The sequence below is a fragment of the Epilithonimonas arachidiradicis genome (genome assembly GCF_003610695.1).
Classification (GTDB): Bacteria; Bacteroidota; Bacteroidia; order Flavobacteriales; family Weeksellaceae; genus Epilithonimonas; species Epilithonimonas arachidiradicis.
Genome location: NZ_RAQH01000003.1, coordinates 115344 through 230686 on the forward strand (window position 1 = coordinate 115344; position 115343 = coordinate 230686).

Annotated in this window: 117 protein-coding genes and 1 riboswitch (2 of these 118 cut by a window edge); of the genes, 73 read left to right on the plus strand and 44 right to left on the minus strand. The window is 35.9% G+C overall.

Features of this window, described 5'->3' with window-relative positions; translation table 11 throughout:
• Positions 1–229 carry the 5' portion of a putative quinol monooxygenase gene (locus BXY58_RS06400; RefSeq protein WP_120212991.1) on the minus strand. It extends 62 nt beyond the left edge of the window, so the window shows 229 of its 291 coding nt (coding positions 1–229); the start codon lies at positions 227–229; the stop codon falls past the left edge of the window.
• A gap of 125 nt (positions 230–354) precedes the next feature.
• Between BXY58_RS06400 and BXY58_RS06405 the strand changes: the two genes are divergently transcribed.
• Complete coding sequence (locus BXY58_RS06405; RefSeq protein ID WP_120212992.1) at positions 355–1695, plus strand: dihydrolipoamide acetyltransferase family protein; 1341 nt, start codon at positions 355–357, stop codon at positions 1693–1695.
• A 52-nt stretch (positions 1696–1747) separates the two neighbouring features.
• Here BXY58_RS06405 and prfB read toward each other — a convergent pair whose 3' ends face one another.
• Positions 1748–2860 (minus strand): peptide chain release factor 2, encoded by a 1113-nt coding sequence (gene prfB / locus BXY58_RS06410; protein WP_120212993.1) that lies wholly within the window; start codon positions 2858–2860, stop codon positions 1748–1750.
• Between the two features lie 261 nt (positions 2861–3121).
• Here prfB and BXY58_RS06415 point away from each other — a divergent pair, with 261 nt between their 5' ends.
• The 3 genes from BXY58_RS06415 to BXY58_RS06425 are packed head-to-tail and all read left to right on the plus strand — an operon-like array spanning position 3122 to position 5427.
• Positions 3122–3682: an RNA polymerase sigma factor gene (locus BXY58_RS06415; RefSeq protein WP_120212994.1), complete on the plus strand. Its 561-nt coding sequence runs from the start codon at positions 3122–3124 to the stop codon at positions 3680–3682.
• Positions 3663–4343 (plus strand): hypothetical protein, encoded by a 681-nt coding sequence (locus tag BXY58_RS06420; RefSeq protein WP_120212995.1) that lies wholly within the window; start codon positions 3663–3665, stop codon positions 4341–4343. The genes BXY58_RS06415 and BXY58_RS06420 overlap by 20 nt, the downstream gene beginning before the upstream one ends.
• 7 nt (positions 4344–4350) lie before the next feature.
• Complete coding sequence (locus tag BXY58_RS06425) at positions 4351–5427, plus strand: hypothetical protein (RefSeq protein WP_120212996.1); 1077 nt, start codon at positions 4351–4353, stop codon at positions 5425–5427.
• Between the two features lie 76 nt (positions 5428–5503).
• Here the strand turns inward: BXY58_RS06425 and BXY58_RS06430 are convergent, their stop codons facing one another.
• The gene (locus BXY58_RS06430) at positions 5504–5821 is read right to left on the minus strand and encodes a hypothetical protein (RefSeq protein WP_120212997.1); all 318 of its coding nucleotides are present in this window, start codon (positions 5819–5821) and stop codon (positions 5504–5506) included.
• A 155-nt stretch (positions 5822–5976) separates the two neighbouring features.
• Between BXY58_RS06430 and BXY58_RS06435 the strand changes: the two genes are divergently transcribed.
• From BXY58_RS06435 to BXY58_RS06460, 6 genes are all read left to right on the plus strand, one after another.
• Positions 5977–6354, plus strand: coding sequence for a hypothetical protein (locus BXY58_RS06435; protein WP_120212998.1), 378 nt, complete (start codon positions 5977–5979; stop codon positions 6352–6354).
• A 153-nt stretch (positions 6355–6507) separates the two neighbouring features.
• Positions 6508–7689, plus strand: coding sequence for an acetyl-CoA C-acyltransferase (locus BXY58_RS06440; RefSeq protein ID WP_120212999.1), 1182 nt, complete (start codon positions 6508–6510; stop codon positions 7687–7689).
• Between the two features lie 397 nt (positions 7690–8086).
• On the plus strand, positions 8087–9562 hold the full coding sequence (locus BXY58_RS06445; RefSeq protein WP_120213000.1) for an MFS transporter: 1476 nt from the start codon (positions 8087–8089) through the stop codon (positions 9560–9562).
• Between the two features lie 96 nt (positions 9563–9658).
• A complete protein-coding gene (locus BXY58_RS06450) occupies positions 9659–10585 on the plus strand; it encodes a mevalonate kinase family protein (protein ID WP_120213001.1) in 927 nt (308 codons plus the stop codon).
• 172 nt (positions 10586–10757) lie between these two features.
• Positions 10758–11675, plus strand: a complete 918-nt coding sequence (locus tag BXY58_RS06455; RefSeq protein ID WP_120213002.1) for a UbiA family prenyltransferase — start codon at positions 10758–10760, stop codon at positions 11673–11675.
• A 17-nt stretch (positions 11676–11692) separates the two neighbouring features.
• Positions 11693–12181, plus strand: coding sequence for a GNAT family N-acetyltransferase (locus BXY58_RS06460; protein WP_120213257.1), 489 nt, complete (start codon positions 11693–11695; stop codon positions 12179–12181).
• A gap of 95 nt (positions 12182–12276) precedes the next feature.
• On the opposite strand, the gene BXY58_RS06465 is transcribed toward BXY58_RS06460, so the two are convergent.
• Positions 12277–13071, minus strand: coding sequence for a S1/P1 nuclease (locus BXY58_RS06465; protein ID WP_120213003.1), 795 nt, complete (start codon positions 13069–13071; stop codon positions 12277–12279).
• A 140-nt stretch (positions 13072–13211) separates the two neighbouring features.
• Here BXY58_RS06465 and uvrA point away from each other — a divergent pair, with 140 nt between their 5' ends.
• From uvrA to BXY58_RS06495, 6 genes are all read left to right on the plus strand, one after another.
• Positions 13212–16040, plus strand: coding sequence for an excinuclease ABC subunit UvrA (gene uvrA, locus BXY58_RS06470; protein WP_120213004.1), 2829 nt, complete (start codon positions 13212–13214; stop codon positions 16038–16040).
• Positions 16041–16042: 2 nt separating this feature from the next.
• A complete protein-coding gene (locus BXY58_RS06475) occupies positions 16043–16984 on the plus strand; it encodes a hypothetical protein (RefSeq protein WP_120213005.1) in 942 nt (313 codons plus the stop codon).
• Between the two features lie 56 nt (positions 16985–17040).
• Positions 17041–17232 carry a quinol oxidase subunit 4 gene (locus BXY58_RS06480; protein WP_120213006.1) on the plus strand — a complete coding sequence of 64 codons (192 nt, stop codon included), beginning with the start codon at positions 17041–17043 and terminating at the stop codon, positions 17230–17232.
• Between the two features lie 66 nt (positions 17233–17298).
• On the plus strand, positions 17299–18117 hold the full coding sequence (locus BXY58_RS06485) for a hypothetical protein (RefSeq protein WP_120213007.1): 819 nt from the start codon (positions 17299–17301) through the stop codon (positions 18115–18117).
• A gap of 130 nt (positions 18118–18247) precedes the next feature.
• A complete protein-coding gene (locus BXY58_RS06490) occupies positions 18248–18643 on the plus strand; it encodes a hypothetical protein (RefSeq protein WP_120213258.1) in 396 nt (131 codons plus the stop codon).
• Positions 18644–19117: 474 nt separating this feature from the next.
• On the plus strand, positions 19118–19819 hold the full coding sequence (locus tag BXY58_RS06495) for a CoA transferase subunit A (protein WP_120213008.1): 702 nt from the start codon (positions 19118–19120) through the stop codon (positions 19817–19819).
• A gap of 16 nt (positions 19820–19835) precedes the next feature.
• Here the strand turns inward: BXY58_RS06495 and BXY58_RS06500 are convergent, their stop codons facing one another.
• Complete coding sequence (locus tag BXY58_RS06500; RefSeq protein ID WP_120213009.1) at positions 19836–20453, minus strand: hypothetical protein; 618 nt, start codon at positions 20451–20453, stop codon at positions 19836–19838.
• A 62-nt stretch (positions 20454–20515) separates the two neighbouring features.
• A complete protein-coding gene (locus BXY58_RS06505; RefSeq protein ID WP_120213010.1) occupies positions 20516–22303 on the minus strand; it encodes an ABC transporter ATP-binding protein in 1788 nt (595 codons plus the stop codon).
• Between the two features lie 117 nt (positions 22304–22420).
• Between BXY58_RS06505 and BXY58_RS06510 the strand changes: the two genes are divergently transcribed.
• A complete protein-coding gene (locus BXY58_RS06510; protein ID WP_120213011.1) occupies positions 22421–23074 on the plus strand; it encodes a CoA transferase subunit B in 654 nt (217 codons plus the stop codon).
• 67 nt (positions 23075–23141) lie between these two features.
• On the opposite strand, the gene BXY58_RS06515 is transcribed toward BXY58_RS06510, so the two are convergent.
• From BXY58_RS06515 to BXY58_RS06530, 4 genes are all read right to left on the minus strand, one after another.
• On the minus strand, positions 23142–23930 hold the full coding sequence (locus BXY58_RS06515; protein WP_120213012.1) for a DUF4197 domain-containing protein: 789 nt from the start codon (positions 23928–23930) through the stop codon (positions 23142–23144).
• A gap of 61 nt (positions 23931–23991) precedes the next feature.
• A complete protein-coding gene (locus BXY58_RS06520) occupies positions 23992–25503 on the minus strand; it encodes a carbon-nitrogen hydrolase family protein (RefSeq protein ID WP_120213013.1) in 1512 nt (503 codons plus the stop codon).
• Positions 25504–25651: 148 nt separating this feature from the next.
• Entirely contained in the window at positions 25652–26344 is a 693-nt protein-coding gene (locus BXY58_RS06525; protein ID WP_120213014.1) for an SIR2 family NAD-dependent protein deacylase, read from the minus strand.
• Between the two features lies 1 nt (position 26345).
• Positions 26346–27080, minus strand: coding sequence for a DUF72 domain-containing protein (locus tag BXY58_RS06530; RefSeq protein WP_120213015.1), 735 nt, complete (start codon positions 27078–27080; stop codon positions 26346–26348).
• Between the two features lie 149 nt (positions 27081–27229).
• Positions 27230–27332, plus strand: a riboswitch (SAM riboswitch).
• A 100-nt stretch (positions 27333–27432) separates the two neighbouring features.
• Here BXY58_RS06530 and BXY58_RS06535 point away from each other — a divergent pair.
• The 3 genes from BXY58_RS06535 to gloA2 all read left to right on the plus strand — a co-directional run bounded on the left by BXY58_RS06535 (position 27433) and on the right by gloA2 (position 31826).
• Positions 27433–30228 carry a TonB-dependent receptor plug domain-containing protein gene (locus tag BXY58_RS06535; protein ID WP_229728389.1) on the plus strand — a complete coding sequence of 932 codons (2796 nt, stop codon included), beginning with the start codon at positions 27433–27435 and terminating at the stop codon, positions 30226–30228.
• 311 nt (positions 30229–30539) lie between these two features.
• Positions 30540–31406, plus strand: a complete 867-nt coding sequence (bla, locus tag BXY58_RS06540) for a subclass B3 metallo-beta-lactamase (RefSeq protein ID WP_120213016.1) — start codon at positions 30540–30542, stop codon at positions 31404–31406.
• Positions 31407–31448: 42 nt separating this feature from the next.
• Positions 31449–31826 carry an SMU1112c/YaeR family gloxylase I-like metalloprotein gene (gloA2, locus tag BXY58_RS06545; protein WP_120213017.1) on the plus strand — a complete coding sequence of 126 codons (378 nt, stop codon included), beginning with the start codon at positions 31449–31451 and terminating at the stop codon, positions 31824–31826.
• A 61-nt stretch (positions 31827–31887) separates the two neighbouring features.
• Here the strand turns inward: gloA2 and BXY58_RS06550 are convergent, their stop codons facing one another.
• Positions 31888–32274 carry a DUF1634 domain-containing protein gene (locus tag BXY58_RS06550; protein ID WP_120213018.1) on the minus strand — a complete coding sequence of 129 codons (387 nt, stop codon included), beginning with the start codon at positions 32272–32274 and terminating at the stop codon, positions 31888–31890.
• The gene (locus BXY58_RS06555) at positions 32274–33104 is read right to left on the minus strand and encodes a sulfite exporter TauE/SafE family protein (RefSeq protein WP_120213019.1); all 831 of its coding nucleotides are present in this window, start codon (positions 33102–33104) and stop codon (positions 32274–32276) included. The genes BXY58_RS06550 and BXY58_RS06555 overlap by 1 nt, the downstream gene beginning before the upstream one ends.
• Before the next feature lie 184 nt (positions 33105–33288).
• Here BXY58_RS06555 and BXY58_RS06560 point away from each other — a divergent pair, with 184 nt between their 5' ends.
• The 4 genes from BXY58_RS06560 (at position 33289) to BXY58_RS06575 (ending at position 36129) form a co-directional block, all read left to right on the plus strand.
• Complete coding sequence (locus BXY58_RS06560; protein WP_120213020.1) at positions 33289–33825, plus strand: DUF1543 domain-containing protein; 537 nt, start codon at positions 33289–33291, stop codon at positions 33823–33825.
• A gap of 2 nt (positions 33826–33827) precedes the next feature.
• Positions 33828–34268 carry a nuclear transport factor 2 family protein gene (locus tag BXY58_RS06565; protein WP_120213021.1) on the plus strand — a complete coding sequence of 147 codons (441 nt, stop codon included), beginning with the start codon at positions 33828–33830 and terminating at the stop codon, positions 34266–34268.
• A gap of 151 nt (positions 34269–34419) precedes the next feature.
• Positions 34420–35529, plus strand: coding sequence for a 5-(carboxyamino)imidazole ribonucleotide synthase (locus BXY58_RS06570; protein ID WP_120213022.1), 1110 nt, complete (start codon positions 34420–34422; stop codon positions 35527–35529).
• Positions 35530–35595: 66 nt separating this feature from the next.
• A complete protein-coding gene (locus tag BXY58_RS06575; protein WP_120213023.1) occupies positions 35596–36129 on the plus strand; it encodes a Riean_0653 family protein in 534 nt (177 codons plus the stop codon).
• Positions 36130–36364: 235 nt separating this feature from the next.
• Here BXY58_RS06575 and BXY58_RS06580 read toward each other — a convergent pair whose 3' ends face one another.
• Both BXY58_RS06580 and BXY58_RS06585 read right to left on the minus strand, forming a co-directional pair.
• The gene (locus BXY58_RS06580) at positions 36365–36865 is read right to left on the minus strand and encodes a hypothetical protein (RefSeq protein ID WP_120213024.1); all 501 of its coding nucleotides are present in this window, start codon (positions 36863–36865) and stop codon (positions 36365–36367) included.
• A gap of 82 nt (positions 36866–36947) precedes the next feature.
• On the minus strand, positions 36948–37865 hold the full coding sequence (locus BXY58_RS06585) for a DMT family transporter (RefSeq protein WP_120213260.1): 918 nt from the start codon (positions 37863–37865) through the stop codon (positions 36948–36950).
• Between the two features lie 96 nt (positions 37866–37961).
• On the opposite strand from BXY58_RS06585, the gene purE reads away from it, so the two are divergent.
• Positions 37962–38465, plus strand: a complete 504-nt coding sequence (gene purE / locus BXY58_RS06590; RefSeq protein WP_120213025.1) for a 5-(carboxyamino)imidazole ribonucleotide mutase — start codon at positions 37962–37964, stop codon at positions 38463–38465.
• 218 nt (positions 38466–38683) lie between these two features.
• Here the strand turns inward: purE and BXY58_RS06595 are convergent, their stop codons facing one another.
• From BXY58_RS06595 to tsaE, 8 genes are all read right to left on the minus strand, one after another.
• A complete protein-coding gene (locus BXY58_RS06595) occupies positions 38684–38989 on the minus strand; it encodes a DUF4177 domain-containing protein (protein ID WP_120213026.1) in 306 nt (101 codons plus the stop codon).
• 85 nt (positions 38990–39074) lie between these two features.
• A complete protein-coding gene (locus BXY58_RS06600) occupies positions 39075–39920 on the minus strand; it encodes a prephenate dehydrogenase (protein WP_120213027.1) in 846 nt (281 codons plus the stop codon).
• Between the two features lie 175 nt (positions 39921–40095).
• On the minus strand, positions 40096–42372 hold the full coding sequence (locus BXY58_RS06605) for a cation:proton antiporter (RefSeq protein ID WP_120213261.1): 2277 nt from the start codon (positions 42370–42372) through the stop codon (positions 40096–40098).
• Positions 42373–42486: 114 nt separating this feature from the next.
• Positions 42487–43194, minus strand: coding sequence for a LytR/AlgR family response regulator transcription factor (locus BXY58_RS06610; protein ID WP_120213028.1), 708 nt, complete (start codon positions 43192–43194; stop codon positions 42487–42489).
• On the minus strand, positions 43166–43942 hold the full coding sequence (locus BXY58_RS06615) for a histidine kinase (protein ID WP_120213029.1): 777 nt from the start codon (positions 43940–43942) through the stop codon (positions 43166–43168). Before BXY58_RS06615 ends, BXY58_RS06610 begins: the two co-directional genes overlap by 29 nt.
• A 3-nt stretch (positions 43943–43945) precedes the next feature.
• A complete protein-coding gene (locus BXY58_RS06620) occupies positions 43946–44317 on the minus strand; it encodes a DUF4258 domain-containing protein (RefSeq protein WP_120213030.1) in 372 nt (123 codons plus the stop codon).
• Between the two features lie 9 nt (positions 44318–44326).
• Positions 44327–45523, minus strand: a complete 1197-nt coding sequence (locus tag BXY58_RS06625) for an alanine dehydrogenase (protein ID WP_120213031.1) — start codon at positions 45521–45523, stop codon at positions 44327–44329.
• Between the two features lie 59 nt (positions 45524–45582).
• The gene (tsaE, locus tag BXY58_RS06630; protein WP_120213032.1) at positions 45583–45990 is read right to left on the minus strand and encodes a tRNA (adenosine(37)-N6)-threonylcarbamoyltransferase complex ATPase subunit type 1 TsaE; all 408 of its coding nucleotides are present in this window, start codon (positions 45988–45990) and stop codon (positions 45583–45585) included.
• A gap of 120 nt (positions 45991–46110) precedes the next feature.
• Between tsaE and dnaG the strand changes: the two genes are divergently transcribed.
• The 10 genes from dnaG to BXY58_RS06680 all read left to right on the plus strand — a co-directional run bounded on the left by dnaG (position 46111) and on the right by BXY58_RS06680 (position 56626).
• Positions 46111–48036 (plus strand): DNA primase, encoded by a 1926-nt coding sequence (gene dnaG / locus BXY58_RS06635; protein WP_120213033.1) that lies wholly within the window; start codon positions 46111–46113, stop codon positions 48034–48036.
• Positions 48037–48108: 72 nt separating this feature from the next.
• Entirely contained in the window at positions 48109–48789 is a 681-nt protein-coding gene (gene clpP / locus BXY58_RS06640; protein WP_120213034.1) for an ATP-dependent Clp endopeptidase proteolytic subunit ClpP, read from the plus strand.
• A gap of 372 nt (positions 48790–49161) precedes the next feature.
• Positions 49162–49416 carry a hypothetical protein gene (locus BXY58_RS06645; protein ID WP_120213035.1) on the plus strand — a complete coding sequence of 85 codons (255 nt, stop codon included), beginning with the start codon at positions 49162–49164 and terminating at the stop codon, positions 49414–49416.
• Positions 49417–49554: 138 nt separating this feature from the next.
• On the plus strand, positions 49555–50937 hold the full coding sequence (locus BXY58_RS06650; RefSeq protein ID WP_120213036.1) for a dipeptidase: 1383 nt from the start codon (positions 49555–49557) through the stop codon (positions 50935–50937).
• A 54-nt stretch (positions 50938–50991) separates the two neighbouring features.
• On the plus strand, positions 50992–51693 hold the full coding sequence (locus BXY58_RS06655; protein ID WP_120213037.1) for an SDR family oxidoreductase: 702 nt from the start codon (positions 50992–50994) through the stop codon (positions 51691–51693).
• A 222-nt stretch (positions 51694–51915) separates the two neighbouring features.
• Positions 51916–52662, plus strand: a complete 747-nt coding sequence (locus tag BXY58_RS06660; protein ID WP_120213038.1) for an electron transfer flavoprotein subunit beta/FixA family protein — start codon at positions 51916–51918, stop codon at positions 52660–52662.
• A gap of 127 nt (positions 52663–52789) precedes the next feature.
• Positions 52790–53737, plus strand: a complete 948-nt coding sequence (locus BXY58_RS06665) for an electron transfer flavoprotein subunit alpha/FixB family protein (protein WP_120213039.1) — start codon at positions 52790–52792, stop codon at positions 53735–53737.
• 278 nt (positions 53738–54015) lie between these two features.
• Positions 54016–54618, plus strand: coding sequence for a bifunctional nuclease family protein (locus BXY58_RS06670; RefSeq protein WP_120213040.1), 603 nt, complete (start codon positions 54016–54018; stop codon positions 54616–54618).
• A 27-nt stretch (positions 54619–54645) separates the two neighbouring features.
• Positions 54646–56025 carry a nucleoside permease gene (locus BXY58_RS06675; RefSeq protein ID WP_120213041.1) on the plus strand — a complete coding sequence of 460 codons (1380 nt, stop codon included), beginning with the start codon at positions 54646–54648 and terminating at the stop codon, positions 56023–56025.
• A gap of 40 nt (positions 56026–56065) precedes the next feature.
• Positions 56066–56626, plus strand: a complete 561-nt coding sequence (locus BXY58_RS06680; RefSeq protein WP_120213042.1) for a hypothetical protein — start codon at positions 56066–56068, stop codon at positions 56624–56626.
• Positions 56627–56645: 19 nt separating this feature from the next.
• Here the strand turns inward: BXY58_RS06680 and BXY58_RS06685 are convergent, their stop codons facing one another.
• The 7 genes from BXY58_RS06685 to BXY58_RS06715 form a co-directional block, all read right to left on the minus strand.
• The gene (locus BXY58_RS06685; protein WP_120213043.1) at positions 56646–56969 is read right to left on the minus strand and encodes a DUF6804 family protein; all 324 of its coding nucleotides are present in this window, start codon (positions 56967–56969) and stop codon (positions 56646–56648) included.
• 112 nt (positions 56970–57081) lie between these two features.
• Positions 57082–58059, minus strand: a complete 978-nt coding sequence (locus tag BXY58_RS06690; RefSeq protein ID WP_120213044.1) for a chorismate-binding protein — start codon at positions 58057–58059, stop codon at positions 57082–57084.
• 15 nt (positions 58060–58074) lie between these two features.
• Positions 58075–58506: a PaaI family thioesterase gene (locus BXY58_RS06695; protein ID WP_120213045.1), complete on the minus strand. Its 432-nt coding sequence runs from the start codon at positions 58504–58506 to the stop codon at positions 58075–58077.
• Positions 58507–58521: 15 nt separating this feature from the next.
• Positions 58522–59097 (minus strand): 1-acyl-sn-glycerol-3-phosphate acyltransferase, encoded by a 576-nt coding sequence (locus tag BXY58_RS06700; RefSeq protein WP_120213046.1) that lies wholly within the window; start codon positions 59095–59097, stop codon positions 58522–58524.
• Positions 59098–59397: 300 nt separating this feature from the next.
• Positions 59398–60228 (minus strand): GLPGLI family protein, encoded by an 831-nt coding sequence (locus BXY58_RS06705; protein ID WP_120213047.1) that lies wholly within the window; start codon positions 60226–60228, stop codon positions 59398–59400.
• Between the two features lie 93 nt (positions 60229–60321).
• Complete coding sequence (locus tag BXY58_RS06710) at positions 60322–62049, minus strand: PspC domain-containing protein (RefSeq protein WP_120213048.1); 1728 nt, start codon at positions 62047–62049, stop codon at positions 60322–60324.
• A gap of 4 nt (positions 62050–62053) precedes the next feature.
• Complete coding sequence (locus BXY58_RS06715; RefSeq protein WP_120213049.1) at positions 62054–62395, minus strand: PadR family transcriptional regulator; 342 nt, start codon at positions 62393–62395, stop codon at positions 62054–62056.
• Positions 62396–62717: 322 nt separating this feature from the next.
• Here BXY58_RS06715 and BXY58_RS06720 point away from each other — a divergent pair, with 322 nt between their 5' ends.
• From BXY58_RS06720 to rpsO, 6 genes are all read left to right on the plus strand, one after another.
• Positions 62718–63707 (plus strand): SDR family NAD(P)-dependent oxidoreductase, encoded by a 990-nt coding sequence (locus BXY58_RS06720; RefSeq protein ID WP_120213050.1) that lies wholly within the window; start codon positions 62718–62720, stop codon positions 63705–63707.
• Positions 63708–63734: 27 nt separating this feature from the next.
• Positions 63735–64547: a helix-turn-helix domain-containing protein gene (locus BXY58_RS06725; RefSeq protein WP_120213051.1), complete on the plus strand. Its 813-nt coding sequence runs from the start codon at positions 63735–63737 to the stop codon at positions 64545–64547.
• Positions 64548–64771: 224 nt separating this feature from the next.
• Positions 64772–67213, plus strand: a complete 2442-nt coding sequence (gene thrA, locus BXY58_RS06730; RefSeq protein WP_120213052.1) for a bifunctional aspartate kinase/homoserine dehydrogenase I — start codon at positions 64772–64774, stop codon at positions 67211–67213.
• Between the two features lie 69 nt (positions 67214–67282).
• Complete coding sequence (locus BXY58_RS06735) at positions 67283–68209, plus strand: homoserine kinase (RefSeq protein WP_120213053.1); 927 nt, start codon at positions 67283–67285, stop codon at positions 68207–68209.
• 154 nt (positions 68210–68363) lie between these two features.
• Positions 68364–69671, plus strand: a complete 1308-nt coding sequence (gene thrC / locus BXY58_RS06740) for a threonine synthase (protein ID WP_120213054.1) — start codon at positions 68364–68366, stop codon at positions 69669–69671.
• A gap of 86 nt (positions 69672–69757) precedes the next feature.
• Positions 69758–70027 carry a 30S ribosomal protein S15 gene (gene rpsO, locus BXY58_RS06745; protein WP_120213055.1) on the plus strand — a complete coding sequence of 90 codons (270 nt, stop codon included), beginning with the start codon at positions 69758–69760 and terminating at the stop codon, positions 70025–70027.
• Between the two features lie 49 nt (positions 70028–70076).
• Here rpsO and BXY58_RS06750 read toward each other — a convergent pair whose 3' ends face one another.
• The 10 genes from BXY58_RS06750 to BXY58_RS06795 all read right to left on the minus strand — a co-directional run bounded on the left by BXY58_RS06750 (position 70077) and on the right by BXY58_RS06795 (position 78520).
• Complete coding sequence (locus tag BXY58_RS06750) at positions 70077–70580, minus strand: GNAT family N-acetyltransferase (RefSeq protein WP_120213056.1); 504 nt, start codon at positions 70578–70580, stop codon at positions 70077–70079.
• A gap of 82 nt (positions 70581–70662) precedes the next feature.
• Positions 70663–71100 carry a hypothetical protein gene (locus BXY58_RS06755; protein ID WP_120213057.1) on the minus strand — a complete coding sequence of 146 codons (438 nt, stop codon included), beginning with the start codon at positions 71098–71100 and terminating at the stop codon, positions 70663–70665.
• A gap of 27 nt (positions 71101–71127) precedes the next feature.
• Positions 71128–73665, minus strand: a complete 2538-nt coding sequence (locus BXY58_RS06760) for a YfhO family protein (protein ID WP_120213058.1) — start codon at positions 73663–73665, stop codon at positions 71128–71130.
• Between the two features lie 56 nt (positions 73666–73721).
• Positions 73722–74315 carry a hypothetical protein gene (locus BXY58_RS06765; RefSeq protein ID WP_120213059.1) on the minus strand — a complete coding sequence of 198 codons (594 nt, stop codon included), beginning with the start codon at positions 74313–74315 and terminating at the stop codon, positions 73722–73724.
• 57 nt (positions 74316–74372) lie between these two features.
• The gene (locus BXY58_RS06770; protein WP_120213060.1) at positions 74373–74603 is read right to left on the minus strand and encodes a hypothetical protein; all 231 of its coding nucleotides are present in this window, start codon (positions 74601–74603) and stop codon (positions 74373–74375) included.
• A 9-nt stretch (positions 74604–74612) separates the two neighbouring features.
• Positions 74613–75656 (minus strand): DUF6263 family protein, encoded by a 1044-nt coding sequence (locus tag BXY58_RS06775; RefSeq protein ID WP_120213061.1) that lies wholly within the window; start codon positions 75654–75656, stop codon positions 74613–74615.
• A gap of 235 nt (positions 75657–75891) precedes the next feature.
• Positions 75892–76638, minus strand: a complete 747-nt coding sequence (gene rlmB, locus BXY58_RS06780) for a 23S rRNA (guanosine(2251)-2'-O)-methyltransferase RlmB (RefSeq protein ID WP_120213062.1) — start codon at positions 76636–76638, stop codon at positions 75892–75894.
• Between the two features lie 210 nt (positions 76639–76848).
• Complete coding sequence (locus tag BXY58_RS06785; protein ID WP_120213063.1) at positions 76849–77283, minus strand: hypothetical protein; 435 nt, start codon at positions 77281–77283, stop codon at positions 76849–76851.
• A 15-nt stretch (positions 77284–77298) separates the two neighbouring features.
• Positions 77299–78033, minus strand: a complete 735-nt coding sequence (locus BXY58_RS06790; protein ID WP_120213064.1) for a methyltransferase domain-containing protein — start codon at positions 78031–78033, stop codon at positions 77299–77301.
• A 10-nt stretch (positions 78034–78043) separates the two neighbouring features.
• The gene (locus BXY58_RS06795) at positions 78044–78520 is read right to left on the minus strand and encodes a DinB family protein (protein ID WP_120213065.1); all 477 of its coding nucleotides are present in this window, start codon (positions 78518–78520) and stop codon (positions 78044–78046) included.
• A gap of 199 nt (positions 78521–78719) precedes the next feature.
• Between BXY58_RS06795 and BXY58_RS06800 the strand changes: the two genes are divergently transcribed.
• From BXY58_RS06800 to BXY58_RS06820, 5 genes are all read left to right on the plus strand, one after another.
• Entirely contained in the window at positions 78720–79724 is a 1005-nt protein-coding gene (locus BXY58_RS06800; protein WP_120213066.1) for an AAA family ATPase, read from the plus strand.
• Between the two features lie 275 nt (positions 79725–79999).
• Positions 80000–80860 carry a DUF58 domain-containing protein gene (locus BXY58_RS06805; RefSeq protein ID WP_120213067.1) on the plus strand — a complete coding sequence of 287 codons (861 nt, stop codon included), beginning with the start codon at positions 80000–80002 and terminating at the stop codon, positions 80858–80860.
• A gap of 78 nt (positions 80861–80938) precedes the next feature.
• Positions 80939–81895, plus strand: a complete 957-nt coding sequence (locus BXY58_RS06810; protein ID WP_120213068.1) for a BatD family protein — start codon at positions 80939–80941, stop codon at positions 81893–81895.
• A gap of 152 nt (positions 81896–82047) precedes the next feature.
• Positions 82048–82917 (plus strand): VWA domain-containing protein, encoded by an 870-nt coding sequence (locus tag BXY58_RS06815; protein WP_229728388.1) that lies wholly within the window; start codon positions 82048–82050, stop codon positions 82915–82917.
• 4 nt (positions 82918–82921) lie between these two features.
• Positions 82922–83932, plus strand: coding sequence for a VWA domain-containing protein (locus BXY58_RS06820; RefSeq protein ID WP_120213070.1), 1011 nt, complete (start codon positions 82922–82924; stop codon positions 83930–83932).
• Positions 83933–83946: 14 nt separating this feature from the next.
• On the opposite strand, the gene BXY58_RS06825 is transcribed toward BXY58_RS06820, so the two are convergent.
• Positions 83947–84381, minus strand: coding sequence for a type I restriction enzyme HsdR N-terminal domain-containing protein (locus BXY58_RS06825; protein WP_120213071.1), 435 nt, complete (start codon positions 84379–84381; stop codon positions 83947–83949).
• Positions 84382–84389: 8 nt separating this feature from the next.
• On the opposite strand from BXY58_RS06825, the gene holA reads away from it, so the two are divergent.
• The 3 genes from holA to trxB all read left to right on the plus strand — a co-directional run bounded on the left by holA (position 84390) and on the right by trxB (position 87277).
• Positions 84390–85427 (plus strand): DNA polymerase III subunit delta, encoded by a 1038-nt coding sequence (gene holA / locus BXY58_RS06830; RefSeq protein ID WP_120213072.1) that lies wholly within the window; start codon positions 84390–84392, stop codon positions 85425–85427.
• A 29-nt stretch (positions 85428–85456) separates the two neighbouring features.
• A complete protein-coding gene (locus tag BXY58_RS06835) occupies positions 85457–86152 on the plus strand; it encodes a hypothetical protein (protein WP_120213073.1) in 696 nt (231 codons plus the stop codon).
• Between the two features lie 156 nt (positions 86153–86308).
• Entirely contained in the window at positions 86309–87277 is a 969-nt protein-coding gene (trxB, locus tag BXY58_RS06840) for a thioredoxin-disulfide reductase (RefSeq protein ID WP_120213074.1), read from the plus strand.
• 118 nt (positions 87278–87395) lie between these two features.
• Here trxB and BXY58_RS06845 read toward each other — a convergent pair whose 3' ends face one another.
• From BXY58_RS06845 to BXY58_RS06860, 4 genes are all read right to left on the minus strand, one after another.
• Positions 87396–88244 carry a YoaK family protein gene (locus BXY58_RS06845; protein ID WP_120213075.1) on the minus strand — a complete coding sequence of 283 codons (849 nt, stop codon included), beginning with the start codon at positions 88242–88244 and terminating at the stop codon, positions 87396–87398.
• A gap of 48 nt (positions 88245–88292) precedes the next feature.
• Positions 88293–88784 (minus strand): hypothetical protein, encoded by a 492-nt coding sequence (locus BXY58_RS06850; protein WP_120213076.1) that lies wholly within the window; start codon positions 88782–88784, stop codon positions 88293–88295.
• 316 nt (positions 88785–89100) lie between these two features.
• Entirely contained in the window at positions 89101–90492 is a 1392-nt protein-coding gene (locus BXY58_RS06855; RefSeq protein WP_120213077.1) for a sensor histidine kinase, read from the minus strand.
• A 2-nt stretch (positions 90493–90494) separates the two neighbouring features.
• A complete protein-coding gene (locus tag BXY58_RS06860; RefSeq protein ID WP_120213078.1) occupies positions 90495–91196 on the minus strand; it encodes a response regulator transcription factor in 702 nt (233 codons plus the stop codon).
• A 565-nt stretch (positions 91197–91761) separates the two neighbouring features.
• Between BXY58_RS06860 and BXY58_RS06865 the strand changes: the two genes are divergently transcribed.
• The 24 genes from BXY58_RS06865 to BXY58_RS06985 all read left to right on the plus strand — a co-directional run.
• Positions 91762–92724, plus strand: coding sequence for a hypothetical protein (locus BXY58_RS06865; RefSeq protein WP_120213079.1), 963 nt, complete (start codon positions 91762–91764; stop codon positions 92722–92724).
• 4 nt (positions 92725–92728) lie between these two features.
• Positions 92729–93310 carry a hypothetical protein gene (locus BXY58_RS06870; RefSeq protein WP_120213262.1) on the plus strand — a complete coding sequence of 194 codons (582 nt, stop codon included), beginning with the start codon at positions 92729–92731 and terminating at the stop codon, positions 93308–93310.
• Between the two features lie 19 nt (positions 93311–93329).
• Entirely contained in the window at positions 93330–94079 is a 750-nt protein-coding gene (locus BXY58_RS06875) for a hypothetical protein (RefSeq protein WP_147366815.1), read from the plus strand.
• A 17-nt stretch (positions 94080–94096) separates the two neighbouring features.
• On the plus strand, positions 94097–94867 hold the full coding sequence (locus BXY58_RS06880; protein ID WP_170144202.1) for an SH3 domain-containing protein: 771 nt from the start codon (positions 94097–94099) through the stop codon (positions 94865–94867).
• Between the two features lie 35 nt (positions 94868–94902).
• A complete protein-coding gene (locus tag BXY58_RS06885) occupies positions 94903–95988 on the plus strand; it encodes a YARHG domain-containing protein (protein WP_120213263.1) in 1086 nt (361 codons plus the stop codon).
• 138 nt (positions 95989–96126) lie between these two features.
• Positions 96127–96582, plus strand: coding sequence for a hypothetical protein (locus BXY58_RS06890; protein ID WP_120213082.1), 456 nt, complete (start codon positions 96127–96129; stop codon positions 96580–96582).
• 18 nt (positions 96583–96600) lie between these two features.
• Entirely contained in the window at positions 96601–97314 is a 714-nt protein-coding gene (locus tag BXY58_RS06895; RefSeq protein ID WP_120213083.1) for a hypothetical protein, read from the plus strand.
• Positions 97315–97859: 545 nt separating this feature from the next.
• Positions 97860–98162, plus strand: coding sequence for a hypothetical protein (locus BXY58_RS06905; RefSeq protein ID WP_120213085.1), 303 nt, complete (start codon positions 97860–97862; stop codon positions 98160–98162).
• Positions 98159–98650, plus strand: coding sequence for a phosphate ABC transporter permease (locus tag BXY58_RS06910; RefSeq protein ID WP_120213086.1), 492 nt, complete (start codon positions 98159–98161; stop codon positions 98648–98650). Before BXY58_RS06905 ends, BXY58_RS06910 begins: the two co-directional genes overlap by 4 nt.
• Positions 98651–98662: 12 nt before the next feature.
• Positions 98663–99148 carry a hypothetical protein gene (locus tag BXY58_RS06915; protein WP_120213087.1) on the plus strand — a complete coding sequence of 162 codons (486 nt, stop codon included), beginning with the start codon at positions 98663–98665 and terminating at the stop codon, positions 99146–99148.
• Between the two features lie 86 nt (positions 99149–99234).
• On the plus strand, positions 99235–99930 hold the full coding sequence (locus BXY58_RS06920) for a hypothetical protein (RefSeq protein WP_120213088.1): 696 nt from the start codon (positions 99235–99237) through the stop codon (positions 99928–99930).
• A 17-nt stretch (positions 99931–99947) separates the two neighbouring features.
• Positions 99948–100388, plus strand: coding sequence for a hypothetical protein (locus tag BXY58_RS06925; protein ID WP_170144203.1), 441 nt, complete (start codon positions 99948–99950; stop codon positions 100386–100388).
• Positions 100389–100390: 2 nt separating this feature from the next.
• The gene (locus BXY58_RS06930) at positions 100391–100600 is read left to right on the plus strand and encodes a hypothetical protein (RefSeq protein ID WP_120213090.1); all 210 of its coding nucleotides are present in this window, start codon (positions 100391–100393) and stop codon (positions 100598–100600) included.
• Between the two features lie 11 nt (positions 100601–100611).
• Positions 100612–100947 carry a hypothetical protein gene (locus tag BXY58_RS06935; RefSeq protein WP_147366816.1) on the plus strand — a complete coding sequence of 112 codons (336 nt, stop codon included), beginning with the start codon at positions 100612–100614 and terminating at the stop codon, positions 100945–100947.
• Between the two features lie 27 nt (positions 100948–100974).
• On the plus strand, positions 100975–101490 hold the full coding sequence (locus BXY58_RS06940; RefSeq protein WP_170144204.1) for a hypothetical protein: 516 nt from the start codon (positions 100975–100977) through the stop codon (positions 101488–101490).
• Between the two features lie 192 nt (positions 101491–101682).
• Entirely contained in the window at positions 101683–104019 is a 2337-nt protein-coding gene (locus BXY58_RS06945) for a TonB-dependent receptor (RefSeq protein WP_120213093.1), read from the plus strand.
• A gap of 25 nt (positions 104020–104044) precedes the next feature.
• Positions 104045–104830, plus strand: a complete 786-nt coding sequence (locus BXY58_RS06950; RefSeq protein WP_229728387.1) for a DUF4249 domain-containing protein — start codon at positions 104045–104047, stop codon at positions 104828–104830.
• A gap of 497 nt (positions 104831–105327) precedes the next feature.
• Positions 105328–106053: an NUDIX hydrolase gene (locus BXY58_RS06955; RefSeq protein WP_120213095.1), complete on the plus strand. Its 726-nt coding sequence runs from the start codon at positions 105328–105330 to the stop codon at positions 106051–106053.
• Between the two features lie 13 nt (positions 106054–106066).
• Positions 106067–107551 (plus strand): xylulokinase, encoded by a 1485-nt coding sequence (locus tag BXY58_RS06960; protein WP_120213096.1) that lies wholly within the window; start codon positions 106067–106069, stop codon positions 107549–107551.
• 108 nt (positions 107552–107659) lie between these two features.
• On the plus strand, positions 107660–108988 hold the full coding sequence (gene xylA / locus BXY58_RS06965) for a xylose isomerase (protein ID WP_120213097.1): 1329 nt from the start codon (positions 107660–107662) through the stop codon (positions 108986–108988).
• 83 nt (positions 108989–109071) lie between these two features.
• Positions 109072–111936, plus strand: a complete 2865-nt coding sequence (locus BXY58_RS06970; protein WP_120213098.1) for a SusC/RagA family TonB-linked outer membrane protein — start codon at positions 109072–109074, stop codon at positions 111934–111936.
• Positions 111937–111948: 12 nt separating this feature from the next.
• A complete protein-coding gene (locus BXY58_RS06975; RefSeq protein WP_120213099.1) occupies positions 111949–113910 on the plus strand; it encodes a RagB/SusD family nutrient uptake outer membrane protein in 1962 nt (653 codons plus the stop codon).
• An 87-nt stretch (positions 113911–113997) separates the two neighbouring features.
• Positions 113998–115176 carry a mannonate dehydratase gene (gene uxuA / locus BXY58_RS06980; protein ID WP_120213100.1) on the plus strand — a complete coding sequence of 393 codons (1179 nt, stop codon included), beginning with the start codon at positions 113998–114000 and terminating at the stop codon, positions 115174–115176.
• A 124-nt stretch (positions 115177–115300) separates the two neighbouring features.
• A protein-coding gene (locus BXY58_RS06985) for an SDR family oxidoreductase (protein WP_120213101.1) crosses the window boundary here: on the plus strand, positions 115301–115343 show its start. It continues 773 nt past the right edge of the window; only the first 43 of its 816 coding nucleotides appear in the window; it begins with the start codon at positions 115301–115303; its stop codon lies beyond the right edge, outside the window.

The window sequence follows — 115343 nt, forward strand, 5'->3', positions numbered from 1 at the left end:
CACGAAACTTCATCATATGGTCAGAAACCTGATGTTGTTGCAGGTACTCATTACTTTCCCAAGTCTCGTGGATAAAAAATACACCCTTGTTTCTATTGTCTTCGAAAAGTTCATACTGGATACAGCCAGTTTCTTTGCGGGTTTCTATTACTAATTGCTTTAATAATTCGATAGCATCCATCATCGAGTTTTCTTTGTTGTGGATGATGGCACTAAGATAAATAGTCATTGTCTGATTCTAAAAAAATGGATTATCAAATTTATAAAAAATAGAGTCTTAGAAATTTTGAAAAATAGAATTATATAATTAATAAAAAAAAATGTACTTTTGGGAAAATTCAAAAAAGCAAAAAAATGGCAGAATATAAACTATTGCTCCCGAGTATGGGCGAGGGAGTTATGGAAGCGACAATTATCAGCTGGCTGTTTAATGAAGGCGATTTTATAAAAGAGGATGAGTCTGTGGTAGAAATTGCAACGGACAAAGTGGACTCGGATGTTCCCACACCTGTATCGGGAAAAATCGTTAAAATCCTAAAACAAAAAGATGAAGTTGCCAAAATTGGTGAAGCCATTGCGATTTTGGAAACAGAAGGTGGTTCTTCAAGTTCAGAAACACCTGAACCAAAATCTTACGAAGAAGTCAAAGACCAGATTGTCCAGCCAGAACCGGAAGTTGTAAAAACTTTGGAACAACCTTTAATAAGTAATGCAGAGAATTCATTCAGTAATCAAAATTCAGATTTATACTTATCGCCTTTGGTGAAATCAATTGTTCAGGAAGAAAAAATTTCTGATGCGGAATTGAAATCCATCAAAGGAAGTGGACTGGAAGGTAGAATCACGAAGGAAGATATTCTCGGTTTTGTGAAAAACAGAAGCGCTAGGTCGGAGAGTGATAATGTTAGAGTATTGGAAAGCTCTAAACCGCAAGACGCTGTTTCGGTTGCAAAACCTTCAAGCTCTCAAACCCTTCAACTCAACGACGGCGACGAAATTATCCAAATGGACAGAGTCCGTAAAATCATTGCAGATGCAATGGTTAATAGTAAGCATACTTCGCCGCACGTTACTTCATTTATCGAAACTGATGTGACCAATGTTGTGACTTGGAGAAATGCTAACAAAAATTCTTACCAAAAAAGAGATGGAGAGAAGTTGACTTTTATGCCGATTTTTATCCGAGCGGTTGTAAAAGCGATTCAGGATTTTCCAATGATTAATGTTTCTGTGGATGGTGATAAAATCATCAAAAAGAAAAATATTAATATCGGAATGGCAACAGCTCTTCCAGATGGGAATCTAATTGTTCCTGTTATCAAAAATGCAGACCAATTGAGCTTATCAGGATTGGCAAAAGCAATCAACGATTTGGCTTATAGAGCAAGAAATAAAAAACTAACACCAGCAGATACGCAAGGTGCAACTTATACAATTTCTAATGTTGGAACTTTCGGAAATCTGATGGGAACACCAATTATTCCACAACCACAAGTTGCTATTTTAGCGGTTGGTGCGATTGTGAAAAAACCTGCTGTTATCGAGACGGAATTTGGAGATGTCATTGCAATCCGTCAGAAGATGTTTATGTCACACTCTTATGACCATAGAGTGGTGGACGGAAGTCTTGGCGGAATGTTCCTAAAACACGTCAACGATTATCTGGAAAATTGGGATCTTAATACAGAAATATAAAATCAAAGCCTCAGAATTTTCTGAGGCTTTGATATTTTTAAAATATTATTTATTATAAATCATCCAACTCATCAGCAGAACCTTGTCCTTCATTCATCAGGTAAGCTTTTAGGAAAGGAGTCAAGTTTCCATTCATTACACCATCCACATCAGAGGTTTCATATCCGGAACGAACATCTTTTACCAATTTGTAAGGATGCATCACGTAATTTCGGATTTGAGAACCCCATTCGATTTTCATTTTTCCGGCTTCGATTTCGTTTCTGGCTTTCATTCGTTCTTCAAGTTCGATTTCGTAAAGTCGAGAACGTAATAATTGCATTGCTTTTTCCTTGTTCTGAAGCTGAGAACGAGATTCAGAGTTTTCGATAATAATTCCTGTCGGTGCGTGACGAAGTCGAACGGCGGTTTCAACTTTGTTTACGTTTTGTCCACCAGCTCCGGAACTTCGCATTGTTTCAAAACTGATATCAGCAGGATTAATATTAATCTCAATCGTGTCGTCAACCAAAGGATAAACATAAACCGAAACAAAGCTCGTATGACGCTTGGCATTACTGTCAAAAGGTGAAATTCTTACCAATCTATGAACGCCATTTTCACCTTTCAGATAACCGAAAGCAAACTCGCCTTCGATTTCTAAGGTTACTGTTTTTACGCCTGCAACATCGCCTTCCTGGAAATTCAGTTCACGAATTTTGTAGCCTTGTTTGTCTGCCCACATTGTGTACATACGCATCAGCATACTTGCCCAATCACAAGACTCTGTTCCGCCGGCTCCGGCAGTAATTTGAAGAACCGCTGACAATTCATCGCCTTCGTTGGAAAGCATATTTTTGAATTCCAGATTCTCTACTTTTTCTACTAACTTGGGGAAAGATTCGTCGAGTTCTTTTTCAGAGTCCGGGTCTTCTTTGGCAAATTCTAAAAGAACCTGCAAATCCTCAAACTGGGAATGGATTTCCTCATAGCTTTCTACCCATTTTTTCTTGGAACGAAGTTGTTTTAGGAAAACTTCGGCTTCTTTTGGTTTTTCCCAGAATTCCGGAGCGGCAGTTTTCTCATCATCATTAGAAATTTCAATTTTTTTCTTTTCGATGCCAAGAAACTTGTGGAGGTCTTCTATTCTGGATTGTATATCTTTTATTTGGTCTGTGTTTACCACGTTTGTTTTAATTTTTGCAAAAATACAAAGAAAGACTTTAAATTATAAGTTATAAATTTTAGATTTTAAATTGAATTTTATATCATTAAAAATCAATGAATTAAAAAATAAATTTAAATTACTGAAAAAATTGAGGCAACCATTTCGGATTTTTGTCGTCTTATAGTCAGAAAGAGAAAATGAAACGCTTACACCAATCTTAAATTTGATTTAGAAAATTAATGAGCGTTCCATCTGACCGAAAAAACTGTAAAATAACAGATGAAACAAGATTTACAACATATCTTTTCCAAAGCAAAGAAAAATAATCGGCTGGCTCAGAAGAGTTTGTTCGAGATGTTTTCGGGTAAGATGTTGTCGGTTGCAAATTCTTATATTAATAATCGTGATGATGCGGAAGATGTTTTGATGAATTCTTTTTATAAAGCATTTACGAAGATCGAAGATTGTAAAAATTATGAATCATTTCCTTTTTGGCTGAGGAAAATTGTGGTAAATGATTCGATTAATTTCATCCGGAAAAACAAGCATATTTTGTACGCTGAAACTGGATTTACGGATTCTATTGCAGAACAGACGGAAGATGTTTCGGAGTTGTCTCAGGATATAGATTTAGATATTATTTTCAAGGAAATGCCGATTGGTTACAAACTGGTTTTTAACCTCGCTGTTTTTGAAGAAAAGAAACACCAGGAGATTGCGGAAATTTTAAATATCTCCGAAGGAACAAGCAAAAGCCAATTGAGTAAAGCTAAAAAATGGCTTCAAGATTATTTTAATCAACATCAAAACACTAGACAAAATGCAGAATCTGAAATCTAAATACGAACAACAGGAAATGAAAGTTTCCGACAGTCTTTGGGACAGATTGGAAGAAAAACTCGACCAAACTCCTGCTAAAGAAAAGAAACCGAAAGTGATTTGGTGGAGATTTGTTGCTGTGATTATTCTAATTGTGAATTTCGGTGCAATTTCTTGGATGACTGATATCAAAAATAAAGTGAAAGAAACTTCGGAATTTAAATTTCCTCGAATTGAAAATCAAATTTCAAGTGTACGTCAGCATTCTGAAAATACAGATGAAATTCAAAAATCGATCCCTATTAAGAATTCTGAAACTGAGGATGAAAAATTAGCTTTTGAGAATATTAATGAGAATCAATCAGTTAATAAAGAACAATCAATTTCAAATCAAATTCCTGAAAAGGAATTAATCATAAAAAAAGAAGAGCCGCAAATCGCTTCTCAACCTGAAGAGCAATTGGCTCAAACTGATATTCAAAAACCAAAAGAAAAAGTAAAATACGTGTCTTCGTCTGATTTGCTTTTCGGAGTTGAAATAGACAAAGCCAAAGCTGAAACACCAAAATCTGCAATGGGAATCAATATGATAAAATCAAATGACTCTGATTTCCCTAACCCAAAACGTATCAAACTCTTTGGAATCACGATCTACGACAAAGATTCTATACCAACTAAATAATTAAACTATGAAAGTTAAAATTCTACTTTTAGCAATGCTTTCCAGCTTTGCTACAGCACAAACTACGCTCGATAATCAAATGAAATCTTATACCGAGAAAGTTAATTCAATCGTATCAACAGAGAAAGCAAATATGAAAACAGAGACGGATAAAATTGATGAAGCTTTCAGCTCTGGAAAAATTACAAAAGCGGAGCAAATCTCTCAGAAGGAAGAAGTTTCCAAAAAATATGAAGCTATTATCAATGATAAGATTGAAAACGAACGAATTCAGTTGGATGAGCTTACAAAAACAGCGGTTACAAATTCTGTTTACAACACAAAACCCGATACTTTGAAAAATAAAGATGTTTTTGTTTTTAGTACTTCAGGATTAACAATAAGGAAAAGAGGAAAATCTCCTGCGCAATATCTTAAAAGTAGTACTCTGAGTGTAGGTTATGCTTTTGCCAATCTTACCAAAGATAAAGGAAGTTTTAATCCTTTCGAAAACGATTCTGAAATGAGAATCGGAAATTCACACAGTGTTGAAGTTCAGTTTCGTACAGATCGCCAATTAGGAGGTTTTACAAGCCCTTGGTTTATAAGATATGGTTTGGCTTATAGAACCGATACTTATATGCCAAAACGTCCGCAGGTTTTTGTTCAGGATAATTCCCAATTATTTCTTGAGGATTTTCAGGAAGGAAGATTGAAACGTTCAAAATTGAGAAATGTTTACTTGACATTGCCAATTGAATTTCAATTATATCTTAATCCAAAATATACAGAATATGATGGTAAACAATATTTGGATGTGAGAAAAAAAATGTGGAAAGTTGGATTGGGAGCTTATGCAGGAATCAACACGAGAAGCATTGTGAAAGTGAAATACTATAATGATGATGATAAATTCAGAAAGTATGACTATACTTTGGATGACGGTGTGAATGCGTTCTTATTTGGAGGGAAATTCAGTTTGGGTTATGGCGGCGTTAATTTATTCATCAAAAAAGATTTCACTCCAATTTTTAATAGCAAAGCCAACTTGCCAAATAAAAACGGAATCCAAATCGGAATCGAAATTGCCAATATTGATTTTTAAGAACATTTAATTTTTCATAGAACATTCTTATACACTATTTTCTTATTGAATCACATCTTGAAAGAGATGTGATTTTTTAGTCTTTAATATAAGTTCTTTTTAACCAAAAAGCAATTTCCCAAAAAATAAGTGATACAAGAATGTTAGAAAGAACAGCCGTTAGTATCCCATAAGCATCCCAATCTGGAGCAATTTTAAAATGCCATCCAAGATATACAGTTATAATTCCAACTGATGATGTAATGAATGCAAATAAAATATTTAAATACGTATTTAACTTTAGAAAATATTTAGCCAATACGAAATTTAGTATTCCGAATTCTAAAATCAGGATAACATTCGGATAATTAAAAAAATCTATTGAATAAGCTATTGCGACAAAGAAATAGGTCATTATCAAATAGATTATAAAGAAAAGTAGATAAGTTAATATTCTGTTTTTTTTCAATTGTTAAATTTTAACCAAATTACAAATAATCTTCAGAAAATCATTTATTACATTTTTGCAAGTCAAGAATTTTTATTTACATTGGCGAACAAGAATTAAGAATGAAAAATTTACAGTTAATCGGTTTGTTTTTGGTTGTGGCAGGCAGTTTTTTGCCATTGGTTCATATTCCTATTGTTGGAAACTGGAACTATTGGAAAGTTGACCATACGCTTTCGATAGCGGTTTGGGGATTTTCTTTATTGACGCTGGTTTTCATTCTAATAGGCAAAAATAAATTCGTGAAAATAATGGTATTTCTAATGATATTGCTTTTTGTTTTCACAATTGTTGCTATTAAACTGAAATCTTTAGATTATTTCAGTTTTTTACCATTCAAATCCTGGCAATCGACATTTGCAGGAATTGTGAAATTATCGTGGGGATGGTTCATCGAATTCTTAGGAGCAGTAGTAATTTTAATCGCATCAAGAAAATAGAATTGAATCAAAAAGACACGAAGATTTACACGAGGGACACAATTGATTTAAAAATTTGATAAAGTCAAACCTTGTGGACTTAAAAATATTTAGTAAAAAAACTTTTGCACTTTGTGTAAAACAAAATAATCAAAATCAAAAATTAAAAATATTATGAAAGAAGTATTCATTGTATCAGCAGTTAGAACACCAATGGGAAGTTTTATGGGAAGCCTGTCCGGCGTTCCTGCGACACAATTGGGCGTTGCTGCGGTAAAAGGAGCTTTAGACAAAATCAATCTTGACCCAAGTTTGGTTGAGGAAATTTATATGGGTAATGTTCTTCAGGCGAATTTAGGACAAGCCCCGGCAAGACAAGTCGCTTTGGGTGCAGGATTATCCAATCACACACCTTCTACAACCATTAATAAAGTTTGTGCTTCCGGAATGAAAGCAGTAACAATGGCTGCTCAGGCAATTAAAGCTGGAGATGTAGATGTTATTGTTGCCGGAGGAATGGAAAATATGTCAAGCGTTCCGCATTATCTGGACGGGAGAAGCGGTGTGAAATTAGGAGAAATTAAAATGCAGGACGGACTTTTAAAAGACGGTTTAACCGATGTTTATAACAAAGTTCATATGGGCGTTTGTGCGGAATTGTGTGCCAAAGAAAATGATATTACAAGAGAAGAGCAGGATGCCTTTGCAATCCAGTCTTACAAGAGGTCGGCTGCAGCTTGGGAAGCCGGCAAATTTGCAGATGAAGTTGTTCCTGTAACCATTCCTCAAAGAAAAGGAGAACCAATTGTTTTCTCAGAAGATGAAGAATATAAAGCAGTTAAATTTGATAAAATTCCAACTTTGCCGACTGTTTTTCAAAAAGAAAACGGAACAGTAACTGCAGCTAACGCATCAACGCTGAATGACGGTGCGTCTGCTTTGATACTGATGTCAAAAGAAAAAATGGAAGAATTAGGTTTGAAGCCATTAGCTAAAATCATTTCTTACGCTGATGCAGCGGTTGAGCCGGAAAGATTCACAACGGCGCCTTCCAAAGCTTTACCAATTGCGCTTAAAAAAGCAAACCTCACCAAAGATGATATTGATTTCTTCGAGTTCAATGAAGCATTTTCTGTGGTTGGTCTGGCAAATAACAAAATACTTGGTTTGGATGATTCTGAAGTGAATGTGAACGGTGGTGCGGTGTCGCTTGGGCATCCACTGGGAAGTTCCGGTTCTAGAATTATCGTAACGTTGATTAACGTTCTGAAACAGAATAATGGAAAATATGGTGCAGCTGCTATTTGCAATGGTGGCGGTGGCGCAACAGCGATTGTTATCGAGAATTTACAATAATAATTTTGAAGTATAATTTTTAAGAACCCTTTCAGAGTTTCAAACTCTGAAAGGGTTTAGAGTTTGTAATTTACTAGGGGTGCATACCGATTTTTCAGGTTCGCCTATATATTTCATAGGCTCACCTGTGTTTTTGGTATGCGGACCTATGTTTTATGTAAGCTCACTTAACTATTTCCTAAGCTTGCCTACGTTTTTGGTAGGCGAGCCTATGTTTTATGTAAGTTCGCTTATCTATTTCTTCGGCTCACCAACTAACTTGGAAGGCTCGGCTAAAGATTGCAAAGGCGAACTACAGTTTTAATTACTTGTAATCTTAAACTTGAAACAAATAAAACCATTAATTAATCATTTTATTTAATGGTTTTTTTATTTTTGTCTAAATAATATATTTCCAATGTCAGAAATAGAAACAACAACCACAGAAAACTCAATCAAAAATAACCCGAAAATAATGCGCGCCTGGGCATTGTACGATTGGGCGAACTCGGTTTATTCACTGGTAATTACATCTACCATTTTCCCAATTTATTACTCGATTCTCACAACAGCTTATGAGAAAGATGAGTATGTGAAAGAAACGGGACAATGGATAAAAGTTCCAGTGCGAAATCTCATTAAAATATTTGGTAAAGAGTATCAGCCGGATGCGGTTTATGGTTATTCATTAACGCTTTCGTTCGTGATTGTCGTTTTATTATCACCGATTTTGTCATCTTTGGCAGATACGATTGGAAATAAGAAATCATTCCTTCAGTTTTTCTGTTATCTGGGAGCGACGTCTTGTATGGGATTGGCAATGTTCACAGGAATGGGAACAGTTTGGTTGGGATTATTATTCAGTGTGACGGCGAGTGTCGGTTTCTGGGGAAGTTTGGTCTTTTACAATTCCTTTTTACCGGATATTGCAACGCCTGATAAACAGGATGCTTTGTCTGCAAAAGGTTATGTTTATGGTTATATTGGTTCTGTGATTTTGGTTGTGATTTGCCTTGTTCTGATTCAGGTTTGTGCAGAAACACCTAAGCAGGCAGCAATTTATACCAGAGTTAGTTTCTTATTAACTGGAGCCTGGTGGTTTGGATTTTCACAATATACCTTCAAGCATTTACCACAATTTGGACAAGTTAAAGAGCAATTGCCAAAAGATTTGGTTTTGCTTAATTATAAAAACATTTTCAAAAGTCACGCTGAGCAGGGTGGTTTTGTTGAGGTTTTCAAAGATAACATCAGTTTTTATATCGACATCGTTAAGCAAAGTTTTAAAGAGCTTTTCAAAGTTGGAAATCATCTTTTCGGAGACAGAAATCTGAAATATTTCCTGACCAGCTTTTTCTTTTACAGTGTCGGGATGCAGACTATTTTCCTGATGGCAACATTATTTGGAAAGAGTGAAATCAATATGGCTCAAGATAAACTGATAATGACATTATTATTAATCCAAATCGAAGCGATTATTGGGGCGTTATTCTTTTCTTGGTTATCTAAGAAAATCGGAAACAAAAATGTAATTAGTATCACTGTTGCAATGTGGATCGGCGCTTGTCTTGCGGCTTATTATCTGAACAAAGAAAATCCAAATGTTGAATATCAATTCTACGGTGTTGCCGCTGTAATTGGTCTGGTAATGGGTGGTTTACAGGCTATGTCTAGGTCAACTTATTCTAAGTTACTTCCGACGGATTCTATGGACAATACAACGTATTTCAGTTTCTATGATGTTTTGGAAAAGTTGGCGATTATTTTGGGAACATTCATCTTCGCAACATTGATTGAACATTACAACAATATGCGATTCGCAGCATTATCAATGAGTATTTTCTTTGCTTTGGGATTGGTGTTTGTAAGGTTCGTCAAAACAAAATCCGATTAATTAAGTTTATTAATATTGAATTCATAAAATTTAGGCTCGATAATTGATAATTTTCGAAAGAAAATATTTTGTAAATTTGCAATATCAAAACACGATATGAACAACCCTTTATTTTACGCAAAAATTCTTTTGTTCGGTGAATATGGCATCATTGAGGATTCTCAGGGGCTTACTTTACCTTACAGTTTTTATAAAGGAACCTTGAAATTCTCAGATCTGGATAATGATTTTGAAAAAAAATCTAATCAATCTCTGGAAAAATATTCCAATTATCTTTCAGAATTAGAATTACCTTCCGACTATCAGCTGGATGTTAAATCGTTCCAATCAGATATTGCAAAAGGTTTGTTCTTTGATTCTAATATTCCCCAAGGTTACGGCGTTGGAAGTTCTGGTGCTTTGGTAGCAGCGATTTTCGAAAAATATTCTCTTATAAAAAGAAATCCTGAAACGATTTCAAAAGACGAACTGAAAGATTTGAAAGTAATTTTCGGACGATTGGAAAGTTATTTCCACGGAAAAAGTTCGGGAATTGATCCGTTGATTTGCTTTATGAATCTTCCGATTCTGATAGAAAGCAAGGAAAGCGTGGACAAAGTTTCTATCCCGAAAGAAGAATTAGGCAAAGGCGCCATTTTCTTGATTGATTCAGGCGTTACCGGCGAGACTGGACCAATGATTCAGATTTTCTTTGAGAAATTGAAAAACGAAGGTTTCCGCAAAACTTTGAAAGAGGAATTCATCCGTTACAACAATGCTTGTATCGACGCTTTCCTGAAAAAAGATATGAATCCGTTTTTCCGTAATCTGAAAAAATTATCGGTTTGGGCTTACGAGCATTTCCGCCCGATGATTCCGGAAAATCTTTTCAATGTTTGGAAAAAAGGTCTCGATTCAAACGCTTATTACCTGAAGCTGTGCGGAAGTGGAGGCGGAGGTTATATCCTTGGTTTTGCAAAAGATTATGCAAAAGCGGAAGAGATGTTGGAGGGATTCCACAAAGAAGTGATTTACAGATTTTAGTCTGAACCACAAAAGTCACAAAGTTCTCACAAAGCACACTATTAGATTTACATTCGAAATTTGGCGAAGTCAAATCCTTGTGACCCTAAAGCATATGAATTTTTAAAAAAACTTTGTGAGCCTTGTGTTTAATTCAGAAGTTTCTAGTCAAGATATTTATTTAAACTAAAAAATGGAAGCAAAACCGACTTCACGAAATGCTCTCTACCGTATTTCTCAGTTGATGGGTTTTCTTTTGGGTGCTCGTTTTTTTGTGGCGGTTCTGCTTACTTTTGCGCTTTATGTTTCCACGTTTTTCCTATTTAATAGAGAAGAAAGTTTCAGGAATTTTGTCTTCGATTACAAAGTTCACTCCATTATCATTTGTTCCGTTCTTAGCATTTTAGCTGGTGGCATTATCAATCGGTTTTATGACAAAGAAAAAGACCAGGTTACAAAGCCTTTCCGTTCCAGATTGCAGAACTTTTTAAAAGAAAAATATTTTCTCACAGCTTATATTGTTTTGAACACTTTGTCACTTGGATTGGCATTTTTTGTGTCGCATAGAGTTTTTATTTTCTTTCTGATTTATCAGTTTTTGATGTGGTTTTACAGTCACAAACTCAGCAAAATTATTGTTCTCAACAATTTCACTTTTGTGTCGTTAACGCTTTATCCGTTTTTCGGAATGCTGATTTATTACCAGACATTTTCGCTCAAGATCTTGTTTCTGGCAATTTTTCTTTTTTTGATGTTGTTTATTATTGATGTTATAAAAGATACATTAACAAAAAATGCCGATAAAATGTTCGGCTATGATACAATCGCTAACAGATTGGGGTTTCAAAATACAAGGTCGATTTTATTAATTTTATTAATAATTACCTTTGCAATTTCTGTGATTCTGAGTGTTGGCATCGGATTCAAAAATATAATGGCGTGGTATTTTTTAGCAACTATATTTGTTATTATCGGAACTGTTTTTATGTTATTTCGAAATCAGAAAAATGATAAATTCAAATCTCTGAATCTTCTTAGACTTTGGATTTTCTTCGGGATTTTAGCAATGTTGTTTGACGGGATTTTCCACAAATATCCTTGGTTAATTTAAATTTTTTTTTGAAAAAAATGTCAGTAATTATTAGAGAAAATAGAAAAGAAGATAACAAGATACTCGCAAAGATTATCAGAACTTCTTTTCACGATTTTGAAGTAAGTTCTACCAATGGAACAGTTTATTCTGACCCAACTACGGATGATTTGTATTCATTATTTCAGACTGGGAAATCAGCTTTATTTGTTGCCGAAGAAGATGGTTTGATTTTAGGTTGTTGCGGTATTTTTCCAACAGAAAATCTTCCTGAAAATACGACAGAGCTAGTCAAGTTTTATCTTACAAAAGAAGCCAGAGGAAAAGGAATCGGAAAGTTATTAATGGAAAAATGTGTTGAAAAAGCAAAAGAATTAGGCTATCAACAAGTTTATCTGGAAAGTTTACCAGAATTCAGCAAAGCTGTTTCCATTTACGAAAAGCAAGGATTTCGATATTTGGAAAAAGCTTTGGGAAATTCCGGACATTCCGGTTGTAATCTTTGGATGATTAAAAAGTTGGACTAAGATTATATCAACAAATCTTGAAAACTAATCAAATAAAAAAGTCCAATAACCTTTTGGAATTGGACTTGTTAGAGAATTAATTTTAAATTTTGATTCTACCCAAAAATATCATTTAGAACTTTCGCTAATCGCAATCCACCGTAAAGCAATTGTCTTTCAAGTGTCGATTCAAAACGATAGTTGTAAGCATAACTTAGTTTAGAATCTTTCGGAGTTTGATAATAGATTGAATTGGCAATTTTGTGACTGTCGAACAACCATTCTTCTAAAGTTCCGCTTTGTATTTGCTTCACTTCATCTTTTGATTTTACGTCTAGAAGATTCGCAAATTCTGTATAAGTATACTTTTGGTCATCAACCAATTTGGAATCCCAAAGCGAATGTAAATTGGTATTTTGTCCAAAGTAAGTCAAATTGATTTTATTCCCACCCAAATCCTCGGCTCTTCCAATGTGTAAAGGCTGATGAAGGTCGCCAATTAAGTGAATTAAGAAAATCAAAGCTTCTTTTTTATCTTTATCAGAAACATTTTTGTCTTTGATTTTATCAGATAAAATTCTGATTTGAGTATAAAGATTTGGAGATTTCTGAACAGATAAAGAATCTTTGAATTGCTGAAAATTCTTTTGTGGATTGATGTTCACATAATGCCAAGACGACGTTTCTTTCCAAACGCCTGTCGTATCAGATTTGATGAAATCCGGCCAGTTGGCGTAATAAGCCATTTTCTGTTCTCCAAACAATTTTTTGATATTTCTTTGAGCTTTGGAACTCAAATGATGCTGTGCAATTTCTGCCACAATTCTGTGTCCTGTCAATCCCCAAGCAAAAGAGTAAAGCGATGATAAAATACAAATAGAGAACACGAATCTTGATAAAATACCTTTCATTTTTAAATTTATTTCAGACTACAAAGATAGTTTTAGCCATAGTTTTATTCCCTAAAAAACATTGTTAAATATTATTAAACTTAAGTTAAGCTAAAGTGTAATCGTCGATTAATTTCCGTATTTTTGCGTTTTCCCATTTAATGAAAGATAATCAAGAATTTATCGAAGTTTACGGTGCTAGAGAACACAATCTCAAGAATATATCCGTAAAAATTCCAAGAAACGAATTGGTAGTAATCACAGGACTTTCCGGAAGCGGAAAATCCTCTTTGGCTTTTGATACGATTTTTGCGGAAGGACAACGCCGTTACATCGAAACTTTTTCGGCTTATGCAAGACAGTTTTTGGGCGGATTGGAACGTCCGGATGTTGATAAAATCGAAGGTTTATCGCCGGTTATCGCCATCGAACAAAAAACGACGAACAAAAATCCACGTTCAACCGTTGGAACCATTACGGAATTGTATGATTTTTTGAGACTTTTGTTTGCAAGAGTTTCGGATGCTTATTCATTGAGTTCAGGAAAACGTTTGGTAAGTTATACCGAGGAACAAATTCTGGAAACCATTAAAGATAACTTCAAAGGGAAAAAAGTTTATCTGCTGGCTCCGGTTGTGCGTTCGAGAAAAGGACATTACCACGAGTTATTCATTCACCTTTCCAAAAAAGGTTATTCACAAGCCAGAATAGATGGTGTCTTGCAGGACATCGAATACGATTTGAAACTTGACCGTTACAAAACGCACGACATCGAAGTGGTGATTGATCGTTGGATCATTGGCGAAAATGCTTCTGAAGCCAGAATGTCAAAATCGCTGAAAACGGCTTTGGAAATGGGAGAAGGAATCATTGCGATTCAGGAAATGGGACAGGATGAAGTTCACTTTTTCAGTAAGAATTTGATGGATGATTCTACAGGAGATTCCTTGGCTTTACCAGAACCAAACACCTTTTCTTTCAATTCTCCAAAAGGTCATTGCGAGACTTGTAAGGGTCTTGGAACCATAAAAAAAGTCAATACGGATTATTTTGTTGAAAATGATAAATTATCAATTAACCAAGGTGCATTGTTGCCTTTAGAACAAATCAAATCCAACAAATGGATTCTGTCTCAGATCAAATCGATACTTGAAGTTTTTGATTTAGGATTGACAACGCCCTTTAAAGATATTCCGAAAGAAGCTTTGGAATACATCTATTACGGTTACAGCAGTGATATTATAAAAGAACTGAAACATGCCGGAATCTCGAAAAAAATCAAAATCAATTTCGAAGGTTTAGTGAAAATCCTTGAAGAAATTGTTGAAGAGAGAGAAAACTACGATGCGGTTTTGGTAGAACGAAATTTCACAACCGAAGAAACTTGTCCGACTTGTAAAGGCGCACGTCTTCGTCAGGAAAGTTTGAGTTTTAAAATCGATGGAAAAAATATAGCAGAAGTTAACGGATTGTCTTTGTTGGATTTCAAAGATTGGTTGGCGGATGTTAAGGATAAATTCAGTGATAAAAATAAATTGATTGCTCACGAGATCCTGAAAGAAATTGAAACCAGGTTGCAATTCCTTTTGGATGTCGGTTTGGATTATTTGAGTCTCAGCAGAAGCTCAAGAACACTTTCCGGAGGCGAATCCCAACGTATTCGTCTGGCAACTCAAATTGGTTCTCAGTTGGTAAATGTCCTTTACATTTTGGATGAACCTTCAATCGGATTGCATCAACGTGATAACGAAAGATTAATTAAATCTCTGAAAGAATTGCGTGACATCGGAAATTCGGTTTTGGTTGTGGAACACGACAAAGATATGATTCTGGAAGCCGACCACGTTTTGGATATTGGTCCGAAGGCGGGAAAATTCGGTGGCGAAATCCTTTGGCAGGGCAATCCGAAAGATATTACCAAAGCCAACACAATCACGGCCGATTATATCACTGGAAAACGTAAAATCGAAATTCCTGCAGAACGCAGAAAAGGAAACGGAAAATCGATAGTTCTGAAAGGTGCTACTGGAAATAATTTGAAAAATGTAACGCTGGAGATTCCACTTGGGAAGTTAGTTGTCGTTTCAGGAATTTCGGGCAGTGGAAAATCATCGTTGATCAACGGAACTTTGTACCCGATTCTGAATCGTCATTTTTACAGGGCCATCCAGGAACCTTTGCCATACAAAAGTATCGAAGGCATCGACAATATCGACAAAATCGTAGATGTTGATCAAAGTCCAATCGGAAGAACACCACGTTCCAATCCTGCGACTTATACGGGGATGTTCACAGATATTAGAAACCTTTTTGCTGAATTACCGGAAAGTAAAATCCGCGGGTACAAAGCCGGACGTTTTTCTTTCAATGTAAAAGGCGGAAGATGTGAAACCTGTCAGGGCGGCGGTTTGAAAGTAATTGAAATGAATTTCCTTCCGGACGTTTATGTTCATTGCGAAACCTGCCACGGAAAACGTTTCAACCGAGAAACTCTGGAAGTTCGTTATAAAGGAAAATCGATTTCTGATGTTCTCGATATGACAATTAACGAAGCGGTAGAATTCTTCCAGCCAATTCCGAAAATCTTTAATAAAGTAAAGACTTTGAAAGATGTTGGTTTAGGTTATATCACAATTGGGCAACAATCCACAACTTTGAGTGGAGGAGAAGCGCAACGTGTGAAACTGGCAACCGAACTTTCTAAAAAACAGACTGGAAACACACTTTATATTTTAGATGAGCCAACAACAGGACTTCATTTCGAAGATGTCAAAATTTTGATGGAAGCCATTGAACAGTTGGTGGATTTGGGTAATTCTTTCATCATTATCGAACATAATATGGATGTGATCAAACTCGCTGATCACATTATCGACGTTGGGCCAGAAGGTGGAAAACACGGCGGACAAATCATTGCAGAAGGAACACCAGAAGAGATTATCAAATCTAAGAAAAGTCTGACGGCTAAGTTTTTGAAAAAAGAACTTTAGAAATGAATAATAAGATCAAAAACAGCTTAAAATTTCTACTGGTTTTTTCAGTGATGTTTTCTTGCAAAAAAGAAGAAACAAAAACTTCTGAGAACTTAGTTGTGAGCGATACAATTTCAGCTGTGGGTTCTAAAGAAGAATCTTTTAAACCAATTGATACAGCTTGTTCGGCAAAGAATACGACTCGAGATTATGTTCTCGCATTTCAGTGGTATCAGAAGAAAACGGAAAATGAGACAGCCAATAATTTACCGGAACGGAACGATAAATTGTACGATGATTATTCTAAAATCCGTAATCAATATATTGCTTGTCTAAATAATGCTGAGAGCAAAATTTTAGAAGAATATGTTAATTATTACGATTCAGAAAGCGATAGTTATAAGTTTCCAGAAAATGTGAAAAAACTTAAATCCGAACTTGAAAAAGCAGGTCTTGAGTTTTGGGATATTGGTGAAGGTTACACGGAAATCCGATCGTTGCCCAATCATTATTATTCGATTTTCAAAGGTAAGGTAACTGCAGACTACGAAACTTATATTTATCAGTTGTCGAATGAAGAAGAAGTTTTGTATCAAGGCGATGCAGCTCTTAATATCTCTTGGAAAGAATTAGGAAACAGAACCATATTCTGGGAAAATTTTGTCAAAAAATATCCAAAAAGTCCTTTGGTTTCTAATGCTAAAGAATTTTATAATAATTACTTACACGATTATCTTTTCGGCTTGGATAATACTTCAACTTTTAACATTGTTGGTGAAACTAATTATGGTTTGAATGAAGAAAACAAAATGGAATTTAGAAGATTCATCAAAGAAAATCCAAATTCTAACACAGCAAAAAAAGTAAAGCAATTAATAGCACTTTTTGACTCCAAAATTTCTTATGAGGAAATCCAAAAACGGATTAATCTAGAAGAAAGAAACTGGGAAAAATATCCATAGTTGAAACAAAAATTATAATTGGTATCAGATTTGTCATTCTGTAAAAAAAAGCAGTTATGAAATCATTTAAATTTTATTTGGCAACAATTATTTTTTCTTTAAGTTTTGTCGCTTGTGCAGCGCCACCAAGACCGCCGAAGCCGCCAAAACATCCAAGACACGGTTCCAAACCAATGCCGCCGGGACAAGCCAAAAAAATCTACGGAACCAAGTCTGCAAAGCCCTTTGCTCCGGGACAAAACAAATAAATAGAGATCAAGGATTTTGAAATTTCAGAATCCTTTTTTATTTTTAAATCATTAAATAAAATACAAATGAAGCAATTTTTTGTCCAAATAATAATCTGTTTAGTCTTCGTTTCGTGTCAGAAAAAAGAAACGGTTTCACAAAATCTTCCAAGGAAAATAAAAGATAAAGTGGTAAGCGAAAAAAAATATGAATTCGATAAAAATTCAGTTTTTGGGGTTTATCAGTTGACGGACAAAGATTTCGCAATCTGCATTCCGGTTCAGTTTGACAACCGAGATTTGCCATTATCTAAAGAGTACGAAGATTTCTTAAAGAAGGATTCTCTGCCGTGGATTTATGGGAAAGATATGAAAGATTATAAATATTATGACACCTTGCATATCGACAGATTGATTTATAATAAGAGATTTGAAAATGTCTTCAGGCAAAAGATGAAAGACAGTTTGTTCGTTTATGGGACAAAATCTGGACAGCTGTGTAAAATAAAAAAAGTCGTTTTTCAATCCAACGACTGCGGAAACGATTATATCGCATACATTTTGGATTTTAATCAAAAGATAAGTGGAAATCCTCTAATTGCTTCTGAGAAAGAGATTCCTCTGAATTATAACAATGACAATTCTGGAATTAATCCAAAGATCAAGAAGTTTGCGGCAAAAGAAAGTACAGAAACGATGTACGGAGTTGGAAAATACAATCCCATTATTTTTTCTAATTACAATAATTTGTATTTCACTTATTACGATGATTTCAAATGGTATAACAAAGATTCCGATTCAGATTGTCAATTCCCTGAACGTGCTGTTTTTGAAGTTGATTCGCAAGGGAACATAAAAATGCTTTGGAGTTCAGAAATGGATCTTTTAGGCTTACCTTGTTTATAATATTCTAATTTTCTTCTAGATTCCCAATGTTAAATTTTGACCCTCAATATTAATTTAACATTAACTGAATGTAAATTTTATGTAACTTTGTCGTAACATTAGATAAGTAATAACTTAAAATCAATTGATTATGGACAAGAAAATGCTAGCGTTATCAATATTTTTATTTGGATTTTTAGGAACGCTAAACTTAGTAAAAGCTCAAACGACAGACAACAAGATACAGGAAGTTTTCATCAATTCTGGAGACGGTTTCGGTGAATTAAGGAAATTGCTGAAGGATAATTTCGACTTCACAAACCAAGATTACAAAGAAGGCGTAGTGAATTCCGATGTTAGGTTCAGTCTTTCGGAAGAAGGTAAAATCACCAACGTTCATGCCAACGGCGACTGTAAAAACGTGAGCAAAGAAATCGAGAACGTATTGTCACACCTCATCTACAAAGTAGATATGGACAAACTGAGCCAAAAAATGTTAGCATCATCTTATGTAATGCCGGTGAGCGTTACCATAGACAACCGATAAGAATTAAAAGTTTAAAATTGTTAGTAAAAAGTCATACATTTTTGGTGTATGGCTTTTTTTATGACTAATAATTTATAGAGCATAATCCGCCTTCTATTCGCAATTTTGTCACACTGAGGCTCTCAAAATGCCAAGTCGGTCTGTGTGCAATTCCACTTTCTCAATTCGATTGCTAAATACTTGGATTAAGTTTATATTTAGCAAAGTTAAAATACTCAGTGTGACATTTTAATACTAATCGCTTCTGTCAGCCTGATGGTCTCGAAGGCTTTTAAGATTGTCAGGCTGAGCGGAGTCGAAGCCTTTTTGTAATCAAATAAATAGGCTAATTGTAAAACCATTTCTTTTGTGACTTTTGTGGTAATTAATCCCAAAATCTAAAGTCTCTCATCTTTTCTCTATTTTCTTTCTTCTAATAAAGGGATTTTTCTATATTTATAAACCAACAAATTGAACAAAAGAAAACTCAGTTTTATGATTGATAAAAGAGTCAAAAACGCTCAGGAAGCGGTAAAAGATATAGAAAACGGAATGACGATAATGCTTGGCGGATTCGGGCTTTGTGGGATTCCGGAGAATTGTATTTCAGAATTGGTAAAGAAAAATGTAAACAATCTGACTTGCATTTCCAATAACGCAGGCGTTGATGATTTCGGTTTAGGATTATTGCTGCAGAAAAAACAAATCAAGAAAATGGTTTCTTCCTATGTTGGAGAAAACGCCGAATTCGAACGTCAGATGCTTTCCGGAGAATTGGAAGTAGAGTTGACACCTCAAGGAACGCTTGCCGAAAAATGCAGAGCGGCACAAGCTGGGATTCCGGCATTTTATACGCCGGCAGGCTTCGGGACTGAAGTTGCGGAAGGTAAAGAAGTTAAAGATTTCAACGGGAAACCTCATATCTTAGAACACGCTTACAACGCTGAATTCTCAATTGTAAAAGCTTGGAAAGGCGACCACGCAGGAAATTTGATTTTCAAAGGTTCGGCTCGCAATTTTAATTTTCCAATGGCAGGCGCCGGAAAAATTACAATTGCAGAAGTAGAAGAGTTGGTAGAACCAGGACGATTGGACCCAAACGAAATCCATATTCCCGGAATTATGGTTCAAAGAATTTTCCAAGGCGAGAATTATGAGAAAAGGATAGAGCAGAGGACTGTGAGGAAGAGAGAGTAATTGTTTTGTTACAATTTTATTTTTCTAATTCTCCGAATAGCAATTCTTTCTCCGCATTTTTTAATTCTGTGCTAAATTCGTTCTTTAAGTTATGATGCAATATGCTCATTTGTGTAAAATATAAGAGGCATTTTTTGTAATCTAAAGATAATTTTACAAACTTCTGCATATTATTGTGAGCAATCGCATTATTTCTTTTTTTATCTCTTAAATTATGTGATAGAATTGTATTTCTTAAATCTTTAATTTCTGTCCAATCTATTTCGTTTAGTCTTGACTTATTTTCTGCTTTGAATTTTAAAATTTTTGCATTAAGTTCTTTGTCATCATTATCATTCGAATTAAAATATCCATCATATTCTTGTTTGAAAGAATATAAATCAATTATACCTTTAGAGATATTTTCGTGGATTAATGGAAAAATTTCTGAGCTTTCAGTTTTAATAAATGATTTATATTTTTCTGATGCAAGAGTTTCTTCATCAATTCCTAGATTATATAGTTTCCTGTAAACGTTTCTTTGAATTCCTGTATGGAAATCAGTAAGTCCATTATCTGTCAAAACTTTAAATAAGCTTTCGAATTTTATTCCTATAAAATTTAGAATAATTAGACTTTCAGATATTTTTGCCATATAATTTGGTTACAATTATATTTTCTGTCAAAATATAATAATTAAATTTAATAAATTAAATTTCAACTTTTCCTCTCCCCAATCTGCTGTCTCCACATCGCATAATACAAACCCTTTTCGGCAATCAGGTTTTCGTGGGAGCCGGTTTCTATGACTTGTCCGCGTTCCAAAACGTAAATTCGGTCTGCGTGCATAATCGTACTTAACCTGTGCGCAATTAGAACTGTAATTTGTTCTTTTTGTTGTGAAATATCTTTGATGGTTGAAGTGATTTCTTCTTCCGTGATACTGTCCAAAGCGGAAGTCGCTTCATCAAAAATCAATAAATTTGGTTTTCTGAGTAATGCTCTTGCAATCGCAATTCTTTGTTTTTCACCGCCACTTAATTTCAGTCCACCTTCACCAATGACAGTTTCGATTCCTTTTTCAGCGCGTTCGAGTAAAGTTTTAGTGCTTGATTTTTTCAATGCTAATTCGATGTCTTCTTCGCTGGCGTTAGGATTGACGAAAAGAAGATTTTCTTTGATTGTTCCTGCAAAAAGTTGTGTGTCCTGAGTTACAAATCCGATTTGATTTCTTAATTCATCAAAGTCAAATTCTTTCCCGTTGATTTGATTATAGAAAATATTACCTTCCTGAGGTCGGTACAATCCAACCAGTAATTTTACCAACGTACTTTTCCCCGAACCACTCGGACCAACAAACGCAATGGTTTCTCCATTTTTGACATCAAATGAAATGTTATTCAAAGCTTTATATTGAGCGGATTGATGTTTGAAAGAAACGTGCTTGAACTCCAGCTCATTGATTGAACCGATTTGTTTTGGTGTGTGCGGTTTTTCTTCCACAGGTTTTTTCATCAGGTTATCAAAGTTCTTCAATGATGCTTCGGCCTCACGATAAGAAATGATGATATTTCCGATTTCCTGCATCGGACCAAAAATAAAGAATCCGTAAAACATCAATGACAGATATTGTCCCGGCGTTACAACCTCTCTGAAAATCAAATATAAAAGTGTCAAAGTTATCAATTGCTGAAGAAAATTTACCATCGTTCCCTGAATGAAACTCAATGAACGGATGCTTTTTACTTTCTTAAGTTCGAGTCCTAGGATTTTGTAAGTATTGTTATTCAGACGTTTGATTTCCTGTTTGGTCAAACCTAAACTTTTTACAATTTCTATATTTCTTAAACTTTCGGTGGTGCTTCCAGCCAAACTTGTAGTTTCGATAACAATTGTTTTCTGAATATTTTTGATCCTTTTACTTAAAAGATTCGTTACAAATGCAATTAGGAAAATCCCGACAATGTAAACCGGCATTATCGACCAATGCAGTCTAATTGCATAGACTGAAACGAAAATAATACTTACCAGAATCCCAAAAAATACATTAATGAAATTAGTAATAAACTTCACCGAATCTTCTCTTACTTTAGTCAGAATCGACAACGTTTCACCGCTTCTCTGGTCCTCGAATTCCTGATAAGGCAACGCCATAGAATGCTGTAAACCGTCCGTGAAAATATTAGCCCCGAATTTCTGCGTAATGACATTAACGGCGTAATCCTGAAACGCTTTTGCAATTCTGCTGACCATTGCTGTTCCAATCAGTAAACCTAAAAAGTAAAAAGCACCGTGGTAAATATCGGTTCCATACAAGAATTGATTCAGATTTCTGGGAATCATTTTTTCTTTGTCGAAAAAATGCGGATGTGTTACCAATTGGTCGAGAATATTTCCTGTAATTGCTGGTGCAAATAATGAAAATACCTGATTTATAGCGGCTAAAACCAACGAGACGATAATCAGCCATTTGTGTGGTTTGAGGTAATGTAATAATGTCTTCATAATTAGAATCGCAAATTTACTGATATAAATCTGATTGTTTTATTAATATTTACTGTGACGGAAAAAGCATTTTTCTATCACGTGAAATATTGATATATTGCGGTATAAGATTTTACTATGCTAACAAAAGAACAAATCGCACAACGTATATCAAGAGAAGTGAAAGACGGGATGTATGTCAACCTTGGAATCGGGATTCCGACTTTGGTGGCCAACTATGTTCCGGAGGATATTTCGGTGGAATTTCAGAGTGAAAACGGAGTTTTGGGAATGGGACCATTTCCTTTCGAAGGTGAAGAGGATGCAGACTTGATTAACGCAGGAAAGCAGACTATCACGATTCTTCCAGGTGGTTCTTTTTTTGATTCCGCGTTCAGTTTTGGGATGATCAGAAGTCAAAAAGTGGATTTGACTATTCTTGGTGCAATGGAAGTTTCTGAGAACGGCGATATTGCCAACTGGAAAATTCCCGGGAAAATGGTAAAAGGAATGGGTGGTGCAATGGATTTGGTAGCTTCTGCAGAAAATATCATTGTTGCAATGATGCACGTTAACAAAGCTGGCGAATCAAAAATCTTGAAAAAATGTACACTTCCTTTAACAGGTGTCAAATGTGTTAAAAAAGTAGTTACAGAATTAGCCGTTATGGAAATCACAGATAAAGGTTTCAAACTATTGGAAAGAGCGCCGGGAATTTCGGTTGAAGATATTGTGAAAGCCACAGAAGCGGATTTGATTATTGAAGGAGAAATTCCTGAGATGCAATTCTAATTTTAAACCACAAAAGTCACAAAAGAATTACTTTATCTTTTGTGACTTTTGTGGTTATTATAAATTTCTATTTTTTCACCGCTCCAAAAACTTTCTCCAAAAGAGTAGTCGTCCTAAGCGCAGAATTATTTCTGATTCCGGTTTCTTTTTCCGCCACCATTTTGAAAACACCATTGATGGTTTCTGTTGTTACATATTCATTCAAATCGGTAGTTACAGCTTGACCAGTTAATGTATTGTATTTCGAAATCAGATTTTTCCAGACCGTATCGGCGCCTACTTTCCCAAGTGAAGCTTTTACTTTCGGCTGAAACGCTGTGAAAAGCTGACTTTGAGTTTTGGTTTGTAAATAATTAGTCGCTGCGTTATTACTTCCTAAAAGAATATTTTTTGCATCGGTAATTGTCATAGACGTAATCGCATTCGCAAAAATCGGAGTAGCTTCTGTTACGGCATCTTCCGCAGCTCTGTTCAGTAATTTTACACCCTTGTCTGCTAAACTGCCTAAACCAAGGGTTCTTAAAGTCGTATCAATTTTTCTCAGTTTTTCCGGCATCAGAATTTTTACCAGTTCATTTTTATAAAACCCGTCGGTCACGCCTAATTTTTTGACACCTTCTGTTACGCCAAGATTCAAAGCTTGTTTCAGACCAGATGAAATTTCGGTCTGGGTAAGATTACCAAGATTGATATTGGAATTCGTGGTTGTTGTATTAGTAGATGTAGGGTTGGAAGTTTTGACCTGGCTGAGGTCAACACCTGTTTTGTCTTTAACTACTTTTAAAAGGTCACCAAGCTGTGCTTGTGTAGAAATTGAAAATAGTAATCCTGCAGCAATTAAATAGTTCTTTTTCATTAAATATATTTTTTACAAAATTAGATGATTAAATCTGATTGAAGTTAAATACCTCAAAAAATTAAATCTGATTTCGTAAGATCACATCATACAAGTCTTGTCTTCTATCAGTCATTGTTTTCACAGCGCCATTGTAATGAAGCTCTTTTAATAGATTAAGATCAACATCCACAATAATCGTCATTTCCGTATTCGGCGTAGCTTCACCTTTTATCGCATTGGATGGAAAAGCAAAATCCGAAGGAGTGAAAACCGTTGCCTGTCCGTACTGAATATCCATATTGTTCACACCTGGCAAATTCCCGACACAACCAGCAATGGCAACATAACATTCATTTTCGATGGCTCTTGCTGCGGCGCAATGCCTAACTCTTGTGTAAGCATTTTGGGTGTCTGTAAGGTATGGAACAAACAAAATTTTCATTCCTTGGTCAGCCAGCAATCTTGGTAATTCTGGAAACTCGACATCATAACAAATAATGACACCAATTTTTCCGCAATCTGTATCGAAAACCTTAATTTCGTTGCCACCAGTCATTCCGTAATATTTCTTTTCGTTTGGCGTGATGTGAACTTTTCTGTATTCGTCAATTTTTCCGTCCCTGTGAAGCAGATAACTGACATTGTACAATTTCCCTTCTTCCAAAATCGGCATACTTCCGGAAATGATATTCACGTTGTAACTCACCGCAAATTCTGATATTTTTTCTTTTATTTCTTCGGTTAGTTCAGACAGTTTCTCCATTGATTCCCGCTCATTCATATGATTGAAAGGCGCGAGTAGAGGCGTGTTAAATAATTCCGGGAACAAACAAAAATCTGATTGATAACCTGCGACTGCATCTACAAAAAACTCAACTTGGTTGTAAAAATCTTCCAAATCCTTCAGAGGCCGCATTTGCCATTGGACCAAACCAAGCCGAATCACGCTGTCCTGCATCGTGTTCTTCTTCGCCGTGTAATAGATGTTGTTCCACTGCAACAGAACTGCATATTCCTCGGATTCGGAATCGCCTTTCAGGTAACCTTTTATAATTTTAACCGGAGAAAAATTATTCCCAATCTGAAAACTGAGAACTGGATCATAGATTTCCTTATTTCGAACTTTGGTGATGTATTCTCTGGGCGATAATTCTTTGCTGTAAAGATGATAATTAGGAATCCTTCCGCCAATGATGATGGATTTTAAATTCAAAATTTCACAAAGTTCTTTTCTGGCGTCATACAATCTTCGTCCTAACCTTAATGCTCTGAATTCAGGATCAACGAAAACCTCGATGCCATAAAGAACATTTCCGACATTACTATGCGTATTGAATGATTCGTTTCCGGTAATTTCTTGATAAGTATGTTGGTCGCCGTACAATTCGTACTGAACAATAATGGATAATGCCGCAGCAGCCAATTTCCCATCAACTGTGATACAGATTTGACCTTCCGAAAAAATGGAAGTCAGCTTCTGGATATTCCGTTTGCTCCAGACATTATCATCGATATCGGGATAAGCTTTTTGCATTGCTTCTGCCAAGTCATCATAATCATCAATGTTTAGTTTTCTGATTTCTACCTGCATAGTTTGTATATTTTATTGATTAACCACAAAAGTTACAAAAGATAGTATGTAACATATTTGATTTTATCTTAAAGTGAAAATAAGCCTTTGTCACCTCTTTTTTCTTAGAATATTGATTATATTAAAAGCTTTTGTGTCTTTTGTGGTTTCATTGATATTTTTTAATTAATATTTCCTTTAGCTGTTTCATTCCTTCCGTTGCAGAAGTTTTGAAATGGTTGTCATTTTTTGTGAAAGCATTTGGATTTTCCATATTGGGGTCGATGACGAAAATTTCACAATGTTCAGGAACATATCGGATAACCGATGCAGCCGGATAAACCTGCATAGATGTTCCAATGACCAAAAATAAATCTGCCTGAGAAGCAATATCAATCGCATTATCCATCTCCGGAACCATCTCTCCAAACCAAACAATGTGTGGACGAAGTTGTGAGCCGTCCGGGTGTAAATCTCCAACCTTGATATCATCAATATAATCAATGATTTCGCTGTTTTCGTTTACAGATTTTGCTTTTGTCAATTCGCCGTGAAGATGAATGATTTTGGTGGAACCGCCTCTTTCGTGAAGGTCATCTACATTCTGAGTAATAATATGAACATCGAAAAAATCCTCCAATTCTGCAAGCAATTTGTGCGCCGCATTGGGTTCTACTTCTTTCAATTGTTGTCTTCTGGCATTATAAAAATCCAAAACCAATTGCGGATTTCGAGCAAAACCTTCCGGAGAAGCTACGTCTTCAATGCGATGATTTTCCCAAAGTCCATTGTAATCTCGGAATGTTTTTATCCCACTTTCTGCCGAAATTCCTGCACCGGAAAGTACAACCAGTTTTTTCATTTTAATCTAAAATTTTCTTTAAATATAACGAATTTTCTATGGCAGAAGTTCCCCAAGTGTTATTAAAGTAAATATAAAATTCTTGATTTTTAGCTTTGATTTCTTTAACTAGATAATCCAAAAATTCTTCTGAATATAGCGACTTATAAAGTATCGGTTTTCCGTGCAGGCGATAATATCCGATTTTAGAATTCGTAATAATTACATCTTCCGAGATTTTTCCAGGAAAACTAACACCGCAGAAAATCCATTGGTGTTTTTTGAACAAATCGAAAATTTCATCATTCCACCAAGAGTCGTGTCGGAATTCGACTGCAATCAAAAAATCATCAGATAAAGTTTCTGTTAGCCATTTGATATTATTCTCAGTACAATGAAATGATGATGGAAATTGAATTAAAAAACCAGCTAATTTGTTCCCCATATTTTCATTAATATAATTACAGAAGTCAAAAAAATCTTCTTTCTTACTTTCAGAATAGCCGGAATGAGAAATTGTTTTTGGAATTTTAATAAAAAAATTAAAATCATCAGGCGTCTCATCATTCCATTTTTGGAGCGTTTTTGCTATTGGTTTTCTGTAAAATGTACTGTTGATTTCGACCGTGTTATAGACTTTAGAATATAATTTCAGGAAGTCTTTATTCTTAGAATCTTCCGGATAAAGTGAACCTTTCCAGTCTGTATTATAGAATCCTGAACAGCCGATATGATATTTTTCTTTTGAATTTTTCATTTTATTTTATAATTAAAACTTATGCCAATTTGCATTAAATCAGTTAATTAAAATTAATATGATATTTATCATATCAAAATAGTATGAATTAAATTTGCTGAAGAAAAATTCTTATCATAGTTTTGCACTGTGATAATGAATTGCTGTCATACTTATTAAGAAAGACCGAGGGAACTGACCTGTTGAAGTCTTAACAACCTGCTGATTAGGTAAGGTGTTACATTCAGCCTTTGAAAAAAGGAAAGATAAGTTGAAAATGTTTAATTGCGGTTGTGATGCCGTCTCAATATAACTTCTTTCAGACTTGTCTGGGAGAAGTTTTCTTTTTGTATAAAACGTAAAATTTAAAAATATGATCCAAAAAACTATGTTTAATTCCAGCAAAAGAGCCGTTATATCGACAGCCGTAGTTTTCTTTTCCGGAATCTATCTGACTCAAGCACAGGAAACGAAGGCTGTAAAAGATTCTACTTCTGATAAACAAATTGAAGAAGTTGTTTTGGTAGGTTCCAGAAGTGGAGGACGTTCAAAAACAGATAGTCCGGTTCCTGTGGATGTTTTCAATTTGAAAGATATTCAACAAAGTTTACCACAAACCAATATCAATCAGATCCTAAATACGATTGCGCCATCTTTTACGTCAACTATTCAGACTAATGCTGATGGATCGGATCACTCGGATCCTGCGCAGTTGAGAGGCTTGGGACCAGACCAGACTTTGGTTTTGATTAATGGAAAAAGAAGACATACATCGGCTTTGGTCAACGTTAACGGTGCGCCGGGAAGGGGAACAGTTGGAACGGACTTAAACGCTATTCCGGCTTTTGCACTTTCAAGAATCGAGGTCTTGAGAGATGGTGCTTCTGCGCAATATGGTTCTGATGCAATTGCCGGTGTAATGAACTTACAATTGAAAAGAGATACTGGAAAACTGACAGGACAACTGAATTATGGTGGTTACCTTACCAAAGCTGCCAATGACCATACTGGAAATTATGATGGACAACAATTTCAATTAGATTTGAACTACGGAAACAAGATTGGAAAACGTGGTGGTTTTTATAATTTGACTTGGTCTTCCCAGTTCCGTGACCCAACAAGAAGAGCTGGAACAGAAAGCGGAAATATCTACAATGCTTACAATGCTATTGAGAAGAGAGCTGCAGAAGCCGGCGTGAATCTGTCTTCTTATTTTAATAACATCAATAACCTGAAAGGCTCGGCTGGTGAACAAGATTTCGTAAATCTAATTCATCAATATGCGCAAGGTGTGAATTATTTTGATTCCGGATTCCAGTCAAGTATTCAAAATGCATCAAATATTTCTGCTTTACAAGGATTGTTAGGCGCTAATTATACAGATCAGGAATTGGCTTACAGAGGACAGACCAGAAAAGATTTTAATCAGCAAGTTGGACAATCGAAGCTAAATAATCATCAGTTATTTGCGAATGTAGAAGTGCCTTTGAATGACGATTGGAAAGTTTACACATTCGGAGGTTATTCAATCCGTGATGGTGCTTCCGGTGGTTTTTACAGAAGACCAAACCAGGCCAGAACATTTACAGGTTTATATATTGACGGTTATTTGCCAGAGATTCATACTAAGATTCAGGATGTGTCATTGTCTGCTGGAATCAAAGGAAAATGGGACGGATGGAATGTAGACTTCAGTAACACATTCGGGCAAAACAGTTTTGATTATACCATTGAAAATACAGGAAACACAAGTTTGAGATTCAATTCTCCAAGTTCTTTCAAAGCCGGTGGGTTGCAGTTTTTGCAGAACACCATTAATTTAGATTTCAGCAAATCATTTAATTGGCTGGAAGGTGTGAATGTCGCTTTCGGAGCAGAGCAGCGTCACGAGAATTTTAAAGAAAATCCGGGTGAAGAAGCGTCTTACACAGCTTATGATGTGAATGGAAATCCACAAACTTCAACATCTGTTAATCCAACTGATTTCTTCGGAGTGGCATTGGCAGGAAGTTCTCAGGTTTTCTCAGGTTTCAGACCAGAAAATAGGGTTAATAAAAATAGAAATGCTTATGCGGCATATGCAGATGTAGAATTTAATTTTACCAATTGGTGGCTGGTAGATGCAGCAATTAGATATGAAAATTATTCTGATTTTGGTTCGACTTTCAACTATAAATTAGCGTCAAGAATCAAATTATCAAACGATCTTAATTTTCGTTTTGCAGGTTCAACAGGTTTCCGTGCTCCATCAATTCACCAAATCTATTATAATACCACTTCCACTTTATTTACAACATTACCGGCAACCCCTGAAAATCCTAATCCGCAACCAACTCTTGTAGAAGTAGGAACTTTCAGTAATGATTCTCAGATTGCTCAAGGTTTTGGAATTCCGAAGTTGAAACAAGAAACGTCAAAATCTGTAAGTACGGGATTCACGTATAAAATCCCGGCAATTAATTTGAATATTACAGCAGATGCTTATTTTATCAGAATTGATGACAGAATTGTTTTGACAGATCAATTCTCAAGACCAAGCAATCCAACAACACCCGAACAAATTGCATTAGCAAACGAATTTGTAAAAGCCAATGTGAATGCGGCTCAGTTTTTCTCTAATGCTATTGATACGGAGACCAAAGGTTTTGATGTTGTAATCAGCCATACGTTGACAAAGGAAAGTTTCAAATTCACAAATGATTTTGCTATCAATTTCAACAGAACCAGAAAAGTTGGCGATATCCACGCTTCTGATTTGTTGAAAAATGCAGGATTGGAAAATACCTATTTTGGAGAAAAATCTAGAGTTTACCTAGAAGATTCTGTTCCAAAAGTGAAAGCGAGTTTGTCCAATAATTTTAAATGGAATGATTTCAATTTCTATCTGAGAAATACCTATTACGGAAAAGTTTATGGTGCGGATGGTCTCAATGGAAATGCGTACGACCATCAATTGATTTCGGACAAGATTGTTACCGATTTATCCATTGGTTATGATATCAGCAAGAATTTTAATTTAACGCTTGGAACAAACAATTTATTTGATATTTATCCAACTAAAAATGTGACAGGTTCTACGAATAATGATCAATTTATCTATTCTAGATCAACATCACAGTTCGGACAGAACGGAAGATATGTGTTTAGCAAGTTAACCGTTTCTTTTTAACTATTGATTTTTTTAAGGTTTTTATTTTGTTTTGAAATGGCATCTGGAGTTTTCTCGATGCCATTTTTTTTGTAGATGAAACCACAAGAGTCAAAAAAGATCATATAAATCTAAAGCGGATTATCAGGCTATTGAACGTAAAAGGAATGAAAATTTAGAATTAAACAATTAACAAAGTAATATTGAGCTTTGAAACATCTGTTCCAACAAAAATTTTAATCGTATATTTATTTTTTCTACACTGGGACTATTCTTTGATACCACAGTAAAACAAATATTACATACAATATTAATATTATAAAAAAGAAAAAGTGAAAAAAATCACCATACTATTACTACTAATCATCTCCTTTTCCGGAAATGCACAAACCGTAACAGAACCAAAAAACAACCCGGAAAAATGGTCACAGCCTTATGAACCATTTAGAATTGTTGGGAATCTATATTATGTCGGGACTTATGATTTGGCATCTTATCTCATCGTTACAAATAAAGGAAATATCCTCATCAACACAGGTTTGGCTGATTCTTATCCTCAAATCAAAACCAATATTGAGAAATTGGGATTCAAATATAAAGACATCAAAATCCTGACTTTGACTCAGGCACATTTTGACCATATGGGCGCAATGGCTGATATCAAAAAAGAAACCGGCGCCAAACTTTATGTAGACAAGGCGGAGCTGGCCGAGCTGAAATCTGGTGGAAAATCCGATTACGAGTTGGGGAAATATGGCGTGACATTTAAGCCTTTGACACCCGATTTTCTTTTGAAAAATAATGATAAAATCACATTAGGCAGTACAACATTGACTTTGCTTCATCATCCTGGTCATACAAAAGGTTCCTGCAGCTTTATCTTTGAAACGAAAGATAAAGACAGAACTTATAAAGTTTTGATTGCCAATATGCCGTCCATCATCATTGACCATAAGTTTTCTGATGTTCATGCTTATCCTGATATGCAAAAAGATTATGCTTATACTTTGGAAGCTATGAAAAATCTGGATTTCGATATTTGGGTCGCTTCACACGCCAGCCAGTTCGATTTGCATGAGAAACGTAAACCAGGCGATGCTTACAATCCGAAATTGTTTATGGATAAGGAGAATTATTTTAAGTATCTGAAGGAATTGGAAGATGATTATTTGGAAAAATTAAAAGAGGAATCAAAATAATAATACTTTATACGTAATACATTCTACTTTTTACAATTAATTATGCAAATCCATCACATCGCCATCATCTGTTCCGATTATGCAGTTTCCAAAAAATTCTATACAGAAGTTTTAGGGCTTAGTATTATTCGTGAAGTTTATAGAGAAGAAAGACAATCCTACAAACTGGATTTAGCAATCGGAGATCATTATGTCATCGAATTATTTTCGTTCCCCAATCCTCCAAAACGTCTATCAAGGCCTGAGAGTTGCGGACTTCGCCATTTAGCTTTCTCCGTCGAAAGTGTTGAAGATAAAAGAAATGAATTAATCAAAAAAGGTTTGGATTGTGAAGAAATCAGAACCGATGAATTTACAGATAAAAAATTTTTTTTCACTTCTGATCCGGATGATTTACCTCTGGAATTTTACGAGGTTTAAGTATAAACGGATAGATAATCGATTAGAAAAATTACTTATAATTCATCATTAATATTTATTACTAATGCGCATAACCTGTCAGGAAGCTTACAATCATAATGGTTAAAACAATCATTGAAATGATAACATAAGTGTAATCCTTTTCTTTCAGATAACCGATTAATGCAAAGATAATTCTTACTAAAGGTGTCAGGATCAAAAGCAAAATCCCAAGCTGGATAATCGCCATTCCTTCGCCTCTACAAAGCGAATCCCAGAAACTTCCCCAGACTTTTTCGGACGAATCTCCCATTTCCAGAAGATTGTATTTTCTGGGCATTTTGAAGCCTTCCGTAAACAACTTAATAAACCCAATAAGGGAAGTCACCACGGAAAGAATAACGCCTAATCTCAAAAGATTTCCAACGGAGCGGTTTAGATCAACGTCTGTGAATGGTTTTGTTCTCATTAATGGAAATTTTTTGCCACGCCATTATACATCATATAAATCGAAAGCAATGTAATCACGATTGCAAAAAATACTTTCAATTTCTTCGTTTTAGAAATCATCAAAGTTTTGGAGCCGATAAAGCTTCCGACAACGACGCCAATCAAAACAGGCGCAGCAATCACCGGAATAATCTGCCCTCGCTGAAAATAAATCAACGCCCCGGCAACAGCTGTTACACCAATCATAAAGTTACTTGTAGTCGTAGAGACTTTGAACGGTAATTTCATCATATTATCCATTGCCAAAACTTTCAATGCACCAGAACCTATTCCCAAAAGTCCGGACATGGCGCCTGCAAAAACCATCATCAGGAATCCCGGAATTGTATTTCTGGAAGCATAGTGTTTTATCCCGTCTTTATCTGGAAAAGTCCCATAGAGCTTGAGTTTATCAGCAAGACTTCCTTTGATTAATTCTTCCTGATGGTCAGGTTTTCCTTTGAGATTTAAGAGCACGGTAAGAATTAAAATACTCGCAAAAATAATCCCGATTGTATTCGGATTTAGAAATCCGGAAACCAAAGCGCCAACTACAGCGCCCATTGTTGTGGCTATTTCCAAAAACATCCCGATCCGCATATTTGTAAAACCTTCTTTCACAAAGGCAACTGCAGCACCTGAAGAAGTTCCAATCACAGAGACCAGAGAAGCGCCGATTGCATAATGCATCGGAACGCCAAAACCGAGAGTCAATAGAGGAATTATGATAACACCGCCGCCCAATCCTGTAAGAGAACCCATCAATCCCGCAGCGATAGCTCCAATAAATAGAATAATGATTTCTGACATAGGACAAATATAGAGCTTTGAAAAATATTTTAACCTTCAAATCGTGACATTTTTTAAAATAATTAATTCATATATAGTCTATTAACATTGTAGGAATTGACATTTTGACTTCTTTGGATGAGCCTATTTTACAGATTGTGTTTTGCACATTATTTTAAGTATTTTTGTGAAACATTTTCTCAGAATGAAATTATTCTATGTTATTTTAGGCGCAGCACCAAAAGGCAGAAATATCGAACAACACGATGTTTTTTTCGGAATTGCAGAGCGTTTTGAAGACCTGATTCCAGAGTTGAAAAATTTTTGGGCAGATGCCAAAATTCATATCGATTGTTATCAGGAGGTGCGTTTTGCCGATGGTTTTGAAGTGAAAGTCATTGACAAAATACCCGAAAAGTCGTCTGATCAATTATTTTTTATCAATCTTGGCGGTTACAAGCCCGGGCATTTTGAGGAATTTCATGAGCAGCATTTGATGGTTGGAAAATCTCTCAGCGATATTATCAAAAGAGCGAAGCAAACCGAATTTTATAAAACAATGGGTTTTGCAAACGCTGTAAGCCATATTGATGATAAACACGGCGTTGACATCGATGATATTTACAATGTTAATGATTTGTTGTCGCAAAATTCTAAAGAAAAATATTCCATTATCCTTGAAAAATCTGATATTGAACATCAGGAAAATGTAATGAAAATAGGTTATCTTAAAATCAAATAGTTATGAAAGCAATTTCTCTAATACTCTTTTTCGTTTCTTCGTTTTTCTTGGCCCAAAAATCTGAAGAAGAATCAATTAAATCGACAGTCAATCAATTATTTAATGGAATGAAAACCTCCGATTCTGTATTGATTAAAAAATCATTTCATAAGAATGCCGTCTTGCAGACTATTACAAAAACTGCAGAGGTTAAAGATGAAAGTATCAATGATTTTGCGTTGAGTATTTCTAAAGCTGAAAAAGGTAGTTTGGATGAGAGAATCATATTTTCAAATATTCTGATTGATGGAAATCTGGCTTCAGTTTGGACGCCTTATGAGTTTTATTACAAAGGTCAATTCTCGCATTGCGGTGTCAATTCTTTTCAATTGGTGAAATCCAATAACGAATGGAAAATCCAATATATTATCGATACAAGAAGAAAGGATAATTGTAAGAAGTAAAAACTTAGAATTAAATCTTTGATAAGTTTGAAGTTTACACTGAGCCTGTCGAAGTGACTTTGTGAACTTAAAAGCATATAGTATAAAAAACATTGTGGACTTTGTGTTCAAAAAATAAATCTAAAAATAAAAGAAAGTTAAAGAGTAAGTTATGAAAATCGGAATTTTAGGCGGCGGACAATTGGGAAGAATGTTCATCCAGGAAGCATTAAAATATGATGACGAATTCTATGTTCTGGACCCCAACCCGGAATGCTCCTGTGCGCATATTTCTCGTTTCACTAGAGGTGATTTCAATGATTATGACACTGTTTTGGAATTCGGACAAGACAAAGATGTGGTGACGATTGAGATTGAACACGTGAATGCAGATGCGCTTGAAACATTAGAAAATCAAGGTGTAAAAGTGGTTCCCAATTCTAAAATTATCAAAATCATTCAACAGAAGATTTTGCAGAAAAAATTCTATGAAGAAAATAGAATTCCGTCTCCTGAATTCGAAATTATGGACGGTAGCGAGGACGAAATCAAAATCCAATTGCCTTTCGTTCAAAAACTTAATACCGGTGGCTATGATGGAAAAGGCGTACAGTTACTTCGTTCAAATGATGATTGGAGAAATCTTTGGATTCAGGAATCGGTTTTGGAAAATCTGGTCGATATCGATAAAGAATTATCGGTAATTGTTGCTAAAAACGAAAACGGTGAGATCAAAACGTTTCCAGTAACAGAAATGGTTGCAGATCCAAAACTGAATCTCCTGGATTTCAACATTTGTCCGGCCGATATTTCTGACGAAACTCAAAGACAGATCGACGTGATTGCGAACCAATTTATCAAAAGTGCAGATTCTGCCGGACTTTTTGCGATTGAACTGTTCCTTGATAAAAATGGAAAAGTTTGGGTCAATGAAACTGCGCCGAGACTTCACAATTCCGGACATCAGTCGCAGGAAGGCAACGCCAATTCGCAGTTTGAGCAATTTTACAGAGTCGTGACCAATCAGCCTTTAGCCGATACAGATGCATTCGAATTTTCCGGAATGCTGAATCTTGTAGGTGAAAACAATTATTCAGGAAAAGTAAAATATGAAGGGCTTGAACAAGTTCTGAAATTACCAAAAACCTATGTTCATCTCTATGGAAAAACTGAAACAAAACCGGGAAGGAAAATGGGGCACATCAATGTTCTGGCAGATTCCAGAGAGGAATTAATGGAAAAATTGATTCATATCAAGTCTTTGGTGAGAGTCATAGCATAAGAATTCGTGATTAAATAAAAAATTGTTTAATTTACAACCTCTTAATAACCACGAAATTACACCCTTATGAAAAAATTACTTTTTTTTGTCCTATTATCAATAGGCCTTCTTTCTTCTTGTAAAGATGATGAGCAGGATCAAAATGTATTACCTGAAGCAACACAATCTGGCAAAAATATTGCTGGGGCATTGATAAATGGTAAAGTTTGGGTAGCTACTACAAAAAAGCTAAACAGCAATAACGCGGGTACATATTGCGAAAAATTGAATGATAACTATTTAATAAAATTAGATTTAAGAAAAGATCCTGACAGATACACTGAATCTATGTACATAATTGTATCCATCTCCAATTTAGAGCTTAACCAAACATATGAAGTCATTAATCAAACACCTGACGATGGTTACAACTATGCAAGCTATACGAGTAATGATAAAGTTAGTTACTCATCAAATCCCAATAATACAGGTAGAATAAAAATAACAAGACTCGATCTTCAAAATCAAATCGTATCTGGAACCTTTGAATTTAAAGCAGTAGATAACAATGGAAATATCATTAATATAACAGATGGACGTTTTGATAAAAAATTCGATTAATAACCAAATTTTCAAAACAATAATCTATGAAAACAAAATTACACATTTTGGCACCATTCATTACTTTCAAAAATGTTTATTTGGACAAATCAAACTCAATCAACAATTTGCATTACAACAACCGACTAATACTACCATAAACTAAGTAAGAGAATTAATGGAATACGAAAATTATCACAATATAATAAGCATAAAAAAAACGGTCAGAATTATCTGACCGTTTCTTATTAAAAAATTATTTGGCTTTGGCACTTTCTAACGCATTGTTATAAGCATCTTTTGCATCGCCCGCCGCTTTTTTAGAAACTTCTTTGGCATCCTGCGCCGTTTTGTTAATAGCTTCTTTTGTATCCTGCGCAGCAGCTTTCATATCCTGCTTGGCATTTTCTGCAGCCAACTTTGTTTTATCAACAGCGTTGTCAACGCCTGCTTTCACGTCCTGTGCTGCATTACCAACAACGGTCTTGGTATTTTCCCAAGCCATATTGGCGTCCGCTAATGCTTTTCTGGCAGCAGATTCGGCATCTTTATCACCTTTTTTGATAGCAGCATCCAGGTCAGCCTGTGCTTTGTCCACAGCAGCTTTAGCATCTATTTCAGTCATCGGCGTGGTTTCGGAAGTCACAACAGCAACAGTATCTTTGTTAGCATCTGTAACAACAGTTTCTTCCTTTTTGGTACAAGACGTTGCGAATAATAATCCAGCTGCGGAAGCTGTCAATAAGATTTTTTTCATTGTAAGATTTTATTTTGGTTAATAAATGTGTTTTATAATATTGTAAATATATTAATTCGAAGAATATCTCAATCAACAAATTTTATCGTTTTAAATATTTTTGCATCAGCCTGAATTTTAGCATTCCGGGTTTATAATTAATAATGAAAACACCGCTGATGATACAAGTTGTAGCAATAATGAATTTAGTGGAAATTGTTTCTCCAAGAATCAACCAGCTGAGGAAAATGCTGATGATAGTATTCACATAAGACAAAATCGAAACTTGTGTTGGCAGTAATGTTCTGAGTAGATAATGATACGAGAAAAATGCCAGTACAGAACCGAAAACAGCAAGATAGATAATCGCTGAAACACTTTTTACAGACCAGGCTGAAACATCAATGGTTTCTGAAAACGAGAAAGCGAAAACCAACTGTATAATTCCTGCAAATGCAAACTGGTAGAAAAGATTCAGAAATAGATTGTTATTTTCAACGTTAATCTTTTTCGTGTAAATTGTTCCCAGTCCCCAGCTCATTATTGCGATAATCAGAATCAGCAGTCCTAATCTGTAGCTGGGATTCATAAGGTCATTAATGCCGTCCCAAAAAATGAAAAGCACACCAAAAAATCCCATTAGAAGTCCTGCCATCGTCCGGTACGTGAATTTTTCCATTCCAATAGCCATACTCGCAACAAAAATGAAAATCGGAGATAGCGCACTGATTAGCGAGGTTAAACTGCTGGTGAGATTTTCCTCGGCAACCGTTGTTAAACCATTCGCACCAACCAGCATTAATGATGACAGTGTAATCTGAATTCGGAAATTTCTCCAGCCAATCCATTTCAGGTTTTTTGTATAAATCAGAATGGGAAGCAGGACAAGCGATGCCAAAAATTGGCGTAACCCTGCAACAAACCACGGCGGAACAGTTTCTACACCTATTTTGATGCCGAGAAAAGTCGTTCCCCAGACAATAGCCACAACAAAGATTGCGATAATGGTTTTTGAACTCAAAGCTTTTATTTGAAAAAAAATACTAAGCCAAAGGTATTCCAAAAACTCCGATTTTGCCTATAAATTTTTATCTTTGAGCATCTAATAAAAAATGAAATGGTAGGAATAATAATGGGCAGTCAAAGCGATTTGCCAATAATGGAACAAGCGGCTGATTTTCTCAAATCTCTGGAAATTCCTTACGAACTAACTGTTATTTCCGCACACAGAACACCGGAACGTATGTTCGATTATGCAAAAACAGCGAAGGAAAGAGGTTTGAAAGTCATCATTGCGGGTGCGGGAGGCGCGGCGCATCTTCCGGGAATGGTCGCCAGTTGTACAACGTTGCCAGTGATTGGCGTTCCCATTTTATCAAGTAACTCTATTGACGGTTGGGACTCGGTGTTGTCGATTTTGCAGATGCCTTCAGGAATTCCTGTTGCAACAGTTGCTTTGAATGGTGCTGCCAATGCCGGAATTCTCGCAGCGAAAATCATCGGAACGTGCGATTCCGAAGTCTCTGAAAAACTACAAAAATACCAGGATTCTCTTAAAGATAAAGTTCTTGGAACCGTTGAAGCTATCAAAAAACAACATCCGAATCAGTTTGATAAGTAGAGTGGTTAGGGCAGCTTAATCCGTCTTCCGCTCCCAAACCTAACGAAGTGGTTCGACGAAGTCAATCTTTTCACTCCACTTCGTTGCGTAAAAAGGATTTCCGCTCAAGCCGGGCTGCAGATTCAACATAAAATAAGATTAGTCATAAGATACAATTTTGTCATTCCATAGGAATCTCAACTGATTAGATTCCTATGGAATGATAAAGATTACAATAATCATTTTTTGCGTTTAAAAACAAAACTAATTTCTGAAGTTCTGACATTTGGTTGTAAACCAGTAACATATTCGGTATTTCCAAAATTAGGATGAACAGTTTCTGTCTTCTCGAAAACATCTACCAATTCCCAGCCTTCTTCGCCTAATGAGTTAAGGGAACTGTTTGCTATATCGATTTTTTTTGACGCAAATTTTGCGAGTTCGTCTTGTTCACTTCCTTTATAAGTAATTGTTTTATATTCCCATTTTTGGCTGCAAGAAATAATGCTGATTACAAATATGCTTGTTAAAAAAATTTTTTTCATTGATTAGTTTTTAGAATCTAAAACAAAACTAAATCATTGAAAATGAAATTAATTACGGAAAACCGTATTTTATCTAAATATAATTTTACTTATCCAAAATCCCCCTAATTTTATTCGCATTCACAATCAACTCTTCCAGATAATCAAAATTCTCCTTCTCCAAAGCGGATTTGAATTTTCTCAGCTGCGTAATATGTTCATTCAGAACATCCAAAACATTTTCTTTGTTTTGGCGGAAAATCGGAACCCACATTTCCGGGTGGGATTTTGCCAGACGAACCGTACTCGAGAAACCGGAGCTCGCTAACTGGAAAATAGTATCTTCCTCACGCTCTTTTTCTAAAACCGTATTTGCAAGTGCATAAGAAGTAATATGCGAAATATGCGAGATGTAAGCCGTATGAACATCGTGCGCATCGGCATTCATATAGATTGGATGCATCTCTAATGTTTCAATGAGTTTTTCTACAAGTTCTAAAGCATTGTCGTCGGATTCTTCTTTGTTGCAGATCACGGCTGCTTTTCCTGTGAAACTATCTTTGGTTGCTGCGTTTGGACCGGAGTTTTCCGTTCCCCACATCGGGTGAAATGCTACGAAACGTTTTCTGTTCGGATGATTTTTGATAGAATCCACAATGCCGGATTTCGTGGAACCAACATCCATCACGACCTGATTATCATTAATCAAATCCAAGACATCAGGTAATATTTTTCTGGCCGAATCTACCGGAATTGCAATGATAATCAAATCCGAATTTTGGATTCCTGTTTCGAAACCTGCTTTTTCATCAATAATGTTAAGTTCAAGTGCTTTATTGAGGTTGTCTTCATTTTGGTCAATTCCATAAACGAAATTGGTGAAGTTTTTCTCTTTTAATTTCAATGCAATGGAACCTCCGATTAATCCGGTTCCGATAATTCCTATCCTCATCTTTAATAGTTTTCTAATTATTTTAAAACAAAAAACCCCGTCATCAGGACGAGGTTTTGATATTTCTACATACGAATCCTAATCCTGTTCCAGGTTTTGAATTACGTAATAATATGTTCTGCTTGTGGTTTTCACAGAACGAAGATAGAATTAATTTTATTAAATTCAAAAAAAATTATGGATTCGAAATAATTAACGTTGATGGAATATCCGATAACCAGAGACTTTTGGTGTCAATCAGGTTTTTCCAGCTTTTGCTGCTGATGAGCATCAGATCCTGAGATTCTAGAAATTCTTTCTCAATGGTTTTCTCGTTGTAAAGCGTGATGTGATTCGGTGCGATATGTTCTATATTCCTGATCAGTTCACGGATTTCCGTATTTCTACGGATTTGTCCGGCAGCATCCAAAATGATGACCTGAGAATCGTTATTATTGATGAGTCGCTTGGCATATTCAACCAGATAAAAATCGCTCAAGTCAAAAATCGGGATGAAAATTTTATCCGCACTTTCGAAATTTTTGTCCACCATAATTCCCACGGGAATATTGGTTTTGTCCAGTATGCTCAACGTAAAATCATCGAAAGGAGAAGAATTGAAAATGTAAGATTTGCCTTTAACCGTGTTCAGTAATTTTTCTGGATTAATGATTTTGGTCGTAAAGCCTAGTAATTTTCCAAGCAAAGTTCCTTCATAGATTGATTTTCTTAGCATTATCAGAAGCAAGTCATAATTGCCTTTGTTGGTGATATGCACCAAATCATTTTCGATATCATTGGAAGCTTTGAAAAGGGTAGTAACTTCCAGCTTAAGCTCCTGCGACGTATCAATAACATTGGAAAATAATTCCTTTTCATAAGTATCGGTGTCAAAAGCGTGCAGCTCATCGACAGGTGCAATGGTCATCACGGTTACACTTTTGTTGCCGTTCATTTTATTGGTGAAATTATCAGCTAGCTTCAAGAGTGTACTTCCGGATTCTGGATTTTCAAATGAAAGCAAAACTTTATATTTTCCACTATTATCACTATTTTCTTCATCGCTCATTGATTTTTTTCCTCTGAAAAGAAAATTGATTAAATCCAAAGAAGGTCCCGTCATAAAGGTAGTAAACAGCGCCATTATGACCATCATCGCAAAAATCTCGGGACTCAGAACGCCCAAATCATAACCGATGTTGAGGACAATCAGTTCCATAAGACCTCGGGTATTCATCAGCGCACCGATTGTGAGACTATCTTTCCAATTAATTCTCAGAAATTTTGCAGTCAGGGCGCTTCCAATGAATTTCCCCGTCACAGCGACCGCAATAATCAAACCTGCCGTCATCCAGAGATGTCCGTCATTCAACAATCCGATTTGGGTCCTTAATCCTGTAAAAACAAAGAATAGTGGTAGTAGTAAAACTAATGCGACATCTTCAACTTTCTCAATAAAAAGATTCCTGAATTTCACATTTTCCGGCATTATCGCTCCGGCCATAAACGCTCCAAACAATGCGTGAATCCCAATGACTTCCGTCGCATAAGCCGAGATAATCAGTGTTAAGAAGAAAATCGCAACGATAGATTTGTTGATGACGCCTTTTCCTGCCTGCAGTTCTCCGATTCTTTTCAGGAAAGGTCTTACGATTTTTATCATTAGAAAAACATAGGCAATCGCCATCAGAATGACATAAATTGAACTGGCAAAAGAGCCAGCTTTTACAATTGCAATCACGGCTGCCAAAATACACCAGGCTGTGATATCATCGGCTGCAGCACAGGTGATGACAATGGTTCCAAGTTTGGTTTTCTGGAGATTCCGTTCCTGCACAATTCTCGCCAAAACCGGAAATGCCGTAATGCTCATTGCAATGGCGATAAACAACGCAAACGAACTGAATTGGACACCATCCGGCGCAAATTCCTTATAAATGAAATAGGATAATCCGATTCCCAATGCAAATGGAATGATGATACTAGCGTGGCTGATGACAACGGCGTCGTGCGCTCTTTTCCTGAGAACGCTCAAATCCAGCTCCATTCCCACGATGTACATAAACAGTATTAATCCTATCTGGCTGAGAAACTGTAAATTAGGAAGTGATTCTTTTGGGAAAAGGAAAGCTGAAAATTCAGGGAAATAAAGCCCTAGAAGCGACGGTCCTAAGACAATCCCGGCAATCATCTCGCCGATAACAGAAGGCTGTTTCATTTTCATACAAATCCAGCCGAACAATCTTGCCACAAAAATTATTGTGACGATTTGGATAAGAAGCAATGCCAGCGGATGATGCAGGTTGGTCATAAATGAGTCGACAAAATTGTCCCACATTGTGCCGTTGCTGGTTTTATGAATAATATTTTCGCCGGCTTCCAGCGTTTTTCCTTCCACAAAAAACCAATACATCAAAGCCGAAAAAACCAGAATTGTTGTAACGTAAAATATAATATTCCTGTACTTTGCCATAATCATTGACTTAAATTTTACCTAATTTTCAAGATGTAAAGTTGAGAAGTTTTTGAATATGAATTTTACATCAAATTCAAAAATGTAATGAATCGGCCTTTTTCTGCGCTGAAATTATTTCGAAAGTTTTTCGGAAACCTGGCATTTAAACGTATCACTGACATTTAATTTTATTGGATTTCCTTCTGATGAAGCCAAATCCAGAATAATTTCCGAAGAGGAAAAAACCTTAATAAAATCGATGTTAACCATTTCTTTTTTGTTGATTTGAACAAAGTTTTTCTGAGGCAATAATTTGGATAAGTTTTTGAAACTTAAGTTTTTAAGAATAATTTCTGAATGGTTTTTCAGCTTCAAATTCTTATCGCGACTATCGATTTCCGATGTTTTGATGTAAACTACATCACTGACAAAAATTCGGGTTTTGCCCAGATTGGTGTTCCATTCAAAAAACTGATTTTTTCGCTGTTCACCGAGTAATTTTTCTGCCTTTTCAAAAGCCTGCTGGAGACGTTCTTTTTTGATGGGTTTCCGCACATAATCCACCACATCAAGATCAAAAGCTTCTGCTGCGTATTCTTTGTAAGCCGTAGTAAAAATGATTTTTTTGTCTTGGATTAATTCAGCAATTTGAAGTCCGTTCATTCCCGGCATCTCGATGTCAAGAATACAAATATCACAATCGATGTCGTTGATTTCCTGTAAAAAAACTTTTGGATTGTTAAAGGCTTTGACCACCTCGATATTTTTCATTTCACTGCAAAGCAATTTCAAGTAGCTGATTGCCAGTAACTCATCGTCCAGAATAACGCACTTTATCATAAAATTCTGAAAGATTAATGGTGAGATGTGCTGTGAAAATACCATTGCTGATATTTTTGCTGAGTTTGTAATGATTCTTGTAAATCAATTTCAAACGCTGGTCAAAAGATTTGCTTCCGAATCCACTGTTTTCCTTTTGCAACGGCGTTTTCTCTGAAATTTTATTCGAAACTTTCATTTCAAATGTTCCGTCATCCAAAACTAAATTAACGGAAATAAAAGAATCCTGGGCCAGAAAATCTGTGTGTTTAAAAGCGTTTTCAATCAAATCAACAGAAATCAGCGGTGCAAAAACTTTCTCCTGATAAACAGGATCTTCTTTGTTGATTTTGGTCTTAATTCTGAAATCGAACAAAGGATTGATTTTGATTTTGTTGATTTCGATGAGATTCATTGCAAAATCCAGTTCTTCTTTTGGACTGACAAATTTGTTGCCGCTTTCGTAGAGAATGTAATCCAGAATATTTGCTAATTTGTCTAATGAAATATAGGTCTGATAAGCGTGAGACTGAACCGAATTCAGGATGTTTTTGAAAAGATGCGGATTGAGCTTGGTCTCAATCTGCTCCAGTCTTACATTGTCCAATTTGCTTTCCAGCGTTTTGAAATTGTCTTCGAGGAGCTTATTTTTTGCCTTCACGGATTTATATTTTCCCAAGAGAAAAAAACTCAGAACCAACAGGAAAAAAATAACAAAAATCCCACCAAATAAAAGATAATCGGGTAGAAGAAGATTTTTGCCGTTCATCGTTTATTTTAACTTTTTAAGACCGATAAATTCTGCTTTTTCCTTGCATTTGGAATAATGGATTTCATAGGTCGGATTGTCTTTAGGATAATTTAAGATATATTCCGGGCAAGGTTTTTTCTGAGCATTGCTTTTGTCGAAATCGATTTTACCTTTGGATATGATATCGTCTTTCAGGAATTTTTCAGAGATTTTATTCGTTTCCATTTCTTTTTTGAATTGGTCAGAATAAGAAAAATCTTTGGTCAAAGTTTCCGCAATCACTCTGTCATTGGGAAAATACGAACAGCTTGCCCCTTTCTGATTGAGGACAAAGAAAACGATTAATAATCCCGGAACCAGTCCGATAAAATAGAATTTAAGTTTTTTGAGCATGGTTTGATTTTAGAAAATCAGCAGATTGATGTCGTGGTAAGGAAGGTCGAACTTATTGCAAATCAGTAGCTTGGTATGTCGGCCTTTGTACATATACAAGGATTGCTTGATTTCGTTTTTGTGAACCAACATATTTTCGAAACCGCCTTCTTCATCATAGCCTAATAGGTAACTTAAGAAAAAATTACTCACAGCTTTGGTCGTCGTTCTTGGCATTTTTGACGTCAGGTTCGGCAATCCGCAATGGATAACACCGTGCTTGATAATGAATGGTTTTTCCGTAGAGGTCAGTTCCGATGTTTCGATAACTTTTCCGTTATCTATGGTAATATCAATGATGACACTTCCTTTTTTCATTTTCATCACCATATCTTCCGTTACGATTGGCGACAGGTTAAGTCTTGGCAAAGCACCGATAACAACATCAGCACGTCTGAGAGATTTGGTCAGTTCTTTTGGATCGATAATGGAAGTCGGAACGCGGCTGTCCACCAACGTGTGAAGTCTTCGTAATTTTGACAAGGAATTATCGAAAACCTTGACACTCGCACCCAATCCAATTGCTGCTTTTGTTGCAAATTCGCCCACAATTCCGGCACCCAAAATCACCACTTCAGTCGGACGAACGCCTGTGATACCACCAAGCATCAAACCGTTGGACATCGCCAATAATTCTGATGCGTAAAGAATTGAAACACTTCCGGCAATCTCACCAATTAATCTTACCAATGAAAGCTGTTTGTACTCATCCATAATGAATTCAAACGCAATCGCATTGACTTTTTTTGTTGCCAGTTTAATGAAATAATTTTTGTCTCTCAGGTTAATTTGCAACGCAGAAATCAAATAGGTCATCGGTCGCAGATATTCGATTTCTTCTTCCGTTGGTGGATTGATTTTAAGCACCAGATCCTGCGAAAAAGCGACTTTTGGATCATTGGTAATTTCTGCTCCTGCTTCTGAATAAAGCAAATCTGAGAAATGGGAACCTTCGCCGGCACCACTTTCTATAATCACTTTGTGACCGTTATTGACCAATATCTGAACAGCATCAGGAATCAGACAGGTTCTTTTTTCGCTCAGGCAAGTTTCCTTGGGAACACCGATGCTGAAGGTTTTTCCTTTTTTGACCACTTCCAGTTTTTCTTCCTTCGGAATCAGTTCTTCTTCGGAAAAAGGCGTAAATATGGTTGATGTGCTGCTCATAAAATCAAAACATTATAATCAAAAACATTAGGCAAAGATAAAACAAATTACAGTATCTGTTAATTAAATTCGATTTCTCTTCCGGATTCGGTATTTTCTATAGTCATTTCGTGAAAATCGTAACCTTCCAGCTCATCCATATAGATTTCCGGCCATTCGATAATAGAAAGAAAACCGTTGTCCAGATATTCCTCAATCCCGAAATCATAGGCTTCGGTTACATTTTTCAGTCGGTACAAATCGAAATGATAAACTTTTCCTTTTAGCGTGTCATATTCGTTGACAATAGAGTAGGTTGGCGACGAAATCTCATCATCGCTCCCAAATTCTTTCAGTAAGTATTGAGTAAAAGTCGTTTTTCCAGCGCCAAGATTGCCTCTAAGCAAAAGAATGTTATGGTGAAGATTCGGAATGATTTGAATGACAACGTCTTTCCATTCTTCGAGCTGATGGATTGTAAACTGCATCTGTAAATTTTTCACAAAAATAAGATTTGAGAACTGAATTATTAAATGTTTTTTTAAGTGTAATTAATCAACTTATATTAACTTTACCACTTCAATTTTTCCCCAAAATTTTACACAAGATTGATTACTAAAGAAACCATAGACAAGATATTTTCTACCATCCGGGTAGAAGAGATTGTTGGCGAATATGTTCAGTTGAAAAGAGCAGGCTCTAACTTTAAGGGTCTGAGTCCTTTTCACGAGGAAAAATCGCCAAGTTTTGTGGTTTCTCCAAGTAAACAGATCTGGAAAGATTTCTCGACCGGGAAAGGCGGAACTGCCATTTCTTTCCTAATGGAAATTGAAAATTTCACTTATCCCGAAGCGCTTCGCCACGCTGCAAAAAAGTACGGAATTGAGATAGAGGAAAACGTCCGGGAATATTCCGAAGAAGAAAAACAATCTCAGACAGAGCGCGATCTGCTTTACAAAATTCACGAAGTTGCCAATGATTTTTTCCAGCAGCAGCTTTGGGAATCGGAAGAAGGTAAGATGATTGGGTTTTCTTATTTCAAAGAAAGAGAACTTCGGGATGATATTATTAAGAAATTTCAGCTGGGATATTCGCCCGAAAAGAAAAATGCATTTACGGAATTCGCGCTTGAAAAAGCATATTCAAAAGAAATATTAGAAAAATCTGGCTTATCCATTTTTCCGGAAAATACACCTTCAGGAATTGACAGATTCCGTGACAGGGTTATTTTTCCGATTCATAGTTTTTCGGGAAGAGTGCTTGGATTTGGAGCAAGGATTCTCAAGAATAATGTCAAAACGGCGAAATATCTCAATTCTCCTGAAACCGAAATCTATCATAAGTCCAATGTTCTTTATGGGCTGAATCAAAGCAAGCAATCCATTTCCAGGAAGAATCTTTGCCTTTTGGTGGAAGGTTATATGGATGTTGTGTCGCTGCATCAATCCGGAATCGAGAATGTTGTGGCGAGTTCCGGGACTTCTTTGACAACCGAACAGATCAAACTCATCAAAAGATTAACGGAAAACGTCACGATTCTTTTTGATGGTGATAATGCAGGAATCAAAGCCAGTTTCCGAAGCATCGATATGTTGTTGTCTGAAGGAATGAATATCCGCGTTCTTCTTTTCCCGGACGGAGACGATCCCGATTCTTTTGCCAGAAAACATCCACAGGAATTTGTTGAGAATTTTATTGACAAAGAAGCGAAAGATTTTATCGACTTCAAAGCAGAGATTTTACTCAAAGATGCCGGAAATGATCCAATCAGAAAAGCTGAATCAATCCGTGATATCGTAAAATCGGTTGCCTTTGTTCAAAATGCGTTAAAGCGTGAAGTTTATCTGAAAGAAGTCTCGAGTAAATTCGGGTTGAGCGAGCAGAGTTTATTCAATGAACTTCAGATTCAGACGAATGTAACACAGCAGCAGGAATCAAAACCTAGATTTGAAGAAAAAAAAGCAACGCCAAAACTAGAAATCGTTCAGGAAGCTGGTTTCTCTGTTAACCCATTGTTGGTTCAGGAAGAAAAGCTGGTAGATCTGATGTTGAAATACGGCGACTTTGTTCTTGATAGAAAAGATGCTGAAGGTAATGATTATAAAATCACGGTTATCGAAGAAATCCTCAATCACCTGGACGAAGACGATTGCGAAATCCAATTGGATATCAATAAAAAAATCGTTTCCGAAATCAAAGAAGGCATTCTCCAGAACGAATTACGATCAGGTAACTTTTTCTTCGATTTTATGGATGAAGAAGTTTCCGGAAAATTGGCCAACGCACTGATAGAAAACTATCACACAAGTAACTGGAACAAGTATAATATCTATTTCAGTTCAGAGGAAGAAGTGGTTCCTAAGTTAGTTTCCGATATCGTGTTAAGACATAAAAGAGAATATATTGTCAAATTAATTAATGATCTCAAAAAGTCTCTTAGTAATGAAGATGATAATACAGAGATTTATCAAAAAATAATTCTTCTGACACAACTCAAAAACAAATTGGACAGCGAATTATTTCGTATTTTGTGACAGAATGACTTACTTTAGCAAAGGAATAGAAATTGCAAACTCAAACAAGATTTAAAAATAACCAAATATAATATGGACATTAAAAAAGAATTCAGAGATTTCTCAGTTAAGCATATGGGAAACAACGGTTTGGTAACCGATCAATATATGGGAATGTTCAACCCGACCAATCTGACACCTTATATTATGGAGGAAAGAAGAATGAACGTTGCACAGATGGACGTTTTTTCCAGATTGATGATGGACAGGATTATTTTCCTTGGAACAGGGATAGATGATCAGGTAGCGAATATCGTAACAGCGCAGTTGTTGTTCCTGGAAAGTTCAGATCCTAGCAAAGATATTCAGATCTATATCAACTCTCCTGGTGGTAGCGTTTATGCAGGTTTGGGGATCTATGATACGATGCAGATCATCAAGCCGGACGTAGCAACAATCTGTACCGGGATGGCAGCATCTATGGGCGCCGTGCTTTTGGTGGCAGGTGAAAAAGGAAAACGTTCTGCCTTGAAGCATTCCAGAGTAATGATTCACCAGCCAAGCGGCGGTGCACAAGGTGTAGCTTCTGATATGGAGATCAACCTGAGAGAGATGCTGAAACTGAAAAAAGAATTATACGACATCATTTCCAACCATTCCGGTCAAACTTACGAATGGGTAGAAAAAGCGTCTGACAGAGATTATTGGATGACATCAGAAGAAGCGAAAAGCTTCGGAATGGTGGACGAGGTTCTCGAGAGAAAAGCAAAATAATAACAAAACCTGATTCATTTGAGTCAGGTTTTGTTATTGACCCAAATTCTCCAACTCTATAACTTTCCAACTCACTAGCTCAATAATTTGGGCGCCTTTATCCGCCCTCCGTTCCCGCTTTTTTCTGCCATTGCGAAAGAAGTGAAGTAATCTGTAGAACTTTTGTATAATCGCAATAACAGAAAAAGAGCTCCACTCAGGTCGGGGCGCGCTTCGCAAGTAGAGGCTTTGTCATTTGTTTTTAGATTGTTAATGGAATTGAGAATAATAGATTAGACTCATTACAGAATACATTCTACAATATACATTTTACAAAAATAATTTTGCAGAAAATCTCAATTTTACTACTTTTGACACGTTAAATAATAAAAAATGAAAAAATCTGTAATATTGTTGGCTTCTGCGATCTTAGTTGTTTCTTGTGATCTTCCTGCTGGTGGGAACAAAGGACGTCTTAAAAAAGAAGGCGAAGTAGTAAGATATGATGACCCCAATGCGCCGCACGGAACTTATAAGCCAACTGAAGATTCTACAAAAGTAATACCTCACGTTGTAGCGGATTCTGCAAAAACGGCTGCACCTGCTGCTAAACCAGAGTTAGAAGCGCCACGTCAGGCTGAACACTAATCAGAATTTTATAAAAATATTATAACAAAAGATGTCTTGCAATTGCAGGACATTTTTTATTTTTACGAACCTTACTTTTTCATTTTGGACAAAGTTTAAAATCATTTATCAATCATCATTTATCATTAATAAAATAAAATGAGTAATACACAAAATTACATCCAAGAAAACAAACAACGTTTTCTTGATGAATTATTTGATATCCTTAGAATAGCTTCTATCAGTGCGGATCCGGCTTACAAATCAGAAGTCCTGAAATGCGCAGATGAAGTGGCTAGACATCTCAAGGTTGCCGGAGCTGACAATGTAGAAATCCTTGAAACCAAAGGTTACCCCATCGTTTTCGGGGAGAAAATCATTGATGCTAATTTACCGACTGTTTTGGTTTACGGCCATTATGACGTTCAGCCAGCTGATCCTTTGGAGTTATGGACAAGCGATCCTTTTGAACCGGTTGTTAAAACAACAGAACTGCATCCGGAAGGTGCGATTTTCGCAAGAGGTTCTGCGGATGATAAAGGGCAATTCTTTATGCATGTCAAAGCTTTCGAAGCAATGATGAAAACTGATTCTTTGCCTTGTAATGTCAAGTTTTTGATTGAAGGAGAAGAGGAAGTTGGTTCTGCAAGTTTGGCAGATTTCCTTGAAGAGAATAAAGAAAAATTAAGCTGCGATGTGATTTTGATTTCCGATACGCATATTTATTCTAACGAACAACCTACGGTTACAACAGGTTTACGTGGATTGAGTTATGTTGAAGTTGAAGTAGAAGGGCCGAATCGTGATTTACATTCCGGACTCTATGGCGGTGCAGTTCCCAATCCAATCAATGTTTTGTCGAAAATGATAGGCGATTTAATTGATGACAAAGGACACATCACAATCGATGGTTTTTATGATAATGTTCTGATTGTTTCCGACGAAGATAGAAAGGAAATGAACAAACTAAAGGACGATCCGGAAGCTTATAAAAAATCTATCAATCTGAATGATATCCAGGGTGAAGAAGGTTACACGACTTTGGAAAGAGCTTCTATCAGACCAACTTTGGACGTGAACGGAATTTGGGGCGGTTACACTGGTGAAGGCGCGAAAACAGTGATTGCTTCTAAAGCTTTTGCTAAAATCTCAATGAGACTAGTTCCCAATCAAACGCCTGAAGAAATTACCGAAAAATTCACAAAGTATTTTGAGAAAATTGCTCCGAAAAGTGTAAAAGTAAAAGTGACACCACATCACGGTGGAATGCCTTATGTTTTGGAAAGTAACACCAAAGAATTCCTTGCCGCTAAAAAAGCAATGGAAAAAGCTTTCGGAAAAGAAGTTTTACCATACAGAAGTGGTGGAAGTATCCCAATTACTTCTTTGTTTGAGAAAGTTCTTGGCGCTAAATCTGTTTTAATGGGATTCGGTTTGGATTCAGATGCGATTCATTCTCCAAACGAACATTACGGATTGTATAACTATTATAAAGGTATTGAAAGTATCCCTTATTTCTTTGAATTTTACGCAAAAGGATAAAAATGTAAAGACAGTTTAGGCTGTCTTTTTTATTAATATTAAATCAAAAAAATTATGTCAAAAGTTATTTATATCACAGGCGGAACCAAGGGAATAGGTTTCGGAATTGCAGAAGTATTATTGAAGAACGGTCACAAAGTGGCTATTAGTGGAAGAAAGCAGGAAGATGTGGACAAAGCTGTTTCTGAACTTAAAGTAATTTCTGAAAGTGTTTTCGGAGTGAGTTCTGATGTCAGAAATTTCGAGGATGAGGAATCGGCTGTTCAAAAGATTGTTCAGAATTTCGGAAGCTTGGATGTTGTGATTGCCAATGCCGGTTTGGGAATTTTCAAACCAGTGGATGAATTAACAATAGAAGACTGGAACGCAATGCAGGAAACCAATTTAACAGGTTGTTTCTATACATTGAAAGCTTCTGTTGAAGAACTGAAAAAATCTCAAGGTTATTACATTACGATTGCAAGTCTTGCTGGAACTAATTTCTTTGAAAATGGAGCAGGTTATAATGCTTCGAAATTTGGAGTTGTTGGTTTTACACAGGCTGCGATGATTGACCTTAGAAAATTTAATATCAAAGTTTCAACCATAATGCCAGGTTCAGTCGCGACTTATTTCAATGGAAATGTTCCATCAGAAAAAGATGAATGGAAAATCCAGCCGGAAGATATGGGGAATCTGGTTCTTGATATGCTGAATATGAATCCACGTGTTTTGCCAAGTAAAATAGAATTCAGAGCAAGTCAGGTGAAGAAATAAAAATATTGATTTTTTTGAAAATTCGATAATTTGACCCAGATATTTGTTAAGTCTAAATTCTGCAAAATTGGCTTCAAATAAATAAAATTATTTATAAAGAATCTAAATACCCTTGTATTAAAGAGGTTTTCGATGTTATTTAATAAATAACAATAAATTATGCATGCATAGTATTTTTTATATATATTAGCACAGTTAGTAAAATAAAAACATCATCTTAAAATGAAAATATTAGTTTGTATCAGTAGTGTTCCGGACACTACAAGTAAAATTAATTTTACAGCAGATAAATCTGCTTTTGACAAAAACGGAATCCAGTGGGTGATTAATCCATTAGATGAGTTTGCTTTAACAAAAGCTATAAAATTACAAGAATCCCAAGGTGCAACGGTAACAGTTGTGAATGTAGGCGATGCAGGAACAGAAGCGGTTATCAGAAAGGCTTTGGCAATCGGAGCGAATGATGCGGTAAGAGTAAACACCGAAGCGAAAGACAGTTTCTCTGTAGCCAAAGAAATTGCAAAAATTGCTCAGGACGGCGGTTATGATCTGATTCTTACGGGAAAAGAATCGATTGATTACAATGGTGGCGCTGTTCCGGGAATGGTTGCTCAATTACTGAATTACGCTTTTGTTAATGCAGCGGTTGGTTTGGATGTTAATGGTTCAGAAGCAACTGCAGTTAGAGAAATAGAAGGTGGAAAAGAAACGATTTCGGTAAAGTTACCGGCGGTTGTTGCAGGACAAAAAGGTCTGGTTGACGAAAAAGATTTGATTATCCCAAATATGAGAGGCATTATGTCCGCAAGAACAAAACCTCTTCAGGTGGTTGAACCTTCCAATTCTGAAGTGAAAGTGGAAGCGGTTTCTTTTGACAGTGTTGCTCCAAGAGCAGCTGTGAAGTTGGTTTCTGCGGATAACCTAGACGAGTTGGTAAGATTACTTCACGAAGAAGCGAAAGTAATCTAAAGTTGGAAGTTAGATATCCGATGAGAATTTCAATTTTAACAAAAATATTATTTAATTAATCAAATCCACGATTTCAGAGTCAAGTTTGAAACTTCCGACATCTGACATCTGACAAAAATTAAAAATTATGGCAGTATTCGTATACGCAGAAAATATAAACGGAGTTTACAAAAAAGCAGCATTTGAAGCCGTTTCTTACGCAAAAGCTATTGCAGCAAAAACAGGAGATTCAGTAACTGCAATTTCTATCAACCCTACAGATTCTTCGGATCTGCTTTACAAATATGGAGCAGATAAAGTAGTGAATGTCAAAGATGCAGGTCTTAAAAACTTCAGTGCCAAGGCTTATGCAGAAGCGGTTAACCAAATTGCTGACGGAAACATTATTGTTTTCTCTCATACAACAGATGCGTCTTCTGTAGCGCCAATGTTGGCAATTCAGAAAAATTATTCATTGATTACTAATGTGATTGATGTTCCAGAAAGCACTTCGCCTTTCCAAGTTAAGAGAAAAGCTTTCTCCGGAAAAGGTTTCATGCACGCAAAAGCTGATGCAGCTGGTGTTATCGTAACAGTTTCTCAAAATGCTTTTGGTGTTAAAGAAAATGCAGCTTCAGGTTCAGAAGAAGTTAAGGAATTAAGCATCGCCAATGAGGATACAAAAGTGGTCAATCACGAACAGTCATCAGGAAAACTTGACCTTAAAGAAGCGGAAATCGTAGTTTCTGCTGGTAGAGGTTTGAAAGGTCCTGAAAATTGGGGAATGATTGAAGATTTGGCAAATGTTCTTGGCGCAGCCACGGCTTGTTCAAAACCAGTTTCCGATATCGGTTGGAGACCTCATACAGAGCACGTTGGACAAACTGGAAAAGCAATTTCGCCTAATCTTTACATTGCAGTCGGTATTTCCGGTGCGATTCAGCATTTGGCGGGTGTTAACAGTTCTAAAACCATTGTAGTCATCAATAATGATGCGGAAGCACCTTTCTTCAAATCTGCGGATTACGGCGTAGTGGGTGACGCTTTCCAGATCATTCCTGCTCTGACAGAAAAAATCAAAGCATTGAAAGCCTAATTCAGTTTTCATAAAAATATAAACCTGAGTCATTGATTCAGGTTTTTTTTGTTTCAACTAATGTAAGGATTTGGGCAGCTTAATCCGCCCTCCGTTCCCGCTTTTTTCTTTTTTTGCAAAAAAAGAAAAAGAGCTCCACTCAGGTCGGGCTGCTGCAATTCAATGCGTTATGAATACGGAAAAGAAAATGCTTGAAACTATAATGATTTTATAACGCAAACAATGTAAAAATCTACAAATCCTGAATGAAAATTAACAAAAAATTTTATATTTGCTAAATGGATTATAAAAAATTAATCATTAGAGGGATCTCATACAGCCAGACTCAATCGGGAGCGTATGCGCTGTTGTTGGAACATGAAGAAACATCGGTTAAACTACCTGTTGTTATTGGGAATTTTGAAGCGCAATCCATTTCTTTAGGATTAGAAAAAGATATCAATCCACCTCGCCCTTTGACCCACGATCTTTTCGCTCAGTTTGTGAAAAATACAGGTTTCAAATTAGAATCTGTAATTATCTACCAGATCAAAGACGGCGTTTTCTTTTCCAATATTAATTTCAAAAATCCGTTAACAGAAGAGGAACTGATTCTGGATGCGAGAACATCAGACGCTGTTGCGATGGCTGTCCGTTTCGATTCACCTATTTATACAACATCGGAAGTTCTTAATGAAGCAGGGATCTTGCTTGAGTTAGAAGAGAATCCGAAATTGGAAGTAGAGGAGAGCGAGCAGGAGAGTTCGGATTTTAATGATCTTTCAGGGATTTCATTGGAAGAATTAGAACAATTGCTGAACGACGCTGTGAAAGAAGAAGATTATGATACAGCACTCAGGTTGCAGGAGGAGATCAAAAGAAGAAATAAAAAAATAGAATAACAAAAAAGACAAACATCATTTTAACATATGAATCTAAAATTACGATTAACGATACTCAGCTTTCTTCAGTTTTTTGTTTGGGGAGCCTGGCTAATCACAATGGCTAACTTCTGGTTTGGAACAAAACACTGGGACGGAACTCAGTTTGGAGCTGTTTTCGGAACAATGGGGATCGCCTCTATCTTTATGCCAACTATTACAGGAATTATCGCAGACCGTTGGGTAAACGCAGAGAGGATATATTCGGTTTTACAGATTCTTTATGGTGTAGTTCTCTTTATTTTGCCGCATACAGAGACGCCCAACTCGTTTTTCTCTATAATGTTGGTCGCAATGTGTTTTTATATGCCGACGATTGCATTAACGAATTCGATTTCTTACACGGTACTGAAAAACAGTCATTTGGATGTTGTTAAAGATTTTCCACCAATTAGGGTATGGGGAACAATTGGATTCATTGTAGCGATGTGGATTACTAATCTTACAGGAAACAAGGCTACTGAAGGACAATTTTACATTGCAGGTGGAGTGGCTGTACTGTTGGGATTATATGCATTGACACTTCCAAAATGTCCACCACAGAAATTAATAGACAAAAACGCGCCATTGTCTGAGCAATTAGGACTGAATGCTTTCAAATTGTTTGGGAATTTTAAAATGGCTTTGTTCTTCTTATTTTCAATGTTATTAGGAGCTGCATTACAATTAACGAATGCTTATGGCGATGTTTTCCTGAGTGAGTTTGCGCATTTTCCAAAATATGCCAATTCGTTCGTAGTAGAAAAATCAACAATTATTATGTCGATTTCGCAGATTTCTGAGACCCTGTTTATTTTGGCGATTCCGTTCTTTTTAAGAAGATTTGGAATTAAAAAAGTAATGTTAATCAGTATGTTAGCCTGGGTTCTTAGATTTGGACTTTTTGCTTACGGAGATCCTGTTAACGGACTTTGGATGATTATTTTATCTTGTGTGGTTTACGGGATGGCATTTGATTTCTTTAATATTTCGGGTTCGCTTTTTGTGGAAACTACGACGGATAAAAAGATCAGATCATCAGCTCAAGGTTTGTTTATGATGATGACCAATGGATTTGGCGCTGTGCTTGGAAGTTATATCGCAGGCTGGGCTATAGATAAATTTTTTACAATCAAATTTACAACTGCAGCAGATTTATCCTCTTATCTTCAAACGTCTCCTACAGATTCTACATTTTTAGAAATTTTAAAGAATTCATTTAATTCCGCAGTTAATCCGGATGGCACATTATCGAATATTGTGATGGTAAAAAACTGGCCGCATATCTGGCTTTATTTTGCTGCTTATGCTCTGGTGATCGCAGTTTTATTTGCAATATTTTTTAAACATAAACATTCAGAAGCTGATGTTCAAAATATTACACATTAATTTGGCACATATTTGAATACAGTTATTTAAAATAAAAGAAATGAAAAAGTTAATCACAAATATATTCATGACTTCAGCATTAATTGTTGGCATCAGTACTATTAACAGTTGCAGCAAAGTAGATGATATCATTGATAATATAACGATTCCGGTACCTTTTGATATTCCGGTGAACATAGAAACCGAGATTCCTTTTGCTGTTGCAACAGAGTATGTCAAATCACCCAGCATTCCATTAGGTTTAGATCTGGATAAAGAGATCAAGGAACGATTTGAAGGTAACTTAACAGTTAAATCTGCAAAATTAACGAGCTTTAGTATTAGTCAAGTCTCATCTGTAGGTGGAATTAATCTGAAAGCAGTTAGCGATGCAGAATTGTGGATCAGCGCACCAGGACAAGAAGATAAAGTCATCGCAACTGTCACAAATAATACAAGTGAGACAGCGCTCAGCTTCACTCCAGATACAACTGTAGAGTTGATGAATTATTTAAAATCAACTCAGGCTGCAATATACATCAAGGTCAAAGGTCCGGAAAATAAAGTGGATCAGATGAAAATAAGAATTAATTCTTCCTTCAAGATCCAGGTTGGATTATAAGAAATAAAAGAAAGATGACTTAGCGGTCATCTTTTTTTGTGTAATCTTCGTAAGGATTTTCCTGTGCAAATAGAATGTTTATAACCAAGCCTATGATCACAATCACATTGACGATAACCTGGAGAATGTTAGGTATTGGCAAACCAATGAAAGGATTGTAGAAAATTGTAAGAGTTACAAAAATTTTTACATCCAGAGAATCTCTTCTGTGGAAGGCATCGTAAGCCAGCCATCCAAATCCTGCAAACAGAGCAAATTCCGAAATCCTGTAAAATCCATAAGACATTTTAAAAAAGCAAAGAATAAGAACTCCTGCCAAGATTAATTTCAGAAGTTGATTCATTTTTTAATTTATTTATTGTAAAAATAATAAATTAATGTATATAATTTGTTTGTTTTAAATATTTTTTGAATAATTAATAAATGTAATCGATTATGATAGATTTAAAATAAAATTATTCGAACACCAGGTTATTCTGGATAGCCATAGATTTTAATTCGGTTTCCTGCCATTCTTTTTCAGCATCACTTTTTAGCGTAATGCCGCCGCCTACGAAGAGAAAAGCGTAGTTTTTAAAGAAACTGGCACATCTTAGATTGACGAAATAATAAATAAAATCTTCGGTTTCAACTTTGATGTAGCCTGCGTAAAATTCCCGGTTAAAATGTTCGATACTTTTGATGCCTTGTGCGCAAAGCTCTTTCGGGAATCCGCAAACTGCCGGAGTAGGATGCAGTTCTGAAATGATTTTGTCCAGACTTTCGGGACTTATTTCTGCTGAGAAATCAGTTTTCAGATGTTTGATATTGCCTGATATCAAATCTTTGGTTGAGGAAACTTTCAGGTTGGAAGAGAATTTCCTTAAAATGGACTGTATATATTCTGTAACCGCTTTTTGTTCTTCAATTTCTTTATCAGTCCAGCTTTCATCCAGTGGGAGCGTGCCTGCAAGACTCATCGTCTGGAAAGAGTTATTTCTCTTATCGAATTTTCCTAAAACCTCCGAAAATCCGCCCATCCAGATCTCACCGTTTTTTTCAAACAGATAACAGAAAGCGGAAGGATAGCTGTCGCAGAATTTTAGAAAACTTTTGGTTAATGATAGTTTTTTTTCAGAATCGATGTCAAGATACATCAACAGTTTCCTTCTGGAAAGAACCAGCTTTTTAAGCTCATTTTTTTCGATGAAGTCTTTGGCCTGAGATATTTTAAGAGCATAAGATTCCTGGGTTTCTTTGGCTATTTCTATCAGTTGGCTTTTGCTTTTCGGCGAGATGTTTTGACTCTCAATAGCTTCAATAGAAATTGCTTTGATGGTTCCTTTAAAGTCCAAAACGGTTTTGGTATCGAAGCTGACAAATGAAACCAACTTTTCCTGAGATGCTTCCAGCGTGTGGAAAACGTCTGAATCGGGTAATCTGAAAATAAGCATTGATTCGAAAATAAATTAGACTTTTCCGATTGGAACAATGTTATTGGTCATTGTGGTGTGATTGATGAGATTACCTTTCTCATCACGGATTTCGATTTGCGAAACGTGCATTGTGTTGCCTTTTCGGATAAAAGTTGCTGTTCCGGTTACAATGCCTTCTCGTTTTGCTCTCAAGTGATTGCTGTTGATATTTGTCCCAACAGGAACAACTTTGGAAGTATCGATATTAATCAATGAAAGACAAGAACCCAGAGTCTCCGCCAAAACACAACTCGCACCACCGTGAAGAATACCATAAGGTTGATGAACTCTGGAATTAACCGGCATTGTTGCGGATAAAAAATCATCGGAAACATCTGTGTAAACAATCTCCAAAGTCTCTCCCAACGTATTTTTGCTGGCGTTATTGAGCTGGTCTAGTATTTCTTTTTTTCTTGACTCTTCCATTTTTTTGAAATTAAATTAATAGATTTTCGGATTCCAGTTTTTAGGAATTTTCGGCGTGATGTCATATTTAACATAAAAATCCTGAATCTCCTGCATAATCTCCTCGTAAGGAAGCGTTTCCAATTTTTCGTAGGGAATCTGATAGCCGAGATTAATGGTTTTTCTTTTGTAATCGCCACCAGCCAAAACTATCGGAACTTTCGCTGCCAGAGCCATATTGTAAAATCCTTTTCTCCACTTCGGAACCCAGCTTCTGGTACCTTCCGGCGTAATCACAAGACTGAAATCATCTTTTTTAAATTCATTCGCTACAAAATTGACCAAATCATTTTTCTGACTGCGGTCAATCCCGATGCCGCCAATGCCTTTTACGATCCATCCGTAGAAAGGATTTTTGGTATGTGCGTCTTTGATGATGATTTTAAGTTTTTTGTTCAGCGCCCAGTAGGCGAGATTTCCCAACAGATATTCGCTGTTATGCGTGTGCGGGGCAACGACAAGGATGCATCTGTCCAGATTATCGACATCGCCCTGAAGTACAATCTTCCAGCCGATAAGTTTAAGAATTAGTTTCGCAAAGAGTTTTTTCATACGAGGCTTTTATTATTGAATTGCCGAATGAGATTACAAAAGTGAATCCACAAAAAAAGTACAGCCATAACGGCTATACTTTACAAATTTACAAAATATGTTTATTTATTAAGAAATATAAAAAATTATATTCTTTGGCTGTCTAAAAAAGGTTGCTGATGAAATCTACAATCTTGATGGCGATTTCTAAAACTAATTGTATCATTTTTGAGGTTTTGGTGTTTAGATTTTATTTAAGTAACAAATTTAATAAAATTTTTGTTCCATCCTGATTTTCAAGGTTAAAGTTTTATTAAAGTATCAATTTATTTTCGGATAAATCACGGCTGTTGTCAAATCGATGGGGTTGTAATTCTTGGCAATGAAATCCTGCATCACTTTTGCCATATCTTTGAACTGATCCTTGCTGGTAATTTTCTTTCCGCCAACCTGAAATGTTCCCGGTGGCACATCATCAAATTTTTCTCTCAGTTCCTTCATCGGGTCATTGTAAAACTGAAGCATCATTTTATGCAGATCTACAATTTTCACATTCAATGGTTTTTTCCCTCCGAAACTTTCCAGGAAATCTGATGTATCATAAGTTTTTTCCAGTTTTTGGCTTTTTACCAATTTGAAAATGAAATTATCTCTACTGTCATTCAGCTCGAATATTAATCCAGGCAACCCACGGAATTTGTAAGGACCTTCGGAGATGTTGATGTCTTTGCAAAACCACGCTGTCCAATGTCTTCCTCCAAAATTCGTCGTTGCTTTCTGAAGTGTGTACTGTCCAGAAGTTTTGGTTTCGTTCTCCAGTTTCCAGTCCATTTTATCGTCGGTGGTGTAAGAGAAGTAATCCATCATCATCTCGTAATTCGTATTCTGATAAGAATTTTTGTTTCTCTTTACAGCGGGTGTTCCGTTCCAGTTATAATTTCTGCCACCTTTCTTGTTCAGGGAATCATTGATGATGTTTTCGTAATGGTAGAACTTTACATCTTTCGGATTGATGTCCAATGCCATATTAACATTTCTGTAATTGGTAGAAGACGAGTCCGGCTTGAATTGGTATTCGTAAATGAAGCGGTGTGTTTGGGCTTTTGATAGAGTGGTGAGCAATATCAAGAGTAAAAAAGTATAGATTTTCATATTAATTTTCGTGATCTTGTTTTAAGGGAACTAGGAGAAAAGCGGAAGCCCGAAGACTTTTGGTCCGCTTTTCAACTAATCCACTCTCAATTTTTAGTTAGTTTTAATATGGATTTCTTTTTTGCCATCTTTGATATTGATGTTCATATCCTTGAAGCTCTTTTTCACCTGCTGATCAATTTTCATTCTTTCTAAAACGACATCCGCAGAATCTTTAGAATAATTTTTCCCATTGATTTTTACCGAGTCACTGTCATCGGAATTATATTCGATAGTCGTCCCGTTGATGTTGATTTTGTTTTTCTCAACAGTGATTCCATTGCTATTATGGTTGTCATCTTCGTGGTCGTCTTCATTTTGTCCATCATCGCCACGGGTGCTGACTTCGTATTCCTTTTCATTGATTACTTTCATTCTGGTAGGAACTACCAATTCATAATCTAATCTGTAATCTCTGAATCTGTATTCATAAGGATATTCGAAATAGTTGGGAAGAAAAATTCTGTTACCTCTGATTTCTACAGGAACCTTCATCTTAAGAGGCTGGTTGTAGCCGTCTGCTTCTTTTTTCACGATGAGATAAGGTGTTTTGATGTCATCTTTTCTTGTGATTTCTACATTCGGCCAGTCTTTTTTATAGATGGTAGCTTTATCAGAATAGATTCTTCCAAAATAAGCTTTGAAATTCTCAGGAATTGCTACCTTCTTGCTGTCAAGGTAAATGGTGTCATTTGGAGCTGCAATTGAGATATTTTCATAATCTTCATTTTCGCCGCTGTATCGGAAGTTGAAGCTTGATGCGCTCGCCGCCAAAACTCCGATAAGAATAATCCAGATGATTCCCAATGTTCCAAGAACCGGCCCAACATAATTGAATTTTGACTTTGGAGAGAATAATTTGATTGATAATAATAAAAATGCTACTCCGAAGATGATTGTTGGCAAAGCTGCAATAGCAAGTAGTAAGTAACCAAGATTGTTTTCTTCCAGGTAGAATCCAAGATTATTGTCCATCCCGAATTTGTCAGAACCGTAAGCAAACATCATTGCAAACAATCCGATGAAACATCCAGCTGCCATCAATGCTAGCAAAATAGCAAGACAATATTTCAGAACTTTCAGGAAAGAGTCTCCTGCAGAACCTATTTTCGGACGATTCTCGTTATAGATTTCTCCTGCTCTTGTTGTTGTCTCATTGGCAAACTGCACTATTTTGCTGGATTCTTCCTTTAAGTTATCGAAGTTTAATGGTTTTCCTTTCATCTTCAAAAAGTCAGAAGCTGATTCTGCTTTTGGTAAAACTGCCCAAAGGATGAAATACAAAATCACAACTAAGAAAGATGAACCTGGCGCAACCCAAAGGAACAAAAATGCACCAACCCAAATTAGTCGCATCCAAGTGATATCCATTCCGAAATAAGCGGCTAAGCCTGCGCAAACTCCGGCAATTTTTTGTCTTTCCGGATCACGGAACAGCTGTTTCTGAGAATTGCTGCTGTAGCTGCTGTAACTTGTAGAAGATTTTGATTTATTTTGTTTTCCTTCAGAGAAATAAGCTTCTTCCTGCTCATCAATTTGTTCAGGTGTTCCGATTTGAGCAATTACTTTTTCAACATCAGAATCATTGATAACTTCTCTTTTGGCAAGTACTTCTTTGAAAATCTCGACCATTCGGATTTCAATATCGTGCATTACTTCATCTGCTTCCTGAGCATCCAGAGAATTCCTCAAGGCGTTCAGGTAATCGCTGAGCTTGATATAAGCGTGTTCATCTATCATAAAAGAGAACCCTGCGAGTGCTATAGATAATGTCTTGTTCATAGTATTAATTTTGAGAGTGAGAGTTTGTTGTAATTTGGTTCACAGAGTCTGTCAGTTCCTGCCAGGTGGTTTGTAATTCTGCGAGGAAGAGACTTCCTTTTTCAGTGATCTGATAATACTTTCTTGGCGGTCCGCTTGTAGATTCTTCCCATCTGTAAGCGAGAAATTCGCCGTTTTTCAATCTTGTGAGGAGAGGATAAAGAGTTCCTTCCACTACATCCAGTTTTCCTTTTTTGAGAGATTCTATCAGGTCAGAAACATACATTTCGCGTTGTTGAATCAGACTCAAAATACAGAATTCCAGAATTCCTTTACGCATTTGCGCCTTTGTGTTTTCCGTATTCATATTAATTGTTTGGTTTAATCGGTTAATGTAAAGTCTAATGTCGTTTGTTTTTTATTCGACTTCGAATCTGCTTCTCTAACTTTACATTGCAAAGATATATAAACAAAATGGTATTATGCAATACAAAGTAGTAAATATTTTTAAATATTTAATTTAAGTTATTGATTGTCAGCAGTAAAATTTTTATGATAAAAATTAAAGATGGTGAATAAATCTAACATTGCAATAGCAAATGAACTTTTAAACAAATTGAATTCGGACGTTTAAACAAAATTGATGATGAATTTCTGTTCTAATTTTGCTTCAATAAAATATTAAAACAATGAACAATTACCAAGGAGCATTACAAAAGCCAATCAATTCCGGCTTCAATGCAAAATCAACAACAGAAGAGGTTATCAAAGGAATCAGTCTCGAAGGAAAAATCGCTATTGTAACCGGCGGAAATTCAGGAATCGGTTTAGAAACAGTCAAAAGTTTGGCGAAAGCTGGCGCAAAAGTTATCGTTCCCGCAAGAGATATCGAAAAAGCAAAACGAAATCTCGATGGAATTCCTAATGTTGAATTGGAAGAGTTAGATTTAGCCAATCCAAATTCGATTGACACTTTTGCCGAAAAGTTTTTAAAATCAGAAAGACCACTTCATTTGCTAATTAATAATGCGGGAATAATGTGGGTGCCGCTTCGCAGAGACAGTCGCGGTTTCGAATCGCAATTGACAGTCAATTATCTGGCCCATTTTCAGCTAACAGCAAGATTATGGCCAGCATTGAAACAGGCAAACGGCGCAAGGATAGTAAATGTATCTTCAGGCGGACATCAATTCTCTGATTTTAATTTTGAAGACCCGAATTTTCTCAATCGAGAATACGAAACATTGCTTGGTTATGGACAATCAAAAACTGCAGTCAATCTTTTCTCGCTGGAATTGGATAATCGAGCAAAAGAATTCAATGTGAGAAGTTACGCATTATGTCCGGGCGCAGTCGGCGGAACAGAATTAGGGAGAGAAGCACCTTTGGACTTATTTCAAAAGTTAGGTTATGTGGATTCAGAAGGGAATTTGTTGCCGGAAGTTAAAGCTTCTCTTAAAACCATTTCTCAGGGTGCTGCAACCACAGTCTGGTGCGCTACAAGTCCAGTGCTTAATAATTTGGGAGGCGTTTATTGTGAAAATGTTGATGTTGCGGAGTTGAGTTCCGATGTGAAAATTATCGGTGGAATCAAAACATATTCTCTGGATGAAAGCAACGCCAAAAGATTATGGAAATTGAGCGAAGAAATGACGGGAATTCCATTTGACATCAATTGATATTCGTAACTTTGTGTTAGAAGCATTATGGATTATCAAGTTAATTATATCAACCCTGAAATCAAACTTTCCAGTTACGAAGGGAAGTTGTTCAAAACCGAAGCAGCATTTGAAGACCATTTTTTGGTTTGGCTGATTTCGGGCGAAACTAAAATTATCCAGGCAGACGAAAGTTTTATTTTCAGTGCAGGAAGCACTTTTTTGATTCCAAGAAACCAGTTGGCGACCATTATCAACTATCCGAAAGATGGATTGCCTCACAAAGCTGTTGCAATGCATCTGTCATCAAAAAGACTCCGTGAATTCTACAGTAACAATCAATTAAAATCAAAAAGTCCAACAGATAAAATTATCAGTTTCGAGAAACATCCTTTATTGGAAAGCTGTTTGAATTCGTTGATCCCGTATTTTGAGATGCAAAATAATTTCCCGGAAAATATTGCCTCACTGAAAATTAACGAAGCGATTAATATTCTCAGAACAATTGACGAAAATATTGATGCTGTTCTTAATAATTTTGATGAACCGGGAAAAATTGATCTGGTAACTTTTATGGAAAAGAATTTTATGTTCAATATGCCGCTGGAGAAATTCGGATATCTCACGGGTCGCAGTTTGACGACTTTCAAACGTGATTTTTATAAGGCCTTCAATTCCACACCACAAAGGTGGCTCACGAGAAAACGTCTGGAATTAGCCCATTATGAAATTGCCGAGAAACATAAAAAACCGGTAGATGTCTATTTCGAAACCGGATTTGAAAATCTGTCCCATTTTTCTTTTGCTTTCAAAAAACAGTTTGGATATGCGCTGACAAGGCTTGTGTCAAATATGCAATAAAATTCAAAAAATATTGAATAAATATTTGCAAACGTAAAAAGTTTTCATACTTTCGTTAAAGATTTACAAAATAATGAATTTCATTTTCACAACAACAACGTCTACATCAACAACTACAACATCTGTAAGTTGCAGGAAGGTGCGTTTGTGAATTTGAATAAACAATCATAAAAAAAGCCTTTCTGACTTCAGAAAGGCTTTTTTTCATTTCTAAATAATAACAAATGAAAATATTAAAATTCGGAGGAACTTCGGTTGGAAGTGTAGAAGCATTAAGGAATGTCAAATTAATTGTTGAAAAAGAATTTAGCAAAAACGAACCTTTAATCATCGTCTGTTCCGCTTTATCAGGAATAACCAATGCGCTTTTATCATCGTCAGAAGAAGCCTTGAAGCAAAACGATTTTTCTGAAATCCTGAAATCTGCGGAAGAAAAACACTATCAGCTCATCTCAGCATTATTACCAAGAACTGCTCAGAATCCATTGTTAATGATGGTAAAAGTAAGTTTCAATGAAATTGAGGATATTTTATTCAGTGTGAAAAATTTGGGTGAGTTATCAAACAGGATCAAAGATAGATTGCTTTCCTATGGGGAACAAATGTCGAGCAAAATTGTCGCAGCTTTTCTGCAATCTGAAAGTTTTCCAGCGATTTTCCAAGATTCCAGAGAATTGATTGTAACGGATTCTCACTTTGGAAATGCCAACATTGATTACAAAACTACCAACGAAAATCTAAAGAACTGGAAACCGGTAAATCAAATTTATGTCGTGACAGGTTTTATCGCCAAAGACAAAAATGATGACACAACAACTTTGGGTAGAGGTGGTTCGGATTACACCGCAGCGATTTTAGGTTCGGGTTTAAAAGCTGTTGAGATCCAGATTTGGACCGATGTAGACGGTTTTCTGACTGCGGATCCAAGATTGGTAAAGAATGCATTTTCTCAATCGCAATTGAGTTATCAGGAAGCGATGGAGATGTCGTATTTTGGCGCAAAGGTGATTTATCCGCCAACGATGATTCCGGCTATCGAAAGTCAGATTCCTATTTATATCAAAAATACTTTCCAGCCGGAAAATGCAGGAACTTTGATTCATCAGAAATCTGAAGTTTCAAAAGGTTTAATCAAAGGAATTGTGTCTATCGAAAAAACTTGTCTCATCAATATTACCGGAAACGGAATGATTGGAATGAAGGGTTTTAGTGGAAGATTGTTCAATGTTTTAGCGCGCTATGACGTGAATGTTATTCTCATTACACAGGCAAGTTCGGAACATAGCATTTCGTTTGTTGTTTCTTTGGATGATGAGAAAAAAGCGGAAAAAGCCATCCGGGAAGAGTTTGAATTTGAATTGAATTCCAATAAAATCGACGAGCCACAGTTCGATAATGAACTCAGTATTATTTCTGTCGTTGGCGAGAATATGAAAAAAACAAGAGGAATCAGTGGTAAATTTTTCAGTGCTTTGGGTAAGAACGGAATCAATATTATTGCGATTGCACAAGGATCTTCGGAGCTTAATATTTCTGCGGTGATTGAAAGAAATGAATTGTCTAAAGCTTTGAATGTTGTTCACGATTCGTTGTTGCTTTCTCCGGTTAAAACCTTCAATGCGATGTTTGCAGGAACTGGAAATATCGGCAAAGAATTGTTCCGACAATTGGCAAGAGAACAGAAAAATCTTGAAGAAAATCATCAGATTAAAATCAATGTTGTAGGAATTACCAACAGTCGTGAAATGAAAATTTTTGATAATCCTGAATCTGTTTTCCATTTGGATGGTTTTGGAACAAATCCGCAAAAAGCAAACCTTGAAGAATTTATAAACTTAGTTTCATACAAAAACTTACCGAATTTGGTTTTTGTGGATAATACTTCTAGTGAAGATGTTGTCGCAGAATATCCGTTATTATTTAACAATAATATTTCTATTGTGACTTGTAATAAAAAAGGAAATTCTTCTTCTTACGAGCAATACAGTAAGTTCAAAAGGTTAGCGAAAAAGAATAACGTCAGTTTCTTTTATGAGACTAATGTTGGAGCCGGACTTCCAATCATCAAAACCTTAAATGACCTTTGGATTTCCGGTGACGAAATCCTGAAAATCGAAGCCATTCTGTCAGGAACGATTTCTTATATTTTTAATAATTATGTTGGAGATAAAACTTTTGCTGAGGTTGTAAGAACAGCCCAAGAATTAGGTTATACAGAACCAGACCCAAGAGACGATTTGAACGGAATGGATTTCTCCAGAAAAATGCTGATTCTCGGAAGAGAAATTGGTTTGCCGTTGGAAATGTCGGATGTTAATATCAAAGATTTTCTTCCGGATGCTTGTCTCAAAGCTGAATCCATTCCTGCTTTTTACGAAGAACTGGAAAGACACGAACCTTACTTTTCATCGTTCAAAAACGAAGCTGAAAATTCCGGCAGAAAATTGAGATTAATCGGCGTTCTCGAAGATGGAAAAATTAACATCGAAGTTCAGATTGTTGATGCTGATCATCCATTTTTTGGATTGTCAGGAAGCGATAATATTATCTCGTTCACAACTTCCAGGTACAAAAATACGCCGCTGGTAGTGAAAGGCCCTGGCGCGGGCGCAGAAGTGACGGCTGCAGGCGTTTTTGCAGATTTGGTAAGAGTTACAGCGCAATAATAGTTGTTAATGATTAATTTTCAACAGCAATCAATTAACAATTTACCATTAACAATTAATAATTAAAAAATGGACTCTATAAAAGTTTTTGCTCCGGCTACGGTCGCTAACGTTGTTTGTGGCTACGATATTCTTGGCTTTGCAATAGAAGAACCGGGCGATGAAATTATTCTAAGAAAGAACTATTCCAATCAAATCATTATTACAAAAATCGAGGGCGATAATGGGAAACTTCCAAAAGACCCAGAGAAAAATGTCGTTTCGCACGTCATTAAATTATTCTTAGAAAAAATAAATTCTAATCAAGGGATTGATATTGAATTATATAAAAAAATGCCACTCAATAGCGGAATGGGTTCCAGCGCTGCGAGTAGTGTTGCAGCTTTGGTTGCCATTAACGAATTAATGGGGAAACCATTTTCTAAAGAAGAATTACTTCCTCTCGCAATGGAAGGCGAGCGAATTGCCTGCGGAAATGCCCACGCCGACAATGTTGCGCCTGCACTTTTGGGAGGTTTGGTTTTGGTAAGAAGTTACGAACCTTTGGACGCGCTCAAATTACCTTATCCAAAAGATTTGTCGGTGGTTTCCGTTCATCCGCACGTGGATGTTCCGACTGGCGAGGCTAGGAAAATCATCAAAGAAAGAATCAGTCTCAAATCTGCGGTTCAGCAATGGGGAAATGTCGCAGGTTTGGTTGCTGGATTTTGCACTAACAATTTGGATTTGGTCAGTCGAAGTATGGAAGATGTCATCATAGAGCCTGTTCGTGCGATGCTCATTCCGTATTTTTATGAGATGAAACAGCTGGCTTTGGACAACGGAGCGATTGGTTTTGGGATTTCGGGTTCTGGTCCTTCGGTTTTTGCTTTGTGTGGAAAAAAGGAAATTGCGGAAGAAATTTCATTGAAAATAAAAGAATTACTCAATCAAAAAAATATCGAAAGCGAGGCATTTGTTACAAAAATTAATGATTACGGCGCAAGAGTTCTTTAAACCACAAAGGCACAAAGGTTTTCACAAAGGTCACAACGAATTATTATTTTCTGTATTTCAGTAATTATCTGGCTTATTTAGAATCAAACTGGTGTTCTTTGTGAAAAAAAAATTGTGAACCTTGTGGTTAAAATATCTAACTTATCGAATAATAATGAAATACATATCAACAAGACAACAAGAAGAAACCAATATAAAAACCGCCATCCTAAAAGGTTTAGCAGATGACGGTGGACTTTTTATGCCAGAATATATTCCGCAATTGGACTCAGGATTTTTTGAAAGTTTACCCAATCTAACGTTGCAGGAAATCGGTTTTCGAGTAGCGAAAGAATTTCTCGGTGAATCTATTTCAGATGAAAACTTAAAAGAAATCATAGATGAGGTTTTAAACTTCGAAATTCCTGTTATGAAAATTTCTGAGAATATCTATTCATTAGAATTATTTCACGGTCCTACAATGGCTTTCAAGGATGTGGGCGCGAGATTTATGGCAAGAATGATGTCTTATTTCTCGGAAGGAAAACCGATGAAAGTCATTGCTGCAACCTCTGGTGACACGGGAAGTGCGGTTGCTTCAGGATTTTTCGGAGTGCGGGGAATCGAGGTTTATATTCTTTATCCAAAAGGAAAAGTGAGTCCGTTGCAGGAAAAACAATTGACAACTTGGGGTGGAAATATCAAAGCTTTAGAAATCGACGGAACATTTGACGATTGCCAGGCTTTGGCAAAACAAATTTTGTCTGATGAAGAACTGAATCAAAAATTCACTTTGACATCAGCGAACAGTATTAATATTGCGAGACTGATTCCGCAATCGTTTTATTATTTCTGGGCTTATGCTCAATTACAAAAATTAGGAAAAGCAATTGTGTTTTCAGTTCCGAGTGGGAATTTTGGAAACCTGACAGCCGGACTTTTTGCCAAGAAAATGGGATTGCCAATTCACCAATTCATTGCTTCAACCAACGAGAACGATGTTGTTCCAAAGTTCTTAGAAACAGGAAATTACCAACCAAAACCTTCCAAACAAACCATTAGTAATGCAATGGATGTCGGGAATCCAAGCAATTTTGAAAGGATGAAAAGCTTATTCAGTAATGACGTTTCAGAATTCAGAAAAGAGATTGTTTCTTATTCTTTTTCGGATGAAGAGACAAAAAATACAATGCGAAAAGTGAAGAAAGACTTTAATTATACACTTGATCCACACGGAGCTGTTGCTTATCTTGGATTGGAGAATCTTCGACAAGCTCTGAGTGACAATATAAGTGAAAATTTTGTTGGGATTTTATTAGAAACCGCTCACCCGGCGAAGTTTGTGGAAGTAGTGGAAGAGGTTCTGAAAGAGAAAGTTATAATCCCGGAAAAACTGGAAGCATTTAACAAAAAAGAAAAACAATCCTTAGAATTTTCTGTTGATTTTGAATCTTTGAAAATTTATCTGATGGAAGAGAAGTGATAATTTTTTGATTTACAGTTTTTAATCCGAAAAATAATCCTATCTTTGCACCCGAATTACATAATAATTATTAAAACAATATTGGAATGTATCTAACAACAGAAAAAAAAGCAGAAATTTTCGCAAAACACGGTAAATCTGCACAAGACACAGGAAGCGCTGAAGGACAAGTTGCTCTATTTACTTTTAGAATTAACCACCTTTCTCAGCACTTAAAAGCTAACCACAAAGATTTCGCTACAGAAAAATCTCTTGTAAAATTGGTAGGGAAGAGAAAAGCTCTTCTTGATTATTTGAAAAATAAAGATATCAATAGATATAGAGCGATTATCGCAGAATTAGGAATCAGAAAATAATTCCAAATTCAGGTAAAACAAAAAAGCAACTCAATCTGGGTTGCTTTTTTTATTTTACGGTTTTGTAGATCACGCCTTTGTTATTCTCATCAAAATCGAATTCTCTTTCAAAATTAAATCCTATTTTTTCAAGAACTTTAATTGAGGCCAAGTTTTCTTTCATTGCTCTGCCAACGATTGTTTTCAAATTTAAAGTTTCAAATCCATAATCAATACAAGCTTTTGCACTTTCTGTTGCGAAACCTTTGTTCCAATGTTCCTCAAAAAATCTAAATCCAATATCGGTTTCATCCAGATTTTTATCATACTTTAAACCGCACCAACCGAGAAATTCATTACTTGATTTTTCAATCACAGCCCATCTTCCAAAACCATTGAGTTTATAATCCGGATAATTCTCAAGAAATTCTTTGGCTTCATCAATATTTTTAAAAGCAGAATTTCCTGTGTATTTTATCACATTTGGATTAAGGTTTAGTTTGTAGAATTTCTCTGCATCATCAAGGTTTAATTCTCTTAGTAAAAGTCTTTTGGTTTGTAGAATTTCTTTCATTTGGTTTTTGTTGATTCAATTTTCAAATCTAATTAAAAAGCAACTCAATCGAGTTGCTTTTGTTGTAATTAAATATCTTGTCTTATTTTAGATTTTTTCTATCTCTATCGAACTCAATTTGTGCAGTTATAAAATTCGTAAATTTTCTAACAAATTTAGGATTATAATTCATTATACTAAATGCTTTATCATATTTTGATTTGTATTGCTCTGAGTCATTAAGGTAGACTGTTTCTGGAATTAATTTTCCATTTTTAAATCCAGCTTGATATTCCTCCATAGTAACACCAGAAAAATCAGATGAATGTCCAACTATAAAATTTTTATCTATTAAATTTATTTTCCTTAATAGATTGAGAATTAAATTATCATCTTGATTATTCTCAAATTCTTCAATAAAAAATTCAATTTCAAATCCGTCTATATCTAACGGGAAAGTGATTAAATCTCTTACTTGAAAGAAAATTACATTATCAGGAATAGTTATCTTTTCGTTTGTTACAATAAAGCTGTAATCCATATTTTTAGTGTAAACGTTTTAAATTAACTAAGCTTCCGCAACCTCAGATTTCCGAGAATCCTTAAACAGAAAATAAACCCCAACCAAACTCAACAAAATAAACAAGCCAAAACTTACCAAAGAGAATAATTTTCCTTTTTCGATAACGGCAGGTTCAAATTTCATTTCTATTTTATGCTTTCCCGCAGGAACGTAAAGCGCTCTCAAAAGATAATTCGCTTTGATGTAATCCACTTTGTTTCCGTCCAGATAAACATTCCAGCCGTGCGGATAATAAACTTCTGAAAATACTGCTAATTGAGGTGTTTTAGATGAAGATTCAAAAGATAATTCGTTAGGCTGGTAAGTTTTCAGATCCAAATAAGCGGTTGAGTCTTTTGCCAGATTTTTACCATTGAAATAAGCTTTGTCATCCTTCGAAATGACAGCAATAGTCTTGGTGTCAACATTTCCGGTTTCGTTCAGTTCTTCGTTTGGGTTATTCACGAATTTGATATCAAAAACAAACCAAGCATTTCCGTTGGCGTCTGGATTAGGTGTAATTTCCGGTTTTTGCTGGTCACCTACTAAGAAATATTTGGTGTTCAGCATATTCAGGATTCTAACCGTTTTCACCTGGTCAGTAGTTGAGAAATATTTGTTGATAAGGTCATCGTATCGTCTCAATTTCACGGCGTGATAACCACCGATTGAAGATTTGAAATAAGACGTATTCGTTTCACTGAAAGTAGATAGAATATTATTGAAAATCCTGTAATGGTCTTTGTCTTTTTCAGCAATTGTTTGCAACGCTTTGTTAACTTCAGTCTGTTGCAAAAGACTTTGAACAAAAGAATCGTTCCCAGCTTTGCTCATCAGATATTCCGAATTTTCGGTCTGGAATGGATAATCAGCAAAAGTTTTATCGACGAAGTTATCATCGTTCAAATAACGTCTGTTAACGGTCCAAAGGTCGAACAAACTCACGAATCCGATAATTAATAAAACAATATTGACATTCAGTTTTTTCTTTAATCCTAAAAACAAAGCGCCCGCTGTTATTAAAACATAAATAATGGCTTTGATAGCGTCAGCCTGGAACATTGATACTCTTTCGCTCACTAAATAATCCAGCAAAAATGGCGGAAGATAAGTTTTCTCATTGGCTGTGTAGAAGCCTAAAATTCCTTTCCCGAAAACCAATAAAATCAACGTGATTCCGAGAACCGTTCCCGAAACATAAAGCAAGATTTTCTTTTTGTATTCTTCTGCCAGCTTTTCATCAGTAAAGAATTTATATAATCCGAGTATCGCAATCAGTGGGAACAAAAACTCGACAACCACCAAGATAGAAGATGGTGCACGGAATTTATTATACATCGGAATATAATCAATAAAAAAGTCCGTAAGAACTGAGAAATTGCTTCCCCAAGCTAATAAAATTGTCAAAATCGATGCCCCTAAAATCCAATATCTGTATTTTTTTCCGGCAAAGAAAAAGCCTAAAACTGCCAGAAAACAGACAACCGCACCTTGGTAAGCCGGACCGGAAGTACTCGGTTGGTCGCCCCAATAAGTCAGGCTTCCGAAGCCTTTCATCATCATTTCGTATTCCTGTTGAGATTTGATATTTTCCTGAGCCAATTCCTGCACTTTTTCCATCATTTTGTCAGAACCTGGTTCCTGGCTTCCACCGCCCATTAATCTCGGAATGAATAAGTTAAGGGTTTCCAGTTTTCCGTAGCTCCACATCGTGATGCTTTCTTTGTCCATTCCGGATTTTCCGGCAGTGTGAGAACTTGTGTTAAGGATTTGTTTTCCACGAACGGTTTCTTTCACATATTCTGCATTGGCCATTATTCTTTGGGAATTCATTCCAACACCGATGATTACTGCTAATCCGACCAATCCGGACGAAATCAAGAAATGTTTCCATTCAATTTTTCCTTTGAAAGCTCTTATCAATTCGGATAGGAATAAGAATCCTAATCCAAGGAACAGATAATAAGTCATCTGTGGGTGATTCGCACAAATCTGTAAACCAGCGAAAAGCGCTGTAACAATGAATCCGAGAATGTATTTTTTCCTGAAATAAACCAGAATAATCCCGGCTAAAAGTGGTGCGAAATAAGCAATCGTATGAACTTTCCCATTATGTCCGGCCGCAATAATAATGTAGAAATAAGTCGATAATCCAAAGAATGTTGCGCCTAATAAAGCATATTTCCAATTACGAACCGCAACCATTCCTAAAAAGAAAAATCCGGCAAACAATAAGAATAAATAATTGGCGGGTTTTGGAAGAAACAAAAACAGATCATCAATTTTTTTGATGACATCACCACGGAATTGTGCTCCTGTTTGATAAGTCGGCATTCCGCCAAACATTGCATCGCTCCAATAGGTTTCTTTATCGTTATTCGCACGGTATTGCAACAGCTCTTCTGCGCCACCTTTGTAAAATACGATATCGTGCTGCATCAATCGTTTTCCTGAAATCACAGGATTGGCATAAATCACCGCCAGCAAAATGAATAGGACAAGACTTGCAAGAACGAATATTAGATTTTTGTTGTTTTTGAACATAATTTATTTTGTTTGAAACCCCTTCAGAGTTCCAAACTCTAAAGGGGTTAAATTTTTTAATAAGGTAAATTAAGTGAATCGTAATTATTATGCGAAAATATGAAATTACTCTCATCTTCAAAATAGTCTAAAACTTCTTTTCTACTTAATTTTGACGACTTAGTTGATAAAATTGAATTGTACGAAGACCAATTGTATTGGTTTGCCTTTTTTGTAATCCCGTGCTTTACCGGATTGTTGTGAATATAAAGAATAACTTGTTTCAAATAGTTTTCCTCAATTATCTTTTTTCGTTCAAATGGTTTCTCCAGTAAGCTTCCTGTTCTATTATAGCGTTTATTGATAGCTTGAGTATAAGCATTAAAAAGATGAGAAAACTGTTTGGAGGGATTGATTGATGTTGATTCTTCAATTGTTGAAAATTTGAAATCAGAAGCATCAATTTCTGACTCAGATTTTATTCTAATTAATAAATGAAAATGATTTTTGAGAAGACAATAGCAATAAACATTGGCAATTGGAGAAATATATTTTAGTAGTAATTTTAAGAAATATCTATAATTATCTTCCTCGAAAAAAATAGCATCTCTATTATTTCCCCGATTGTAAATATGATAATATTGTCCAAATTCTAAAATTTCTTTTTGCATATTGAAGGCAAAACCCCTTCAGAGTTTCAAACTCTGAAGGGGTTGCATAAGATTAAACTAAGGTTTCTTCTCTTCCTTTATTTCTTCGTAATCTACAGTTTCCGCATCCCAATTTACTTTTTTCGCAGGCATTTTTTTAGAACTGGCTTGCTGTTGGTTCTGCTGTTGATTTTTAGGATTCAATGTTGGGAAATTTTTATAGAATGCATTAAAAAACAATCTTTTCAAAATATTCCAAACGAAGAATATAATAATAGTTGCTAATATGAATTCGAAAATGTATTTCATTTCCTGATGTTATTTATAAGAAGGATTAATAATGATAGACGTTGTCGAGTTTTTCGACATACTTTGCGTCTGTTTACCGTCTGACAACGATTCTTTCTGATTGGTTTTTACCGACAGATTCTGGTTCAGAAGCCAGCCCGTATTTTCGTCAATGATAATTTTTCCGCTTTCAGAACCGCCCATACTCATCGTGTGCGTCATTCCATCTTTGGATTGCTTATCAGATTTGGACGGAATCACACCAGTTACGCTGATTTCTGCTTTTCCATCTTCCACTTTTACCAAAGTGAAAGTTAACGTTTGCTTCAGCTTTCCGCTTGGATCGATGTCTTCAGAAGTCGTCCATTTTTCTCCGATTTTTGCTCCTTTTGCCGGAATCAGTTTCAGATTTTTGCCCAACTGTTCCTTCATCATTGCTTCATTGAAGCCTGCTTTGAAGCTTTCAATAATCGCATCCTGCTGTTTTTTATCTTTAATTGTTCCTGCGATTGCTTTTCTCAGGTTATTATGAACAGTCTCGAAACCATTTATCGATTTGATGTTTCCGAAAGCGTCCATTTTTACATTCAGTTTGTTGCCTGCCAGACCTTTGCTTACAAGGTAATCCATTTTCAGCTGTTCTTCTTTTGGAGCGGCCTGTTTGGTGTCAATAACAACTGTTTTTCCGTTGGCGGAACTCGACATTCTTTTGCCGACCATATTCAACGTCATATCATAAATGTTGTCTTTGAAATCATTTACAGTTACGGTCATTTCGTCTGTTGTTTCATTTGTTCCCGACATTGTTTTTCCGTCCGGCGAAGTGAAAGTCTGGATTTCTCTCTGGTAAGAAACCAGCGGATAAGTCGTGCCTTTTTCAAGGATAAATTTCTGCTTGTAAACGCCGCTGCTGTCAGCAATCGCCTTTGGTTTTGCCGCTTCTTCCGGTGAAACTTCTACCGTTACAGTTTCCGTTTTTCCCGTTTTTGGGTCCACTCTTGTAACGGTTTTTGTTTCTTTTTTACAAGCTGTTAATGTTATTGCAATGAGCGCAAGCGCCGTTAATTTTTTCATAAATGATATTTGATAAATGATGAATGATTTTTTACCATTCTGTGTTTAATATAATATTTTGGGCAATTCCCTCGCCAGAGCTCAAGGCCACCGCTCGGGCCGGGCTATCCGTTACAATCTTTTTATTTTTCCCGAAGCTCAATGCCATCAAAAATAAAAAGGATTTCCACTACTATCCCTATTGCATTTTCCAGTTGTACGTTTCAGAAAATAGAGGTCATTAACACTCCAACCCCTAACTCAACTTCTGTCTCACCGCTTCATAGAGAATGGCACCACAAGCTACAGAGACGTTCAGTGATTGGGTTTTACCTTCTATCGGAAGTTTTATTTTTTCATCCGCGTGATGAAGTACTTCTTTGGAAATTCCTGTCTCTTCATTTCCCATTACGATGGCACAAGGTTCTTTAAAATCGACATCATATATCAATTTCTGCGCCTTTTCTGTCGCTGCAAAGACAGCAACTCCGCTTTGCTGCAGAAAATCAACAGTATGCGCCAGGTTTTTTTCTTTGCAGATTTTGATGTTGTAAATCGCTCCGGCAGATGTTTTAATCGCATCAGAATTAATCGGTGCAGCACCTTTTTCAGGAATGACAACGGCGTGTATGCCAACACACTCTGCAGTTCTGCAAATGGCACCAAAGTTTCTGACATCGGTCAAACGGTCAAGAACTAAGATAAAAGGCGTTTTACCTTCTTCAAAAAGTTGAGGCAATACATCTTCGATTTTGTGGAATGGAACATCAGAAATGAAAGCAACCACACCTTGGTGGTTTTTTCTGGTAAAACGATTCAGTTTTTCTACAGGAACGTAGTTGGGACGGATATTGTGTTTTGAAAGAAGTTGTTTTAGCTCGATATAGATTTCACCTTGCAACGCATTCTGCACAAATATTTTGTCAATAGTTTTTCCTGCTTCGATAGCTTCTAATACAGGCCTTAACCCGAAAATAAAATCGTCTTTTTTCTCTTGATTCATTAATGAGATTTTGAATTGACAAAAGTAAGGCTTTTGATTTTAGTTTTATCTTAAGAAAAATGTAAAATTTCTAACCACAAAAGGCACAAAAGGAAATTATTATAGAATTGATTTGGAATAAGTTGAAAAAGAAAAACTTATAAAGTTGTTTTTGAACTTTCAACGAAATATTAAGTTAAAAAACTTTTTAATTTTTGTAGTTTGTATAATTTAATCCAAAACAAAAACCAGAAATTCATCATTCTCCGTTTTGAATTTCAAATCACCGGTTTTTCTGAGATCTTCGAAAAGCGGCGTAGGAAAAGTATCGTTAAATTGTTTGGTTTTGAATAATTTGCCTTTGAGTTTCAATGGGGTTTTCTTAATCAATTTATCAGTGATCACCGGAATTTTGAACTTCCTTTTTTCCGGATTTTTGGAATCAACATAGAAGCAATGATCAATTAATTCCGATTTGTCAATGTACTTATTATAATCCGCTATTTTTATGAAATTAGGTAAATTGGTATCAGTCCAGGTCAGATAAAGCACTTCGATTTCCTGAGTTTTGCTAATTGGCTGATAATATTTGAACCGCTCATTTTCCGACTTTGAAAAAGATGAAAATAGAAGAAGAAAAATTGGTAAGATAAGTCTATAGTTCATTGTGATTTTATATTTTCACTCGGCAACTATTGTTAACATATTTGAAAAAGATGTGATTTTTGAATTTTCCTGTATTCTCAGACCAGCTTCCGAAATCGCTCTCCTCCATTGTTTTTCACTTAGAAAATGAAACGCTCCAATATTAAAGAAAATAAAATTAATGGTATCACGAAATTGCTCAGAAAGAATTATTTTCCCTTCAGCTTTTAAAATTCTCTTAGCTTCTTTAAAAAATAAAACTCTTTGCTGATGGTCAAGAATTTCGTGGATTGCAGTAATAGCGATTACAATATCTTGAGATTTATCTTCGAAAGGCAATTGGCTAGGATTGATTTTTATTTCCTTAGGATTTGGAGGAAAAACTTTTTTAGAAATTTTGATTCCACTTTCGTGTTCGTGCCGATTTCCATAAATATCACAGGTAGTAAGTTTTATATTAGGAAATTTTTCTTCAATTTTTTGTGAAAGTGGGTCAAAACTTGCGTGAATCAGAATAGCGTTTTCAATTTTTCTAAAATCAATAATTTTATTCAACTTTTTAACATTATACAAATCCGATTTATCATAAAGTACATAAGAAGCTACGATTGAAGCTATGATATTGAGAATAATTAAAATTGAAAAGACTTTCAGTAAGATATTAAAATCTGCCGCAAATTGATTAGAAACAATAAAGGAAATTACTGCCACCAGAAAGCCGAGAAGAATTTTTTTGTAATTAAATAATAAAACAAGTTTTGTGATTTTCATAGATAATAGTTTACAAACTCAATCCTTCGCCAATCAAAGCTCTCTTCTGAGAAAGGATATAACCGTAGTGGATACTCTCGTGCATATTGTTGAAAATAATTGCATCCTGAATATTCTTCAAATCAATCCCAAAACTGGTGGAATAGGGTGTGTAATCCGGGAAAAAATCGGCATCATAATCTTTCATCAGGATTTTGGATGTTTCGATTAACAAATAAGATAGATCTTCCATTTCGGACTGCTTCACATCTACATTAGCAAAAGTTCCTTTTTTGTAAGTTTCCACCCAGTATTTATCAATCCGGAATTGGTTTCCGCTAAGGTAATAACATAACAATTGTTGTGTCGCAACACAATGGGCGATGTTCCAGTAGATATTATTATTGAATCCGTCAGGGATCGTGAGAAGGTCTTTTTCCGAAGTATTTTGTAAAATATCAAGCAGATTTTTTCTGACTTGTCTGTGATTGGCAAAATGATAATTCATTTTTTGAATAAAAGTTTATTTAGTTCAAAGTTATATTAATTATAAATAAACGACAAATAATCCATATTTATTAGAATCCGACGCAAAAGTTTGTAACATTTGTATCTATACTTTAACAAATATTTAACGCAAGATTAGCAATTATTGTGTTTGCCGTTGCAGGTTTTTATATGAAATTTACCAATTATTAAGATTAACTATGTCAGAATTGAATCAAGCTGAAGATATCAGACAGCTTACAGAGAAAGTAAAAGAACAGAATTACTTTTTTAATATTCTAAAACAAGAAATCAACCGCGCTATTATTGGTCAAGATTATATGATTGACCGTCTTTTGATAGGACTTTTGGGAAATGGTCATGTCCTTTTGGAAGGTGTTCCCGGCTTAGCTAAAACTTTAGCGATCAAAACTTTGTCCGAAGCTGTTGACGGGGAGTTTTCCAGGATTCAGTTTACACCGGATTTGTTGCCTGCAGATGTTGTGGGAACAATGATTTATAATGTCAAAGACAATGATTTTTCTATAAAAAAAGGACCTGTTTTCGCTAATTTCGTTTTAGCGGATGAAATCAACCGTGCGCCGGCGAAAGTCCAGTCCGCACTTCTTGAAGTAATGCAGGAAAAGCAAGTGACGATTGGCGACGAAACAATGCCCTTGCCAAAACCATTCTTAGTTTTAGCCACTCAAAATCCAATCGACCAGGAAGGAACTTATCTTTTGCCGGAAGCGCAGACCGACCGTTTTATGCTGAAGTGTAAAATTGATTATCCGGAGTTTGAAGATGAAAGAAAAGTAATGCGAATGATTTCTACGCAGGATATTCCGCAAATCCGCCAGGTTGTTAATCTTGAACAAATTGTCGAAGCCAAGAAACTTATTAATCAGATTTATCTGGATGAGAAAATCGAGAAATATATTCTGGATATGGTTTTTGCAACCCGTTATCCTGAAAAATACGGCTTGTCTGACCTTAAAAATTACATCAGTTTCGGTGCATCGCCGAGAGCAAGTATCAATTTAGCGATTGCTTCCAGAGCTTATGCTTTTATCAAAGGAAGAGCTTTTGTGATCCCGGAAGATGTGAAAGAAATTGCGAAAGATGTTCTGAGACACAGGATCGGATTGAGTTTCGAAGCGGAAGCGGAAGAAGTGACTCAGGACGAAATTGTCAATAGAATTCTTAGTAAAATTCAAGCGCCTTAGTCTGGTTCGAGTGTTTGTGAGTTATAGCGTTAAGGAGTTTTTAACTTGATAAGCTTTAAGCTGGAAAGTTACTTAGGAACAAAATGTTTTTAGAGAAAATCATCCGTGAATGGAAACAGCTCCGTAGTAGCTGGACTAAATATTAAAATTTTTAAGACAAATTTCGTCTTAAAAATCTGGTTATCTGTTGATAGTGGTCAATTGTCGAATTGTTATGATAGGAGATGATTTGAAAACTATCAACTGATGACCGACAAAAAATATCAAAAATTAAATTGGAAATAAAAGACATTGTCAAAAAAGTAAAGCAGATAGAAATCCGTACTCGAAAGAAAACGGAAGCATCGCTTATGGGACAATATCACAGCGCTTTCAAAGGTCAGGGGATGACGTTTTCGGAAGTTCGCCAATACCAGTTCGGAGACGATACACGTCGAATCGATTGGAACAAAACAGCGCGTTTCCGTGAACCATTCGTGAAAGTAATGGAAGAAGAACGGGAACTGACAATGATGCTGGTTGTCGATATTTCTGCATCTATGGATTACGGGACGAAAAGTCAATTGAAAAGAGAATACGTTGCAGAGATTTGCGCTTCTCTCGGATTTTCGGCGACGGGAAACAATGATAAGGTCGGATTGATTTTGTATGCTGATAAAGTGCTGAAAGTTGTTCCGCCACAGAAAGGCAGAAAGCACGTTTTGTCGATTATCAGCAATATCCTTACTGCAGACTATGTTCCGGCGCAATCGGATTTGAATTCGGCATTCAATTATATGATGAGTGTTTTCAAAAGAAAATCCTTGGTGTTTGTTTTTTCTGATTTTGAAGATGAATTTGACCAGAAAATCCTTAACGTTACAGCAAGAAAACATCAGTTGTTGGGACTTCGGGTTTTTGACGAAAAAGATATGGAGATTCCTGATATCGGTTACGCACTATTCCGCGATGCAGAAACCGGAAAACAGGTCTGGGCAAATACTTCCAGTTCCAGGTGGCGTTATGAATTTGCGGAACAGCAAAAGCAGAAGATGCGCCAAATTAAAGAAGAATTTGAAAATTCTTCTGCCCATTTTCTTGATGTCAATACTTCTGATGATTACAGCAAATTACTTTATCAATATTTCAGGAAATAGAAAAAGCAATAGTAAAAGAACAAAGAATCAAAACACAATAGACTAACAACTATCAAACAACAACTGTCAATTATATAAATGCCTTACAGACTATTCAAAATATTTTTTTCGTTTTTTATATTCTTTTTTTCATTAGGATTTTCACAAACCTTGTCTTCGAATCTGGACAAAACCACTTTGGCTTTGGGCGAAGTGGCGGTTTTCAAGATTCAGATTCTGGATTTGGACGGGAAAGATGTTCAGATTGCACCAAGGAACGAGTTGCTGCCTTTTCACTTCGAAATGGTCAATGACAGTATTGCGAAACAGAAAGATATCTATCTGCGCTCCGTAAAATTTGCCATTTTTGAGGAAGGAAAATTTAAGATTCCCGAGATTCAGGTAAAAGTTGGAGATAAAATCCTTAAAACTATTCCGTACGAAGTGGAAGTCATTAATACCGCAAAAAAAGGCGACCAGATTAATGACATTATGAAGAACAAGGAAGTGGAGTTGGATGTCAAAGACTATTGGGATCTATACAAGTTCTACGTTCTTTTGGCTTTGATAATTATTGCAATTATTGTTTTGATTATTGGCATTGTAAAATGGGGTAGAAAGCGAAAAGATAGCCCTGTAGTTACTACGAATCAGACCTTAAAGGATTTGGAAAAACTTAGAAAGAAAAATTATATCGAGAACGAAAATTTCCGTGCTTTCTATGTTGAACTGATTGAAATTACCAGAGGTTTTATTACCAAGCAATATCAGATTCCTGCAGATGTTTTGCTGACCGATGATTTAATCGATTATATGAAAAATACGAACGCTATTTCTCAGGAAAATGAAAAAATAGTGGAAGATATATTTTTGCGTGGCGACTTGGTAAAGTTTGCGAAAACGATTCCGACCAAAGAGATAATGTCAAAAGATTTTACAGCAATTCGGGATTTCGTAAAACGTTCTACCAAAGACGTGGAAGCGGAGAATCTTCGAAATAATTCTGTCACAGAAATCTCAGCTGAAGACCAATCCAAATTACGAAAACTCAAATAAATCATTAATCAAAATTCAATTATAATCAACCCGTGAATTTCGAGTTTTACAGTCCGATTTTTTTACTGCTTTTTTTATTGTTCATCCCATTATTAATATTGGATGCTGGCAAAAAAAAGAGTCGGGGAATTGCAGTGCCTTCTGTCAAAAATATGAAGCCGACAGGAAGCATTTCTCTTGTGATGACTTTTCTTAAGATTTCGAAATATTTCATACTTTCCGCTTTGATCATTGCTTTGGCAAGACCGAGAACTTACACGATTTCCCAGGATAGAGATGAGTCCAAAGGCATTGATATTATGCTTTCCGTGGACGTTTCGCTCAGTATGTTGGCGAAAGACCTTGATCCGGACAGGTTGGAAGCGCTTAAAAAAATCGCTATTGATTTTGTTAATAAACGAGACAACGACCGAATTGGTTTGGTTGCATATTCAGGAGAAGCTTACACCAAGGTTCCTTTAACAACGGATCACCAAGTTGTAGTAGATGAACTGAATCAATTAAATCCTCTCGAATTACAACCTGGAACGGCGATTGGAGAAGGACTTTCTGTTGCTGTAAACCATTTGAAAAAAAGCAAAGCTAAAAGTAAAATCATCATCTTGATGACTGACGGCGTCAATACCGTTTTGAATGCGATGCCTCCACAAATTGCTGCAGAATTAGCAAAAAATAACGGGATCAAAGTTTATACAGTCGGGATTGGAAGCAATGGTTTTGCCGCTTTCCCGACGGGAACTAATATTTTTGGAGATATTGTTTTTACAGAACAGAAAACCGAAATCGATGAAAACACGTTGATCGATATCGCACAATTGACCGGTGGAAAGTACTTCCGCGCCACGTCTAACAGCAGCCTGCAAAATGTTTATGACGAGATTAATCAACTGGAAAAATCCGATGTCAAAACTTCAAAATTGTATAATTATGAAGAATATTTCAGGATTTTCCTTTGGATGGCTTTAGGATTTCTATTGTTGGATGCGTTGTTCCGTTGGGTTATTTTTAAAATTTTGAATTAAGCTGATGAATTGGTATTTAGGAAATTACTGGTATCTGTTATTACTTCTTTTGTTGCCTGTCATTGGTTACTTCATTATCCATTATATCCGGTGGAAAAACCGCAAAAGAAACCTTTTTGCAGAAGGCAGATTTCAGGATACGTTGTTTGAAAAAACATCTTGGTTTGCCAAGTTGTTTCCGGTTTTGTATCTGTTAGGTTTTTTATTCCTGATATTTTCGATTATTGACCTTTTGGGTGGAAAAGAGGAGATCAGTGTCAAGCAGAATGTCAGCAGTACGATGTTTGTTCTGGATGTTTCCAACTCTATGAATGCCCAGGATATCCAACCAAGCCGATTAGAGGAAGCAAAGAATATTATCATTAATTCTCTTCAAAAGCTGTCGAATGATAGAGTAGGAATCATTGTATTTGCCGGCGATTCATACTCTGTGATGCCTTTGTCCAGCGACTATTCGGCGGCAGAAAACTACCTTTTGGGAATCGAAACCAGTGTAGTTCAAAACCAGGGAACCGATTTTTTGAAACCGATTCAAATCGCGGCTCAGAAATTCAAAAATATAACAAAAGGTTCTCGGAATATTGTATTAATAAGTGATGGTGAAGATAACGAAGGTCACGAGGATGAAGCAATTAACCTCGCAAAAAAAGAAGGAATAAGAGTTACAACAATTGGTGTCGGAACCGAAGAAGGCGCACCAATTCCGGAATATTATTTCGGACAATTAATGGGCTACAAATCCGATATGTATGGCGAAACAGTCGTTTCCAAGTTACAAACCAAAGCATTGAAAAATATTGCATCTTCAACCGGCGGAAGTTATCTTGATGGAAATAATCTGGACAATGCGATTAACAATCTTATTAATGAGCTACACAAATCCACGGCTTCCGGCATAACAACTGTTATCAGTTCACAATCTGCAGTGCACTACTATCAATATTTTTTAGGAGTATCAGTTTTCTTTTTCTTTTTGATTTATCTTTTCAATCCGAAGAAGGATTTTAATTTGTAGAATTCTTAACTTCATTATACTTTCGCATTCAAAAACTGATATTTACCGTCCTTATAATCCGCAAAAATATGATGAAAACCATTGCTGATAATAATCTGTTCAGCACCGATTAGGCTGTTATATCGGGCAATTTGCTCAAAATGGATTTCCTTCAGAACAATATTCGGTGCCTTACATTCAATAAGGATTTTCGGTTTTGTTTTTTCAGTGATAAGCAGGTCAATTCGTTTCGTAGTTCCATTCAGTTCCAGCTTTCTTTCAAGAATTAATGACGATGGATTTTTCTTTTGTACAAAACGATAATAATGCAGCCAATGCTGTCTTACCCATTCTTCCGGTGTCAAGACAAGCCAGCTTTTTCTTACCAGATCATAGATAAAAAATGTATCTTTGTCTTGTTTGATTTGGAAATCAAATTGATGTTCAAAATTTAGTTTGGGAACCTGCATACTTTAAGATGAAAGAAATAGATATTATCCTCAAAAATATTAAAAATAAAGAACTTTTACCGGTTTATTTTTTTCAGGGCGACGAGGCTTTTTATATCGATTTGGCGGTCAAACATTTTGAGCAAGATGTTTTGGAAGAAGACGAGAAGGCTTTTAACCAAACGGTTGCGTACGGTCGTGATACCAATTATCTGGAAGTTCTTTCTTTGGCGAGGCAATATCCAATGATGGGAGATAAGCAGCTCATCATTGTGAAAGAAGCGCAGGATATGAAACTGAATGAAGAAGAATCCAAAGCTTTGGAAACTTATCTGGAAAATCCTGTTCCTTCTACCATTTTGGTTTTTGCTCATAAACACAAAAAGCTGGATGCCAGAAAAAAAGTGGCGAAAACTCTTGTCAAATCCGGAATGCTTTTCACAAGCGAGAAGATGAAAGATTATCAGCTTCCGACTTGGATTCAAGGGGAAATGTCGGTGATGGGGATCAAATCTGCACCCAACATCAGTCATCTCTTGGCAGAATATCTTGGGAATGACCTTTCCCGAATTGCGAATGAACTGAATAAACTGAAAATCGTCCTAAAAGATGGCGCTGTTCTCGATGGTAAAATTATTGAAGAACATATCGGAATCAGTAAAGACTTCAACATCTTCGAGCTTCAGAAAGCATTAGCGACGAAAGACCAGGCAAAAGCTTTCAGTATCGCTTACTACATGGGAAAAAATAAAAAATCGAATCCTGTGCAAATGGCTTTTGGTGCGCTTTACAATTTCTTTTCCAACATTATTATTTATCATACTTTGTCAGGCCAATCTCCTCAAACAATAGCTTCTACAATGGGTGTAAATCCTTATGCTATCAAGGATTATTCGGAAGCGGCAAGGTTTTATCCGTTGAAGCACGCTACAAGAGTGATTTCAATTCTTCGTGAGATGGATTTAAAATCTAAAGGTTTGGGCGTAAGACAAATGGAAGATGAAGAAATCTATAAAGAAATGGTTTACAAAATCATAAAAGTGGATGAATTGAAAATGAAGGTTTAAACTAAATTATAAAACTAAAACACAAACAAATGAAAAACGAAGCATCAAGTAACTTCAAATTATTCGGGAAAATCACAGCAAAATCCTTATTCGCTTGGATAAAAGTCGCTTTTATTGGAGTGGTTATTATGATTACCAATATTACAATTGCTGTGATTTTATTTAGTGATAATCCGGGTGGTGGATTTCCGGCTTCAGGCCACGCCGGGATTCTCGGTGCCGTTATGGGATTTATCTTCCTTTTTATGGTGGAGTTTTGGTCGGCTTTGTTATTAACGGTCGGAATTCTCACGCCAGTTCTGTTCATTATTTTAGCCAATAAAAATGCAATTGCTTCCGCTATTTATAATATCTGGAAATTCAAGTTGGCGGATTTTATAGAACCTAAGATTGAATTTTACGTTGATAAAATTCTTCAGAAACAACCCGATTTTCTAAAGAAAATTTCAGATTGGAGTGTGGTAAAAGTAAAACTGCTGGATACAATTAATCATGATTCGCAAACGCCTAAGCTACAGAAAAGAATCATCAAATTCATTCTGAAAAAAATCAAAATGGATGATGTCGATTTTAAAAACCCAAATACCAATTTGAGCAGTATTTTATCTTTTAAAATAAGACAGTTCATAGAAGGTTTTGCAGAACCGGACCTCAAATTAGTTTGGATTCTTGTAGCCATTGATATTGTGTTGATTATTCTGGCTTTTGTTTTTAACAGTCATTGATTATTTATCATTCATATATTTTGCATTGACAGTTTAGATAGGTTCTGAATAATTAATTCCCGAAATTTGTACCCGATTTTTCAAACAAAGAATTATATTTGAAAATTCCTATTTCGAAAGAAATATTCATCCTAAAAAAATAATTTAATAATAAAAATGGAGAACAATATCTTAGACTGTGTCATTGTAGGTTCCGGACCAGCTGGTTTCACAGCCGCAATTTATGCAGGAAGAGCAAACCTGAAACCTGAACTTTTCACAGGATTGGAACCGGGCGGACAACTAACAACAACAACAGAAGTGGAGAATTTCCCTGGTTATCCGGATGGAATTACCGGGCCGGAAATGATGCTTCAGTTACAAAAGCAAGCGGAACGTTTCGAGACCAAAGTTCATTACGAGATGATCTCCAAAGTTGAGTTTTCCAAAGTAAGAGGCGGCATTCATAAACTGAGTACAGGCTCTCGTGAGATTTTGGCGAAAAGTGTGATTATCTCTACGGGTGCTGCCGCAAAATATCTGGGTTTGGCAGATGAGAAAAAATATGCTGGCGGCGGCGTTTCTGCTTGCGCCACTTGTGACGGATTTTTCTACAGAGGAAAAGATGTGATTGTAGTTGGAGCAGGCGATACGGCGGCAGAAGAAGCAACTTATCTTTCCAAGATTTGCAACAAAGTCACATTGTTAGTACGAAAAGACCACTTCCGTGCTTCAAAAGTAATGGTTGACAGAGTTTTGAGTACACCAAATATCGAAGTGAAATACAACCACGAATTAATAGGAATCGAAGGAGAAAACTTCTTGGTAGAAAGAGCTAAAGTGGTTAATAATTTGACAGATGAGGTTTCTACAATAGATGTTCACGGGATTTTCATTGCCATCGGTCACAAACCTAATACGGAACTTTTCAAAGGACAAATCGACCTTGACGAAAACGAATATATCATCACAGAAGGTAAATCTGCAAGAACCAATCTTCCAGGTGTGTTTGCAGCAGGCGATGTTCAGGATCACCATTACAGACAAGCGATTACTGCTGCTGGTAGTGGTTGTATGGCAGCAATGGATGCAGAGAAATATCTTGGCGAATTAGCCGGAGAAAACCATACTTGGGTTGAACAATAATTGAAAGATTTATTAATATCACAAATCAAAACCGCCGAAGAATTTCTCCGGCGGTTTTTCAATAAAGAACTATTACAAAAAATTGATTTATGATGAAGTGTTTTTTTTGGAGGAATAATTACTTGTCGCTAAAGGCCAATTTTGCATTAGTATTAGGTCTACTTACAGTTCTTTTCTCTTCTTTATTATGGATCTTGTAGTACAAAAACGCTATCAGGGTCGGTTTGTGATAGATTTTGTAATATCTGTATTCTGTATGGAAATGTCTAAGGTTGATTTTATAAAAATCATAACCAATGACCACCAGAAGACAAACGCTTATCACATAAAACACACGGAATTCCAAATTATAGTAAGTCAGTCCTGAGAATACCGCTCCCAAAACATAAGCCGTCATAATACTCATTAGCAGTTTAGCACGTGCAATTAATTCAGGGTTTTTTCTGAATTTTTTCTGAGTAAACATCGAGAATAGGATTCCCAAATCGGTCGTTGTTCCTGTCAAGTGGGTGGTCTTCACGGAGAAGTTGGAGATACTCGCTGTCAAGCCGTTTTGCAATCCCGTTGCGAATAGCATCAATGCTACCAAAGCTTCCGTCTCTTCCAGTGTTTTTTTATAATAGAATTGTCCGTAGAATCCTACAAACAAGAGGCATAAAATCTCCAAAACAATTGGTAAAGCGTGGGCAAAATATTTACTTTTCCTGTTAAAGTTGATGACACTCATATTCGCCACAAATCCACCGAAGAAGAATAAGAAAATCCATCCGGCGACAACAGCAACCTGAGTCCAGTTTCCCTGGCTGATTTCTGCTGCCAAAATCGCATAATGTCCTGTTACGTTGGATGTAAAAGACAAGAATATCAATAGAGATGCTATATTTATAGTCCCCGCCGTGAAGGCAGTCAGCGTCCCCAGTCTGATGTTGTCTCCCAACGTTCTGCTGTTACTATAATTTCTTAACATTGTGATTTATTTTATGATTTAATTTCTGATTTTCAAGAATCAAAATTTTTATGAGAAAACTTCCGCCAATCTTCCTTTTTCGTGAACAAATTCCGGAGCTTGTGTTACGATCTCCACGGGTTGCAGATGCTTGCATTTTTTGACATAAGGTGTAATATCAAATTGTCCTTTGCTTAGATTATTACTTTTTGAAGATGAGTAGTAAGCTTCTGCAATCTCTGTAGCTTCCACATAATTATTGAAAGTCCTTTGGAAACTTCCCGTGAAAATATCACAAGAGATCTTGTTGATCAGGTTTGGATATTTGTTATTGATAATGCTGTAAGCATCACAGAACTCCTGCGGCCTTATCTTGGTGAAGATGGTACTCTTGGAATTAAACAAAAGATCTCTGATAGAATCACCCATATCGTAACCAGTTACGAAAAGGATGTTGTATCGATTGTCATCGTTTTGATCATTTTTGTTTTTTAAAACTTTTTTTAGAATGTCCAGAGATTCCAAAGAAAAATCCGTAGCAATTAAAATGGTTTTGATCATAACTATATAATTTTGTGAGTTGTTACTTTTTGATGATACAAAACTATACTCACTAAATTAGAAAGTCTTTGGAACGAAATTAAAATGTAATTAAAGAGATTAAAATGAGATTAGAATTTCACTTAAGGAAATTAATTTTGGAACAAAATCTACCTTTAAATAGATAACTATCTAAGCTTAAATAATGATTTGGGCAGCTTTATCCGCCTTCCGCTCCCAAACCTAACGTAGTGGTTCGACGAAGTCAATCTTTTTGTTCCGCTTTGCTCCACAAAAAGGATTTCCGCTCAAGTCGGGCTGCAAAGATTCAGTGTTTTTATTCCGTGGGAACATAAATAGGAAAACGGATTTGAACCGTAGTTCCAACATTTTCTTTAGAATTCACGATCAATTCGCCGTTGTGGATTCTGATAATATTTCTTGCCAAAGGTAATCCGATGCCATATCCTTCATAGTTTTTCGTATTCGACGCACGGAAAAACGGATCGTAGATTTTATCCATTTCAGAGTCCGGAATCCCGATTCCGCTGTCTTTGATGATGACATAAACGTGATCATCTGTTGCGCCAAGAGAAACTTTAACCTGTTGAAAATTAGAATATTTACAACCATTATTGATAATATTTGCCATTGCAAGATGCAGAAGTTGTTCGTTACCTTGGACTTTCAGTTTTTTGGGATTTTCTGGCAACATACTGATATCCATAAAAACATTATTCTTAGAATTGATTCTTGTTGCCGTTTCGATCACATCCCAAAGTAGCTGATCCATTCTTACTTTATCCATCTTCTGGATTTTCCCGTCAAATCCAGTTTGAGCGATCATTAATAAAGCCTTGATTTTCTTATCCAGTTTTTCGGCTTCATTCAGGATGATTTGAAGTGTTTCCTGGTAATGTTCTTTTGATCTTGGGATAGATAACGCCACATCAGCTTCGCCCATAATCGAAGTCAAAGGTGTTCTGAGCTCGTGAGAAACATTCCCGATCAGGTGATTTTGGGTTTCAAAAGACGTTTCGATCCGGTTCAACATATCGTTGAAGGTGTCAACCAATTCATTTAATTCTTTATTTCCCGGCTGGGGTTCTAATCTCAGATGGAGATTCTCAGAACTGATTTCCTTTACTTTTCCTGTAATCTTAAGAATCGGACGAAACAATGTCTTCGACAAATAAAAAGAAAAGATCATCGAGAAGAACAGAGCCAGAATCATGCAGGTGATCAAGGTTCTTTTCAGATAGCCCAGATAATAAACAACATAATGGTTTTGAGCAGATGCAATGGCAATGTAAGTTTTATTATCAGATTTGAAAGACTGCCCTATGTAATAGAATTCTTTGTCATTGTAATTGGCTTCCCCTTTTTTGACAATACTCTTGAAAAAACTATCCGGAATATGGATCTGATTAGAAATCTGACTGTAATTAGAATCCTTCGGAACCTCGAAAACGTAATCTTTCTCCATCGGGAGTTCTTCGTCATTCAGACTATTCAGGATGTGATTTTCGGGAATGTCGAGATGTTCTTTGCTTTTCTCGATTTGGACAATCGTTGTCGCCCGGATTTTCAGTAATTCGTAAAAACGCTGATGCGAGAAATTAACAATGGAAAAATAGACCAATCCACTGAACAGCAGAATAACCACTGTAAAAACCAGCATCAGGAGAAGCATTGTTTTTGTTTGATTGGTAGGATTTCCTTTCAGCATTGTTATGATTTTTTAAGGACGTAGCCCATTCCTATGACGGTGTGGATCAATTTATCATCATCCTGATTATCGAGTTTTTTTCTGAGATAGTTAACATAAACATCCACAACATTGGTTCCCAATTCGTAGTTCACGCCCCAAACCGCCTCCAGTATTTCTGCTCTGGAAATCACTTTTTCAGGATTATTCAGAAAATAAAGTAAGAGTTTGTATTCTGTTGAGGTTAATGAAATTTCTACTCCAGCTCGAGTTACTTTCTTGGTATAGTCGTTAACTGTCAGATCTGAAAATTGATACGTGTTTTGATCATCAATTTCGTTAGATTCTGTTCCGTTACTATGGCCGCTTCTTCTGAGAAGAGATTTGATTCTCGCCACCAGTTCTATGAATTTGAAAGGCTTCACAAGATAATCATCGCCGCCACTTTCTAATCCAAGAACGATGTTTTCCGAAGAATCCAAAGCGGTTAAAAACAAAATTGGAACGGTTTTATTCTTCTTTCGGATTTCTTTACAGACTTCCAAGCCATTGATGTCGGGCAACATAATATCCAAAATGATGAGATCGAAATCATTATCATCAACCAACTTGATACCTGTGGAGCCGTCCAAAGCTACGGAAATCTCATAATCCAATTCCTGTAATCCTTTTTTGATAAAGGAAACAACACTGGATTCGTCTTCTATCAGAATAATTTTTTTCATAACTAATTCTACAAAAATATAAAATTACAGTTACCGGAAAAATTTACGATCTCATAAAAGGCGTTAATTTTTTTAAGTTTCAGTCATCAGAATGTGTGCGAAAACAAGAATAGTAACAAAGCCCAATGAGCGGAATGATGCTTCATCTTTTCCGATTAAAAAAATTAACATATTCTCTAATGATATTGATAATATTATGAATGGACCAATCTTTCTTCAGGATAAAAAAAAGTAAAATCAGATTCAATAAAACGAGTAAGCTGATAATATAACTGTCGTACGAGCCAAACATAAAAAATCTTTGTTGTGGCAAAACTAATGGGATTCTGAGGATTATTGTTCAGTATTTTTACTCAAATTGATTTAGCCTTTGTAGAATTTTGGGTCATTCAGGAATAAGAATTATTATAATTAAAATATTAGTACGTTAAAAATTAATATTTTTACAAAAAACTACAAATGAAAAATAACCAGCCTGATCGCGATTCGTCATTCATTCAGAATTATCTCAACCGTATTCTTTTCAAAGACTGTAACGATCTTTGAATTCCTCAAAATAAACACAATGAAAGAACTAATTCTATTATTAATCTCAATTTTTCTGATAGGTTGTAATTCCAAAGAAGAAAAAATCAATGAATCAAAACCAATTACAAAACTTGAAAATGAGCCTGCCGACGAGCTGAAAGTCATTGAAAAAAACGGAAGGTCTTTCTATGATTGGTATTTCGAGAACGAATTTCCAAACTGTGATATTGTTAAACGTAAAGACGGGAAATGCTTGGTGGATACGGTTTCTTATTTCAAAACTTTGCGAGGTTTGGGAACTATTTCGGAGAAATTTATTCTTCAGGAAAGGGAGAGATTGCAGCCTTGCGCCGAGTTTATAGCGACTTTGGATTATTCGGAATATGAGAATGCAGATCTGTATGAATATGACGAATATTGCCTCGATATTTACTATATGTATTGGCTGAAAAGTCAGGATAGTCCGAGTAGTTTTACTGTGAAGAATGTCAAAAAAATCAATGAGAATAATACTTCGCTCGATATTTATGAAAAGTATGATTCTGCTGATACTGTCGGTACGCCTTTGTCAACCGTCTTTTTAGAAAAAGAAAAAAATGATTGGAAAATTACCCAAATCAAATTTATCAATCGGGAAGAAATGCCAACTCAATCAGATATTTCCGGAAGATGGTTTGGCGGAATTGTATCATTAAATGTCTTAAAGAATGAATTGATTTTCGAATATCACGGCCAGTGTCAATACACTTATCCCATTAGAAAAATCAATGAAAATGAATTTGAAATGATTTGGGCAAGAGATAGGGATTGTGTTTTTGATAACAGTACGGATGAAAACTTTGGTCTGAAAAATGTTCCTACAATTGGAAAGCCTTTTGCAAAATACAAACTGAAAAATAACATTCTCTATGCCGAATATTATTACAAAGATTGGGTGAAAGAGTATGCAAAGCAAGTACAAAATGAGGTTTTCAAAGACAAATATTTCAGGAAAAATTAAACCGATGAAAAAAATAATACTAAAAATATATCTAGTTCTCTCGATACTTTTGGTGTCAGATAGCGTGCTGTATTATTTCTGGAAAATCAGTTTTGCAGGTTATTACAGCGATGTTATTTTGTTTTGGCTTTGGATCTTAACAAGTTTTGCAGTGATCGTTCTGTTTTGGAAAAAACTATTGGCGAAATTATTATTAGGAACATTGATCGTGGCATTGATCCTGAGTATTTTACCGATGATGCTGCCGTTTTACACCATATTTTTTGCGATGACACCTTTCGGTTCCAGAATGCAGAAAGATCTGAATCAAAATTATAGAGCTCAGATTGTTGGTTACAGCGTGATGACGCGTCCTTGGCTGGAAATCATTGAGAAAAAAGGAATTTTTGAACAGCAAATTATCCATTCTACAGATCACGATATTTTTAAAAATGATGGAAATTTGAGGATTAGTTTGGCGAAAGACATCCGATTTGATAATGAAACAGATAATATTTTAACCCTTATTTTGTTTTATGGCGGACCTAATTACAAAATTACTTTTGACAAGAAAACAGGGAAAGTTAAAGCCATTGAAAATCATTAGTTAAACTAAAAATTATGCTATGAAAATCAATTTTTTTATTTTGTTGTTAATGTTTTGTTTGAGTAAAAATTTTGCTCAAAACAAGAGTAATGACTTTTACAACGATATTAAGAACTATGATATTTCCGGGATTCTTACGGCTGAAACTATAATTACTGATGATAATGAAACTTTGAAAAAACCCGAACCGATTGGTTTTATCGGGAACGATTATCAGAGATTTTATATCCATTTTATTTCAGTGATTAAGAATAATGACAATCCTTACGAATATCTTGTTCAGGGAAAAACTAAGGTGAAAGAAACAATTCGACCTTTTCAGGGAATGTTGACGATCAAAAGTGCCACGGTTGGAAAAGATGCTGATTTCCCAAGTCATCTTCAAGGTTTTGCCACTTGCGAAATCAATTTTTATGAAGACCGGAAAATGACTTCCACAGGTTCTATCAAAGGTACAATGACTGTGGGATACATCATTGATAAAAATAAACTCAAGTATAATTCTTTGGCTTATGATACCGATGGTTTTAGTAATAATGAGTTTAAAGGAAAATGGACAAGCTATAAAACAGGCGTTTCAAAAAAGTGCAACTGGGGCGATTACAGAATTCCGGAAAGTGGTGATTTGGATATTGGAGCGGGAGAATTTTCGCCGGATCCAAAATATTTTGACAAAGGCTGGAAATATTATATCCTTTCAATGTATGGCGAAACGGAGTTGGATACCAATCTGGGAAAGAAGAAAGAGAATGAGAAATGGTGGAAATAGAATTTTAAATGATTGAAATGAAGAAGTTTTTATTATTAATTATAATTTTCACTTTGCAATCCTGCATAGAAGAAAAGCAGAAGACAATTGGAAAAAAAGAACCTCAAAAAATTACAGAAACAAAGCCAATTTCTGAAGAAGCTGATATAACGTCATTTTGCAATTTTGCTGTGATTGTCGATAAAGACGGTTACGTGAATGTGAGAGAAAAAGAGTCGGCGAACAGCAAAATCATCGGAAAGATAAAATCGGGAGAAGCGGTTTTTATTTTTGAAGACTTAGACACAGATTGGTTGAATATTAGCTTTGATAACAATAGAAAATCCGGTTATATACACCGTTCAAGGATCAAATATATCAAAGATCTTGAGAAAATACCTTCTGTAGATACTCACGATAACAAGGCGGTATTTCATTTAAACGATATCGATATCAATATCAAAACGGGTGATTTTGATTATGAATCCAACAAAAAATACTTTTCTGAAACAGATTTTCCAATCACAAAATACAAAGGCCGCGAAATGTGGGGAACAGACGGAACAATTCCTAAAAGTTATTACCAGTCTATTACTGTGAAAATAGGAAATCAGAAGATCGAAATCCCCAAGAAAGATATCGAAGACCTTTTCAATCTCAACAATGGTTACACCGAATGTTATTATGACAAAGTAAATAATTCGATATACATCCATTTGTCAAATTCCGACGGAGCGGGTTCTTATGTCGCATTATTCAAAATCGAAAACGACATTTATAAGGGAAGACAAGTTGAGATACCTTTTTAAAAATTGAATTGATAATTGAATTAAAACAAAAAATGATGACCAGGTTTTTACTTCAAATAGTATTAATATTAACAAGCGTTTCGGCCTTTGCAAATGATGGCGCATTTTTCGCGAAAGGCAATCAGTTGATTCCAATCAATGAAACCGATATTACGGTCAAAAAGGAAATTTTAACTCTGAAAAAAGTGCGAAATCAGGTAATTGAAGTCACGGTTTATTATGAGTTTTTCAATCCGAAAGAAGACAAGAAAATCATCGTTGGTTTTGAAGCTTTTTCGCCGGAAGGAGATGTGGATGGCGCGCCAAAAAATGGGCAACATCCGTATATGAGAGATTTCAAGGTGGAGCTCAATAATTCGGTTTTGAAATATAATGTTTCTTACGTTGCCGACTCTTTATACAATCAAAATGGAAATATAAAGTCTTTGGATTTAGCCAAATTCAATGGTAACAAAAGCGGGAATAATGTCGATTTCTTTTACGTCTATCATTTTGAAGCCAATTTCAAAAAAGGACTCAACATCATCAAACATACTTACAATTATGACGTTTCTGGTTCGATAGATTATAATTATGAATTTGAATATGTTTTGACCGCGGCCAAGCGTTGGGCGAATAAACAGATTGATGATTTTACATTGATTATTGATGTTGGCGAGTTTGAAACATTTTCTATCAACAAAACGTTCTTCAAAAATTCTAATGAATGGCAGATTAACGGCATCGGAAAAACAGAAGACATCAAAGGAATTAAAAATTCTTTTATCGAAAATGATGCTTTGAAATTTCATTTACAAAAAGGCAACATTGTTTTCCGGAAGAAGAATTTCAAAATCAATGGTGATTTGTTTTTGTATGCTCAAAACTATTTGGGAATTCAGGATTTGGGATACATTCCGTTCTCTTATTATCAGGAAGAAAATATTGCGGAACCTAAAAATGATCTGGAAAGAAAAATACTCAAAAATTTACCATTTGCGAGACGCGGTTATATTTTTCAGAATCCGGAATTAAGTCAGTTTTACAAAACAATGGAGTGGTACATTCCTAATCCTGCTTATAAACCGGAAACGGAAACTCTAACCGAAAGAGAAAAGAAATGGCTGAAAAGATGGAAATGAAATAATAAAACAGCCAGATTGTAATTAATTTTTCAACAAATTGCAAATAATGTTTTCAATTTTTTATAATTTTAATTATCTTTAGAAAGTGAACAATTTTATTCTAATCTAAAAATTGTATAACTTAAAAAACAAACAATGATGAATTTAAAACCAATTTTTCTGGTATCTGCATTGATGCTCTCTGCCTGCAATTTTCTATCGGCAAAAGCCAAAATCCCTATTGGCGAAAGAGAGGCACTCACAAAAGTTTATGACCTTCCCAATACCGAAGAATACAAACTTAACAATGGGAACTATCTCGATCTTGCCACCCTGCATAAAGAATTTAATATCGCTTATATCCTCCCATTATATGTCATTGAAGAACCCAAATTAGTAGGTTATGATGAAAAAACGGATGAGTTCTATAATATTCCGGATAAGGAAATGGATGCGATTTTAGCCTCTCAAAAGCTCAAAAAAGATGACCTCAATAAACTTCCTTTTTATACAAGATATGGTGGAAAGCTGGTGGCATTGCTTCTTATTGCTTTTATGATCTGGGGCGTAATTCCTTCGAAGAAAAAAAGAGTAGAACCTACGAAAATATAAATTTAAAACACAAAAACTATGAGTACAATTTTTTTTATTATCGGATTTATGGTGCTTTTTTATGGCGGCGTGATGTATTTTATGTACGCTAAAAAGCAAAAAATGAAACAAACTCTGCAGAGTACAGATTTCAAATCAGAGTTTCAACGGGCAGAAACTTACAAATCCAATTTTCTGAACGGCGATTACAGTTATCTGAAAACCCAGATGAACGGAAAACCTATTGATGCATTCAATTTTGCAAACCTTGAATATTCCGGCGCAACTGCCATCAAAGACGGGATGAAAGATTCTTTGAAAAGTATGGCGACTTTGGGAACGGTAAGATATCAAACCGTTCAGACTCCGAAATATTTGATTTTGAGTAATGATGAACTTCATCTTTTGGATACCGATACCGATGGCGATATCAGCAATCATTTGGTGTTTGACAGTCATAGGCTTTCACAATCGAGCCTGGTGGAGATTCCGCAGCAAGGAACAATGAAAGCTTTTGCAAAACAGAAAGGTGATACGGTAAAAGCGTACAAAATCTCTTTAGCGACGGATGATAAACCGATAGAGCTGATTTTGTTTTCGGCGCTTGTTTTTACCCACGTGAATACGGCAAGCAATATGTTGTCGATGGATATGCAGAAAGTGGTACAGGAAAACGTCATCGCTAATGATTTCCTCAAAAAACTGGGTGACAAATATCCCAATCTGAAAGTTGATGTTCCTATTTTGAATTAATTGCAACAATAAAAATCTTTTAAAAACGTGTAAACAATTCAATCCTGTTTATGCGTTTTTTATCTTAACAAAATCAAAGTTTCAGCTGATTTGAATTTTTAAGAACTAACTTTTATAAATGAGAATTTTACCTTTCCTGAAGAACTCAACGTTTTACTTTCTTGTCATTTTTGCAGGAACGTTTTTACAGGTTTATTGGGCAATGGGATTTTTGTCGGACAATACTTCAAGTCATTGTTTAGAATGTAGTTTCTTTGAGGATATATTTTTGTATTCGATTCTTACGGGAATTTTGCTTTCATTAATTTTTTCATTTATATCAAAAATTAATAATAGATTTCTAAAAATCGCGGCAGAATTATTTTTTACAACAGCGACCTGGTTCTTTTGGAATTACGAGATTTTTGTAGATAGAGAATCATCGTGGAGTACTTATCTTTTGACCGAGGAGTTGTTTGTAACTTTGTATTGTAGCTTATTTCCAATTCTGACAATGTCTGTTGTTGTAATTTTTATAATTAATTATCGATTAATTCTCAAAAGAAATGAAACAAGCTGATTATATTCACCTTCTGAAAATCATTGCGGTTCTGGTGTTGTTCATTTTTATTCCGGCTTTACTGTTCTATTTCGGAATTGTCGTTCCTGAATATTGCGCTTGTGACAAAACGATGTATGAAGGCCAAAAAGGAGTTGATATTTGGGGCGATATAGTCTATTGCGATGGGGAAAGTCAGGATGTTGCTGAAGCATTTTTCCAGCTTTTTACGATTGTTCTTTTGGGCTGTTTGGCTCTTCTGGCTTTTATTCGCTTCTTAATTTATAGAATTAAAAAAAATAACAAATGAGAAAAATAATACTGACCTTTATTTTATTGAGTTTTTCATTTCTGTTCAAAGCGCAAAATACTTCTGAAGCAGACATCTGGAGTGGGAGTTACGCTGTTTATTCGATAAAAGATGATAAAACAGCTTTAGATACATTAGTGATTGCAAAAACCAAAGATGTAAAACCCGAAAATGTTCCTTCCAGATTTGAGGTTGATTTGAAAAGATGGACAGTTATTTCCAAAAAAGATAAAAGGGGAGACTCAGAAGTGGTTCGCCGGTTTATTTTTAATCCTGAAAATAAGGATGATGAATACAAAGAATTCGGTTGGACAAGGCTTTATCAGGAAGGAAAAATGAACTGTATCGATGGCGGTCATTTTTTCATTTGTCAGACAAAACCAGATACAACGGTAGATTTTCAGAAAGAAGGAACATTTTTAACCAAAACAGGGTTTTTCGGAGTTTGGCTGCATTTTGGATTGGTAGAATTGAAAAAACTTAATTAAAAACTCAAACCAATGAACTCAAAAACACTCATAACCATTCTACTGATAGGAGTTATATTTTTTGCTTTAGGCTTTTTCGGTAAAGACTTTTATCAAAAAAAACAAAAGATTGAGGTTCCGGCTTCAAAAACTCCGGTAGAAAATCCCAAACAAACAGTTGATAAAAAATCTAATCAGGATACCGATTTTTCTAAAATACTCAAAGGCAAATTCATTCTAAAAGGAGCAGATTATGCAGGATTCGATTTCGTAGACAACCAAACGATTACCTGGACCAACGAAATGTTTCCGATGGATCCCGATACGATGCGGGTGAAATGGATTGATGAAAGAACTTTTGTGGCAACTTTTACCCAAAAAGTCAACGAAGATTGTCCGCCGTCCAATTGGATCAGGAAAATAGAATCTTACGACGGTTACCAGTTGGTTATCAGGAATTATTGGACGGGTTGGGGAGAATCACCCGATACGTCGGAAGTTTTTTACAAAGAAAATTAATTCCTGAAACGATTTCGTGATGTATTAATTCTAAACCACAACGAATATTTTAAATTGTTATTTCTAAGCTTACAAAAACCCTGAAAATGAAAAACTGTTTATTGCTGATTATAATATTTTTCGGTCTGAATATTAAGGCTCAAGATCTGAGAGAAGAAATCAAACTAAAAAGCTCTGATTTCAAAGTCTATGATATCAATTCCAATGAAAAAGATTCTGATGTTACCAAATATCAGATCATCGATTCCAAAGGTAACAAATTGGAACACATTGCCAGAATTTTCGATAAGAAGCTGAACAAAGAAACATTTCTTGGGATTTACAGAAAAAACGATTCTGAAATTCATTTTATAGAATTCAATCAGACCCAAGAAACGCCGACGCTGGACCATTATGTTTATATTCCTGATGTGAACGGGAAATTGGTTTTAGCCAAAAAAGAAGTCGGCTTAAAGGATTATCCGGCAGATTTGCCTCCAAAATTTAAAAACAATAAACCGATTCATCCGGAATTTGTTGGTGGCGATGCAGAACTGAACAAGTGGATTGAGAAAAATATCACACCAATTCTGAAAAAAGAATTGGCTACGAAAGATCTTGTTCTTATTCTGGAAATCGATGAGAACGGAACAGCAACTTTACAGAATCTGTCATTACTTTTATTAAAAAACGAAACCGAAAAAGCCTTGATTGCAAAAATCGGCGAAATGCCCAAATGGAATACAACTGTTCAAGGTTATAAAGTAACTGGTGTGGCTTATGTTCCGGTTTCTAAGCCTTAATAACTTAATATCTGTTTATGAAAATGTCAGGATATTTCACACTCACTTGGCTGATCATTATGATCGTCAGTTTTCTGGTTTCAAGATTGTTGCTCATCGATTATTTAGGATTAAGCGATGATGACAATGTATCGTGGCTGGATATTTTTTCAGGCATTACCTTTGTGTTTACCTTAAGATTTGTCTTTTTCCTGTCTTTATCTTCGATTACTATTTTCCTGAATTTATTTAAAAAAATCCGAAGCAATTGGTTCCTGTCATTGCTGACTTATTTGTTGATTCCGGTTGGTACTTTTCTGTCGATAGTTTTTGGGGATATTTTCGAGGAATCTTTCAAGTACGAGAATCTAAAGTCGGGTTTTAAATTTGCAGCTTGTGTGGTTTTACCTCATCTGGCGATTAGTTTACTTTGCTTTCTGCATTTTAGGAGACTGATGCAAAAAGGAAAACTGAATTAGCGATGACCATTTTGTTTCTTATTATATTAATTCCGCTTTTGGCCGGAGCTTGGTACGGAATAGATAATCTGGTAAAGCAAATAATGAAGGAAAAATACAATATCAACATTACATTAGTATCATTTGTCGTTGCAGTCCCTGTTTTATTTGTGATATTCGTTTATATTTTATTGGCTTTGGCATTGATGTCGGGAGCTGAATTTAAAGATTGAAAATTATTGATATGAAAAAATTAATTGCTGTTTCTCTTTGTATTATCACGATGATCATCTGCGGATTTTTAATTGTAAAAAAGTTAGATTCCCTTGATATTGCATCCAATAAAACCGATTGGTATGTGATGGATTCTATTCGTAAAATAGAAGAGCGAACCGATATTGACGATTGTGAAAAGAAAATTCTGAAAAAAGAAATTCAGACAAAAAGACAAAATGAAAAAGATAAGTCAGGCATTGCTTTTGAAACTCAGATATATGCTTTCGGAATCATTATGATACAGATTATCCTGCTGTTTTTCATCATAATGATGCCTTCTGAGAACTACAAAAAATTGAACTAATAAAAAAAAATGATGAAAACCTTTATATTGAACTTGTTCTTAAAGTGTTCAGTTTTTAATTTTTACCTGATCGATTCATTCAGAAATGATGATGATTTTCTGGCGGTACTTTTAATAATGGGCGCATTTTTCTGCTTGTTTGCCGTTATTATTGGTGTTGCATTGGTATTGATATTTTTCGCAATTTTATTAGTATTAATCAGCGGAGGATTGATTTCTGCATCGGTTTTGGTAGGTCTGCAGCAAAAGTCTGTAAGTAAAGGCTTCAAAACACTTTTCTTATCATCATCAATATTGGGTACAACTATTATTTCGGTAATTTTCTTTTGGTTTCTAAATAAGATTGAACATTGGTGGAGTAATGATATTTCGATTTTTGCAGGAATTGTTTTCGGATTGATTTCCGGCTGGATTTTGGGGATAATAGTTTTTACAGCCGCTAAAAAAATGGTATTATTTCTGAAAATTAAATACGATAAAAGATTTAACCGAAACATAGAAGAGGCCAATAATGATTTAATTGATTTTAAAGATGAAAAATAACCCAATACTCATTGTAATGTTTTGAATATGAGAAGGAAATTGGTAACGAGAATAATAAAACTTATGAATACGCCTTAAATCTGGATAGAAATCAGCGGACACTTTCAATGCTGTTTCATTTGCTAATAAAACGCCCATTTAAAGCACCTTTACCGGAAGAAAATAATATCTTTACTGTCGAAAATAGATCAAATGCAGACATCATCCCTGAAAATTGCAACTTCAATAGCAGCAATTTGTTTCAGTACAGCCATTTTTGCACAGCAGAAATATTCGGTAAGTGGTACAGTAAAAGATCAGAAAAACGGTGAATTGCTCATCGGTGTTTCTGTAAAAGTTGCCGAAGATCCTACCATTTCTGTTGTCGCCAACGAATACGGATTTTACTCACTTTCACTTCCGAAAGGCTCTTATACTTTGGTCGTTTCCAATCCTGGGTTTAAAGATTTTCAGCAGATTGTGAATGTTGAGGATGATGTGAAGCTTAATTTACAGCTCAATCAGGAAGGAAGTGATGAAAGAGTAAAACAAATAGATGAAGTCGTCATTTCTGCGGTTAAAAAAGACAAAAATCTTTCATCGGCACAAATGGGAACGGAAACCTTAAGCATTAAACAGATTGACAAACTTCCTGTTTTGTTTGGTGAAAAAGACGTGATGAAAACCATTCAGCTTTTACCGGGAATTAAAAGCAACGGAGAAGGAAGCAGCGGATTTTCGGTAAGAGGTGGGGCGACCGATCAGAATTTAATTTTACTGGATGAGGCAGCAGTTTACAATGCATCGCATTTACTTGGATTCTTCAGTACCTTCAATAGCGATGCTTTGAAAGATGTAAGTATCATCAAAGGAAACAGTCCTGCTCAATACGGAGGCCGACTTTCATCTGTTCTGGATGTCAAAATGAAAGACGGAAACAACAAAGATTACAACGTCAACGGCGGAATCGGGTTAATCAGCAGCAGATTAAGCGTGGAAGGGCCAATTCAGAAAGAAAAATCGTCATTTATCGTTTCCGGAAGAAGAACGTATGCTGATTTATTTTTAAAAACTACCGATGATTTTAAAGACAGCAAACTGTATTTTTATGATTTAAACTTAAAAGCCAATTATCAGATTAATGACAACAACCGTTTGTATTTGTCGGGATATTTTGGAAGAGATGTTTTAGGTTTGGGTGATACTTTCTCAACAGATTGGGGAAATACCACGGCAACTTTGCGCTGGAACAGTATTATCAACAGTAAATTATTTTCAAATACTTCATTTATCTACAGCAACTACAATTATAATGTAAGTTTAAGCAGTAACAACAATACTTTCGGATTGGATTCGGAGATTGAAGACTGGAATTTGAAGCAGGATTTCTCTTGGTTTGCAGGAAATAAACATAATGTAAAATTTGGTTTTCAGTCGATTTATCATACGATTACTCCAAGCAGTGCTTCCGGAACGAGTGTAAGCAGCTTTCCGAGAAACCCGAGATATTCTTGGGAAAATGCAATTTATATTAATGATGATTTTAAAGCAACAGAAAAGCTGACCATCAATTACGGGGCAAGACTTTCAATGTTCAGTGTTTTGGGTGGCGATACTTTTAATACTTACGAAAACGGAATTTTAACGGATTCTGAATATTTAGAAAAAGGAAAATTTGGTAAAACCTACGTAAATCTTGAACCGAGAATTACTGCGAATTACAGAATTAACGAAGTAAGCAGTGTGAAAGGTGGATATTCCCGAAACACGCAGAATTTACACCTTTTGAGCAACAGCGGAAGCGGAAATCCGACCGATCAGTGGATTGGAAGCAGCTATACGGTAAAGCCTGAAATTGCAGACCAGATCAGTGCAGGTTACAGCCGAAATTTCAACAACAATAATTATGAATTGAATGCTGAGATTTATTACAAATCGATGCAGAATCAGATTGATTATAAAAACGGTGCGCAAATCAGTTTTGATACGGCAGCAGACGTAGAAAGTGAATTGTTGTTCGGAAAAGGAAGAGCTTACGGTCTGGAATTAATTGCCAAAAAGAAAAGCGGAAAACTAACGGGCTGGATTTCTTATACTTTATCTAAAACGGAGAGGAAAATCGAAGGAATCAACGACAATCAATGGTACGATGCAAGACAGGATAAAACACACGATCTTTCTGTTGTCGCAACTTATCAGTTAAATCCAAAGTGGTCTTTTTCCGGATTATTCCTTTACAGCACAGGAAATGCAGTAACTTTCCCAACCGGGAAATATGAACTGAACGGACAAACAGTTTTCCAGTACAGCAACAGAAACGCAGACAGAATGCCTGCTTATCACCGAATGGATCTGAGTGCAACCTATGAACCGGTTTCTACTAAACGTTGGAAAGGATCCTGGTCATTCGGAATTTACAATGTATATGGCAGACAAAATGCGTACACTATTAATTTTGAAGACAATCCAGACAAGCCGGGAACGACAAGAGCAATGCAGACTTCGTTATTCCGCTGGGTTCCAAACATTACGTATAACTTCAAATTTTAATTTAGCTATGAAAAATATATTTTTAATGATACTTTCATTATTTCTGGTCACATCTTGCGAAAAAGAAATCGATCTCGATCTGGAAGATCAAAGCGGGAATATTGTGATTGAAGGAAATGTAACCGATCAGGCTGGTCCGTATTACGTTAAAATCACAAAATCTGTTGCATTTACTCAGGCGAATCAATATCCAGCAATAGAAAATGCACAGGTTGTTTTAAGCGACAATACCGGACAAACCGAAACTTTACAATACATTGGAAACGGAAGATACCAAACCTCAACTTTTGTTGGACAATCCGGAAGAACATACACTTTAAAAATTCAGGCAGAAGGAAAAGAATACACTTCAACAAGTACAATGCCTGAAGCGGTACCTTTTGATGGTCTTGAACAGGATTCTTTTATGGTTGGAGGTGAAACAAGTTATACGCTTTTACCAATTTTTACAGATCCGCAAGCCCTAGGAAACCGTTATCTTTTCAGCTATAATGTCAACAATCGCTCTAAGAGTAATTTTCAGGAATTTTCTGATAATATCAATAACGGGATGCTTAATCAGAGGCCTCTCATTCTTCCCAATGATGATGAAGATGGTAGTGTTAAAGTTAAAGTAGGCGATACGATTAATGTAGAGATGCGTTGTATCGATGAAAAAGTGTACACCTATTATTCTGCGCTTTTGCAGCTTGCAAACGGTGGAGCTAATGGAGGTGTTACGCCCGCAAATCCGCCAAGCAATATCAGTAATGGCGCATTAGGTTACTTTTCTGCACACACCGTCAGGAAAAGGACTAAGGTCATTGAATAAGCAATCCCAACATCATTCATTTCCGATGATGTTTTTTTATATTACAATATTTCTTATCTCAAAAAGAAGATATCGTTAGAATTTATACATCTAATTCTAACAAAAATTTCTAAGTTTTTAATCAATTTTTAAAATTAATGCCAAAAATGGTTAAAGCTTTTTCTCCTCTTTGATCTATTTTGTGTAATAATAAGTATGAAAATTACACTTAATCTAAAAAAATATTGATGTGATTTCTTAACATTCTTATCATAGATATTTCTTATCTGAATTTAATTTTCTAAAGAATAAAAAAATGACCGTAAAATTAATATTAACAGTTGATTTTTGAATTTATAATCATAAAAATTATGATAAGCTTATCATAATTTGTATTCAATTCTTATCATATTTTACCGATATGTAATTAGTTGGTATTAAGCGGATAATGGGAAAAATATTTTTTTTTCTCAATTCTATTTTTATATTTGTGATGTTACGTAAATGTTAACGCGCTAATGGGTTCAACTTTTATTCATACTTACGTCTCTGTAGATTGTGTTGTTTTTGGTTTCGATCACGAGAATCGTTTGAACATTTTATTAGTTCAAAGATTTCTGGATGCATTGCCTGCTGAGAAACAAAAAAAGCTGCCTGGTAGCTTAATATTGAGTGATGAAGATGTAGATGATGCGGCACAAAGAGTTTTGCACGAATTAACTGGAATTAAAAAAATGGTTCTGAAGCAGTTCAAATGCTTTGCAGATCCTTTACGGGCTAGCAATACGGACGATATCCAATGGATGGACAAAGAGTACAAGCACAATATTGACAGAATCATCACCGTAGCGTACTTATCACTTTGTAAAATAGATCATAAGATCAACAGTTCAAAATACGATACGGTTGACTGGTGTCCAATAGATAAAGTACCGTCATTGCCATTTGATCACAATCAGATTATCGAAGAATCTTTTGTAGAAATCAAGAGATGGATAGAGTATGATTTCTCAATAATATTTGAGCTTTTACCAAAGAAATTTACAATCAGACAATTATATCAGCTTTATAATGCTTTGAGCGAAAAGCAGATTGATATAAAAAACTTTCATAAAAAAATATCTTCATTCAATTACATTATTCCATTGAACGAAATTGAAAAAGGAGTTTCGCACCGTGCAGCCAGATATTATAAGTTTGATGCTAAAGTTTATAAAAAAAATAATAACAAATTAATTAAATAAGCCCTCAATAATAATGTATTTGCTTGGATATGATATAGGTAGCTCGTCTGTGAAAGTTTGTCTGATGGAGGCTTCCAGCGGAAAAATTATTGCTTCCGATTTTTCACCAAAAAAGGAGATGAAGATTACAGCTATCCAGCCGGGATGGGCAGAACAAAATCCTTCTGACTGGTGGACAAATCTGAAATTGGCGCACGAAGCAGTAATGCACCACGCCGGTATTGATCCGGAAGATATCAAAGCCATCGGGATAACTTGGCAAATGCACGGATTGATATTGGTGGATAAAGATCAAAATCTTCTTCGTCCGTCGATCATTTGGTGTGATAGCAGAGCTGTACCTTATGGTGAGAAAGCATTCAAAGCTATTGGTGAAGAGAAGTGTTTGTCACATCTTCTCAATTCGCCGGGAAATTTTACAGCATCTAAGCTAGCCTGGGTAAAGGAGAATGAACCAGAGCTTTTTGATAAAATTGATAAAATCATGCTGCCTGGAGATTACATTGTAATGAAACTTTCAGGCGAAATAGGAATTACTGTAGAAGGTCTGTCAGAAGGGATTTTCTGGGATTTTAAAAACAATTGCATCTCAGAAGATGTTATCAACTATTATGGTATTCCGAAAAGTTTTTTCCCGGATATTGTACCAACTTTCGGGATTCAGGCAACAGTTTCTGCAGCTGCAGCACAGGAACTGGGACTGAAAGAAGGGACACCAATATCATACAGAGCAGGTGACCAGCCAAATAATGCCTTGTCTCTGAATGTTTTTAATCCGGGAGAGATTGCTTCCACAGCAGGAACTTCGGGAGTGGTTTATGGAGTTTTGGATAAGCTGGATTATGATAAATTTTCCAGAGTCAACACTTTTGCCCACGTGAACTATACCGAAGAATTGACAAGATTAGGAGTCTTGCTATGCATCAATGGAACGGGAATTCTGAACTCTTGGCTAAAGCACAACTTTGCAACATCGCTCGCATCTTATGGTGATATGAATGATATGGCATCGCTCTCACCGATTGGATCAAAAGGGCTGAGCATTATTCCTTTCGGAAATGGGGCAGAGAGGGTTTTGGAGAATAAGGACACAAGTTGCTGTATCCACGGTATCAACTTTAACATCCATTCGAAAGGTGATATTTTGCGCGCAGCACAGGAAGGAATCGTATTTTCCTATGAGTATGGAATGGATATTATGAGGAATATCGGGATGGATATCAATGTAATCCGCGCAGGAAATGCCAATATGTTCCTAAGCTCGATTTTCCGCCAGTCATTGGCGAGTGTAAGCAATGCAACAATTGAACTGTTTGATACAGACGGAGCAGTTGGTGCCGCAAGAGCCGCAGGAATGGGAATCGGTTTTTATGCAGATTCCAAAGAAGCATTTTCTTCGTTAGAAAAAATCACTGTTATAGAACCGGAACACGAGAAAAGAGAACAATATCTAGAAGCCTATGCAAGATGGAAGAATCATCTTAACAAAATAATTTAATTCCCACAAAAAGAAAACTTAGCAATTAACTTATTGATGTTAAAAATCAATGAGGAAGGGAGATTTTATGTCAAAATTGAGAATAATTAAAAAATAAATATAAAAAGAATGAACACTTTAACAGGTACAAAAGAGTTTTTTACAGGTATCGACAAAATCCAATTTGAAGGAAAAGAAAGCAGAAATCCATTGGCATTCCGCTATTATGATGCAGACAGAGTAGTGATGGGAAAACCTATGAAGGACTGGACACGTTTTGCAATGGCTTGGTGGCATACGCTATGTGCAAACGGTAGCGATCCATTCGGGGGACCAACGATCCATCATCCTTGGGATATGGGAACTGATGCTGTGAGCAGGGCAATGCACAAGATGGATGCAGGTTTCGAATTTATGCAGAAAATGGGTTTCAATTTTTATTGCTTCCACGACATTGATCTTGTAGATCCTGCTGATAATTGGAGAGATTATGAAAAAAATCTTCAGGTTGTTGTAGATTATGCCAAGCAAAAACAGCAGGAAACCGGAATCAAATTACTTTGGGGAACAGCCAACGTTTTCACTCACGAGAGATATATGAATGGAGCATCTACCAATCCAAACTTTGATGTGGTAGCTTGCGCAGGTACTCAGGTTAAGAATTCTATCGATGCAACCATTGCGCTTGGTGGAGAAAATTATGTTTTCTGGGGTGGAAGAGAAGGCTATATGAGTCTTCTGAATACCGATATGAAACGTGAAAAAGACCATCTTGCACAATTCCTTACGATGTCCAGAGACTATGCAAGAAAGCAAGGATTTACAGGAACATTTTTGATTGAACCTAAACCAATGGAACCTACAAAACATCAGTATGACTATGATGCAGAAACGGTAATTGGATTCCTGAGACATTACGGTCTTGATAAAGATTTCAAACTGAATCTTGAAGTCAATCACGCTACTTTGGCCGGACATACTTTTGAACACGAACTTCAGGCAGCTGTAGATGCAGGAATGTTGGGAAGTATTGATGCGAACAGGGGCGATTATCAGAATGGCTGGGATACAGATCAGTTTCCGGTGGACTACTATGAGATGATTCAGGCCTGGCTGGTACTTCTTCCGGCTGGTGGCTTAGGAACAGGAGGAGTCAACTTTGATGCGAAAATCCGTCGTAACTCTACAGATGCGGAAGACCTTTTCATCGCACATGTTTCGGGCATGGATGCTTTTGCAAAAGGATTATTGGTAGCTGCAGATATTCTTGAAAATTCTGATTACAACAAACTGAGAAACGAGAGATATTCATCATTTGACAATGGTAATGGGAAAGCATTTGAAGAAGGCAAACTAACATTAGAAGACCTTCAGAAGATTGCTCACGAGTCAGGAGAACCAATGCCGAAAAGCGGTAAACAGGAACTTTTCGAAGCTATTGTGAATATGTATATCTAAAAAATGCATAAAGAGAGTTACGTCAATCTCAATAACGGGAACCGACAACTTTCTTATCAAAACTAACTTTAAAAATAATAATTATGAATCTATTTCATTTAAGTAAAACCAATAGAGCCGCATTGTTTTTCGCAATGACTCTATTACCAACAGGTCTTGTCTATGCGCAGAGCAAACGGGACACTGTACAAAAGGAGAAGCAGATTGAGGAGGTTGTTGTTATTGGATATGGAACTCAGAAGAAAGAGGCAGTGACTGGGTCAGTTGCATCTCTAAGTGGAAATGCTTTGAAAGAAGTACCATCAGCAAACGTCACTGATGCATTGCAAGGTCGAGTAGCTGGTTTAGATATTGGTAGAACTTCAACAAAGCCGGGTGCAGTGCAGCAGATAAGAATCAGAGGAGAACGTTCTCTCACAGGATCCAATGATCCGCTGATTGTTTTGGATGGTATTCCGTTTATAGGTAGTTTGGGCGATATTAGTCCATCAGATATAAAAAGTTTGGATGTTTTGAAGGATGCTTCAGCAACTGCAATTTATGGCTCAAGAGGTGCTAATGGTGTAATTATAATCACTACAAATAGAGGAGGAAAAGGACAAAAAGCAAAATTTAGCTATAATGGATATACTGGATACCAGACAATATTTTCAAAATATCCGATGATGGATGGGCCGAAGTTCGCAAAGTTGAGAGCGGATGCTAATCTTTTCACAAATGGTCCAGATGAAGCTAATGATGTTAATACAGATTGGCAAGACCTATATTATGGCGTAGGACTTATGATGAATCACGATATAGGAGTTACAGGCGGTACAGAAAAAGGTGGTTATAATTTTGGAGTAGCATATTTCCAGCAAAATGGTGTTGTGCCTTTACAAAGTTATAAGAGACTTTCTATCCGTGGAGCTTTGGATCAAGAAGTCAATTCTTGGCTTAAAGTAGGTTTTTCAACTAATTCAAATTTTTCGATTAATGATTTTAATGGAGTTAGTGGAGCTCCAGTCTTAGGTTACTCGCCATTGGGAAAACCTTATCTCGAAGATGGTTCGCCAAGATTAAGAACAACATTTGCAAACTTAGATCAGACAGCTATCCAAACAAGAACAATATTACAAAGTCTGGGAGATGCTTACGCAGACCGTACAAATGCATTTAGTTCATATAATAATCTATACAGTGAAATTAAATTTCCTGTTGATGGACTTAAGTATAGGCTAAATGTTGGTTTGACTTACAGAAATTCTAATAGTGGTTACTATTTAGGAACTGGAGCATTAAACTTCCAACCTGCTACGCTATCTTCTGCTAGTATAGGTAATTCCTTAACTACACAGTGGGTTTTGGAAAATTTAATAACTTATGATAAGACATTTGGAAAACATAAAATCAATGCGGTAGCGCTTTATTCTGCTGAGCAGACGAGGTTCAATAGTTCTTCAATAGGAGCTCGAGACGTACCTATTGATGCTTTTCAGTACTTCAATCTCGGTCAGGCGCAGGGTGAAATAACAATTAATCCTGCCAATCAAGGATATTGGAGAAGAGGTTTAATGTCATTGATGGGAAGAGCAATGTATCAGTATGATAACCGATATATGCTAACGGCAACAGTTCGGTCCGACGGCTCATCTGTTCTGGCCAAAGGCTATCAATGGCATACATATCCAGCAGTTTCCATAGGTTGGAATGTTGCAAACGAAAGCTTCCTTAGAGATTCCAGATATATTAATATGCTAAAATTGAGAGCTGGTTTCGGACAAACATCTAATCAGGCTGTAGATCCATATATGACCTTTGGGAGTCTAAGTACAACACCATATAATTTCGGGAGTAATTATGCTGTAGGAAATTTTGTAAACAGAGCACCAAACTATTCTTTGGGTTGGGAATATTCAAAAACTTGGAATTATGGTTTAGACTTTTCAATACTTAACAAGCGTATTTCCGGAACTATAGAATATTATGTGACCAATACGGAAAAGTTATTATTAGATAAAGTATTACCTCAATCTAGTGGATTAGGTGTAGTCTTACAAAATGTTGGTGCTTCTCAAAACAAAGGTCTGGAAATATCCCTCAATGGTGTTATTATTGATAATCCAGAAGGCTTCAGTTGGGAAGTAGGCGGAAACTTGGCGGCCAACAGAAACAAGATTACTGCTTTAGCATCCGGTCAGGACAGAAATGTTGGAAATCTTTGGTTTGTTGGTTATAACATCAACGCCATTTATGATTATCAAAATATTGGTTTATGGCAGCAGGGCGACCCTTATTTAAATATTCTTGAACCTCAATCAGGAGCAGCACCAGGTATGATAAAAGTTCTTTACACAGGGGCATACAATGCTGATGGGACGCCTACAAGAGCAATTAATGAATCTGATAGACAAATTATTAATACAAATCCTGATTTTGTAGGTGGCTTTAATACCCGTTTAGCTTATAAAAATTTAGATTTAAGTATCGTTGGAGCTTTTCAAAGTGGAGGAGTACTCGTAAGTACAATTTATGGATCAGCCGGATATCTTAATAGACTTACAGGACGTGCAAATAACGTAGACGTTGACTATTGGACGGCAGAAAATCCAAATGTGAGATATCCAAAGCCTGGTGGATTGCTAAGTGGAGACAATCCTAAATATGCGTCGACATTAGCATTGTTTGATGGCTCTTTTGTAAAAATAAGAACTATAACTTTGGGCTATAATTTTAATAAAACGATTTTAGATGATTTAGGAGTTAGCAATCTTAGATTATATGTTACGCTTCAGAATCCATTTGTTTTTGCATCACCGTATTATAGACATTCTGGAATGGATCCAGAACCAAATTCAAGAGGGGACGAAAATCAAGCTGTAAATTCCTACAAGAGAAATCAGTTGGTTATCGGTACTAATAACCCATCTACTAGAAACTACCTTTTAGGTCTTAACTTAACCTTTTAAAAGTCAGATATTATGATTAATTTAAATAAAAAAATTATTGCTGTTTTATTTTTGGCATCTTTAGTTTTTAATACTGCATGTAATGAGATACTAGACGAACAGCCTAGAGGTATTTATACTCCGGAAGATTTTACCACTGAAAGAGGTATATCACAAGGCGTTACATCTTTGTATAGACAATTAAGATTACTATATGGAAATGGTTATTGGCTAAATGCCAATATGACAGGTACGGACGAGGCCACTTGGGGTCAAAGTGCTGATGGTAATTTTAAAGATTTGGATATGACAGGAGGAACGGGGAGTATAAACTCTAACACATTCCCGACAAGTATGGTATGGGGTGCTGTTTTTCCATCAATCAACACCGCAAATGGGATTATTCAAAATGGCTCTGCAGCGGGTATTTCTGAATCTCTTATTTCAGAAGCAAGATTCTTTAGATCATTTTATTATTTTCTTTTAGTTCAAACATATGGTGGAGTACCATTAGATCTTGGCTCAGGAGAATTGGCATTCAATATTAACCCAAAAACGACATCAACCAGAAATACCGTTACCGAGGTTTATACAAAAGCTATTTTTCCAGATTTATTAACTGCGATTACAAATCTTCCTACGAATCCAAGAGTACAGGGAGGTATTACTAAAAATGTAGCTAGATTGACATTAGCAAAAGCTTATCTCACATATGGTTGGTGGCTTCAGAATCCAAATAATATTCCAACTTATCCTGAAACACCAAGAACAGACCCGGATGGGCACAATCCACAATGGTATTTCCAGAAAGCTTATGATATTGCTTTGGAAGGTATTAATAATCCTGGACCATACGCTTTACAACCTACTTATTATGATGTTAATTTAGGTTCGAAAGACCGTAATAATGAAACGATGTTATACGCTGATCATACAGAAACAAGTGCTTACTTTAATGAAGGGGTGATTCAGGCAAGTTATGGTGACGGATGGTCTCCAAATAATTTTGCCTCTTGGATGATGACTTGGAATTATACTAACCTTAAAAGTAGTACAAGTAATACCTCTTGGACAGCCGCAAGCTCTGTGCAAAGAGCAGCTTTTCAACCATTGGGAAGACCTTGGGTAAGGATGGCTCCTCCAATCGGAGTTATTAAAAATACTTTTGCAGATAAAATAAATGACTCAAGATACGATGGAACTTTCACCACAGTATATCGAGGAAATTGGAACAAAGAAGGTACAGGATTAACAACTGTGGGTACATTATACAATGCCAATAACCTTCCTATAAAACCTAACGATCCCGTGCTTACATTTTTAAACGATGATTCGCAAATTCCAAGCTATACATCTGGTGCTGGGCAAAGTGGCGTAGGTGCTGGTAGCCTACCAGGAAGATCGGATTGGGTCATTTCACCTAATGGAATTAGCAGAATTGTTTATCCTGGCTTATGGAAAATAGGTCCCTATAGAACAGATAATGGGAATGGTTTGGGATACCCAAATCCTAGCCATACTAGACCTTTCTATGCACTTAAGTTTTCAGAATTCTATTTTGTTGCAGCAGAAGCTGCAGTAAAAGGTGCAAGCGGAAGTAGCTCTGCTCGGGATTTAATAAATGTAATACGTGCAAGAGCTGGAAAATGGCGCTGGGATAATAATGGTAACGTTGAGAAGATACAAGATAATAGTGCAGCGATGATTGCAGCTACACCTTCTACGATTACCATAGATTATATCTTAGCAGAACGCTCCCGAGAGTACTATGGAGAAGGTTATAGATGGTATGATTTAGTAAGAACTCAGAAGTGGACAGAGTATTCGGCTACTTATTCAATATGTGGAGATGCCTATGGCAATCATACACCACAAACCGTTATGCGTAATATTCAACCTTTCCATTATTTACGACCAATACCACAAGGACAACTAGATAATATGGAAGTCTCGCCTGAAGAAAAAGCAAAATATCAGAATCCGGGATATAATTAATTATAATTTTCACATTCATATCAATCATAAGCAAAGTAGGTGTTATGCTGCACCTGCTTTGTTTAATGAAATAAATTTACAAGTATTATGGAAAAAACATGGCGTTGGTTTGGGAAGAACGATAAAATTACATTACAAACACTTCGACAGATTGGTGTGGAAGGTATTGTTTCTGCGCTGCACGATATTCCTAACGGAGAAATCTGGAGCTTAGAGGCTATTAACGATTACAAAAATTATATAGAAAGTCACGGTCTTCGCTGGTCTGTTGTGGAGAGTCTTCCGGTAAGCGAAGCAATCAAATACGGAGGTGCAGACCGTGATTTTTTGATAGAAAATTATATCAAAAGTCTCGAAAACTTAGGAAAAGCAGGCGTAACTACCGTTTGTTACAACTTTATGCCGGTTTTAGATTGGGCAAGAACAGATCTTTTCCACGAATGGGAAGACGGTTCGTCGTCATTGTATTTTGATAAAGCAAGATTTGCCTATTTTGAAATTCATATTCTGAAAAGAGAAGGTGCAGAAAATGATTATACTCCTGAGATTCTACAAAAAGTTGAAGAATTAAAAAATACACTCACAGAGAAAGATAACAATGATTTGATAGATTCAGTTATTGTAAAAACACAGGGATTCGTTAATGGGAATATTAAAGAAGGCGATTTGAATCCGGTAGAAAAGTTCAATAATTTATTGGCTTTGTATGACGGAATTGATAAAAATCAACTTCGTGAAAATTTAAAATATTTCCTCGAAAAAATAATGCCGGTTTGCGAAGAATGGAACATTCAAATGTGTGTGCATCCAGATGACCCGCCGTTTGCTTTGCTCGGTTTACCCAGAATCGTAACCAATGAAGAAGATATCGATTGGTTCCTGAATGCAGTGGATAATCCCCACAATGGATTGACTTTCTGCGCAGGTTCTTTGAGTGCCAATCTTCAGAATGACGTTCCGAAGCTGGCTCAGAAATTTGCCCACAGAACAAAGTTTGTTCATTTAAGAAGCACCAATGTTTTTGAAAACGGAGACTTCATTGAAGCCCATCATTTAGTGGGAAGAGGAAAATTAATCGAAGTGATCCGCGTATTCGAAAAAGAAAATCCGGATTTGCCAATGAGGATCGACCACGGAAGATTATTATCGGAAGATATTGATAAAGGTTATAATCCAGGCTATTCTTTCTTAGGAAGAATGTTGGCTTTAGGACAGATTGAAGGGGTAATGGCAACAGTACAAAACGAAATGTCCAAAAAACTTTAAAAAACCCGAAGGGTTTAATATAAATAGCCGTAGGTAAAACCTATGGAAAAAATGAAAGACAATTTTCAACGAACCCGAAGGGTTCAATATCATTTATCAACCATCAATTATCATCAATATCATAATGAACGAAATATTCAGCATAAAAGATAAAGTTGCAGTTATTA

Excerpts from the sequence above, each read along its gene's own strand:
- BXY58_RS06660 (WP_120213038.1), top strand. The coding sequence starts at position 51,916 with ATGAAAATATTAGTTTGTATCAGTAGTGTTCCGGACACTACAAGTAAA.
- BXY58_RS06845 (WP_120213075.1), bottom strand. The coding sequence starts at position 88,244 with ATGTTAAGAAATTATAGTAACAGCAGAACGTTGGGAGACAACATCAGA.
- BXY58_RS06645 (WP_120213035.1), top strand. The coding sequence starts at position 49,162 with ATGAAAAAATCTGTAATATTGTTGGCTTCTGCGATCTTAGTTGTTTCT.
- BXY58_RS06975 (WP_120213099.1), top strand. The coding sequence starts at position 111,949 with ATGATTAATTTAAATAAAAAAATTATTGCTGTTTTATTTTTGGCATCT.
- BXY58_RS06870 (WP_120213262.1), top strand. The coding sequence starts at position 92,729 with ATGAAAAAAATAATACTAAAAATATATCTAGTTCTCTCGATACTTTTG.
- BXY58_RS06555 (WP_120213019.1), bottom strand. The coding sequence starts at position 33,104 with ATGTCAGAAATCATTATTCTATTTATTGGAGCTATCGCTGCGGGATTG.
- BXY58_RS06855 (WP_120213077.1), bottom strand. The coding sequence starts at position 90,492 with ATGCTGAAAGGAAATCCTACCAATCAAACAAAAACAATGCTTCTCCTG.
- BXY58_RS06905 (WP_120213085.1), top strand. The coding sequence starts at position 97,860 with ATGAAACAAGCTGATTATATTCACCTTCTGAAAATCATTGCGGTTCTG.
- BXY58_RS06500 (WP_120213009.1), bottom strand. The coding sequence starts at position 20,453 with ATGGCAAAAATATCTGAAAGTCTAATTATTCTAAATTTTATAGGAATA.
- BXY58_RS06850 (WP_120213076.1), bottom strand. The coding sequence starts at position 88,784 with ATGATCAAAACCATTTTAATTGCTACGGATTTTTCTTTGGAATCTCTG.
- BXY58_RS06485 (WP_120213007.1), top strand. The coding sequence starts at position 17,299 with ATGAAGCAATTTTTTGTCCAAATAATAATCTGTTTAGTCTTCGTTTCG.
- BXY58_RS06860 (WP_120213078.1), bottom strand. The coding sequence starts at position 91,196 with ATGAAAAAAATTATTCTGATAGAAGACGAATCCAGTGTTGTTTCCTTT.
- BXY58_RS06950 (WP_229728387.1), top strand. The coding sequence starts at position 104,045 with ATGATACTTTCATTATTTCTGGTCACATCTTGCGAAAAAGAAATCGAT.
- BXY58_RS06600 (WP_120213027.1), bottom strand. The coding sequence starts at position 39,920 with ATGAGGATAGGAATTATCGGAACCGGATTAATCGGAGGTTCCATTGCA.
- BXY58_RS06575 (WP_120213023.1), top strand. The coding sequence starts at position 35,596 with ATGAAAAAATTACTTTTTTTTGTCCTATTATCAATAGGCCTTCTTTCT.
- BXY58_RS06720 (WP_120213050.1), top strand. The coding sequence starts at position 62,718 with ATGAACAATTACCAAGGAGCATTACAAAAGCCAATCAATTCCGGCTTC.
- BXY58_RS06435 (WP_120212998.1), top strand. The coding sequence starts at position 5,977 with ATGAAAAATTTACAGTTAATCGGTTTGTTTTTGGTTGTGGCAGGCAGT.
- BXY58_RS06865 (WP_120213079.1), top strand. The coding sequence starts at position 91,762 with ATGAAAGAACTAATTCTATTATTAATCTCAATTTTTCTGATAGGTTGT.
- BXY58_RS06800 (WP_120213066.1), top strand. The coding sequence starts at position 78,720 with ATGTCAGAATTGAATCAAGCTGAAGATATCAGACAGCTTACAGAGAAA.
- BXY58_RS06610 (WP_120213028.1), bottom strand. The coding sequence starts at position 43,194 with ATGATAAAGTGCGTTATTCTGGACGATGAGTTACTGGCAATCAGCTAC.
- BXY58_RS06955 (WP_120213095.1), top strand. The coding sequence starts at position 105,328 with ATGGGTTCAACTTTTATTCATACTTACGTCTCTGTAGATTGTGTTGTT.
- BXY58_RS06885 (WP_120213263.1), top strand. The coding sequence starts at position 94,903 with ATGACCAGGTTTTTACTTCAAATAGTATTAATATTAACAAGCGTTTCG.
- BXY58_RS06420 (WP_120212995.1), top strand. The coding sequence starts at position 3,663 with ATGCAGAATCTGAAATCTAAATACGAACAACAGGAAATGAAAGTTTCC.
- BXY58_RS06490 (WP_120213258.1), top strand. The coding sequence starts at position 18,248 with ATGGACAAGAAAATGCTAGCGTTATCAATATTTTTATTTGGATTTTTA.
- BXY58_RS06670 (WP_120213040.1), top strand. The coding sequence starts at position 54,016 with ATGGATTATAAAAAATTAATCATTAGAGGGATCTCATACAGCCAGACT.
- BXY58_RS06465 (WP_120213003.1), bottom strand. The coding sequence starts at position 13,071 with ATGAAAGGTATTTTATCAAGATTCGTGTTCTCTATTTGTATTTTATCA.
- purE (WP_120213025.1), top strand. The coding sequence starts at position 37,962 with ATGGTAGGAATAATAATGGGCAGTCAAAGCGATTTGCCAATAATGGAA.
- BXY58_RS06910 (WP_120213086.1), top strand. The coding sequence starts at position 98,159 with ATGAGAAAAATAATACTGACCTTTATTTTATTGAGTTTTTCATTTCTG.
- BXY58_RS06450 (WP_120213001.1), top strand. The coding sequence starts at position 9,659 with ATGAACAACCCTTTATTTTACGCAAAAATTCTTTTGTTCGGTGAATAT.
- BXY58_RS06440 (WP_120212999.1), top strand. The coding sequence starts at position 6,508 with ATGAAAGAAGTATTCATTGTATCAGCAGTTAGAACACCAATGGGAAGT.
- BXY58_RS06755 (WP_120213057.1), bottom strand. The coding sequence starts at position 71,100 with ATGGATTACAGCTTTATTGTAACAAACGAAAAGATAACTATTCCTGAT.
- BXY58_RS06945 (WP_120213093.1), top strand. The coding sequence starts at position 101,683 with ATGCAGACATCATCCCTGAAAATTGCAACTTCAATAGCAGCAATTTGT.
- BXY58_RS06595 (WP_120213026.1), bottom strand. The coding sequence starts at position 38,989 with ATGAAAAAAATTTTTTTAACAAGCATATTTGTAATCAGCATTATTTCT.
- rpsO (WP_120213055.1), top strand. The coding sequence starts at position 69,758 with ATGTATCTAACAACAGAAAAAAAAGCAGAAATTTTCGCAAAACACGGT.
- BXY58_RS06825 (WP_120213071.1), bottom strand. The coding sequence starts at position 84,381 with ATGCAGGTTCCCAAACTAAATTTTGAACATCAATTTGATTTCCAAATC.
- BXY58_RS06615 (WP_120213029.1), bottom strand. The coding sequence starts at position 43,942 with ATGAACGGCAAAAATCTTCTTCTACCCGATTATCTTTTATTTGGTGGG.
- BXY58_RS06430 (WP_120212997.1), bottom strand. The coding sequence starts at position 5,821 with ATGACCTATTTCTTTGTCGCAATAGCTTATTCAATAGATTTTTTTAAT.
- BXY58_RS06715 (WP_120213049.1), bottom strand. The coding sequence starts at position 62,395 with ATGAATACGGAAAACACAAAGGCGCAAATGCGTAAAGGAATTCTGGAA.
- BXY58_RS06515 (WP_120213012.1), bottom strand. The coding sequence starts at position 23,930 with ATGAAAAAGAACTATTTAATTGCTGCAGGATTACTATTTTCAATTTCT.
- BXY58_RS06700 (WP_120213046.1), bottom strand. The coding sequence starts at position 59,097 with ATGAAAAAACTCTTTGCGAAACTAATTCTTAAACTTATCGGCTGGAAG.
- BXY58_RS06525 (WP_120213014.1), bottom strand. The coding sequence starts at position 26,344 with ATGAAAAAACTGGTTGTACTTTCCGGTGCAGGAATTTCGGCAGAAAGT.
- BXY58_RS06920 (WP_120213088.1), top strand. The coding sequence starts at position 99,235 with ATGAAAAACTGTTTATTGCTGATTATAATATTTTTCGGTCTGAATATT.
- BXY58_RS06605 (WP_120213261.1), bottom strand. The coding sequence starts at position 42,372 with ATGGCAAAGTACAGGAATATTATATTTTACGTTACAACAATTCTGGTT.
- BXY58_RS06530 (WP_120213015.1), bottom strand. The coding sequence starts at position 27,080 with ATGAAAAATTCAAAAGAAAAATATCATATCGGCTGTTCAGGATTCTAT.
- BXY58_RS06475 (WP_120213005.1), top strand. The coding sequence starts at position 16,043 with ATGAATAATAAGATCAAAAACAGCTTAAAATTTCTACTGGTTTTTTCA.
- BXY58_RS06935 (WP_147366816.1), top strand. The coding sequence starts at position 100,612 with ATGAAAAAATTAATTGCTGTTTCTCTTTGTATTATCACGATGATCATC.
- thrC (WP_120213054.1), top strand. The coding sequence starts at position 68,364 with ATGAAATACATATCAACAAGACAACAAGAAGAAACCAATATAAAAACC.
- holA (WP_120213072.1), top strand. The coding sequence starts at position 84,390 with ATGAAAGAAATAGATATTATCCTCAAAAATATTAAAAATAAAGAACTT.
- BXY58_RS06795 (WP_120213065.1), bottom strand. The coding sequence starts at position 78,520 with ATGAATTATCATTTTGCCAATCACAGACAAGTCAGAAAAAATCTGCTT.
- BXY58_RS06445 (WP_120213000.1), top strand. The coding sequence starts at position 8,087 with ATGTCAGAAATAGAAACAACAACCACAGAAAACTCAATCAAAAATAAC.
- BXY58_RS06820 (WP_120213070.1), top strand. The coding sequence starts at position 82,922 with ATGAATTGGTATTTAGGAAATTACTGGTATCTGTTATTACTTCTTTTG.
- BXY58_RS06505 (WP_120213010.1), bottom strand. The coding sequence starts at position 22,303 with ATGAAGACATTATTACATTACCTCAAACCACACAAATGGCTGATTATC.
- BXY58_RS06620 (WP_120213030.1), bottom strand. The coding sequence starts at position 44,317 with ATGCTCAAAAAACTTAAATTCTATTTTATCGGACTGGTTCCGGGATTA.
- BXY58_RS06680 (WP_120213042.1), top strand. The coding sequence starts at position 56,066 with ATGAAAAAGTTAATCACAAATATATTCATGACTTCAGCATTAATTGTT.
- BXY58_RS06895 (WP_120213083.1), top strand. The coding sequence starts at position 96,601 with ATGAGTACAATTTTTTTTATTATCGGATTTATGGTGCTTTTTTATGGC.
- BXY58_RS06480 (WP_120213006.1), top strand. The coding sequence starts at position 17,041 with ATGAAATCATTTAAATTTTATTTGGCAACAATTATTTTTTCTTTAAGT.
- BXY58_RS06665 (WP_120213039.1), top strand. The coding sequence starts at position 52,790 with ATGGCAGTATTCGTATACGCAGAAAATATAAACGGAGTTTACAAAAAA.
- BXY58_RS06880 (WP_170144202.1), top strand. The coding sequence starts at position 94,097 with ATGAAGAAGTTTTTATTATTAATTATAATTTTCACTTTGCAATCCTGC.
- BXY58_RS06835 (WP_120213073.1), top strand. The coding sequence starts at position 85,457 with ATGAAAAACGAAGCATCAAGTAACTTCAAATTATTCGGGAAAATCACA.
- BXY58_RS06690 (WP_120213044.1), bottom strand. The coding sequence starts at position 58,059 with ATGCTTATTTTCAGATTACCCGATTCAGACGTTTTCCACACGCTGGAA.
- BXY58_RS06460 (WP_120213257.1), top strand. The coding sequence starts at position 11,693 with ATGTCAGTAATTATTAGAGAAAATAGAAAAGAAGATAACAAGATACTC.
- trxB (WP_120213074.1), top strand. The coding sequence starts at position 86,309 with ATGGAGAACAATATCTTAGACTGTGTCATTGTAGGTTCCGGACCAGCT.
- BXY58_RS06650 (WP_120213036.1), top strand. The coding sequence starts at position 49,555 with ATGAGTAATACACAAAATTACATCCAAGAAAACAAACAACGTTTTCTT.
- BXY58_RS06810 (WP_120213068.1), top strand. The coding sequence starts at position 80,939 with ATGCCTTACAGACTATTCAAAATATTTTTTTCGTTTTTTATATTCTTT.
- BXY58_RS06875 (WP_147366815.1), top strand. The coding sequence starts at position 93,330 with ATGAAAATCAATTTTTTTATTTTGTTGTTAATGTTTTGTTTGAGTAAA.
- gloA2 (WP_120213017.1), top strand. The coding sequence starts at position 31,449 with ATGCAAATCCATCACATCGCCATCATCTGTTCCGATTATGCAGTTTCC.
- uvrA (WP_120213004.1), top strand. The coding sequence starts at position 13,212 with ATGAAAGATAATCAAGAATTTATCGAAGTTTACGGTGCTAGAGAACAC.
- BXY58_RS06705 (WP_120213047.1), bottom strand. The coding sequence starts at position 60,228 with ATGAAAATCTATACTTTTTTACTCTTGATATTGCTCACCACTCTATCA.
- BXY58_RS06960 (WP_120213096.1), top strand. The coding sequence starts at position 106,067 with ATGTATTTGCTTGGATATGATATAGGTAGCTCGTCTGTGAAAGTTTGT.
- BXY58_RS06765 (WP_120213059.1), bottom strand. The coding sequence starts at position 74,315 with ATGCAAAAAGAAATTTTAGAATTTGGACAATATTATCATATTTACAAT.
- BXY58_RS06455 (WP_120213002.1), top strand. The coding sequence starts at position 10,758 with ATGGAAGCAAAACCGACTTCACGAAATGCTCTCTACCGTATTTCTCAG.
- BXY58_RS06685 (WP_120213043.1), bottom strand. The coding sequence starts at position 56,969 with ATGAATCAACTTCTGAAATTAATCTTGGCAGGAGTTCTTATTCTTTGC.
- BXY58_RS06890 (WP_120213082.1), top strand. The coding sequence starts at position 96,127 with ATGATGAATTTAAAACCAATTTTTCTGGTATCTGCATTGATGCTCTCT.
- BXY58_RS06760 (WP_120213058.1), bottom strand. The coding sequence starts at position 73,665 with ATGTTCAAAAACAACAAAAATCTAATATTCGTTCTTGCAAGTCTTGTC.
- BXY58_RS06815 (WP_229728388.1), top strand. The coding sequence starts at position 82,048 with ATGAAGCCGACAGGAAGCATTTCTCTTGTGATGACTTTTCTTAAGATT.
- BXY58_RS06675 (WP_120213041.1), top strand. The coding sequence starts at position 54,646 with ATGAATCTAAAATTACGATTAACGATACTCAGCTTTCTTCAGTTTTTT.
- BXY58_RS06580 (WP_120213024.1), bottom strand. The coding sequence starts at position 36,865 with ATGAAAAAAATCTTATTGACAGCTTCCGCAGCTGGATTATTATTCGCA.
- BXY58_RS06560 (WP_120213020.1), top strand. The coding sequence starts at position 33,289 with ATGAAATTATTCTATGTTATTTTAGGCGCAGCACCAAAAGGCAGAAAT.
- rlmB (WP_120213062.1), bottom strand. The coding sequence starts at position 76,638 with ATGAATCAAGAGAAAAAAGACGATTTTATTTTCGGGTTAAGGCCTGTA.
- BXY58_RS06570 (WP_120213022.1), top strand. The coding sequence starts at position 34,420 with ATGAAAATCGGAATTTTAGGCGGCGGACAATTGGGAAGAATGTTCATC.
- uxuA (WP_120213100.1), top strand. The coding sequence starts at position 113,998 with ATGGAAAAAACATGGCGTTGGTTTGGGAAGAACGATAAAATTACATTA.
- BXY58_RS06415 (WP_120212994.1), top strand. The coding sequence starts at position 3,122 with ATGAAACAAGATTTACAACATATCTTTTCCAAAGCAAAGAAAAATAAT.
- thrA (WP_120213052.1), top strand. The coding sequence starts at position 64,772 with ATGAAAATATTAAAATTCGGAGGAACTTCGGTTGGAAGTGTAGAAGCA.
- BXY58_RS06655 (WP_120213037.1), top strand. The coding sequence starts at position 50,992 with ATGTCAAAAGTTATTTATATCACAGGCGGAACCAAGGGAATAGGTTTC.
- BXY58_RS06925 (WP_170144203.1), top strand. The coding sequence starts at position 99,948 with ATGAAAATGTCAGGATATTTCACACTCACTTGGCTGATCATTATGATC.
- BXY58_RS06735 (WP_120213053.1), top strand. The coding sequence starts at position 67,283 with ATGGACTCTATAAAAGTTTTTGCTCCGGCTACGGTCGCTAACGTTGTT.
- BXY58_RS06775 (WP_120213061.1), bottom strand. The coding sequence starts at position 75,656 with ATGAAAAAATTAACGGCGCTTGCGCTCATTGCAATAACATTAACAGCT.
- BXY58_RS06625 (WP_120213031.1), bottom strand. The coding sequence starts at position 45,523 with ATGAGCAGCACATCAACCATATTTACGCCTTTTTCCGAAGAAGAACTG.
- BXY58_RS06785 (WP_120213063.1), bottom strand. The coding sequence starts at position 77,283 with ATGAACTATAGACTTATCTTACCAATTTTTCTTCTTCTATTTTCATCT.
- BXY58_RS06970 (WP_120213098.1), top strand. The coding sequence starts at position 109,072 with ATGAATCTATTTCATTTAAGTAAAACCAATAGAGCCGCATTGTTTTTC.
- BXY58_RS06750 (WP_120213056.1), bottom strand. The coding sequence starts at position 70,580 with ATGAAAGAAATTCTACAAACCAAAAGACTTTTACTAAGAGAATTAAAC.
- tsaE (WP_120213032.1), bottom strand. The coding sequence starts at position 45,990 with ATGCAGTTTACAATCCATCAGCTCGAAGAATGGAAAGACGTTGTCATT.
- BXY58_RS06695 (WP_120213045.1), bottom strand. The coding sequence starts at position 58,506 with ATGGAAGAGTCAAGAAAAAAAGAAATACTAGACCAGCTCAATAACGCC.
- BXY58_RS06710 (WP_120213048.1), bottom strand. The coding sequence starts at position 62,049 with ATGAACAAGACATTATCTATAGCACTCGCAGGGTTCTCTTTTATGATA.
- BXY58_RS06930 (WP_120213090.1), top strand. The coding sequence starts at position 100,391 with ATGACCATTTTGTTTCTTATTATATTAATTCCGCTTTTGGCCGGAGCT.
- BXY58_RS06915 (WP_120213087.1), top strand. The coding sequence starts at position 98,663 with ATGAACTCAAAAACACTCATAACCATTCTACTGATAGGAGTTATATTT.
- BXY58_RS06770 (WP_120213060.1), bottom strand. The coding sequence starts at position 74,603 with ATGAAATACATTTTCGAATTCATATTAGCAACTATTATTATATTCTTC.
- BXY58_RS06535 (WP_229728389.1), top strand. The coding sequence starts at position 27,433 with ATGATCCAAAAAACTATGTTTAATTCCAGCAAAAGAGCCGTTATATCG.
- BXY58_RS06425 (WP_120212996.1), top strand. The coding sequence starts at position 4,351 with ATGAAAGTTAAAATTCTACTTTTAGCAATGCTTTCCAGCTTTGCTACA.
- BXY58_RS06510 (WP_120213011.1), top strand. The coding sequence starts at position 22,421 with ATGCTAACAAAAGAACAAATCGCACAACGTATATCAAGAGAAGTGAAA.
- BXY58_RS06405 (WP_120212992.1), top strand. The coding sequence starts at position 355 with ATGGCAGAATATAAACTATTGCTCCCGAGTATGGGCGAGGGAGTTATG.
- BXY58_RS06520 (WP_120213013.1), bottom strand. The coding sequence starts at position 25,503 with ATGCAGGTAGAAATCAGAAAACTAAACATTGATGATTATGATGACTTG.
- clpP (WP_120213034.1), top strand. The coding sequence starts at position 48,109 with ATGGACATTAAAAAAGAATTCAGAGATTTCTCAGTTAAGCATATGGGA.
- BXY58_RS06790 (WP_120213064.1), bottom strand. The coding sequence starts at position 78,033 with ATGAAAATCACAAAACTTGTTTTATTATTTAATTACAAAAAAATTCTT.
- BXY58_RS06565 (WP_120213021.1), top strand. The coding sequence starts at position 33,828 with ATGAAAGCAATTTCTCTAATACTCTTTTTCGTTTCTTCGTTTTTCTTG.
- BXY58_RS06495 (WP_120213008.1), top strand. The coding sequence starts at position 19,118 with ATGATTGATAAAAGAGTCAAAAACGCTCAGGAAGCGGTAAAAGATATA.
- BXY58_RS06550 (WP_120213018.1), bottom strand. The coding sequence starts at position 32,274 with ATGAGAACAAAACCATTCACAGACGTTGATCTAAACCGCTCCGTTGGA.
- xylA (WP_120213097.1), top strand. The coding sequence starts at position 107,660 with ATGAACACTTTAACAGGTACAAAAGAGTTTTTTACAGGTATCGACAAA.
- BXY58_RS06725 (WP_120213051.1), top strand. The coding sequence starts at position 63,735 with ATGGATTATCAAGTTAATTATATCAACCCTGAAATCAAACTTTCCAGT.